Source organism: Methylocystis sp. B8 (assembly GCF_005771425.1).
Lineage (GTDB): Bacteria > Pseudomonadota > Alphaproteobacteria > Rhizobiales > Beijerinckiaceae > Methylocystis.
This window is the reverse complement of sequence record NZ_VBTZ01000002.1, coordinates 281,999-392,617: the sequence shown is the minus strand read 5'-3', so window position 1 is coordinate 392,617 and position 110,619 is coordinate 281,999. Positions and strand designations below refer to the sequence as shown.

The 110,619-nt window shown below is 61.2% G+C and carries 91 protein-coding genes, 1 pseudogene and 1 riboswitch (1 of these 93 running past the window's edge); of the genes and pseudogenes, 42 read left to right on the top strand and 50 right to left on the bottom strand.

Translation table 11 applies throughout. The features are described 5' to 3' along the window. From FEV16_RS06660 to FEV16_RS06645, 4 genes are all read left to right on the top strand, one after another. Nucleotides 1–199: methane monooxygenase/ammonia monooxygenase subunit C (locus FEV16_RS06660; protein ID WP_246657204.1), on the top strand; the 199-nt coding region annotated here is incomplete at its 5' end. 282 nt (nt 200–481) lie between these two features. Beyond that, the gene (gene amoA, locus FEV16_RS06655) at nt 482–1,240 is read left to right on the top strand and encodes a bacterial ammonia monooxygenase, subunit AmoA (protein WP_138166851.1); all 759 of its coding nucleotides are present in this window, start codon (nt 482–484) and stop codon (nt 1,238–1,240) included. Nucleotides 1,241–1,424: 184 nt separating this feature from the next. Then, nucleotides 1,425–2,687 (top strand): bacterial ammonia monooxygenase, subunit AmoB, encoded by a 1,263-nt coding sequence (gene amoB, locus FEV16_RS06650; protein ID WP_138166850.1) that lies wholly within the window; start codon nt 1,425–1,427, stop codon nt 2,685–2,687. Nucleotides 2,688–3,022: 335 nt separating this feature from the next. Next, complete coding sequence (locus FEV16_RS06645; RefSeq protein ID WP_138166849.1) at nt 3,023–3,919, top strand: nickel/cobalt efflux transporter; 897 nt, start codon at nt 3,023–3,025, stop codon at nt 3,917–3,919. On the opposite strand, the gene FEV16_RS06640 is transcribed toward FEV16_RS06645, so the two are convergent. The 3 genes from FEV16_RS06640 to FEV16_RS06630 are packed head-to-tail and all read right to left on the bottom strand — an operon-like array spanning nt 3,920 to nt 8,125. Then, nucleotides 3,920–4,807 (bottom strand): NAD(P)-dependent oxidoreductase, encoded by an 888-nt coding sequence (locus tag FEV16_RS06640; protein WP_138166848.1) that lies wholly within the window; start codon nt 4,805–4,807, stop codon nt 3,920–3,922. It lies immediately after the preceding gene. 55 nt (nt 4,808–4,862) lie between these two features. Beyond that, nucleotides 4,863–7,610, bottom strand: coding sequence for a heavy metal translocating P-type ATPase (locus FEV16_RS06635; protein ID WP_138166847.1), 2,748 nt, complete (start codon nt 7,608–7,610; stop codon nt 4,863–4,865). A gap of 32 nt (nt 7,611–7,642) precedes the next feature. Continuing rightward, nucleotides 7,643–8,125: an isoprenylcysteine carboxylmethyltransferase family protein gene (locus FEV16_RS06630; RefSeq protein WP_138166846.1), complete on the bottom strand. Its 483-nt coding sequence runs from the start codon at nt 8,123–8,125 to the stop codon at nt 7,643–7,645. A 134-nt stretch (nt 8,126–8,259) separates the two neighbouring features. Between FEV16_RS06630 and FEV16_RS06625 the strand changes: the two genes are divergently transcribed. Genes FEV16_RS06625 through FEV16_RS06610 form a run of 4 tightly spaced genes read left to right on the top strand, consistent with a single transcriptional unit; the run spans nt 8,260 to nt 11,652 of the window. After that, nucleotides 8,260–8,604, top strand: a complete 345-nt coding sequence (locus FEV16_RS06625) for a ClpX C4-type zinc finger protein (RefSeq protein WP_138166845.1) — start codon at nt 8,260–8,262, stop codon at nt 8,602–8,604. 17 nt (nt 8,605–8,621) lie between these two features. Beyond that, on the top strand, nt 8,622–9,755 hold the full coding sequence (locus FEV16_RS06620; protein WP_138166844.1) for an 8-amino-7-oxononanoate synthase: 1,134 nt from the start codon (nt 8,622–8,624) through the stop codon (nt 9,753–9,755). Next, on the top strand, nt 9,752–10,387 hold the full coding sequence (gene bioD, locus FEV16_RS06615) for a dethiobiotin synthase (protein ID WP_138166843.1): 636 nt from the start codon (nt 9,752–9,754) through the stop codon (nt 10,385–10,387). Before FEV16_RS06620 ends, bioD begins: the two co-directional genes overlap by 4 nt. Further along, nucleotides 10,384–11,652, top strand: a complete 1,269-nt coding sequence (locus FEV16_RS06610; protein WP_138166842.1) for an adenosylmethionine--8-amino-7-oxononanoate transaminase — start codon at nt 10,384–10,386, stop codon at nt 11,650–11,652. The genes bioD and FEV16_RS06610 overlap by 4 nt, the downstream gene beginning before the upstream one ends. Before the next feature lie 110 nt (nt 11,653–11,762). Here the strand turns inward: FEV16_RS06610 and FEV16_RS06605 are convergent, their stop codons facing one another. From FEV16_RS06605 to FEV16_RS06595, 3 genes are all read right to left on the bottom strand, one after another. Next, entirely contained in the window at nt 11,763–13,520 is a 1,758-nt protein-coding gene (locus FEV16_RS06605) for an AMP-binding protein (protein WP_138166841.1), read from the bottom strand. Between the two features lie 143 nt (nt 13,521–13,663). Further along, the gene (locus FEV16_RS06600; RefSeq protein WP_138166840.1) at nt 13,664–14,668 is read right to left on the bottom strand and encodes a high frequency lysogenization protein HflD; all 1,005 of its coding nucleotides are present in this window, start codon (nt 14,666–14,668) and stop codon (nt 13,664–13,666) included. Next, a complete protein-coding gene (locus tag FEV16_RS06595; RefSeq protein WP_138166839.1) occupies nt 14,665–15,378 on the bottom strand; it encodes a DUF1007 family protein in 714 nt (237 codons plus the stop codon). Before FEV16_RS06595 ends, FEV16_RS06600 begins: the two co-directional genes overlap by 4 nt. Nucleotides 15,379–15,583: 205 nt before the next feature. Here FEV16_RS06595 and FEV16_RS06590 point away from each other — a divergent pair, with 205 nt between their 5' ends. The 6 genes from FEV16_RS06590 to FEV16_RS06565 all read left to right on the top strand — a co-directional run bounded on the left by FEV16_RS06590 (nt 15,584) and on the right by FEV16_RS06565 (nt 23,710). Beyond that, on the top strand, nt 15,584–19,099 hold the full coding sequence (locus tag FEV16_RS06590) for an indolepyruvate ferredoxin oxidoreductase family protein (protein WP_138166838.1): 3,516 nt from the start codon (nt 15,584–15,586) through the stop codon (nt 19,097–19,099). 201 nt (nt 19,100–19,300) lie between these two features. Then, entirely contained in the window at nt 19,301–20,080 is a 780-nt protein-coding gene (locus FEV16_RS06585) for a cobalt-precorrin-6A reductase (RefSeq protein ID WP_246657203.1), read from the top strand. Beyond that, nucleotides 20,077–21,534, top strand: a complete 1,458-nt coding sequence (locus FEV16_RS06580) for a cobyric acid synthase (protein WP_138166836.1) — start codon at nt 20,077–20,079, stop codon at nt 21,532–21,534. The genes FEV16_RS06585 and FEV16_RS06580 overlap by 4 nt, the downstream gene beginning before the upstream one ends. Continuing rightward, the gene (gene cobD, locus FEV16_RS06575) at nt 21,531–22,559 is read left to right on the top strand and encodes a threonine-phosphate decarboxylase CobD (protein ID WP_138166835.1); all 1,029 of its coding nucleotides are present in this window, start codon (nt 21,531–21,533) and stop codon (nt 22,557–22,559) included. Before FEV16_RS06580 ends, cobD begins: the two co-directional genes overlap by 4 nt. Then, on the top strand, nt 22,549–23,274 hold the full coding sequence (bluB, locus tag FEV16_RS06570; RefSeq protein ID WP_138166834.1) for a 5,6-dimethylbenzimidazole synthase: 726 nt from the start codon (nt 22,549–22,551) through the stop codon (nt 23,272–23,274). Before cobD ends, bluB begins: the two co-directional genes overlap by 11 nt. 148 nt (nt 23,275–23,422) lie before the next feature. After that, a complete protein-coding gene (locus FEV16_RS06565; RefSeq protein WP_138166833.1) occupies nt 23,423–23,710 on the top strand; it encodes a hypothetical protein in 288 nt (95 codons plus the stop codon). A 2-nt stretch (nt 23,711–23,712) separates the two neighbouring features. On the opposite strand, the gene FEV16_RS06560 is transcribed toward FEV16_RS06565, so the two are convergent. The 9 genes from FEV16_RS06560 to FEV16_RS06520 all read right to left on the bottom strand — a co-directional run bounded on the left by FEV16_RS06560 (nt 23,713) and on the right by FEV16_RS06520 (nt 39,261). Then, on the bottom strand, nt 23,713–26,820 hold the full coding sequence (locus FEV16_RS06560; protein ID WP_138166832.1) for an efflux RND transporter permease subunit: 3,108 nt from the start codon (nt 26,818–26,820) through the stop codon (nt 23,713–23,715). Then, the gene (locus FEV16_RS06555) at nt 26,817–29,942 is read right to left on the bottom strand and encodes an efflux RND transporter permease subunit (protein WP_138166831.1); all 3,126 of its coding nucleotides are present in this window, start codon (nt 29,940–29,942) and stop codon (nt 26,817–26,819) included. The genes FEV16_RS06560 and FEV16_RS06555 overlap by 4 nt, the downstream gene beginning before the upstream one ends. 12 nt (nt 29,943–29,954) lie before the next feature. Next, nucleotides 29,955–31,205 carry an efflux RND transporter periplasmic adaptor subunit gene (locus FEV16_RS06550; RefSeq protein WP_138166830.1) on the bottom strand — a complete coding sequence of 417 codons (1,251 nt, stop codon included), beginning with the start codon at nt 31,203–31,205 and terminating at the stop codon, nt 29,955–29,957. Beyond that, on the bottom strand, nt 31,202–32,758 hold the full coding sequence (locus tag FEV16_RS06545) for an efflux transporter outer membrane subunit (RefSeq protein WP_138166829.1): 1,557 nt from the start codon (nt 32,756–32,758) through the stop codon (nt 31,202–31,204). Before FEV16_RS06545 ends, FEV16_RS06550 begins: the two co-directional genes overlap by 4 nt. A 277-nt stretch (nt 32,759–33,035) precedes the next feature. Beyond that, the gene (locus FEV16_RS06540; protein ID WP_138166828.1) at nt 33,036–33,626 is read right to left on the bottom strand and encodes a DUF2147 domain-containing protein; all 591 of its coding nucleotides are present in this window, start codon (nt 33,624–33,626) and stop codon (nt 33,036–33,038) included. A 72-nt stretch (nt 33,627–33,698) separates the two neighbouring features. Then, nucleotides 33,699–36,317, bottom strand: coding sequence for an MMPL family transporter (locus tag FEV16_RS06535; protein ID WP_138166827.1), 2,619 nt, complete (start codon nt 36,315–36,317; stop codon nt 33,699–33,701). A 155-nt stretch (nt 36,318–36,472) separates the two neighbouring features. Then, nucleotides 36,473–37,690, bottom strand: a complete 1,218-nt coding sequence (locus FEV16_RS06530; protein ID WP_246657202.1) for a heparan-alpha-glucosaminide N-acetyltransferase domain-containing protein — start codon at nt 37,688–37,690, stop codon at nt 36,473–36,475. Next, the gene (locus FEV16_RS06525) at nt 37,648–38,376 is read right to left on the bottom strand and encodes a cytochrome c biogenesis protein CcdA (protein ID WP_138166826.1); all 729 of its coding nucleotides are present in this window, start codon (nt 38,374–38,376) and stop codon (nt 37,648–37,650) included. The genes FEV16_RS06530 and FEV16_RS06525 overlap by 43 nt, the downstream gene beginning before the upstream one ends. Nucleotides 38,377–38,493: 117 nt before the next feature. Then, complete coding sequence (locus tag FEV16_RS06520) at nt 38,494–39,261, bottom strand: Bax inhibitor-1/YccA family protein (RefSeq protein ID WP_138166825.1); 768 nt, start codon at nt 39,259–39,261, stop codon at nt 38,494–38,496. 460 nt (nt 39,262–39,721) lie between these two features. On the opposite strand from FEV16_RS06520, the gene FEV16_RS06515 reads away from it, so the two are divergent. Further along, nucleotides 39,722–40,474 (top strand): hypothetical protein, encoded by a 753-nt coding sequence (locus FEV16_RS06515; RefSeq protein WP_138166824.1) that lies wholly within the window; start codon nt 39,722–39,724, stop codon nt 40,472–40,474. 77 nt (nt 40,475–40,551) lie between these two features. Here FEV16_RS06515 and FEV16_RS06510 read toward each other — a convergent pair whose 3' ends face one another. After that, on the bottom strand, nt 40,552–41,355 hold the full coding sequence (locus tag FEV16_RS06510) for a lytic murein transglycosylase (protein WP_138166823.1): 804 nt from the start codon (nt 41,353–41,355) through the stop codon (nt 40,552–40,554). A gap of 1,608 nt (nt 41,356–42,963) precedes the next feature. Between FEV16_RS06510 and FEV16_RS06505 the strand changes: the two genes are divergently transcribed. Further along, the gene (locus FEV16_RS06505; protein WP_138166822.1) at nt 42,964–44,343 is read left to right on the top strand and encodes a tryptophanase; all 1,380 of its coding nucleotides are present in this window, start codon (nt 42,964–42,966) and stop codon (nt 44,341–44,343) included. A gap of 403 nt (nt 44,344–44,746) precedes the next feature. Here FEV16_RS06505 and FEV16_RS06495 read toward each other — a convergent pair whose 3' ends face one another. After that, nucleotides 44,747–45,574 (bottom strand): SAM-dependent methyltransferase, encoded by an 828-nt coding sequence (locus FEV16_RS06495; RefSeq protein ID WP_138166820.1) that lies wholly within the window; start codon nt 45,572–45,574, stop codon nt 44,747–44,749. Nucleotides 45,575–45,926: 352 nt separating this feature from the next. Here FEV16_RS06495 and FEV16_RS17145 point away from each other — a divergent pair, with 352 nt between their 5' ends. Beyond that, the gene (locus tag FEV16_RS17145) at nt 45,927–48,440 is read left to right on the top strand and encodes a GAF domain-containing protein (protein ID WP_246657201.1); all 2,514 of its coding nucleotides are present in this window, start codon (nt 45,927–45,929) and stop codon (nt 48,438–48,440) included. A 601-nt stretch (nt 48,441–49,041) separates the two neighbouring features. Here the strand turns inward: FEV16_RS17145 and FEV16_RS06480 are convergent. The 8 genes from FEV16_RS06480 to FEV16_RS06445 all read right to left on the bottom strand — a co-directional run bounded on the left by FEV16_RS06480 (nt 49,042) and on the right by FEV16_RS06445 (nt 59,877). Next, nucleotides 49,042–50,796 (bottom strand): porin, encoded by a 1,755-nt coding sequence (locus tag FEV16_RS06480; RefSeq protein WP_138166819.1) that lies wholly within the window; start codon nt 50,794–50,796, stop codon nt 49,042–49,044. 262 nt (nt 50,797–51,058) lie between these two features. Beyond that, nucleotides 51,059–51,574 carry an NADH-quinone oxidoreductase subunit B family protein gene (locus FEV16_RS06475; protein ID WP_138166818.1) on the bottom strand — a complete coding sequence of 172 codons (516 nt, stop codon included), beginning with the start codon at nt 51,572–51,574 and terminating at the stop codon, nt 51,059–51,061. 8 nt (nt 51,575–51,582) lie between these two features. Further along, complete coding sequence (locus tag FEV16_RS06470; protein ID WP_171015145.1) at nt 51,583–53,100, bottom strand: NADH-quinone oxidoreductase subunit C; 1,518 nt, start codon at nt 53,098–53,100, stop codon at nt 51,583–51,585. 17 nt (nt 53,101–53,117) lie between these two features. After that, on the bottom strand, nt 53,118–54,566 hold the full coding sequence (locus FEV16_RS06465) for a hydrogenase 4 subunit F (protein ID WP_138166816.1): 1,449 nt from the start codon (nt 54,564–54,566) through the stop codon (nt 53,118–53,120). Further along, nucleotides 54,563–55,225 carry a hydrogenase-4 component E gene (locus FEV16_RS06460; protein ID WP_138166815.1) on the bottom strand — a complete coding sequence of 221 codons (663 nt, stop codon included), beginning with the start codon at nt 55,223–55,225 and terminating at the stop codon, nt 54,563–54,565. Before FEV16_RS06460 ends, FEV16_RS06465 begins: the two co-directional genes overlap by 4 nt. Beyond that, nucleotides 55,225–56,178, bottom strand: a complete 954-nt coding sequence (locus FEV16_RS06455; RefSeq protein WP_138166814.1) for an NADH-quinone oxidoreductase subunit H — start codon at nt 56,176–56,178, stop codon at nt 55,225–55,227. The genes FEV16_RS06460 and FEV16_RS06455 overlap by 1 nt, the downstream gene beginning before the upstream one ends. After that, nucleotides 56,175–58,172, bottom strand: coding sequence for a hydrogenase 4 subunit B (gene hyfB, locus FEV16_RS06450; RefSeq protein WP_138166813.1), 1,998 nt, complete (start codon nt 58,170–58,172; stop codon nt 56,175–56,177). Before hyfB ends, FEV16_RS06455 begins: the two co-directional genes overlap by 4 nt. A gap of 58 nt (nt 58,173–58,230) precedes the next feature. Next, nucleotides 58,231–59,877, bottom strand: a complete 1,647-nt coding sequence (locus FEV16_RS06445) for a SulP family inorganic anion transporter (RefSeq protein WP_138166869.1) — start codon at nt 59,875–59,877, stop codon at nt 58,231–58,233. Between the two features lie 472 nt (nt 59,878–60,349). On the opposite strand from FEV16_RS06445, the gene FEV16_RS06440 reads away from it, so the two are divergent. Both FEV16_RS06440 and FEV16_RS06435 read left to right on the top strand, forming a co-directional pair. After that, nucleotides 60,350–61,069: a response regulator transcription factor gene (locus FEV16_RS06440; RefSeq protein WP_138166812.1), complete on the top strand. Its 720-nt coding sequence runs from the start codon at nt 60,350–60,352 to the stop codon at nt 61,067–61,069. Then, nucleotides 61,066–62,505, top strand: a complete 1,440-nt coding sequence (locus FEV16_RS06435; RefSeq protein WP_138166811.1) for an ATP-binding protein — start codon at nt 61,066–61,068, stop codon at nt 62,503–62,505. The genes FEV16_RS06440 and FEV16_RS06435 overlap by 4 nt, the downstream gene beginning before the upstream one ends. A 3-nt stretch (nt 62,506–62,508) precedes the next feature. Here FEV16_RS06435 and FEV16_RS06430 read toward each other — a convergent pair whose 3' ends face one another. Continuing rightward, complete coding sequence (locus FEV16_RS06430) at nt 62,509–62,925, bottom strand: Lrp/AsnC family transcriptional regulator (RefSeq protein WP_138166810.1); 417 nt, start codon at nt 62,923–62,925, stop codon at nt 62,509–62,511. A 162-nt stretch (nt 62,926–63,087) separates the two neighbouring features. Here FEV16_RS06430 and FEV16_RS06425 point away from each other — a divergent pair, with 162 nt between their 5' ends. Next, nucleotides 63,088–64,155 (top strand): ornithine cyclodeaminase, encoded by a 1,068-nt coding sequence (locus FEV16_RS06425; protein ID WP_138166809.1) that lies wholly within the window; start codon nt 63,088–63,090, stop codon nt 64,153–64,155. Beyond that, the gene (locus FEV16_RS06420) at nt 64,155–65,102 is read left to right on the top strand and encodes an arginine deiminase-related protein (protein WP_138166808.1); all 948 of its coding nucleotides are present in this window, start codon (nt 64,155–64,157) and stop codon (nt 65,100–65,102) included. Before FEV16_RS06425 ends, FEV16_RS06420 begins: the two co-directional genes overlap by 1 nt. A gap of 67 nt (nt 65,103–65,169) precedes the next feature. On the opposite strand, the gene FEV16_RS06415 is transcribed toward FEV16_RS06420, so the two are convergent. After that, complete coding sequence (locus tag FEV16_RS06415) at nt 65,170–65,430, bottom strand: hypothetical protein (protein WP_138166807.1); 261 nt, start codon at nt 65,428–65,430, stop codon at nt 65,170–65,172. Between the two features lie 206 nt (nt 65,431–65,636). On the opposite strand from FEV16_RS06415, the gene FEV16_RS06410 reads away from it, so the two are divergent. Both FEV16_RS06410 and FEV16_RS06405 read left to right on the top strand, forming a co-directional pair. Next, on the top strand, nt 65,637–67,175 hold the full coding sequence (locus FEV16_RS06410; RefSeq protein WP_138166806.1) for a YifB family Mg chelatase-like AAA ATPase: 1,539 nt from the start codon (nt 65,637–65,639) through the stop codon (nt 67,173–67,175). A 10-nt stretch (nt 67,176–67,185) separates the two neighbouring features. After that, complete coding sequence (locus tag FEV16_RS06405) at nt 67,186–68,889, top strand: ATP-binding protein (protein WP_138166805.1); 1,704 nt, start codon at nt 67,186–67,188, stop codon at nt 68,887–68,889. Between the two features lie 18 nt (nt 68,890–68,907). On the opposite strand, the gene FEV16_RS06400 is transcribed toward FEV16_RS06405, so the two are convergent. Then, on the bottom strand, nt 68,908–69,786 hold the full coding sequence (locus tag FEV16_RS06400; protein WP_138166804.1) for a pirin family protein: 879 nt from the start codon (nt 69,784–69,786) through the stop codon (nt 68,908–68,910). 136 nt (nt 69,787–69,922) lie between these two features. On the opposite strand from FEV16_RS06400, the gene FEV16_RS06395 reads away from it, so the two are divergent. After that, nucleotides 69,923–70,249: a multidrug efflux SMR transporter gene (locus tag FEV16_RS06395; protein ID WP_138166803.1), complete on the top strand. Its 327-nt coding sequence runs from the start codon at nt 69,923–69,925 to the stop codon at nt 70,247–70,249. A 76-nt stretch (nt 70,250–70,325) separates the two neighbouring features. Here the strand turns inward: FEV16_RS06395 and FEV16_RS06390 are convergent, their stop codons facing one another. Continuing rightward, complete coding sequence (locus FEV16_RS06390; RefSeq protein ID WP_138166802.1) at nt 70,326–71,438, bottom strand: amidinotransferase; 1,113 nt, start codon at nt 71,436–71,438, stop codon at nt 70,326–70,328. Between the two features lie 365 nt (nt 71,439–71,803). Between FEV16_RS06390 and rpmI the strand changes: the two genes are divergently transcribed. The 3 genes from rpmI to FEV16_RS06375 all read left to right on the top strand — a co-directional run bounded on the left by rpmI (nt 71,804) and on the right by FEV16_RS06375 (nt 73,435). Continuing rightward, nucleotides 71,804–72,004: a 50S ribosomal protein L35 gene (rpmI, locus tag FEV16_RS06385; RefSeq protein WP_014890449.1), complete on the top strand. Its 201-nt coding sequence runs from the start codon at nt 71,804–71,806 to the stop codon at nt 72,002–72,004. Nucleotides 72,005–72,039: 35 nt separating this feature from the next. After that, nucleotides 72,040–72,405, top strand: a complete 366-nt coding sequence (gene rplT / locus FEV16_RS06380) for a 50S ribosomal protein L20 (protein WP_138166801.1) — start codon at nt 72,040–72,042, stop codon at nt 72,403–72,405. A 97-nt stretch (nt 72,406–72,502) separates the two neighbouring features. Then, nucleotides 72,503–73,435 carry an alpha/beta hydrolase gene (locus FEV16_RS06375; RefSeq protein ID WP_138166800.1) on the top strand — a complete coding sequence of 311 codons (933 nt, stop codon included), beginning with the start codon at nt 72,503–72,505 and terminating at the stop codon, nt 73,433–73,435. Nucleotides 73,436–73,483: 48 nt separating this feature from the next. On the opposite strand, the gene FEV16_RS06370 is transcribed toward FEV16_RS06375, so the two are convergent. Next, the gene (locus FEV16_RS06370) at nt 73,484–75,730 is read right to left on the bottom strand and encodes a hypothetical protein (RefSeq protein ID WP_138166799.1); all 2,247 of its coding nucleotides are present in this window, start codon (nt 75,728–75,730) and stop codon (nt 73,484–73,486) included. Between the two features lie 321 nt (nt 75,731–76,051). Here FEV16_RS06370 and lpdA point away from each other — a divergent pair, with 321 nt between their 5' ends. Next, nucleotides 76,052–77,491, top strand: a complete 1,440-nt coding sequence (gene lpdA / locus FEV16_RS06365; RefSeq protein ID WP_138166798.1) for a dihydrolipoyl dehydrogenase — start codon at nt 76,052–76,054, stop codon at nt 77,489–77,491. Nucleotides 77,492–77,704: 213 nt separating this feature from the next. Here lpdA and FEV16_RS06360 read toward each other — a convergent pair whose 3' ends face one another. Beyond that, on the bottom strand, nt 77,705–79,588 hold the full coding sequence (locus tag FEV16_RS06360) for an alpha/beta fold hydrolase (protein ID WP_138166797.1): 1,884 nt from the start codon (nt 79,586–79,588) through the stop codon (nt 77,705–77,707). A 153-nt stretch (nt 79,589–79,741) separates the two neighbouring features. On the opposite strand from FEV16_RS06360, the gene FEV16_RS06355 reads away from it, so the two are divergent. Next, nucleotides 79,742–80,284 (top strand): peroxiredoxin, encoded by a 543-nt coding sequence (locus FEV16_RS06355; RefSeq protein ID WP_138166796.1) that lies wholly within the window; start codon nt 79,742–79,744, stop codon nt 80,282–80,284. 13 nt (nt 80,285–80,297) lie between these two features. On the opposite strand, the gene FEV16_RS06350 is transcribed toward FEV16_RS06355, so the two are convergent. Both FEV16_RS06350 and irrA read right to left on the bottom strand, forming a co-directional pair. Then, complete coding sequence (locus FEV16_RS06350; RefSeq protein WP_138166795.1) at nt 80,298–80,657, bottom strand: hypothetical protein; 360 nt, start codon at nt 80,655–80,657, stop codon at nt 80,298–80,300. Continuing rightward, nucleotides 80,654–81,136 carry an iron response transcriptional regulator IrrA gene (irrA, locus tag FEV16_RS06345; protein ID WP_138166794.1) on the bottom strand — a complete coding sequence of 161 codons (483 nt, stop codon included), beginning with the start codon at nt 81,134–81,136 and terminating at the stop codon, nt 80,654–80,656. Before irrA ends, FEV16_RS06350 begins: the two co-directional genes overlap by 4 nt. A 134-nt stretch (nt 81,137–81,270) precedes the next feature. On the opposite strand from irrA, the gene FEV16_RS06340 reads away from it, so the two are divergent. Beyond that, on the top strand, nt 81,271–82,488 hold the full coding sequence (locus tag FEV16_RS06340) for a lytic murein transglycosylase (protein ID WP_138166793.1): 1,218 nt from the start codon (nt 81,271–81,273) through the stop codon (nt 82,486–82,488). A gap of 117 nt (nt 82,489–82,605) precedes the next feature. Here FEV16_RS06340 and FEV16_RS06335 read toward each other — a convergent pair whose 3' ends face one another. Continuing rightward, a complete protein-coding gene (locus FEV16_RS06335) occupies nt 82,606–83,388 on the bottom strand; it encodes a hypothetical protein (RefSeq protein ID WP_138166792.1) in 783 nt (260 codons plus the stop codon). 165 nt (nt 83,389–83,553) lie between these two features. On the opposite strand from FEV16_RS06335, the gene FEV16_RS06330 reads away from it, so the two are divergent. Further along, nucleotides 83,554–85,392 carry a M3 family oligoendopeptidase gene (locus FEV16_RS06330; RefSeq protein ID WP_138166868.1) on the top strand — a complete coding sequence of 613 codons (1,839 nt, stop codon included), beginning with the start codon at nt 83,554–83,556 and terminating at the stop codon, nt 85,390–85,392. A gap of 87 nt (nt 85,393–85,479) precedes the next feature. Here FEV16_RS06330 and FEV16_RS06325 read toward each other — a convergent pair whose 3' ends face one another. Continuing rightward, on the bottom strand, nt 85,480–85,860 hold the full coding sequence (locus tag FEV16_RS06325) for a hypothetical protein (protein WP_138166791.1): 381 nt from the start codon (nt 85,858–85,860) through the stop codon (nt 85,480–85,482). Between the two features lie 196 nt (nt 85,861–86,056). On the opposite strand from FEV16_RS06325, the gene FEV16_RS06320 reads away from it, so the two are divergent. Then, nucleotides 86,057–86,722, top strand: coding sequence for an O-methyltransferase (locus FEV16_RS06320; protein WP_138166867.1), 666 nt, complete (start codon nt 86,057–86,059; stop codon nt 86,720–86,722). A gap of 134 nt (nt 86,723–86,856) precedes the next feature. Here FEV16_RS06320 and FEV16_RS06315 read toward each other — a convergent pair whose 3' ends face one another. The 7 genes from FEV16_RS06315 to crcB all read right to left on the bottom strand — a co-directional run bounded on the left by FEV16_RS06315 (nt 86,857) and on the right by crcB (nt 91,018). Then, on the bottom strand, nt 86,857–87,309 hold the full coding sequence (locus FEV16_RS06315) for a hypothetical protein (RefSeq protein WP_138166790.1): 453 nt from the start codon (nt 87,307–87,309) through the stop codon (nt 86,857–86,859). Nucleotides 87,310–87,481: 172 nt separating this feature from the next. Further along, entirely contained in the window at nt 87,482–87,877 is a 396-nt protein-coding gene (locus tag FEV16_RS06310) for a DUF2946 family protein (RefSeq protein WP_138166789.1), read from the bottom strand. A gap of 51 nt (nt 87,878–87,928) precedes the next feature. Further along, complete coding sequence (gene obgE / locus FEV16_RS06305) at nt 87,929–88,990, bottom strand: GTPase ObgE (RefSeq protein WP_138166788.1); 1,062 nt, start codon at nt 88,988–88,990, stop codon at nt 87,929–87,931. A 7-nt stretch (nt 88,991–88,997) separates the two neighbouring features. Then, complete coding sequence (locus FEV16_RS06300) at nt 88,998–89,600, bottom strand: GNAT family N-acetyltransferase (RefSeq protein WP_138166787.1); 603 nt, start codon at nt 89,598–89,600, stop codon at nt 88,998–89,000. A 182-nt stretch (nt 89,601–89,782) separates the two neighbouring features. After that, nucleotides 89,783–90,046 carry a 50S ribosomal protein L27 gene (rpmA, locus tag FEV16_RS06295; RefSeq protein WP_138166786.1) on the bottom strand — a complete coding sequence of 88 codons (264 nt, stop codon included), beginning with the start codon at nt 90,044–90,046 and terminating at the stop codon, nt 89,783–89,785. Between the two features lie 64 nt (nt 90,047–90,110). After that, nucleotides 90,111–90,419, bottom strand: coding sequence for a 50S ribosomal protein L21 (rplU, locus tag FEV16_RS06290; protein ID WP_138166785.1), 309 nt, complete (start codon nt 90,417–90,419; stop codon nt 90,111–90,113). Between the two features lie 230 nt (nt 90,420–90,649). Next, complete coding sequence (gene crcB, locus FEV16_RS06285) at nt 90,650–91,018, bottom strand: fluoride efflux transporter CrcB (RefSeq protein ID WP_138166784.1); 369 nt, start codon at nt 91,016–91,018, stop codon at nt 90,650–90,652. An 86-nt stretch (nt 91,019–91,104) separates the two neighbouring features. Beyond that, nucleotides 91,105–91,168: riboswitch (Fluoride riboswitch) on the bottom strand. A 173-nt stretch (nt 91,169–91,341) separates the two neighbouring features. Between crcB and FEV16_RS06280 the strand changes: the two genes are divergently transcribed. Together FEV16_RS06280 and FEV16_RS06275 are read left to right on the top strand one after the other, a co-directional pair. Continuing rightward, on the top strand, nt 91,342–91,701 hold the full coding sequence (locus FEV16_RS06280; protein WP_138166783.1) for a Kazal-type serine protease inhibitor family protein: 360 nt from the start codon (nt 91,342–91,344) through the stop codon (nt 91,699–91,701). A gap of 142 nt (nt 91,702–91,843) precedes the next feature. Beyond that, nucleotides 91,844–92,167: a Kazal-type serine protease inhibitor family protein gene (locus tag FEV16_RS06275; protein WP_138166782.1), complete on the top strand. Its 324-nt coding sequence runs from the start codon at nt 91,844–91,846 to the stop codon at nt 92,165–92,167. Nucleotides 92,168–92,218: 51 nt separating this feature from the next. On the opposite strand, the gene FEV16_RS06270 is transcribed toward FEV16_RS06275, so the two are convergent. From FEV16_RS06270 to FEV16_RS06260, 3 genes are all read right to left on the bottom strand, one after another. Then, on the bottom strand, nt 92,219–92,626 hold the full coding sequence (locus tag FEV16_RS06270) for a hypothetical protein (protein ID WP_246657200.1): 408 nt from the start codon (nt 92,624–92,626) through the stop codon (nt 92,219–92,221). A 110-nt stretch (nt 92,627–92,736) separates the two neighbouring features. Further along, nucleotides 92,737–93,954, bottom strand: a complete 1,218-nt coding sequence (locus tag FEV16_RS06265) for a murein L,D-transpeptidase family protein (RefSeq protein ID WP_138166780.1) — start codon at nt 93,952–93,954, stop codon at nt 92,737–92,739. A 60-nt stretch (nt 93,955–94,014) separates the two neighbouring features. Beyond that, nucleotides 94,015–94,542 carry an adenine phosphoribosyltransferase gene (locus tag FEV16_RS06260; protein WP_138166779.1) on the bottom strand — a complete coding sequence of 176 codons (528 nt, stop codon included), beginning with the start codon at nt 94,540–94,542 and terminating at the stop codon, nt 94,015–94,017. 42 nt (nt 94,543–94,584) lie between these two features. On the opposite strand from FEV16_RS06260, the gene FEV16_RS06255 reads away from it, so the two are divergent. Beyond that, a complete protein-coding gene (locus FEV16_RS06255) occupies nt 94,585–95,394 on the top strand; it encodes a hypothetical protein (RefSeq protein WP_138166778.1) in 810 nt (269 codons plus the stop codon). Between the two features lie 214 nt (nt 95,395–95,608). On the opposite strand, the gene FEV16_RS06250 is transcribed toward FEV16_RS06255, so the two are convergent. Together FEV16_RS06250 and FEV16_RS06245 are read right to left on the bottom strand one after the other, a co-directional pair. Beyond that, the gene (locus FEV16_RS06250) at nt 95,609–95,872 is read right to left on the bottom strand and encodes a type II toxin-antitoxin system RelE/ParE family toxin (protein ID WP_246657207.1); all 264 of its coding nucleotides are present in this window, start codon (nt 95,870–95,872) and stop codon (nt 95,609–95,611) included. A gap of 29 nt (nt 95,873–95,901) precedes the next feature. After that, nucleotides 95,902–96,189, bottom strand: coding sequence for a type II toxin-antitoxin system ParD family antitoxin (locus FEV16_RS06245; RefSeq protein WP_138166776.1), 288 nt, complete (start codon nt 96,187–96,189; stop codon nt 95,902–95,904). 200 nt (nt 96,190–96,389) lie between these two features. Between FEV16_RS06245 and FEV16_RS17140 the strand changes: the two are divergent. Together FEV16_RS17140 and FEV16_RS06235 are read left to right on the top strand one after the other, a co-directional pair. Next, nucleotides 96,390–99,245, top strand: a pseudogene (locus FEV16_RS17140) (chemotaxis protein CheB); the annotation flags it as partial. Continuing rightward, on the top strand, nt 99,155–100,519 hold the full coding sequence (locus tag FEV16_RS06235) for a response regulator (RefSeq protein ID WP_138166774.1): 1,365 nt from the start codon (nt 99,155–99,157) through the stop codon (nt 100,517–100,519). The pseudogene FEV16_RS17140 and the gene FEV16_RS06235, both read left to right, overlap by 91 nt. A 46-nt stretch (nt 100,520–100,565) precedes the next feature. Here FEV16_RS06235 and FEV16_RS06230 read toward each other — a convergent pair whose 3' ends face one another. Further along, nucleotides 100,566–101,441: an S-methyl-5'-thioadenosine phosphorylase gene (locus FEV16_RS06230; protein ID WP_138166773.1), complete on the bottom strand. Its 876-nt coding sequence runs from the start codon at nt 101,439–101,441 to the stop codon at nt 100,566–100,568. 257 nt (nt 101,442–101,698) lie between these two features. Here FEV16_RS06230 and FEV16_RS06225 point away from each other — a divergent pair, with 257 nt between their 5' ends. The 5 genes from FEV16_RS06225 (at nt 101,699) to FEV16_RS06205 (ending at nt 106,710) form a co-directional block, all read left to right on the top strand. Beyond that, complete coding sequence (locus FEV16_RS06225; protein WP_138166772.1) at nt 101,699–102,262, top strand: F0F1 ATP synthase subunit delta; 564 nt, start codon at nt 101,699–101,701, stop codon at nt 102,260–102,262. Continuing rightward, nucleotides 102,262–103,791, top strand: coding sequence for a F0F1 ATP synthase subunit alpha (gene atpA / locus FEV16_RS06220; protein ID WP_138166771.1), 1,530 nt, complete (start codon nt 102,262–102,264; stop codon nt 103,789–103,791). The genes FEV16_RS06225 and atpA overlap by 1 nt, the downstream gene beginning before the upstream one ends. 55 nt (nt 103,792–103,846) lie before the next feature. Next, complete coding sequence (locus FEV16_RS06215) at nt 103,847–104,728, top strand: F0F1 ATP synthase subunit gamma (protein WP_138166770.1); 882 nt, start codon at nt 103,847–103,849, stop codon at nt 104,726–104,728. A 23-nt stretch (nt 104,729–104,751) separates the two neighbouring features. Beyond that, entirely contained in the window at nt 104,752–106,179 is a 1,428-nt protein-coding gene (gene atpD, locus FEV16_RS06210) for a F0F1 ATP synthase subunit beta (RefSeq protein WP_138166769.1), read from the top strand. 132 nt (nt 106,180–106,311) lie between these two features. Continuing rightward, entirely contained in the window at nt 106,312–106,710 is a 399-nt protein-coding gene (locus FEV16_RS06205; RefSeq protein ID WP_138166768.1) for a F0F1 ATP synthase subunit epsilon, read from the top strand. Here FEV16_RS06205 and FEV16_RS06200 read toward each other — a convergent pair whose 3' ends face one another. Continuing rightward, nucleotides 106,711–107,955 (bottom strand): cyclic nucleotide-gated ion channel, encoded by a 1,245-nt coding sequence (locus FEV16_RS06200; protein WP_138166767.1) that lies wholly within the window; start codon nt 107,953–107,955, stop codon nt 106,711–106,713. It lies immediately after the preceding gene. Further along, nucleotides 107,952–110,619: the 3' portion of an alanine--tRNA ligase gene (alaS, locus tag FEV16_RS06195; protein ID WP_138166766.1), read on the bottom strand. 5 nt of this gene lie beyond the right edge of the window; only the last 2,668 of its 2,673 coding nucleotides appear in the window; the start codon falls outside the window, past its right edge; its stop codon occupies nt 107,952–107,954. Before alaS ends, FEV16_RS06200 begins: the two co-directional genes overlap by 4 nt.

Genomic DNA, 110,619 nt, shown 5'->3' with positions numbered 1-110,619 from the left:
CATGATCATCCCGAACGTTGGCCTGAATGAGTGGGGCCACACGTTCTGGTTCATGGAAGAGCTGTTCGTTGCGCCGCTGCATTGGGGCTTCGTGTTCTTCGGCTGGATGGCGCTCGGCGTGTTTGGCGTCGTGCTTCAGCTGCTGATGAACGTTCAGCGCCTGATCGGCAAGGAAGGCGTCGCCCTCCTGACCGAGTAATCGAGACTTGGCGCCGCCCGCGTGATGCGGGCGGCGTTTGGCTCTCAAGCTTTTCGCGAAACTTAAGAGCTTGCCTGTCGCTTTGGCGACTGGGTTCTCTGGTTGCGGTCTTAAAACGAGCTTTCTGGCTCTTAAAGACCATCGGGCGCGAAGGGCTTTTTAAAAGCGATGCGGACGGCGGGGGAGATCCGCCGTCCGGGCGCCGGCCGGGAAAGGGCCGGAGCTTTAAGGAAAGAGCTCGGGCTTTACTCAAGGTTCGAGAAAACACCAAGGAGAAGAGTGATGTCACAATCGAAAAGCGGGGGGGCGGTCGGTCCGTTCAACTCCGTCGCCGAGGCGGCGGGTTGCGTCCAGACGGTCGACTGGATGCTTCTTGTTCTTCTGTTCTTCGCCGTTCTTGGCGGCTATCACGTCCACTTCATGCTGACGGCGGGCGACTGGGACTTCTGGGTTGACTGGAAGGATCGTCGTATGTGGCCGACGGTCGTGCCGATTCTTGGCGTGACCTTCTGCGCGGCGTCGCAGGCGTTCTGGTGGGTGAACTTCCGTCTGCCGTTTGGCGCGGTGTTCGCGGCTCTTGGCCTTTTGATTGGCGAGTGGATCAACCGCTACGTCAACTTCTGGGGCTGGACCTACTTCCCGATCAGCCTTGTGTTCCCGTCGGCTCTGATCGTTCCGGCGATCTGGCTTGACGTGATCCTGCTTCTGTCGGGCTCCTATGTGATCACGGCGATTGTTGGTTCGCTGGGCTGGGGTCTGTTGTTCTACCCGAACAACTGGCCGGCGATTGCGGCGTTCCACCAGGCGACCGAGCAGCATGGGCAGCTGATGACGCTTGCGGATCTGATCGGCTTCCACTTCGTCCGCACCTCGATGCCGGAATATATCCGCATGGTCGAGCGCGGCACGCTGCGCACCTTCGGTAAGGACGTTGTGCCGGTTGCGGCGTTCTTCTCGGGCTTCGTCTCGATGATGGTTTACTTCCTGTGGTGGTTCATGGGTCGTTGGTATTCGACGACCAAGGTCATCGACACGATTTAAGCGATCGTCGCTTGCTGCGGCGCTAAGGCTGCGCCGCGGCGGCTCTGCAAGGAAGTTTGCAAGGAAAGAAGAGCGGCGGGCTTTGGGAGCTTTAAGAGGAAGTCTTTCAAGTCCGCTGCGAGAGAAGCAAGTCCGGTTGGCGCGCGAGGCGGCGGCCGGGAAGAGGAACCTGGGAGGTTTATCGATGAAAAACTTCGTCAAGCTCGCTGCGATTGGCGCGGCGGCGGCTGTGGCGGCGACCCTTGGAGCTGTCGCTCCTGCGTCGGCGCACGGCGAGAAGTCTCAGCAGGCGTTTCTGCGGATGCGCACGCTGAACTGGTATGACGTTTCGTGGTCAAAGACGACGGTGAACGTCAATGAAGAGATGGTGCTGCAGGGCAAGATCCATGTGTTCTCGGCCTGGCCGCAGGCGGTCGCCAATCCGCGCGTGTCGTTCCTGAACGCCGGCGAGCCCGGTCCGGTTCTGGTGCGCACGGCGCAGTTCATCGGCGAGCAGTTTGCGCCGCGTTCGGTGTCGCTTGTTCCTGGCAACGACTACGCCTTCTCGATCAACCTGCGCGGCCGTCGCGCGGGCCGTTGGCACGTTCATGCGCAGATCAACGTCGAGGGCGGCGGTCCGATCATCGGCCCCGGCCAGTGGATCGAGATCAAGGGCGACATGAAGGACTTCACCGATCCGGTGACGTTGCTTGACGGCTCGACGGTCGACCTCGAGACCTATGGCATCAGCCGCGTTTATGCGTGGCATCTGCCGTGGCTTGCGGTTGGCGCGGCGTGGATCCTGTTCTGGTTCGTGCGTAAGGGCATCATCGCCTCTTATCTGCGCGTCGCCACGGGCAAGATCGACGATCAGGTGACGGATGAGGACAAGCGCATTGGCGCGATCGTCCTGGCTCTGACGATCCTCGCGACGATCGTCGGCTACGCCGTGACGAACTCGACCTTCCCGCGCACGATCCCGCTTCAGGCGGGCTTGCAGAAGCCTCTGACGCCGATCGTGACTGACGGCACGGCGGGCGTCGGCAAGGAGCGCGTGTCGGCCGAGCTCAACGGCGGCGTCTACAAGGTTCCTGGGCGTGAGCTGACGATCAACGTCAAGGTCACGAACTCGAGCTCTGAGCCGCTGCGCCTTGGCGAATACACCACGGCCGGCCTGCGCTTCCTGAACCCTGACGTGTTCACGACGAAGCCCGACTTCCCGGACTATCTGTTGGCCGACCGCGGTCTGTCGACGGACCCGACGCCGATCGCGCCGGGCGAGACCAAGGAAATCGCCGTGAAGGTGCAGGACGCGCGTTGGGACATCGAGCGTCTGTCTGACCTGGCTTACGACACCGACAGCCAGATCGGCGGCCTGCTGATGTTCTTCTCGCCGTCGGGACGCCGCTTCGCGGCCGAAATCGGCGGTCCGGTCATTCCGAAGTTCGTCGCCGGCGATATGCCCTAAGCGATACTGACGAAACCAAAAACAAATGCCCCCGGCCCTTAAAGCCGGGGGTTTTGTTTTGCCGAAACGATATGAAGCGTTTGTCGATGGCGTCCGGCGAGACCTCGGCGCGATGAATCATCTCGGGTTGAAACGCTTTTCTTGCGTCCCGCTTCCCTCTCCACGCGGCGACTTTGGCTTGCTCTATCTCTATTGCTTGTTTCGTCGCGCGGCGCTCACTATAAAATTAACGGGGCAAGGCTCACCGGAGGCCGGCCAAGCCCTCGACGCCGCAAAGCCGGTCTCCCAATCTCTCATGGCTTCGATACAGCGCCTGAGGAGCCCGCGCCGCCTCGATGTCCGACCTTTCTGAAGTCTTCCGCGCCGGCGCGGCGAACGCCTGGATTTTTGCGCCGAGCGCAGTGGCGTTGGGCGCATTGCACGGGCTCGAACCCGGCCACTCTAAGACGATGATGGCGGCGTTCATCGTTGCTGTCCGCGGCACTGTGGCGCAAGCGGTGTTGCTCGGCGTCGCGGCGACGCTTTCCCATACGGCCATTGTCTGGGCGATCGCGCTCGCGGGACTCTATTTCGGCGCGCAACTCAACGTCGAGGCGAATGAGCCTTATCTGCAGATCGTTTCTGGCGCTCTGATCCTCCTCGTCGCTCTCTGGATGATTTGGCGAAGCTGGCGCGACATCGCCGTCTCTAAGGGCCAAACCACACAGGCGCGAGAAGTCGGCGGCGGCGGCGCTCGTTTGGCGATCGGCCACACGCATGCCGGCGCGCATGTTCACGCGCATGACGCCGGAATTCCGCACAGTCACCAGGAAGAGCAATTCGAAAGCGAACTTCTAGACGTCGATCCGACCGTCTACGCCGATGCGCATGAGCGCGAACACGCGCTGGATATCGAACGTCGCTTCGCCAATCGTCGGGTGACAACGGGCCAGATCATTCTTTTCGGCCTGACAGGCGGCCTCATTCCCTGTCCGGCTTCGATCACCGTGCTCCTTCTGTGTCTGCAGGTCGGACGCATCGGACTGGGCGCGCTGCTCGTGCTGTGCTTCAGCGTCGGTCTGGCGCTGACTCTCGTGCTGGTCGGTGTCGCAGCGGCGCTCGGCCTGCGTCACGCCGCCTCGCGCTGGCCGGCGTTCGAGGCCTTTGCGGCGCGCGCGCCCTATTTTTCCGGCGCAATCGTCGCCGTCATCGGCGCCTATACGATCGCCTCGGGAGCCGCCGCGCTCGCTTAGCTATTTCTCGATGTGAAACGCCGTTTTCATCACTCCGGGGGTAATCGGCTCGTCGAGGAAAAAGTCGAGCGCTGCGTCGACTCTTGGGTCGACGGCGTAAGTCGAAAAGTCCGTCATGCCTTCTTCCGCCAAAACCTGCACATCTATAAAGAAATTGCCGCTGCAGCTCTTTGCGGGTCGAACTAGGATGGCGTGCGCGGCGTCGGCGACGATCTCAGGCTTTCGTGAATGGCGCAGCAATTCGTCGCCGCCGAGAAGATTGCTGACGGCGGCGGTCGCGATCGCAGTCTCGGGCCACAATGAATTCGCTGCGACGCCGGTGGACATGAGATCCCTTGCGAGACCAAGAGTTACGAGGCTCATTCCATATTTCGACATTGTATAAGCGAGGTTCGGAGAGAACCACTTCGGGTTCAAATCGATCGGCGGCGATAGCGTCAGAATATGCGGGTTGGCGGATTTCCGCAGATGCGGCAGCGCCGCCTTGCAGCCAAGATAAGTCCCACGCGCATTGATCTGCTGCATCAGATCGAAGCGCTTCATCTCAAGCGCGCCGATGCTGCGCAGATCAATGGCGCTGGCGTTGTTGATAAGAATATCGATCCCGCCAAAGCAGGACACGGCCTGATGAACCGCCGCTTCGACCTGATCTTCGAAGCGAATGTCGCACGGCACGGCGAGCGCCTGACCGCCCGCCGCTTCGATCTCGGCTGCGGCAGTGTAGATGGTGCCCGGAATTTTTGGATTTTCCGTCACGCTCTTCGCCGCGACGACGATGTTGGCGCCGTCGCGCGCCGCGCGCAGCGCGATGGCGAGGCCGATGCCGCGGCTCGCGCCGGTGATGAAGAGCGTTTTGCCGGCGAGCGAGCGCGTCGTGGAGTCTGTCATGACGCTTTTGTCATGGCGCGCTCGCAATCATTCGTCACCGAAATGCAGGGCCGTCTCACGCGGCGACCTGAGCGGGATAGCCCGCTTCGGTAATCGCCTTGGCGAGCGCCTGCGCGTCCTTCGGCGCCGGAGTCACATCGACCTTGCCGGCAGCGAGATCGACTTTGACGTCGGCGTTCGGCTCGACCGCTTGCACGGCCTTGGTGACATGTTTCACGCACATATTGCAGGTCATGTCTTGCACGTTAAATGTCGTCATCGCTTCCTCCTTGATTTCTTTATCCGCCGCTTCAGTTTCGATCATCCGCGCCTGACCGGCTGTCTCCGCGGACGCAATGACCGCTGGCGGCTCAAAGCGGCGTAGGCGCAAGGCATTGGTAAGCACAAAAACGCTCGACAGCGCCATGGCCGCAGCGCCGAACATCGGCGAAAGCAACATGCCGTTGACCGGATAAAGAACGCCCGCTGCGACGGGGATGAGCAGCACGTTATAGCCGAAAGCCCAGAACAGATTCTGTTTAATGTTGCGCATCGTCGCCCGCGAGATGGCGAGCGCCGCCGGAACCTTCGCGAGATCGCCCGACATCAACACGACGTCGGCGGCTTCGATCGCAATGTCGGTTCCCGTGCCGATGGCGATGCCGGCGTCGGCGGCGGCGAGCGCCGGCGCGTCGTTCACGCCGTCGCCGACGAAGGCGATCTTATTTGCTTCTCGCAGGCGCTCGAGCGTGGCGACTTTTCCATCGGGGAGAACGCCGGCGATCACCTCGTCGATTCCGAGCCTTCGGGCGATCGCTCTAGCGGTGCGCTCGTCGTCGCCGGTGATCATCGCCGTATTCACGCCGATCGAATGAATTGCGTCGATCGCCGCACGGCTCGTCGGCTTCAGATCGTCGGCGACGGAGAGAATGGCGGCGAGTTTCCCATCGACCGCGACATACAGCGGCGTCTTGCCGTCCTCGGCGAGCCTCTGGGCGTCCTGGGCGAAGGGCGCCGCGTCGACGCCGAGCGACGCCATGAAGCGCTCGGCGCCGACGGCGATGCTCTTGCGGTCAACGGTTCCGGTGACGCCCATGCCGGCGACTGACTTAAAGTCGGCGCAGGGCGAAAGTGCGAGGTCAGCGGCCCTGGCGGCGGCGACCAGCGCAGCGCCAACGGGGTGTTCCGACTGCGCTTCGACGCTCGCCGCGAGACACAGAATGTCCGTTTCCTTCTTGCCCCGTGTCACGACGAGATCGGTGAGGCGCGGCTTGCCATGGGTGAGCGTGCCGGTTTTGTCGAAGGCGATGAGAGTGACGTCCCGCAGTGTCTGCAGCGCCTCGCCCTTGCGGAACAGCACGCCGAGCTCCGCCGCGCGGCCGGTGCCGGTCATGATCGCCGCCGGCGTCGCCAGACCCATGGCGCAGGGGCAGGCGATGATGAGCACGGCGACCGCGTTGACCAGCGCATAGGTGAGGCGCGGCTCTGGTCCAATCAGCATCCAGATAACGAAGGTCAGCGTCGCGACGGCGAAGACAGCGGGAACGAAAACTGCCGTGACGCGATCCACCATCGCCTGAATCGGGAGCTTCGCCCCTTGCGCCTGCTCGACCATGCGGATGATGCCGGCGAGCGTCGTATCCGCGCCGACGCGGGTCGCGCGAAACGAGAACGCGCCGGAGCCGTTGACGGTCGCCCCCGTGACGGCGGCGCCAGGCCTTTTTGCGACGGGCGCCGGTTCGCCAGTGACCATCGACTCGTCGACGTGGGACGCGCCCTGCGTGACCACGCCATCTGTGGGGACACGCTCGCCCGGCCGAACCAGAACGATATCGCCGACGCGAACCTCATCGATATCGACATCTACTGTCGCGCCGTCGCGTTCGACGCGCGCGGTCTTTGGCTGCAGCCGCGCCAAGGCGCGGATCGCCTCCGATGTGCGGCCCTTGGCGCGCGCCTCGAGATAGCGGCCAAAGAGGATCAAAGTGACGATGACGACGGCCGCTTCGTAATAGACATGCACCGATCCCGCCGGCAGCGCGCTAGGCGCAAAAGTCGCGACGACCGAATAGAGATAGGCGCTGAGCGTGCCCGTCGCGACGAGCGCATTCATGTCAGGCTGCCGTCGCAACAGCGACGGAATCCCCTTGAGGAAGAACACGAGACCGGGGCCGAACAGCACGACGCTGGCGAGCAGGAAGGAAATCTCGCGGATCCTGGCCTCGCCGATTGTGGTCATCGCCCAGTGATGAACCGCTGGAATGAGATGGCCGCCCATTTCAACGACGAAGATCGGCGCCGTTAGAATGGCGGCGACGATGAGTCGGAAGCGCAGCGCGCGCATTTCCTCTTCCCGCCGGGCCCGCTCGCGATCCGCGCCGCCTGAATCGGTCTCGATCTGTCGAGGTTCATAGCCCGCTTGCGAAATGGCGCGGCGCAGGCGATCTGTCAGGCCGGGGCCGGCGAGCGCACGCACGGATGCGCGTTCGGTCGCGAGATTGACTTTCGCCTCGATGACGCCCGGAACGGCGCTCAGGGCCTTCTCGACATGAGCGACACAGGAGGCGCAGGTCATGCCGCCGACGCCCATCTCTATCGTCTCGACGACCGGCTCATAGCCGGCATCGGAGACGGATTTGACGAGCTGCGTAAGATTTGTGTCCGGCGCGAGCGAAACTTCCGCCCTTTCAGTGGCGAGATTCACATGCGCCGATTTCACGCCGGGCGTGTGCGCAAGGACCTTCTCGACATGCGATACGCAGGAGGCGCAAGTCATGCCTCGCACGGTGAAGTCGATGCGCTCGCCCGCCGCCGTCGCGTCCATTTTTTTTGCCGCCTCTTTCCGCGCCGCGCAGTTTAGAGCCACCGCCGGGTGCGCGCCATATAGGACCGATAGTCGCCGCCAAATTTCTCAAGAAGATGCCGTTCTTCGGGCTCAATGGCGAGCTTTGTCAGGCCAAAAGCCAGAACGGGCGTCAACAACAGCGTAAACGGCGAGCCAAGGAATAGCCCCAGTCCGAAAATCAGTGCGACGTGAGACACATAGATCGGATTGCGCGAAAAGCGGAAGGGCCCCTCGGTCACGAGATAGGACGCGGCGCGATGTGGCAGGATCGTTGTTTGATGGCGTGAGAGAATGCGAAAGCACCAGACATCATTGGCGATCGCCAGGACGACGATGGCTACCCCGGCGACCTGCGGCAGAGAGGAAGAAGCGCGATCGATGAGCGAAGCCCGCGTCGCGGCGTCGAGCGCAAGCCCGGCAGCGAGCGTCAGCGCCATTAGGATCGGGGGCCAGGGATAGCGGGAAGGCGCATGGGCGCTCATCGGCGCATTCATTGCGGCTGCTCCGGAGGAAACGACACTCTGTAAATCGCGCTTTAGCGTGTCATATTCAAGCGCCGGAATGTCAAGGCACACTTGACAATCATGGTTTCTCATGTCAGGTCTACCTTGACAAGAGGGGATCTGCGATGCTGGCCCTGCCCAAACGTAAACTGCGCTGCTCGTTTTGTAAGAAATCGGAGACTCAGGTCTCGCGGCTCATCGGCGGCGCAGCCGGCGGCTACATTTGCGAAGATTGCGTCGGCGTCTGCAATAAAATACTCGACGCTGCGCCGTCGCCGTTCAAAAGCTGGGACGGTCTTTCTGACGAGCAGCTCCTTTCTTCGATCAAAGCGAGCGAGGCCAGCGTCGCGGCTTTGCATTCTCTCATCCACGCGCAAGTCGCGGCGCTTCGCAAACGTGAGGTCAGTTGGACCGCGATCGGCAAGGCCCTGGGAGTATCCCGACAGGCGGCCTGGGAGAGGTTCTCCTGATCCAAAATCGGCCATCCATGCTGGAGCGCTACGCGCGAGATCTCGCAACCCTCGCGGCGCGTGGCAGGTTACGCGCGCTCGCGCCGCGTGTGGGACTCGATTTCGCTTCTAACGATTATCTGGCGTTGGCTGAGTCGCCGGAGCTGGCGGCGGCAATGAGCGCTGCGCTTGCGCGCGGCATTCCTGTAGGCGCCGGCGGCTCCAGGCTTTTGCGCGGCAATCATCCGGAGCATGAAGCGTTGGAAGAGGACGCGGCGCGATTCTTTGGCGCGGAAAGCGCGCTCTACTTTAGCGCTGGCTTTACGGCTAATGAGGCGCTGCTCTCTACCGCGCCTCAGCGCGAAGATCTCATTCTCTATGACGCTCTCGCCCATGCCAGCGCTCATGAGGGCATGCGATTGGCGCGCGCGCAGAATGCGAAGTTTCCGCATAATGACGTTAGCGCGGCGGATGAGGCGATCCGCGCCTGGCGCGAGAAAGGCGGACGCGGAAAAGCGTGGATCGTGGTCGAGAGCCTTTACAGCATGGATGGCGATAAGGCGCCGCTCGACGATCTGTTCGCGCTTGCCACGAAAAACGATGCCTTTCTGCTGATCGATGAAGCGCATGCCACAGGCGTTTATGGTCCCGGCGGCCGTGGACTCGCAGCGAGCTTTGAAGGCAATGACAACGTCATCACCTTGCACACCTGCGGCAAGGCGATGGGAGTCGCGGGCGGTCTGCTCTGTCTGCCGCGCGTCTTGCGCGACTTCATGATCAACCGCTGCCGGCCGTTCATCTTCGCGACGGCGCCATCGCCCGTCCTGGCCGCTTGCGTGCGCGCGGCGCTCAAAATCATCGAGGCGGGTGACGATCGGCGCGCTGAGCTTATATCCCGCATCGACTTCGCGGGCGCAGAGCTGCGGCGTCTTTGCGCGCTCGAATCTTCGGGAAGCCAAATTCAGCCGATTATCGTCGGTTCGGACGTTCGCGCCACATATCTTGCGTCACGCATGCAGGCGCGTGGCTATGATATTCGCGCCATTCGCCCGCCAACAGTGCCGGATGGTTCCGCCCGGTTGCGCATCGCGTTGACGCTCAATACGAGCAAAGAAGAGGTTGCGCGCATGATCGCGCATCTCGGCGAAGAGCTCGCGAGGCTCGAACCATGAACCGCCGATTCGTAATCGTCGGAACGGATACGGGCGTCGGCAAGACCATCGTCTCCGCCGCGATCGTCGGCGCGCTCAACGCCTATTACTGGAAGCCGGTGCAGGCGGGCCTCGATGGCGAGACGGACTCGCAGACCGTCGCGCGCCTTTCCGGCGCGCCGGGCGACCATATCCTCCCCGAGGCATGGCGGCTATGTCGAGCCGCTTCGCCGCATCTCGCCGCACGTGACGAAGGCGTCGAAATCGACGCCGCGGCGCTGAACCCGCCGTCGTGCGACGATCTTCTCGTGATAGAAACGGCGGGTGGCGCGATGACGCCGCTCAGCGATCGCGCGCTGACGATCGATGTGCTCGAACGGTGGCGTATGCCCGTCATTCTCGTCGCACGCACGAGCCTCGGCACAATCAATCACAGCCTGCTGACGCTCGAAGCGCTGCGCAGACGCGGCATCCCGATAAAGGGAATCATTTTCGTCGGTGACGCCGACGCTGGCGCTCAGCGCGCTATCGAGACGATCGGCGGCGCGCGCATTCTCGGCCGTCTCCCTAGACTCGATCCTTTGAATCAGAAAACGCTCATTGCGGCGTTCAACGCCGCAATCGCGCGCGACGCCTTCGGGAGCGGCGCGTGAGCTTCGTCACCGACTCTCCAATCTGGCGGCCCTTCACGCAGCACGCGCTGCAGCCCGGCGCCTTCAAGATCGCGCGCGCCCAAGGCGCCTGGCTCGAAGCCGAAGACGGCAAGCGCTTTCTCGACGCCATTTCGTCCTGGTGGGTGATCACCCATGGCCATCGCCATCCGGCGATCATGCAGGCCATCCGCGAAGAAACCGAACGGCTCGATCAGATCATTTTCGCGGGGTTCACTCATGAGCCGGCGGAAGCGCTCGCGCGGCGTCTCGTCACGCTGACGCCGCGCGGCCTCGACTATGTCTTTTATTCCGACAGCGGCTCGACTTGCGTCGAAGTGGCCATCAAGATGGCGCTCGGCTTCTGGCGTAATCGCGGCGAACTGCGCACGCGCATCGTTGCGCTCGAGCACGGCTATCACGGCGATACGATTGGCGCGATGTCGGCCGGCGCGCGCTCGCCCTTCAATGCGCCTTACGAGCCGCTGCTCTATGAGGTGTCGCGCATTCCCTTCCCGTCGCGCGGACGCGAGCAGGAGACGCTCGACGCTTTGGAGCGCGCTTGTCGCGAGAAGCCGGCAGCCTTCCTCGTTGAGCCGCTCATTCTGGGCGCTGGCGGCATGCTCGTTTACGGGGCCGATACGCTCGCGGAGATGAAGCGCATTTGCGCGCAATATGGCGCGCTGTTCATCGCCGATGAAGTGATGACGGGCTTTGGCCGCACGGGAACGCTTTTCGCGTGCGAGCAGGCGGACGTCATTCCTGACATCGCCTGCTACGCCAAGGGCCTGACCGGCGGCGCGCTGCCGCTCGCCGTCACAATGTGCAAGCGCGAAATTTTTGAGGCGCATTTATCGCCGGAGCGCGCCCGCGCCTTTTTTCATTCGAGCTCCTATACCGCCAATCCGATCGCTTGCGCCGCGGCGCTTGCCAATCTCGACGTCTGGGCGACGGGCGTTCCCGCCGCGCGCGTTGCGGAGTTGGGTGAGATGCAGGCGACGCGCATAGCGCGCTTTGCGGATGATGCGCGTTTCTCCAACGCCCGTCAGATTGGAATTATAACGGCGCTTGATCTCAATGTCGGGCAGGGCGGTTACCTTGCAACGGTCGCGCTCGATCTGATGCGCTTCTTCAACGAGCGCGGTCTGCTGCTGCGGCCGCTCGGCCAGACGATCTATGTCTTTCCGCCCTATTGCGTCGAGGCGGCCGAACTCGATCTCATTTACGAAGCAATCGGCGAGGCGGCGGATCGTTTCGGAGGCGGCTAGATCATGCTGCATTTGGGCGGAATCGCCCAAATGCAGCTAACGCGATCGATTCTGAAAATTTAGAGCGCGCTCTATGCGAAAAACCGGGTTCCACTTTTTCGCACCGCGCTCTAACGCCCGAGCGCGGTGCGCACGCTTTTGCCGCGTCCCTCGTCGTCGACGGTTTTCTTGCGCGCCAGAAATTCTTCCTTCAGGGCGCGCCGTAATATTTTTCCGACATTTGTCTTGGGCAAGCTCTCGCGAAACTCGAAGTAGCGCGGGATTTTGTAGCTCGTCAGCTGCTCGTGCGCGAAAGCGCGCAACTCTTCTCGCGTGAGGCTCGGATCGCGCGCAACGACAAAGGCCATCGGCGCCTCGCCGGAATGTTCATGCGGCACGCCGATGACCGCAACTTCCTTCACCTTGGGATGTTCGGCCAGAACGGATTCGACTTCATTCGGATAGACGTTGAAGCCCGAGACGAGGATCATGTCCTTCAACCGATCGACGATCTTGATCAGCCCGTCCGGCGCCATCACCGCAATGTCGCCAGTCTTGAGAAATCCGTCGGGCGTCAGAGCTTTCGCGGTTTCATCTGGTCTGCGCCAATAGCCTGCCATCAATTGCGGTCCCTTGACACAAAGTTCGCCGCGCTCGCCGATGGGAACCGGTTCGCCTTCAGGCGAGCGCACCGAGACTTCCGTCGACGGCACCGGATAGCCGATCGCGCCGGTGAATTCCGGTATCGTTAGTTTGTTGATCGTGACAATCGGCGACGTCTCGGTCAGTCCATAGCCTTCGACGATCGGCTTGCCGGTCAAGGCCTTCCACTTTTGCGCCACCACTTCCTGCGTCGACATGCCGCCGGAGATCGAAAGGATAAGATTGGAATAGTCGACCGACTTCGCCGTTGAGTGATCGGCGATCGCCGCATAGAGCGTGTTGACGCCGGAGAACAACGTGAACGTCGATTTCTTTAACGTCGCGATCAGGCCCTTGATGTCGCGCGGATTGGCGATGAGCAGACAGCAACCGCCGGTCTTCATGATAAGCATCAGGCAGGCGGTGAGACCGAAGATGTGATAGAGCGGCAGCGCCGTCACCAGGATCAACGGCTTATCTGCAAGATTGGGCTTCAGCCAGGCCCAGGACTGTTCGACATTAGCGGCGACGTTGCGATGCAGCAGCATGGCGCCCTTGGCGACGCCAGTGGTGCCGCCGGTATATTGCAGAAAGGCGATGTCGTCGGGTCCGATTGGCGGCGGCTTGAACGGCTCCTCAGCGCCCGCCTGCAACACCTGCGCGAAGCCGACGCAGCCCGGCAGCCGATAGGCGGGGACCATGCGTTTGACCCAGCGCGAGACGAAATTGACGATTGATCCGCGCAGCCCCATGAGATCGCCGGGCCTTACGATGACCGCGCGCTCAATTTTCATTTGAGGCCACGCGGCGGCGGCTGTATGCGCGAAGTTTTCGAACACGAACAAAAAGCGCGCGCCAGAGTCATTCATCTGATGTTCGAGCTCGTGCGGCGTATACAGCGGATTGACGTTCACAACGACGCCGCCGGCGAGCAAGACGCCAAAGAGGATCGCGGGATATGCCAAGACGTTCGGCGACATGATCGCGACCCGATCGCCCTTTCTCAGTCCGCGGGTCTGCAGCCAGGCGGCGACGGCGACGGAGGCGCGGCCGAGCTCTTCGAAGGTCAGCGTTGCGCCGAAACTTTCCATCGCGGTTCTGTCGGCGAATTCCGTAACGCTCGTGTTGAAAACGTCGACGAGCGTCGAATAGGACGACGGATCGATATCCGCCGGAACGCCTGCGGGATAGGAAGAAAGCCACGGCCGCCTCGCGTAGGGGTCCTCTCGTTGTTCCACGCTGGTCATTGTCGTCCTTGGACCTCCGCGAGTCGGCGTCGATCCGCATCGCGAATCGTCCACTCCGCCTATCTGCTTCTGTTCAAGATAGCGCGTCTAGGACGAAATGAGGTTATTCCCCTCACAATCATTATGTTGCATCGCGAGCCGCGTCAGGCGGCGCCTGTGGCGGCCGGCGCGAGGCCGAGAAGCAGCGTAACGCCGAGCGCGAGGACGAGGATTGCGGCGATGAATTCGCCGCTGCGCGCGATGATGACCGCGCGTCGCGAATCCTTTGCGCCAAGCCGCACCGCCGCACTCTTCGCGTAGACGGCAGTCGCTGCGAGGGCTCCGGTCGTAATCGCCGTTCCAGCCGACATGGCGACGACAGCTCCGGCGCCGGCGGCGAACAGCCCTTGCGACAGGGTGAAGGCCAGAATGAGAATGGCCCCCGAGCAAGGACGAAGGCCGGCGGCGACCACAGTCGCCGCGGCGTCGGCGAGGCGGAACTTCGGTCCGATTAATGTCGAGGGGTCCGGCGCGTGGCGGCAGTTCTCGTCATGTACATGGGTCGGATCGTCAATCGCCTCGCAGATAAAGCCGCGCGTCTTGGAAGCGGTCGCTGGCGCGCTAAGGGCAGCTGACAGCGCGCGTCCCTTCACCCAGGCGAGACGCGCGCCGACCGCGGCAACCGCGGCGTAGCTTGCGAGCTCGATCAAGCGCGTCGCGTCGCTCATCTCACGCGCGGTCGCACGAAAAACCGCCGCGGCGGCGCCGACGATGGCGATGGCGACCAACCCCTGCAGCAGAGCGGCGAGCGCCGCGAGCAGCAGGCCGCGCTTCAGCGCCGTTTCATTGGCGAGCATATAAGACGCAAGCACCGCCTTGCCGTGACCCGGCCCTGCGGCATGAAATGCGCCATAAGCGAAACTCGCCGCTGCGAGCGCGAGGAAAGCCGAAGGATCGGTCTTAAGCGCCCGCACGGCTCCTTGCAATTCGGTTTGGAACTTGCTTTGCCATGCCAAAATGAGCCCGGCGAAGCCCGTTGCGGCGCCAACGGATTCTTGCGCCCCGACGGCAAAGGGATGGCGCGGCGCGCACCAGGAAGATGAAGCGGCAATGGCGACGATCGCCGCCGCAGTTACGCCGACCCAGAAGACCCTTTTTTCAATCCTCACGGACAGGCCACGATCGCGCGTGTCGCCAGCTTCACGCCGAAATCGGCGCCTGGCGACATGTTCTGAAAGAACGCCTCACTCAGTTTTTGATTGTCGGTCGCCACGAGCGGGGCGGGTTCGACGAGACTAAGCGAGCACCCTGAGGGCGCTCTCGAGAGCGTCACTGGATCTTTTTTCTCCAGTCCAAAGGATACGAAATATGTCGGGTCATAGACTTGAAAGGAGAATGGCTTTTTGGCCGCGACCGGGGTTTCCAGCGGCAGGAAAAAGCGCATTGTGACAATCTTCTTGTCGTTGGCTTCAAGCGTCACGTTTTCGGGCTGCTTGAACGCGAGCTTGGCGTTGTTCTGCTTGGCGAAGGTGAAAAAATCGAATTCCGCCAACGACTCGACGTTCGTTTTGGCGAGCGGCGCGAGTTCTTCTCGGGTAGGCGATTTTCCGTCCTTGCCGAGCCCCTGTACGGCATAGGCCGAATACATTTCGTCGAATTCCCAAGCGTGCTGAAGGCCGGCAATTTTTCCGTCGGGCGCAAAAACCACTTCACTTCGTACCACTACCCAGACGTGGGGGTGGGCGGATGCCATCCCAATTCCCATCACTGTCGTGAAAAGGATAAGAATCGAGTTGATTTTCAGCTTCATGCGAGTCTCGCGCTTAGGCGGCGAAGGCGGCAAAAACGCGGCGCAGGCTCGCCCTTTGAGCCTGTGCATGCTAGGAGATCCCTCCTTGAAAAGGCGCTTTCCTGTGGCATAAGGTGGCGGATACAGAGTCGGCGCCGGCAGAGCGCTGCGCGGCGGGATGCCGCAACCGGCTGGGTCGTTAAACCGGATTCGTTCACGGGTTGATCCTTGTCTTTTAGCGTGTGAGCGCAAGAGTCCCAAGCGCGCTTCGCCGAATTCGCGCAGGAGAGCAGTAATGGCGGAAATTGCCGCCGGCGACGCAGTGACCGGCTCCGCCTTCGCCGAGGCGTCGCTCTCAGATCGATTTGACCTCGATAAATCGCGCGTGCTGATCACGGGCACTCAGGCGATTGTGCGTCTGCTCCTCATGCAGAAGGAGGCTGACCGCCGCGCCGGACTGAACACCGCGGGCTTCGTCACCGGCTACCGCGGCTCGCCTCTTGGCGGCGTCGACGCCCAAATGCACAAGGCCAAGGCGCTCTTCGACGCCAATAATATCGTGTACATGCCAGGACTCAATGAGGACCTCGCGGCGACCGCCATCTGGGGCGCGCAGCAGGCCGAGATGCGCGGCGAAGGCAAATATGACGGCGTCTTCTCGCTCTGGTACGGCAAAGGTCCCGGCGTCGACCGCAGCGGCGACGCTTTTCGGCATGTCAATCTCGCCGGCTCCTCGCGCTATGGCGGCGCGCTGGCCCTCATGGGCGACGATCATACTGCGGAATCCTCCACCACCGCGCATCAGTCGGACTACCATTTCGTCGACGTGATGATTCCGATCCTGTCGCCCGCCGGCGTGCAGGAAATTCTCGACTACGGACTCTATGGTTTCGCCCTGTCGCGCTTTGCGGGCGTATGGGTCGGCTTGAAGCTTCTCAAAGATACGGTCGAGTCGACGGCTTCGATCGACGGTTCGCCTGATCGGGTCCGTCCGATCCTGCCGCCGGACTTCTTCATGCCCCCGGGCGGCCTCAATATTCGCCCCGGCGATCCAGTTCTCGCTCAGGAAGAGCGTATGCAGGAGAGCAAGCGCGACGCGATGCTCGCCTTCATTCGCGCCAATCGCTTGAACCGCATCATTACGTCGGGCGGCGCCAATCCGAAGATCGGCGTCATTACGGTCGGCAAGTCATACCTCGACGTGCGTCAGGCGATGGACGATCTCGGCCTCGACGAAGTCAAGGCGAATGATCTCGGTCTGCGGCTTTACAAGATCGCGGCGCCCTGGCCCCTAGAGCCGCAGGGCTTGCGCGAATTCGCACGCGGTCTCGACCTCATCATCGTCGTCGAAGAAAAACGTTCGCTGATCGAAGTGCAGTTGCGCGAAGAATTATACGGCGCGCCGCATCAGCCGCTCTGCATCGGCAAGAAGGACGAGCGTGGCGAGTGGCTGTTTCCTGTCAAGGGCGCGCTCGACGCCAATGACGTCGCCATCGCCATCGGCCGCCGTCTTTTGAAATATCATCCCATCGAGGAGCTTGAAGCGCGCTTGCGACGCCTCGAGAGGCTGCAGGAGCGCCGCCGCACGATAACCGACGTCACCGTTCGCGTGCCGCATTTCTGCGCCGGCTGTCCGCATTCGACCTCGACCCATGTGCCGGAGGGCTCGCGCGCCTATACCGGCATCGGTTGTCATTACATGGCGCAATGGATGGGCCGCTCGACCGAAGGCTACACCCATATGGGCGGCGAAGGCGCGAACTGGATCGGCGAGGCGCCGTTCTCGACGCGCAAGCATATGTTCCAAAACCTCGGCGACGGCACCTATAACCATTCGGGCTCGCTCGCCATCCGCTTTGCTGTCGCGACCAACACCAATATCACCTTCAAAATTCTCTTTAATGGCGTCGTCGCCATGACCGGCGGCCAGAAGCATGAAGGGGAATTGACGGTTGAAAGGATCGCCCAGCAGGTCGCGGCCGAAGGCGTGAAGAAAATCGCGCTCGTCACTGACGAGCCGGGCAAATATGCGTCGCCGATTGACTGGCCGCCGGGCCTGACGATTCATCACCGCAATGTCCTCAATGAGGTGCAGCGCGAATTGGCGCAGACCGAGGGCGTAACCGTCCTCATCTACGATCAGACCTGCGCTACCGAAAAACGTCGTCTGCGCAAGCGCGGGCTGATGCCAGATCCAGACTCGCGCGTCATCATCAACGAACTTGTCTGCGAAGGCTGCGGCGACTGCGGCACGGCGTCGAACTGCGTCGCGGTGCAACCTGTCGAGACAGAATTCGGCCGCAAGCGGCGTATTGATCAGTCCGCCTGCAACAAAGACTTTTCTTGCCTTGAAGGTTTCTGCCCGAGCTTCGTCACAGTCCATGGCGGGCGCATGAAGAAGGCGCCGCTGCCTTCGAAGGAAGACGCAAGCGGCCAGCCCGCGCTGCCAGAGCCTCGCATCGCTGAGATCGGCGCCTTACCCTATGGCGTCCTCATCGCAGGACTTGGCGGCACCGGCGTCGTCACCGTCTCCGCCATTCTCGGCATGGCGGCGCACCTCGAGGGCAAAGGGGTCGGCGTCATCGATATGGCCGGCCTCGCGCAGAAGGGCGGGGCGGTTTATTGCCATGTGAAGATCGGCCAGACCCCGGCGGACGTTCACGCCATCCGCATTGCGGCCGGCGAAGCCGATCTGATGTTGGGCTGTGATCTTGTGGTCGCCGGCGCAAAGCAGGTGCTGGCCGCCGTGGAGCAGGGTAAGACGGCGGTGCTGGTTAACTGCGCCGAAGTTTTTCCCGGCGACATTGAGCGCAATCCAGATTTCATTTTACCGTCGGAAGAGATCAAGCAGGCGATTCGCCGCGCAGGCGGCCCGGAGTCGACCTTCATCGACACCACGGCGCTAGCGCAGGCGCTGCTCGGCGATTCCATCGCCGCAAATATTTTCATTCTCGGCTACGCCTGGCAGAAGGGCTATTTGCCTTTGTCAGACGCGGCGATCCTGCGCGCCATTGAGTTGAACGGCGAATCCGTGCCGATGAACCATTCGGCTTTTCTCTGGGGCAGGCGCGCGGCTCATGATCTGAGCAGCGTGCTCGCCGTCGTCGAATCGCTGCGTCAGCCCAATCGCAATCGAGAGAAATCGAAGACTCTCGAAGAGATCATCGAACGTCGCGCGGCTTTTCTCGCGGACTACCAGAATGAAGCCTACGCCGCCCGCTATCGCGCCCATGTCGAGAAGATCGCCAAACTCGAAGCCCTTCGCGCGCCGGGTTCGCGCGAAGTGACCGAAGCGGTCGCGCGCTATCTTTTCAAGCTGATGGCGGCGAAGGACTATTACGAGGTCGCGCGGCTATACACGGACGGCGCCTTTCAGCGCCAACTCGACGAAACCTTTGAGGGCGACCTGCGTCTTGAGTTGCATCTTGCGCCCAGTCTTCCTTCACTGCAGCGCAAGACTGACTTCGGCGGTTCGCGCAAGTTCACATTTGGACCTTGGATGTTCAATGTGCTGCGCGTGTTGGCGAAGATGAAGAGCTTGCGCAACACATGGCTTGATGTCTTCCGTTTCGATCATGACCGCGTGGTGGAGCGGAGATTGCTCGGTGACTACGAAGCGCTGCTCGATGAATTTTCCATTTCGCTCACGCCGGAAAATCACGCGAGCGCCGTCGCGCTCGCGCGTTTGCCGGAGCACATTCGCGGCTTCGGCCATATCAAGGCGCGTCACATCGCTGCCGTAGACGCTGAGCGCGAGCGGCTCATGGCTGAATATCGTCACCCGTCCGCGGTGAAACTCGCCGCCGAGTGAGTCCCGCGCCGGACCGGCCATGATATAAAGCCCAGATCTGGCGCTTCAGGACTGTCATTCCCAGCGAACCGAAGGTTCGACCGGGAATCCGGAATAGCGACATGAGTCGAGCAGGATCGCGCTATGCGCCCCGGGAATGACATTCGTGAAACTTCGATTGGGTCTATTGTGACGTGCGCGAATGGATCGGTTGAAATTGGCGTGAAGCATGCGCTTCCGTCTTCGGCTCTTTCGAGCGCTGCGCCCTGCCGCCGCGTGCTCGTGCTCGGCGGCTCGAGCGAAGCGCGCACGCTTACGGCGCGCATCGCCGCCGACCCGCGTCTCGAAGGCGTCATTTCGCTTGCCGGACGCACCAGCGCGCCGCGGGCGTATGATCTGCCGACTCGCGTGGGCGGATTCGGCGGCGTTGAAGGGTTGACGCGCTATCTCCTTGATGAGCGCATCACTCATGTCATTGACGCGACGCATCCCTTTGCGGCGCGCATATCCGCCAATGCCCACGCCGCTTGCATCGCTGCCGGCGTGCCGCTGCTTGTGCTGACGCGTCCGCCATGGGCCCCTGCGCAAGGCGACCGCTGGAGGGAGGTCGCGGACAATGCCGCAGCCGTGCGTGCGCTTGGCGCCGCGCCCCGCCGGGTCTTTCTCGCAATCGGCCGCCAGGGCGTCGCGGACTTTCGCATCGCGCCGCAGCATGATTATCTCTTGCGGGTGATCGAGCCGCCGCAGACTGATGACCTGCCGCCCTCTTGCGAGGTGATCTTTGGCCGCGGTCCCTTCGCGCTCGAAGATGAAGTCGCGCTGATGTGCGACAGCCGTATCGAGATCGTCGTCACCAAAAACAGCGGCGGCGCGCTCGCGTACGCGAAGATCGAGGCGGCGCGGACGCTGAAGCTCGATGTCGTCATGATCGCGCGTCCAGCGAGCGGCGACGCCGCCGCCACGCATAGCATCGATGCGGCGATGGCTTTCCTCGCTTCATGAGCCGCACGCTGATGATTCAGGGCACGGGCTCCGATGTCGGCAAATCGTTGCTTGTCGCAGGTCTCGCGCGCGCCTTCGCCAATCGCGGCGTCAGAGTCGCGCCCTTCAAGCCGCAGAACATGTCGAACAACGCCGCGGTGACTGTCGACGGCGGCGAGATCGGCCGCGCCCAGGCCTTGCAGGCGCGCGCCGCGCGTCTTACGCCTCGTATCGACATGAATCCGGTGCTGCTCAAACCACAAGGCGGGTCTGGCGCGCAGATCGTCGTGCAGGGTCGCGTCGCCGGACAGGCGAAAGCGCGCGACTATCAGGAATTGAAGCCGCGTCTGATGCAGCCTGTGCTTGAGAGCTACGCGCGCCTGAAGGCTGAGTCGGATATCGTCATCGTCGAAGGCGCCGGCAGCGCCGCCGAGATCAATCTGCGCAAGAACGACATCGCCAATATGGGTTTCGCGCGCGAAGTAGACGCCCCAGTGGCCATTGTCGGAGACATCGACCGCGGCGGCGTCATTGCGCAACTCGTCGGCTGCAAGGCGGCGCTCGACGATGACGACGCGGCGATGATCGAAGGGTTCATCGTCAACAAATTTCGCGGCGACGCATCGCTCTTCGACGATGGCATGCGCTTCATCGAAGCGCGGACGGGCTGGCGCTCGCTTGGCCTCGTGCCTTATTTTGCCGCCGCCGTGCGCCTCCCGGCTGAAGACGCCTTCGGTTTGCGTGGGCAAGGCCACGATCAGCGCGACGGAGTCCTGATCGCCGTTCCGCTCTTGCCGCATATCGCTAATTTCGATGATCTCGATCCGCTGAAGGCCGAACCGGGCGTGCGCGTGATCTTCCTTAAAGATGGGGAGCCGCTGCCGCCAGAGGCGCAACTGGTGATCTTGCCAGGATCGAAAGCGACCATCGCCGATCTCGCGGCGCTGCGCGCCACTGGTTGGGACATCGACATTCTCGCCCATGTGCGCCGCGGCGGCCGCGTGTTTGGGGTTTGCGGCGGCTATCAGATGCTCGGGCGCGTCATTCGCGATCCGTTCGGCGTTGAAGGCGCCGAAGGAGAAGCGCGGGGATTGGGTCTTCTCGACGTTGAGACCGCGTTGACCGGCGAAAAGACGCTGACGCCAGTCAGCGGCCAGGCGCCGATTTTCGACGCGCCTTTCTGCGGTTACGAGATGCATGTCGGCGAAACCTTCGGTCCCGACTGCGAGCGGCCAGCGTTGCGGCTTGATGACGGGCGTGCGGATGGCGCGACCGCGCGCGACGGCCTCGTCGCGGGCGCTTATGCGCATGGAATCTTCGCGGACGATTCCTTGCGCGCGTCGCTGCTGCGCATGCTCGGTGCGCCGCCGTCTTCGCTGCATTACGAAGAGTCGATCGACGAGACGCTCGATGCGCTTGCGGCGCATTGCGCGCGCCATATCGATCTCGACGCGCTGTGGGAGATGGCGCGATGACGGCGCATTCCGCCATCGGCGCGCCGCCATCCGTGGCGCATGGTGGGCGGCTTGACGCCGCGCGCCGACTCTATCCCGAGGCGCCACAGCCGTGGATCGATTTGTCGACCGGCGTCAATCCGCGCGCCTATCCGTTGCCAAGGCTTGCAGACGAGGTTTTTACGCGACTTCCCGACGACGACGCTTTCTCCGCGCTCGACAGCGTAGCGCGTAAGGCCTATGGCGCGCCCGTAGGGGTCGACATCGTTGCGGGCGCCGGCGCGCAAGCCTTCATTCAAATGCTTCCGCGCGTTTTCCCGGCGAAACGAGTCGCAATCCTCGGCTTCACCTATGCGGAACACGCCGCCTGTTGGGCCGCTTCCGGCGCGCAGGTAGATGTTGTGGAGACTCTGGACGCGCTTGCGGACGCCGACGTTGGCGTGATCGTCAACCCCAACAACCCTGACGGACGGGTCGTCGAGCCGGCGCAAATTTTATCGACAGCCGCGCAGATGGCGCAGCGCGACCGTCTGTTGATCGTCGATGAATCTTTCATGGATTTCACGCCAGAGCGCAGCGTCGTGGGTTTCGTGCATGACCAAAGCCTCATCGTGCTGCGCTCCTTTGGAAAGGCCTATGGGCATCCTGGATTGCGGCTCGGCTGCGCGCTCTGCTCGCGTGGACGCGCAGCGAAGCTTCGCGCCGCGCTCGGACCTTGGGCCGTATCAGGGCCGGCGCTCGCGATTGGCGCCCGTGCGCTTGCAGACGACGCTTGGCGGACGAGCGCCGCACACGCCAGCGCGCAGGACGCGGCGCGTCTCGACGCGCTGCTGACCCATGCGGGTTTTCAGATCGCGGGCGGAACGACGCTGTTTCGGCTTGCGGCGCATCCGCAGGCCGATCGCTGGCATTCGCATCTCGCCTCTCGCGGCTTATTGACGCGCGCGTTCGCCGAAAAACCGGACTGGCTGCGGTTTGGCCTGCCGGGAAACGCCGCCGCTTGGGCGCGGCTCGCCGAAGCGCTGGAGAATTTCGATGGCGGCTGACGCGGCTGAGAAGAAGGACGAACTGCAAGAAGCTCTCGCGCCTGCCTCAGCGTTTAGCGAGGCCGAACGAGCGGCGATCTATCGCGTGATCCACACCCGCCGCGACGTTCGCGACGAGTTCCTGCCCGGCGACGTGCCACGCGAGGTCCTGCTGCGCATCCTCGACGCTGCGCATCATGCGCCCTCCGTCGGCTTCATGCAGCCATGGAACTTCATTGTCATCAGGGACATAGAGAAGCGGCGCGCCGCCTATGCCGCCTTTCGGCGCGCTTGCGAGGCCGAGGAACAGGCTTTGGAGCCGGAGCAGCGTTCGCTCTACCGGAGCTTGAAACTGCAAGGCATCATAAAGGCGCCGCTCAATATTTGCGTCACGTGCGATCGCGCTCGGTTTGGCGCGACCGGGCTCGGGCGCACCCAGCAACCTGACACAGACATCCTCAGCACCGCTTGCGCGGTTCAGAATCTTTGGCTCGCGGCCCGCGCCGAAGGCGTCGGCGTCGGATGGGTGAGCATCCTTAGGGAAGCTGAATTGCGTAACATATTCAATATTCCCAATGAGATAGCCGTAGTCGCCTATCTTTGCGTGGGCTATGTCGCGCAGGCCTACAAATCGCCTGAACTCGAGGTCAAACGCTGGGCGTCGCGTCTTCCCCTGGAAAATCTGATCTTCGAGGACAGTTGGGGAAAACTGGCCGAGTCCACAACTCCGCCTTAAATAATTGAAAGGCTGAACTCGGCTTTCCTGTGGACTCCTGGAAATAACCCATTACCGCGCAAGCCTCTTAGGCGTGGGCGTGATAGGTTGGAGCGTTAGGAATCGCCGGATAATCGAAGCTCCATTTGGGGGCGTCGGAGACGCGAACATGGCGCCGGTCAATTTGGAACAGCTCTTCGAGAAAGTTTTCCCGCTCGCCAACAACACCATTCTTACCGTCACCGAAGTGCCAGACTGCGAAGAGCAGCTGCTGAAATTGTTTGAGCGCGCCATGCTGCGCGGTTTCGACAATCATGCGCGGCTCACGCAGATCCAATTGCCGATGGAGCGCTTCCCCGATCTCGATTCAAAGTTCTGGCATGTGCCGATCGAGGATTGCGGCGCGGCGCAGGTGCTGCGCTTCTTCTTCGAGACCCCGCGAACGCAGGCCCACTGACCTCAAGCGCCGCGGACTTTTAACGGCGTGATCCGCTCGTGCGAAGGCGCGGTCTTCTTGCGCCTGAGCTTGCTCATCAACAAATAGATCACTGGCGTCGTATAGAGCGTCAGCGCCTGGCTGAGCACCAAACCACCGACGATGGTGATGCCAAGCGGTCGCCGCAACTCGGCTCCGATGCCGGTCGCGAAGGCGAGGGGAAGCGCCCCGAAAATTGCCGCCAGCGTTGTCATCAGAATGGGGCGGAAGCGTTCGCGCGCCGCCTCAAGCGCGGCGTCATGCACCGACAGGCCGCCTTCTCTTTCGGCCTGCAAAGCAAAGTCGACAAGCATGATGCCGTTCTTCTTGACGATGCCGATCAGCAGCAAAATGCCGATAAATGCGATGATGGTGAATTCGACGCCAAACAACTCAAGCGACAGCAACGCGCCAAGCCCAGCAGAGGGCAGGGTCGAAATGATCGTGATTGGATGGATGAGGCTTTCGTAAAGAATGCCGAGAATGATGTATACCGAGAGCAGAGCGGCGACGATGAGCCCTGCCATTCCAGCCGCCACCTTGCGGAAATCCGCCACGTCGCCTGCGAATTCCGCGCGCAGTCCGCCAGGCGGATTAAGTTCGGCGATTGCTTTTTCGATCGCCGTGACTGTCGCGTCGAGACTGTAGCCGGGCGCGACATTGTAGGAAATGGTCGTGGCCGGCAGCACGCCCTGATGGTGAACGACAAGGGGCGTCGAGCTGCGCTCGATATGCGCAAGCGCAGTCAGCGGAATCTGTTCGCCGGTCAATGAGGAGACATAAATTCCGGCGAGGTCGCGAATGTCTCGCTGCCGTTCCGGCGGCGTCTCATAGATCACGCGATACTGGTTGCGCTGAGTGTAGATGATCGCGTCCTGCCGTTGGCCGAAGGCGCTGTTCAGCGCCGCGTCGATGGCGGCGATCTGCACATTCATGCGGGATGCGGCGTTGCGATCGATGACGACGTTCGCGCGAAGGCCGCCTGTCTCTTGGTCGGAGGTCACATCGATGAGTTCAGGAGCCTGCTGCAAGCGCTCCAGCACCTTATCGCGCCACGCTTCGAGAATTTCAACCGACGGGCTCGACAGCGTGAACTGATATTGCGCCTTGCTCAGCCGTCCGCCCGATCGCAAATCTTGAGAGGGCACCATGAACACTCTGAGGCCTGGAATTTTCGCGAATTCGCCACGTAGGCGCGCGATCACCTCCTTGCTCGACGAGCGCCGTTCGTCCGCTGGCTTCAAAGCGACGAACAGCCGTCCCTGGTTCATCGAGGCGGTCAGGTGTGAAGCGCCGATGAACGAGCCGACATTGACCACATCAGGATCAGCGAGCAGCGTTTCGGAAGCGAGCCGCTGCAAACGCGCCATCTCCGTGAAAGACACGTCGCCTGACGACTCTGTCGTTCCATTGATCAAGCCGATATCATCTTGCGGCAGCGTGCCCTTGGGGATCGTCTCGTAGAGACGGACTGTCCAGGCGATCGAAAGGATCACGACAATGAGGGTCGCCCATGGATGGTCGATCACCGGCCGCAGGCTGCGCGCGTAAAAATCGACGACGCGGGCGAGAGCGCCTTCAACAATCCGATCGAAGCGGGAGGGCGGCTTTTCGCGTTGAGCGGGCAAGCGCGCGCAGATCATCGGCGTCACGGTAAGAGAGATGACCGTCGAAATCGCTATGGCGAAGGTCAGCGTCCAGGCGAATTCGCGCAGCAGCCGGCCCATTACGCCTTCCATAAAAAGGAGCGGAATAAAAACGGCGACAAGCGACAGGCTGATCGAAAGGACTGTGAAGCCGATCTGCTTCGAACCCACGAGCGCCGCTTCAAGGCGACTCAGACCGCGTTCGGTGTTGGTTTGGATGTTTTCGATCATGACGATAGCGTCGTCGACAACGAAGCCGACCGAGACCGTCAACGCCATCAACGATAGATTGTCGATTGAGAAACCGGCGGCCCACATCGCCGCGCAGGTGCCGACCAGAGAGAGGGGCACCGTAATGCCGGCCGCTATGACAGGCGTGGAGCGGCGCAAAAACACAAAAACGACGATCATCACCAGCAAGACGGAAATCGCCAGCGTGCGTTGAATGTCGTGAATGCTGGCGCGAATCGTTTGCGTTCGGTCGGCAAGCACATCGATCTTGACGCCGCTTGGAATCCATTCCTTGAGGCGTGGCAGCAGCGCTTTAATCTGATCAACCGTTTCGATCACATTGGCGTTGGGCTGCTTGGTGACGATAATGAGCACGGCCGGCTTGCCGTTGAACCAACCTGCGGAGTTGCGGTTTCTTACGCCGAGTTCGACCTTGGCGACGTCGCCAAGCTTGACGACGGCCCCGGCGCGCGATGCGATGACGATGTTGCGATAATCCTCCGGCGTCGACAATTGATCGGTTGTCGCAAGCGTGATTTCCCTTGCGGCTCCAGCGAGCGCGCCCACGGCGGAATGGGCGTTGGCGGCGTTAAGCGCATTGGCGACGGCGTCGACGCCGAGCCCCATGGCGGCGAGACGCGCGCTGTCGACTTGAACGTGGATCGCCGGCTGCTCAGCGCCCGCGAGGCGCGCCTCGGCCACGCCGGAAACTTGCGAAATTCGCTGCGCAATCACGGAGTCTGCCGCGTCGAAAACCGCGCTCGTCGGTAACGTGTCGGACGTTAGCGCTAGCACGAGCACCGGCATGCTCGACTGGCTTGCCTTTCGATAGATAGGAGCCGTGGGCAAATCGGTCGGCAAGTCGGTGATGGAGGCGTTGATCGCCGCCTGCACGTCGCGCGCAGCGGCGTCGAGTGGCCGCGAGATGTCGAACTGGGCGATGATCTGCGTCGAACCGAGCGAATTCGCTGAAGTCAACTCGTTCAGGCCGGCGATGCTGGATAGGCGCCGTTCGAGCGGCGCCGCGACAGAGGCCGCCATGATCTGCGGATCGGCGCCGGGCCGCGTCGCGGAGATGCCGATGATCGGAAAGTCGACAGCCGGCAGGCTCGCTACAGGCAGGAAAAAATAGGCGACGGCGCCCACGAGGAACAGCGCGCCAGCAAGCAGCGTCGTTGCGACTGGCCGCTTGATGAAGGGCGCGGAGACGTTCACTCGGCGGCCTCCCGCGTCGGCGGCTTAGGCAGCTCGGCGACTTCGTCTTGCTCAGCGAACTGCGGCGGCGACAGCCGGACGCGTAGTCGCTCTACCGCGAGATAGATGACCGGCGTCGTGTAGAGCGTCAGCGCCTGCGAGAGGAGCAGTCCGCCGATGATCGCGACGCCGAGCGGAATGCGCAGTTCGCTTCCCGGCCCATGTGAGAGCGCGAGCGGCAGTGCGCCGAAGAGCGCCGCGAGCGTCGTCATCATGATGGGGCGGAAACGCAGATGGCAGGCGCGCACGATTGCGTCATGCGCGGAGAGTCCGTCGTCGCGTTCGGCGTCCAGCGCGAAGTCGATCATCATGATCGCATTCTTTTTGACGATGCCCATCAGCAGAACGATGCCGATCAGCGCAATGACCGACATTTCGATGTGGAGCGCGAGCAGCGCGAGCAGCGCGCCGACGCCCGCCGACGGCAGCGTCGTCAGCACGGTGAACGGATGGGCGAAGCTCTCATAGAGCACGCCGAGCACGACATAGATTGACACGATCGCCGCGAGAATGAGCCAGGGTTCGCTCGCCAGCGATTTGTTGAATTCGGCGGCGTCGGCGCTGAATACGCCCATTATCGACGACGGCATGCCGATCGCGGCCTCTGCGTCGGCAATTATTTTGACAGCGTCTCCAAGCGAATATCGCTCGGCAAGATCGAAGCTGATTGTCGAAGCCGGAAATTGATCCTGATGCGCGACGGACAGCGGCGCAGAGAGATTTTCGAGGCGCACGAAAGTCCCGAGCGGCGTCTGTGGCCCGCCGCCGAGCGGCGCGACATAGAGTTTTTCTAAAGCCTGCGGATCGCGCAGATACTGCGGCGCGGCTTCGAGAATGACGCGATACTGGTTTGACTGCGTATAGATCGTCGAGATCTGCCGCTGCCCGAAGGCGTCATTGAGCACGTCGTCGACATTCTGCGCCGTGATGCCGAGCCGTCCCATTTTCTCGCGGTCAATATGCATAAGCGTGCGCAGACCGCCGTCCTGCGTTTCGGCGGCGACGTTGCGCAACCCTGGCGTCGTCCGCAGACGATCGAGCAGTCGGTTGGACCAGGTGAGCAATTCCCCGCCGTCGGCGGCGGTCAACGTATATTGATATTGCGAGCGGCTCGGCCGCGTCGTGATCTGGATGTCTTGAATCGGCTGGACGTAAAGCGTGACGCCGGGGATTTTTTCCCCCGCCTCTTTCAGTCGGTCGGCAATCTTTTCGGCGTTTTCGCGCCGCTCGCTATGCGGGCGCAGCAATACGGTGAGGCGCGCCACATTCGTCGTCGCATTGAGCGGTCCGACGCCAAGCACCGACGTGACGCCTTTGACGTCCGGGTCGTGACGAAACTCTTCAGAGATCTTCGCTTGCAGCGCCGTCATCCTGTCGAAGGACGCGTCTGGAGAAGCCTCCAGCACAACTGAGAGAACGCCAGTGTCCTGCCGGGGCAGGAAGCCCTTGGGGATGACGATGTAGAGGGCGATTGTGAGCGCGAGCGTCGCCACCGTCAGCGCCAGCATGAATCTCTCGCGCTTCAGGGCCCAATCGAGCGAGACGTGATAGGCGCGATCAATCGCGAGTGAAAGCTGCTCCCATCGCGATTGTCCCCGCGGCGGCGCAAACCTCAGCAGCGCGGCGCAAAGCATTGGCGTTAGCGTCAGCGAGATCGCCGCCGAAACAACGACGGCCATCGTTAACGTCAGCGCGAACTCGCGGAACATGCGTCCGACGATGCCGGTCATGAACAAGAGCGGGATGAACACCGCGATGAGCGATACGGTCAGCGACACGACGGTGAAGCCGATTTGTCGGGCGCCGTCGAGCGCAGCCTGACGCGGCGCTTTACCCTCCTCGATGTTGCGCACGATGTTCTCGATCATCACGATTGCGTCGTCGACGATGAAGCCCGTGCCGATTGTCAACGCCATCAACGAAAGGTTATCGAGCGAAAAGCCCGCGGCCCACATGGTCGAGAAGGTGGCGATGATAGAGAGCGGCAGGCTGACGCCCGCGATGACGGTCGCACGCCAGCTGCGCAAGAACATGAGCACGACGAGCACGACCAGCGCCGCGGCGATGACAAGCGTCAACTGCACCTCGAAGATCGAGGCTCGGATTGTTACCGTGCGGTCATTGACGATCTCAAGCGACATGCCGGCGGGCAGCGCCCGCTGAATCTGCGGCAGCTCGTTCTTCACCAGCTCTACGGTGTTGATGATGTTTGCGCCGGGCTGGCGCAAAACGTCGAGAACGACAGTTTGCTCGCCATCGTGCCAGCCGCCGACGCGAGCGTTCTCGAGCCCGTCGATGACCTCGGCGACATCGCGAAGCATCACCGGCGCGCCATTGCGCCAGGCGACGATAATGTCCTTGTATTGGCGGGCGTGCAGAATCTGGTCATTGGCGTCAAGCGTATACGACTGCCGCCTGCCGTCGAGCGAGCCCTTTGCGCCGGCGATGTTCGCCGACGCGATCGCGAGACGCAGATCCTCCATGCCGATGCGATTGGCCGCAAGACGGGCGAGGTCGGCCTGAATACGCACCGCCGGACGCACGCCGCCCTCTACCGACACGCGTCCGACTCCCGAGATCTGCGAGAGTTGCGGCGCGATCAGCGTGTCGGCGCGATCGCTCAAATCGCGCAGCGTCGCCGTCTTCGAGCGTAGCGTCAGCGTCAGGATCGGCGTGTCAGCGGGGTTAACCTTGGCGTAGACCGGCGGATAAGGAAGGTTTCGCGGCAGCGTCGAGGCTGCCGCGTTGATCGCCGCTTGCACGTCTTGTGCAGCCGCGTCGATGTCGCGGTCGAGATCGAATTGCAACGTGATCTGCGATAGCCCGAAGGAGCTTTGCGACGACATGCTGGTCAGCGACGGAATTTGCCCGAACTGCCGTTCGAGCGACGCCGTCACCAGCGAGGCGATTGTATCCGGATTGGCGCCAGGGAGCTGCGTCGTCACCTGGATGGTCGGAAAATCGACTTGCGGCAACGGCGAGACGGGAAGCCGCAAATAGCCCATCACGCCAAACAGCAGTACGGCGAACGCCAAAAGCGACGTCGCCACCGGCCGGCGGATAAAGGGCGCAGATACGTTCATCTTTACGTTCGATCACCTCGCACGCGCGTCGCCGCTTCGCGCGCCGCGTTCGCGACGCTCTTCTTCGCCCCCGGTGGCGCCAACATTCTCGGCGCCTGCAGCCGTCGGCGTATTCATAACTTTCGCCTTTGCGCCCTCCGACAGTCGCGAGAAGCCGCTCGTAATCACCACTTCGCCAGGCTTAAGCCCCGAAGTGATGACCGCGATTTTCTCATCCTGTCGGCCTGTCGTCACCTCACGCATTGTTGCAATGTCATCCGGCCCCAGCACATAAACGAATGCGCCGCTCGGTCCGCGCTGGACGGCGGGACTCGGCGCAACGACAACGTTCTTCAGCGTATCGAGCATCAGCCGCACATTGACGAATTGGCCTGGCCAAAGCGATAGCTTGGGATTTGCAAAAGTCGCCTTCAGGCGCACCGTGCCCGTTTGCTGATCGATCTGGTTGTCGATAACGCTCAGCTCTCCGGTTTCAATCGGGGTGGCGTTGTCTGGACCGAGCGCCGAGACCTTAGCCTTTCCCTGAGCTTGCGCCTTCTGCACCGCGGGCAGCGCCTGCTGGGGCAAGGTGAACACCACATAGATCGGCTTGAGTTGGGTAATGACGACAATGCCGGTTGCATCGGACGTGTGCAGAATGTTCCCGACATCTACGAGACGAATGCCGACTCGGCCGTCGATCGGCGAGCGGATCGTCGCGTAGTCGAGCGTCGTCTTCGCGTTTTCAATCGCGGCCTGATCGGCGCGCACCAGCGCTTCAAGTTGGGCGACAGTCGCCTTCTGCGTGGCGTGCTGCTGCTTGGAGGCGAAGTTGCCGATGACGAGTTTTTCATAGCGCGCAAGATCGACGCGGGCGTTAGCGAGGTTGGCCTCGTCCTGCGCCCTCTTTGCGACGGCCTGATCATATTGCGCCTGATAGAGAGCCGGATCGATTTCAGCCAATATGTCGCCCTTGCGAACATCCTGGCCTTCGGCGAATGCGAGGCGTAGCAGCCGCCCATCCACCTGCGTTCGAATCGTTACCGTATTGAGCGCCTGAACAGTGCCGACCGCGTCGATGGTCACTGGCACGTCATCGAGGCGCACCTTTGCTGCGGTCACCGTAACGGCCTGGCTGCCCGGTCCGTTGGGACGCGATACGCCAGGGCCCTGGTTTTTGGCGCCAAAGCCGGGGATCTGGCCCGCCTGATAGGCCCAGGCCAAGGCGCCGACTAGCGCGAGTGCGCCCACTGCAAGAGCAACTCTTCGGTTGGCGCCGGTCATGGCCATGGTCCTCTGTCGGCCTCATAAGCGGCGTTGGAGCGGGCGATCTCGATTTCACGGGTTGTGGGCGACCAGCCGCCTCCAAGCGCCTGATAAAGGCTCGTCGCCGCCTGAAAATGGGAGAGACGCGCGACGGCAAGCTGGTCCTGCGTCTGGAAATAACTGGTTTGCGTCTGCGCCAGCTGCACGATGTCAAATGTCCCTTCCCGCATACGAATCTCTGCAGCGTCCAAGGCGCGCCGAGCTGCGGACACGGCGACGGCTAAGAGCTTCATCTGGCGGTCCGTTTCGCGTATTGCAATCAGCGCGTTCTCAGTATCGGACAGAGCAGTGAGGATCTGCTTGCGGTAAAGCGCCGCGAGTTCCGAATATCTGCCCTTCTGCCAGTCATACTGGCCTTGCAGGTTCCAGCCGTCGAACAGCGGCTGCGTGAGCTGTCCGGCGATCTGCCAAGCGATGGCGTCGGGTCTCAAAATAAGCGTCGACAGCAGCGCGCTTTGAAAGCCGTAAAGCCCTGTCAAGGTAATCGATGGGAAGAAGGCCGCCCGCGCCTGCAAAACCGAAAATTCCTGAGACGCCAGTCGCGCTTCCGCCTCGGCCACGTCCGGGCGCCGCAGAAGCACTTCGGACGGCAGGCCTGGGGCAATATGGGGAAACGTTAGACGGGTCAGCGACCCGCCCTTTATGGTCATGCTTTCCGGCGTCTGGCCAAGAAGCACCGCGAGCGTATTGCGCGTTTGGCGCAGGGTTTGTTCGAGCGGAGGAATTGTTGCGCGTTGTTGAGCAAGTATCGTTTCCTGCTGTGAGGTGTCGAGCACGGTGGCCGTTCCCACCTCCAGCCGCGCGTTGATGGCGTCCATGACCTGCTGCGCGATTGCGACGTTCTGGTTGGCGATGCGTAGCCGGTCCTGCGCCGTGAGCACCTGGAAATAAGAGTTCATCACGGCGGCGACGGTCGAGATTTCGACGACGTCTCGATCAAAGCGGGAAACGTTTGCGAGTATGCGCGCCGCTTTTGAGGCGTCCTCGTTCTTACCCCAAAAATCGATCTCGTAGCTTGCTGTCAGCGCAAGCTGGAAGAAACCAAAAGTGCGCGCGTCGAAGGCCTGCTGGGATCCGAAGTTCGACGTCGAGCCCGTGCTTGACGTCGAAGGATTAAAGCCTGTGCCCGAGGACCCCACGTTGATCGTCGTGCCCGGAACCCGCGTCGAGCGGGCGATATCGGTCATATTAACTGTTGGGAAGAGCGCTGAGCTCGAAATGCGCGCTTGGGCGTCGGCCTCGGTGATACGGCCGATCGCGGCCGCAAGGTCCTGGTTGTCGTCGAGCGCTCGTTCGACCAGCTGGGTCAGCTCCGTGGAGCCGAATTTGATGGCGAAGTCCCGACCCCCCGAAATAGGCGGCTGCGGATGCGGTTTTGCCTCGATGAAGCGCTTTGGCGGCGGCGCCGATAGATCGGGTTTATCCCACTCGAGGTCGCAACCGGCGAGCGCCGCCGCGAGCATCGCGGCCGCCAGCGCCGGGCGAGAAGAGCGAGGCAGAGCGGCGGTCAAGTAACGGACGTCTCCGGAGGGGCCGCGCGACGGCCCCAGCGTCCCTTCCTTAAGCGCCGAGAGCGAGCCCTGGAAGGCCCGTCGCCCGCGTCTCTGCGATCCATCGAAGCCCATCCGACGCGAAAGCGTGGAGTCGCAGGCGTTCCGGAGCGCAGCGGGGAGACGCGCGCTGGCCGTCAACGCGCGAAAAGCTGTGAATTCAAGCTCGCGCTTCGCGGCGCGAGGGTCAAGTTACGTATCGTTAAGGCCCGCGCTCAAGGTCAGGCGAATCGCGGTCTCACTCGGGCTCGGCAGGAGGCGTGACGGGCTTCGCTTTCGCCGGCTTTGCCGGCTTTGCGACTGGCTTGGGCGCCTCCTTAGCGGCCGGTTCATGGGCGGCGGGCTCCTTGGTCTCTGGCGCCGCCGTCTTAGCGGCGGGCTCCTTGGCCGGTGGGGCGGCCGTCTTAGCGGCGGGCTCTTGCGCCGGCGGCTTGGCGTCAGCCGCTGGTTTGGTCGGTCCGGAGACCTTCGTCCAGGTCTCGCTTTGACAGAGGAAGGCCACGAGGCAGCCCGTCATTGTCAGAGACGTGGGATTATCAAGCTTGATCTTCCCGATGTACGATTTGCCGCTTTCCGGGTCGACGATCTCGCCTTCCCAATTGTTGTTGGTCGTCTTGGCGGCGTTCTTTAAGACTTCCGGCGGCGGCGAGCCGTCCGGCATCGGAAGGATTCCTTTGGCGCAAAGCTTCCCCGAGCAGTCATAGAATTCCAGCTTGTCGTCTGGATGCCCTTCGCGAACCCATACGCCGTAAATGGCGTCGACAGCGTTCGCCGCTGTCGGGACGCAGAGAGCCGTCGCCATAGCGGTGCGTAGAAGTGCTTTTCTCATGACGCCGGACCTCTATTCGGTTGCGATGGATGCGATTCGCTCAGGCTAGCGGAGGGCGGAACGCTGACTCCGTCAAGCCATGTCGTGCGCGTCCCCTAGCGGTTCGCGCGTATCTTCTTCTACCGGCGCGCGCGGCGGTCCAAGAAACGCCGGCACGATAATGAACGCGGCGAGCAATGTGAAGAACAGCGAAATGGCGAGAAGTTGTCCCATGCTCGCCGTTCCAGGATGACTTGATAAAATCAAGCTGCCGAAGGCGGTGCCCGTCGTCAGCGAACTGAAAAAGATCGCGCGCGTCAGACTCGACGCCAACATGTCGACGACGCCCTTCCGCCACGCGATGACGTAATAGATGTGGAAGGCGACGCCGACGCCAAACATCAGCGGCAGCGCAATGATGTTCGCAAAATTGAGCGACATGCCAAGCAAATCGGCGGCCTGCAGGCTCATAATGCCCGCCAGTACAAGCGGACCCAAGGTTAGGGCGACGTCGATCGGATTGCGCAGCGCCACCGCCAAGATGATAAAGATGGCGATGAAGGCGTAAAGTCCGGCTTCGAGAAAAGCGCGCGTGATGGTCTTTTGCGCTTCCGACACGATGACCGGCGGACCGCTGGCGTCCGGTGCGATCGCCTGAATCGCCTCAGCGAATTTGGTCATGATCACGCGATCGTTGCTGTCGCCTTTCGGCGTCACCTCGACGCGCACCATGCCGGTGTCCGAAATCCAGTCATGACGCAAATCTTGCGGCAAAGTGTCGATCGTCACGCGTTGCGCCTGCAGCGCCTGACGAATTTCGACGAGCATTTTGTCAAAGCCGCCGAACACCGCCTGTCGGGCTTCTGCGCGCGTCTCGGGGCTCGCTTTCGCAAGCGCGTCCAGATCATTTGCGAAGCGCGTCACAGCCGGAACTGGCTTCTTTGCCGTCGCCCGGCGCAGCGCCTTAGCGGCATTGGTCAGCGCTTTCACGGTCTCGGCGTCGCTCGGCGGCGGTTTCATTTTGGGGTCTATTACGCCGCGCAATTGCGACACGGCCATGTCTACAAGAGGAAGCTTGTCGTCCTGTTCCTTGGGGATCAAGGAATCGATTGAGTCGACGTGATCGACTTCTGGCAGCGACGCGATCCTTTTTTCCAATTCGCGCGCAGCGTCGAGAGACGGCGCTAGCACCTCGATCTTATTCGGCGCGGTTTTGGGATCCTTGGAGAGATCGAGGAAGGTCGCGACCGATTCGACCTTTTGATCGCGCAGATTCATCGGATTGGAATCGAAGGTCAGATGCATCAGCGCAGGCATGCCGGCAAGCACGACGATTGCCGTGGCGATCAGCACGAATACGCGGTGATGCGCGATCCAATGGTCGACTGAGGCGAGCGAGGCGGTCGCGATCGGCACATGTTCGGCGCGGGGGCGCAGCAATTTGATCGCCGCCGGAAGGAAAGTGAGGGTCGCGATATAGGCGACGATCATGCCGACGCCCGCGATCAATCCGAGTTCGGACACGCCGCTGAACGACGTCGGCAGAAAGCAGAAGAAGCCCGCAAGCAGCGACACGGCGGCGAGAGTAAGCGAACTTCCGATGCCGCGGGTCGCCGAGAGCAGCGAGCGCTCTAGGTCGTCGTCATTGTGCCGTTCTTCGCGATAGCGGGTCGCGAACTGAATGCCGAAGTCCACGCCAAGCCCGATGAACAGCGCGGCGAAGGCGACTGAGATCAGATTGAAACGGCCGATCATCAAAACGCCGAGCCCCGACGTAATGGCGAGACCGGCGAGCAGGGTGATGAGAACGGCGAGAATGAGCTTAGGCGAACGAAGCGCGGCGAACAAAATGAGCGTGACCACGGCGAGCGTGCCCGTGGTGTTCAACGCCATGTTTTCCGAGATGGTGGCGAATTCGTCGTCGGCGAGCGGGATCTGACCGGTCAGGCGCAGCTTGATTCCGTGCTCTTCATCAAGATGCAGGTCCGCGGCCGTCTTTCGCACCAGCTTTATCGCATCGCCACCCGGCTGCAGATCGGAATAGTCGACGATCGGTTTGGCGATAACGATACGGCGTTTGTCGAGTTCCGGCGCCGCAGGCGTGCTTCCGCCAGAGGCCAGCAGCTTGCCCCAGTCGATCTCCGCCTTTTTTCCCGCAAGCGCCTGCTCTATCGCCGAGGAAAAATCTTCGACGCCCCCAATGTACATTTTCATGGCGCGTTCGCTGCCGGAGGCGGATTTGAAGTTGCCGACGAGCACATTCGACAGGCCGCGCAAACTTGGATCTTCGGCAAGCGGTTGCAGAACGTCGCGCTGACCGATCATCACGCCGACATGTTTTTCAATGTCCGAGACGGGCAGGAACAATAGGCCGTTCTTGCGGAAATATTCGTGTTCGTCCGGGCGCCAAACGCGCGAGAGGAGCGGCTGGCCTTGCAAGGCGTCGTTGAGACGGTTGGCGGCGTCGCTCGCCTCTTCCCCTGTCTTCGCGTCGATGACGACGACGATGACGTCGAGAAGTTCAGGAAAAGCTTTGTAAAGCGCCGCCTCGTTCTTGCGCCATGCGATATCCGGCGAGAAAAGATCGCCGGTCTCGGTGTTGATCGTGAATCGCTCGACGGTGAAATATACGCCCCCCGCCATCAGACCGAGAGTGAGCAGAACCACTGTCCACGGCCAGCGGAGACACAAGGCGACCAGCTTTTCGAGCATTCTTTTTTCCCGCCTTCTGGCGACAAGACCTCACACGCGCGGGAACCGGCGCTCTTTGGTCGGGTTCCTCTATACAAGCGCGCCGCGCGACCACCAAGGCGGCTCGCGTCGAAACCTTAATCGCGACCCCATGCGGCAATATGCCGCGACGGCGGTCAAAGATAGCTCAGCCACCAGAGATCGCGACGCTGCCGCTTAATGCGCGCGAACCAGCGACAAAGTGGGTAAAGCGCCAATACAATCAAGGCCCAAGCGGCGTATGCGCCTGCGAGCCCAGCGCCGAAGTCGGGTGGAGGGCCTCCGGCTTTCGCGAAGCGCGCGATGTCAGCCAGCGAATAGCCTCCCGCCATAGCGAAGGCCAGCGCCGCTGCAACGTCAACATAGAGATGCAGGACATAGAAAAACAGCGGCGTGCGACCGAAGACCGTTAACGCGGACCCGACCCAACCCTTCGCCCATTCCAGCGCGGGCAGCGCCAACGCCGCGCCCCCAAGCGTCACCAGAAGATAAAGAAGCGACGGCGGATATTTTGTGACGTTGAGGAAAGAGAGCAGAGTGAATGTCGCATCGTTCTGCGCGTTCCAAGGACGCGGATCTCCGTAAAGGTTCGAGAGACGCAACAAGGCGAAAAGCGCCAGCGCGGCGCCGCCGACAAAATAAAGCGTGCGGTCGCGCCGCGGCGCCGGCTCCAGGAACAGCGGACCGATCCCGTAGCCGATAGCCGCGACTCCGATCCACGGAAGCGCGGGATAGTATACGCCACCTGGCGCGCCGAGCGGCAGTTTGCCGGGCTCATGCAACAGGCTCCACCAGGGCCCGAAGGCGCCAAGTTCGGCGGCGTGAATTCCGTCGAGGAGGTTATGGCCGAAGACGATCGCGACTCCGAAAAGAAGCGCGGTCCGCGGCGAAAAGCGCGAGAGCGCCGCGAGCGCCAACAATCCGCAGCCGATAGCCCAGAGCGTCCCAAGTCCTATGCGTCCGGAGCCCATGGTCCAGATCGGACTTATGACGACGGCTTCCAGAAAGATCAGCCACAAGCCGCGAACGGCGAGAAATCGCGACAGCGCCGCAGCGTCTTTGACTTTCACGCCATAGAGATAGGCGCCCACGCCCGCAAGCAGGGTGAAAGTCGGCGCGCAAAAATGCGTGATGAAGCGCGTGAAGAAGAGAAAGGGATAGGTGTGATCGAGATCTGTCGGCGAGAAGCGTATTGCGTCTGCGTCGAAGAAATCGCGCATGTGGTCGAGCGCCATGAGAACCATAACGAGTCCGCGCAGCCGGTCGATCTCCGGCAGCCGATGCTCGTCATAGAGCGGGTTTTGCGGCGCTTCTATCCGAGCTTGGCGAGGCCCGGAAACAGCTCCAGTAGCCAATAGGACATCTCCTGCACGCCACCCGTGAGGAATGCGACGCCGGTGAAGACGAGCAGCGCGCCGACGACCTTTTCGACCTTGCCGAAATGGCGCCTAAAACGCGCGACGAAGGCGAGGAAACGGCTGAGCGCCAGTCCAGCGCCGATGAAGGGAAGGCCCAATCCGAGCGAATAGGTCGCGAGCAGGGCGGCCCCTAGCGGCACGGTCTCTTGCGTTCCCGCGACTGCAAGGATCGCGGCGAGGATCGGCCCGATGCACGGCGTCCAGCCGAAGGCGAAAGCAAGCCCCATGACGTAGGAGCCGAAAAGTCCCATCGGCTTCGTAATCTCGGCGCGCTTCTCGCGATAGAGCAGGCTAACCTTCAGCAGGCCGATGAAGTGCAGCCCCATCAAAATGATGATCGCGCCGGCGACCCAGGACAGAATGTGAAGGTTGGCGCGCAGCACGGCGCCGAACGCGCTGGCCGTCGCGCCGAGCGCGACGAAAACCGTCGTGAAGCCAAAAACGAACAGGATGGACGAGAGGAGAATGTCGCGCCGCGCCGCGGAGCGCGTTTCGATCTCGAGGTCCTCCATGCTGACGCCGGCGAGATAGGTCAGATAGGGCGGCACCAGAGGCAGCACGCAGGGAGAAAGGAAAGACAGTAGTCCCGCCGCCGCAGCCGCCGGGAACGTGACATTCGCCATTAAGGATCCTCTGCCATATTGCTTGCAGCCTTGTGCCACAGGCGAGCCGGCGCGCAAAGGTTCGCGGACAAGAAAAAGCCCCGCCGCAGCGGGGCTTTTATCGGGTTTCGCAGACTTTTAGTCGTTGCGCTGGCCGAAGAGGAACAGCAGCGACTGGAACATGTTGATGAAGTCCAGATAGAGGGAGAGCGCGCCAAATACGCTCTTCTTCTGGGCGACTTCATAGCCGTCGCCCGCGTAATACATGTCCTTGATGTTCTGCGTGTCCCAGGCGGTCAGGCCGGCGAAGACCAGAACCGCAATGATCGACAGCGCGAACTGCAGACCGGTCGACTGCAGAAACAGATTGACGAGGCCGGCGATCACCAGGCCCCAGACGCCCATCACGAGGAATGAGCCGAAGGCCGAAAGATCGCGCTGGGTCATGTAACCATAGAGACTCAGCCCGCCGAATGCGGCCGCCGTGATAAAGAAGATGCGCGCGACTGAAACGCCGGTGAAGACGAGCAGAAGCGACGACATCGACAAGCCCATCACCGCCGCAAAAGCGATGAAGAGATTGCGGGCGGTCGCGGCCGAAATCGTGTTCGCGCGGGCGCCGATGAAGAAAACGAACGCCAGCGGCGACAGAATCACCACCCAGCGCAGGGGCGTCGTGTAGAGCATCTGGCCGAAGGGGGTCAGCGCGATGGCGCCCGGAGCCGTCTTGGCCACCGCGAGCATGTAAGTGCCGAGCGCGACGAGTCCCGTCACGCCCAGGCCAAGCGTCATATAATTGTATACGCCGAGCATATAGGCGCGCAGGCCTTGGTCGATCTCAGCCGTTGTCGGCCGCGCGACCCCGCGCCCGTAGCCGAAGCTGGTGTTGCGGTCGAAGTTGGACATGTGATCCTCTTTAAGTCTGGGTGGCTGGCCGCGCCTTAGATAAATCCGCGCGCTCTCCAGCCTCGCGGTGAATATGGCTCCGCCTCAATTGAGTGGCAAGTTGGCGCGAATGAACTCTTGTTAAGGTGAGCTCAAAGGCGATCCGGTCCTTTCGAAGGACATTTTTTCTGATCTCGGTCAAGTCTATTGCGCGCTGCAAAATCTCATCGCCGGCGTCCAGGCTTTTGCGGCTTATGGCGCTCCGGAGTTTCCGCGCTCAGGAGGCGCGTCAATATTGCGCAGCGCGGCATAGCGACTGATCGTCGCACCCTTGCTGACCGATTGGAATCCGCTAACATCAAGTCTCAGCGTCATCAAGACGTCTCTCTCAAGCGTAAGCTTGACTGGTATGCTTTGTGCGGCGCAAAGCAATATTCTGAGAGTCGCGTGTTCTTGTCACACGAAGACCCAGGAGGTCATCATGCGTGATGGTGGAAACCCGGACGCGCATCCCACGCCGCGGGCGGGAGAAGACCGCTTCAGTTTGGGAGATTTTCGCCGTTTGGCCAAGGGCTTTCGCATTGCTCTGCTTTCTGCCGCGGCCGTCATCGCGGCTTTCGCCGTCGGCGCGCCCGCTCCCGCCGAGGCGCATGGACGTCTGGGCGCGGCGGAAGGCCGATGCCGGCTCTTCATCGGCCCAGATATCATGAACTTCACCGGCTATCTGCCGGAAGCGTCCAAAAACGAGTTCTGCGAGGACATTCCTGCGACGGGGCCCATGATCATGGTGCTCGACGCGGAGCAGGACGAGCTGCGCGACATGAAGATCGAACTGCGCATCGTCAAGGATATCGGGGGCGAAGAGAGGGAGAACGAGAATCTCCAGGCTGTCACCGTCGCTTACCGAGAGCCCAAGAGCTACCCGACAGGCACGATCAACTTTGAGCATACTTTCGACGAACCGGGTTATTTCGTCGGCATCGTCACGGTCACCGGAGATCACGGCGAGCGCTGGGTCTCGCGCTTTCCCTTCTCGGTGGGAAAGAGCTTCATGCGCGACCTGCCGATTTATCTGACCCTCGGGCTCGGGACGGTCGCCGCCTTCGTGATCTATCTCGTCCATCGCCGTCGAGAGACGGTTGCGGTCAAAGCTCACAAGCCGCCGCCGCCTCCGCCTCCGCCGCCGACCACGCCCGACGAAGATCACGGGCCGGAGGCGACTCCGGCGGAATAGGCTGAGCGCGCTTCGCGCCACTTACATCATGCGCCGGCGTCAATCGCGCCGGCGTGTTTTGCTGTTCACGCCGGCTCTCACTGCTCGGCCGCCGCGCCGCCGCCGTCGATCTGGCGACCAATCTGCGCAATCGCGCGTTGATAAACCGTGGCGGCGTTCCACGCCTGGATCGCGCCAAAATTGCTTTCGCCCGGCTGATAGCCGCCGCCGGCGCGCCAGCCATGGGCGTGAAGGAAATTCGCCGTTGCGTTGAGCGCCGCGGCTGAGTTGTCGAGATTGCCCCCGCCGCCGTAGTTGAGGATATTTCTTGGCAGAAACTGGGTATGGCCGATTTCGCCATGCATTGAGCCGCGAGCATTCGGCGCTAGCGCGCCGCGATCGACCAAGGTGAGCGCGGCATAAAGCTGATCGGTGAAATAGTCGGAGCGTCGACAGTCATAGGCGAGCGTGGCCACGGCCGACAGCGCGTGCTGATTGCCATGCACGGCGCCAAAGCCCGTCTCCATGCCCCAAATCGCGAGCAGCGGTCCCGGCGGCACGCCGTAGCGCTGCTCGATCTGGGCGAAGAGACCCCCATAGGACCGCTTGAGGGTGCGGCCTCGCGCCACGATGGCCGGGCCCCCGCGTTTAGCCAAGAACTGGTCGAGCGACAGGTGAAAGCTTTTTTGGCCGCGATCGGCAGAAATTGTCGGGGCGTTGTAATGCGTGCTCATCAAGGCGCTGATGCCGGCCTGACCTATGCCTTGGGCGCGCGCCTCTTGTGCAAATTCCTGTTTCCAATTCTCAAAACCCGCCGCCGAGCGTCCGCATTGGGCGGCCATCGCCGCATGCGTGATTCCAGCAAGCGCGAGCGAAAGCGAAACTTTGAGGGCAATGCGCATAGCTGTTTTCCCCTTTTTCATTTTTTGAACGCGCCGCCACGAGCCTACCGCGCAACGCCAACGAGGGACTTCGATCAGGCTTTGGCTTTGCGGCGCTTCAAATCCTCTCATATGTCCGCTCTAGCGAGAGCTTACCCCGAAGCGGCGTTTGTGCGCCACCATCGCGTAAAGCCTCAAGCGTCCCCTTCCGCGTTGCGTTATGCCCCGCATGTCGTTTCAGAATCTCATTTTGGGCCGTCGTTGACGAATAGCGTCAGTCGGCTAGCATCGTTCCGTTGCAAACCTCATGAGTTTTCGGCGAAGAACTGCGCCATCATACGTGGGCGAAAGAACACGGTGAGTGGGGATGCGTTTGGGAGAGATTCTCGAAAGCGATTGGACGCTTGGCGCCATTAAACGTCGCGAGGAGGAGCGGCTAAGGCGCGAGCGCGCGTCGTCGCCAGGCGGCGTCGAAGGCGTTGCAACACGTGGCGTTCGCGACTTATCGGGCGACAATTGGGTTGCCGAGGCATTCCGGCGACGACAAGACGAAGAGCGCGCAAGAGCGCGCCAACAATCGGCCGGCGGCGAGCGTGCGCATTCGGCGAGCAAAGAAACCCCCGTCGACAATTGGCTCATCGAGGGATTCAAACGTCACCAGGAAGACGAGCGGCGAAAGGACATCAGCTCGAAACCGGACGAAGGCGGCGAAGTCATTTCGGCTTCGGATGATCATGTTGCTGCCGCCGATTATAGAGCTTCGGCTTTGAGTTCAGTTGCTCTCGTCAGTCGCAGCGACACGATAGCCCCGAAGAAAGGGTCGCGCCGCGGTTGGATAGTCCTCGTCGCCGCTTTGCTTATCGTTGGCGGTCTCCTCTCCGTCATCGGCTTGAAAACTGCGCTTTGGAGCCCGGCGAGCGCGCCCAAGCCCGTCGGTCGAGGAGATGCGCCAGGCTCGACGCCAGCGCGCAAACTAAAGGACTCGAGGACAAATACGCCGAGCGCGCCAGTAAGGGCTGGCGAGGGCGAAACAAAGCAGAAGGTCCCATCGGAGGTCTCTAAGCAGAACGCCATTGCGCCTAACGTTCAGCAGCAAAGCGAGACTGGTTCGCCCACGCCTGAGCAGGGCAAGCTTCCCCAACAAAATCAGGCTGCGCCCGCGGCTCCTGCGCCGGCGCCTACTCAACCGACCGCAGCGGAACCGGCGTCGCCCCCGAAGTCAGAAAAGAATCTGAATGCGGAGCCTGCGTCTGTCGGCCCGGAAAAATCGACCGGGCGGGTTCCCCCTGGGCAAGAGCAAAGCGCTCCTGACTCAAAGTCGCGGCCAGTCCAAACGAATGTCGGCGAGAAATCGAAGGAGAAAGGCGTCGCAGGCCGTCACCCTCCGCAAAAGGCCAATGGCTTTTCGGCTTTTCTGAAGCGAACCGCAAATTCTGTTCGCAGATTTTTCGGACGGCTTGGGCAGTAAATTCTCGCAATCACTGGCGTAGAGCCATCACTCGTGGAAGAGGCGAGGCGCTCGCAGACTCTCACGAAATGAATCATCGAAGGCTCAATTGGACCCGTCGCGCCACGTTACCCATTTGAGTAAGCGTCAGGCCTTCACACGGCCTCAACGCGAGCATTTCCGTGAGAACGATTATCGAGCCGTTTCGCATCAAGATGACCGAGGCGTTGCCGATCACCACGCGCAGCGCGCGCGAAGCGTTCCTCGCTAAAGCATTTAACAACGTCTTCCTTCTCGACGCCGACCACGTCACCATCGACTTGCTGACCGACAGCGGCACGGGCGCGATGTCCGACCGCCAATGGGCGGCTCTGATGCTTGGCGACGAAAGCTATGCGGGCAGTCGCTCCTGGCGCCGCTTCGAGCAAACCGTGCGTGAGATCACCGGTTTCAAACATATTTTCCCGACGCATCAGGGCCGCGCGGCGGAGCGCATTTTGGCTGCGACGCGTCTGAAAAAGGGGAACGTCGTGCCGAACAACGGTCATTTCGACACGACGCGGGCAAACATCGAATATGTCGGCGCCGTTGCGACGGATTTGCCTTCGACCGCAGCGCGCGATCTGCATTCAGAGAAGCTGTTCAAGGGGAACATGGACCATGACAGGCTGGCGCAATTGATCAAAGGCGAAGGCACCGCGAACATTCCATTTTGCATGATTACCGTGACGAACAACACCGGTGGAGGCCAACCGGTCTCGATGGAAAATATTCGGCGCGTCAAGGAACTGCTGAAGGCCCATAATATTCCGCTGATCATCGACGCCTGCCGTTTTGCGGAAAATGCATTTTTCATAAAGGAGCGCGAGCAAAGCTTCGCTGATCGCACTCTCCTTGAAATTGCGCAGGAGATGTTTTCATTCGCCGATGGCGCGACGATGAGCGCCAAGAAGGATGGTCTGGCGAATATCGGAGGCTTTCTCGCCTGCAACAATGACCGTTGGGCCGACGACTTCCGTAACCTGCTTATCTTGACCGAAGGATTTCCCACTTATGGCGGTCTCGCCGGCCGTGATCTCGAAGCGATCTCCGTCGGCCTTATGGAGGCGTTGGAGCATGACTATCAGCGCTATCGTCACGCGACCGTCGAATATTTGGCGTCAGCGCTGATCGCTCGTGGCATACCCATCGTCCGTCCGGCGGGCGGTCACGCCATATTCATCGACGCGGCCGCGTTCTGCCCGCACCTCAGCGCAAGCGACTATCCCGGCATCGGGCTCGTCAACGCGCTTTATCTCGAGGGCGGCGTGCGCGCTGTCGAGCTCGGCAGCGTGATGTTCGGAAGACCTGCGCCGGACGGCGGCAGGGAAGTCGCAGCGCCGCACGAATTGGTGCGGTTGGCGTTCCCCCGGCGCGTCTATACGCAAAGCCATTTCGACTATTTGATCGAAGTGCTCGACGTCATTTGGCGCCAGCGCGCGTCAATCAAAGCTTACCGAATTACCGAACAAGCGCCGTTCTTGAGACATTTCACTGCGCATTACGAAGAGGCCAACGCCTGAGCGAGCTAGAGGCCCGGGCGAGCAAATCAGCCTCTTTTAAGCAGTTGAGGAAGGGCCGCCTTGAGCGGCCTGAAATTGTACGAGCTCCCTCGCCGAATATTGGTTTCTTGTCTCGCAGTTGGGGCACGTCACGCTGAACGTCGCTGGTCCAGATAATTCCAGAGCTCCTGTCCCTGTCGGGTCGCTTAGAATAGCGAAGTGCTGGCGGCACCGTTTGCACGCGAACCCTATGTACCAACCTCCCGGAATAAGCGCCTGCAACGCGGTGACTTCATAGTCGCCAGTGAATTGAATGCCTTGGGGCATAGAGCGTCTCCTAACCAACGCGTTTGTTATTGATGTAGCGCCGAGAGCTTCCGCGACGATCCCCTGCTGCGTTCGCGCTCATCCTCCTGCGGCCGCATTACGAAGCTCCATTGTGAACCGTGCAAAGCGAATAATAGTCATAAAGAGGAGACGCCAACGGCTGAGCCGGCCAGAAGTTTCGATGGAGATCGGCGATGGTGACGCAATCCAGCACTTTCGCGCCGCATCGAGCGGCAAGTTCTGCAAGATTGTCGATGCCGTAGGTCCAAGGCGCCCCCATCGCGGCGAATCTTCCGACGACATCGGTGATTTCGGGATCGCCGGTTTCGTTTCTGATCACGTTGTCGGCGAAATAGTCGAAGGACGTCGAGCAGCTCGCAATCCTGCCCATCAGGTCTGACAGAATGTGGCAGACGGCCGCATCTTCCAAATACATCGTATTTCCCTCCCATATGACATGTGTGGGAAGGCCAAAATCAAATCCGTTCCGTCTTAGGAGATTGAGCATTCCATCCGTCACATAATCGGCCCCGATATATGTGGTGTTGGGGTCGATATCGTTTTCTTCGAGTTTCGCTTTCTTGAAGGCCTGAGTTGTCGGCGCGTCGATTTCGAAATAGGCGACGTCACGGTCAGGAAAACGTTGCGGCCTTGTGTCGAGGCCGGCGCCAAGTATGAGTATCTGTCGGCGCCCTTGCTTGATCTGCAGACGAAGCTGGTCATCAAAATAGCGGGTTCTCAGTCGCACATTATTCCTTATCGGCGGAAATGAGCGGGAGATGCGATCCGCGGCTATTTTCGATTCCCGATCAAGGAACAAGGGAACGAAAGGATCGCGATAGAGCGGATGGGCTTCCTTGTTTTCGTCGTTGCGGAACTCGGCGACGACAAAAGCGGTGCCGACCACCTTTTGGATTTCGGTCATGGGGCTCGATCGAACTTCTACACGCCAGATGAAACGCGTTGGTCGGTTAAGGCTAACGCAATTGGTGTGAAACGCTAGTCACGCATTGCGAGAATATCCATCCGCTCCATCAGCATGGTTTCCAATTGCAAGATTTTAAAATGAGCGTTGCGGCAGCGGGCGCCTGAAACTGACGGCATTTTGGCGAGGATTCGCTGTTTCAGGGGTCGCTTCACGGGGTAGAGATCGACCGACTAGCGTCGCCGAGACAGTGACGCAGCCAAACGGCGGAGTCTTTGCAGGTCGCGAAGCCCGCAAAACCTTAACAACCTCACACATTTTGGGGTTTCTCGAGCGACGAGGCGCGTTAACTTTGGAAAAGTTTAATGTCGAATTGGGGTTGGCAGGCATGTCAATCGAGACCGACATTTCCGCCGATGCGAAATCGGTCCTTGAGTCTGTGGATATGCCGATGTTGGCGCTCGATTCCCAGCTCACGGTCGAGTTCGCCAACGATGCTTTTCTGCGTCAATTTCGCCTGACGCGGGAGCAAACGCTGGGGCGGAATGTCTTTGAGCTTGACGCTGGCCAGTGGAACATCCCCGAGCTACGGCGCCGGCTCGATAAAATTCTTGAGCAGGAAGCCTCAGTTGAGGAATTCCGCGTCGAGCATGCATTCGAAAGCATCGGCCTTCGAACCGTGTTGGTCAACGGGCGCCAACTCGATCATCTTAACCTGATCGTTCTCGCCATACGCGATGTCACTGAGCAACGGGCGCGCGACGCAAAGCGCCACGAACGCGAAGCTCGGCAAAATATGCTGATTGAACTGAATGATCGTTTACGCCAGCTTGCGGATCCACTCGTGATTCAGGCAGTCGCAAGTGAAATTCTGGGCAAGCATCTTGGAGCCGGACAGGCGACTTATGCAGAGATTGATGAGGCCTGCGAATACGCCATCGTCGAGCGCGATTGGAACGACGGCACATTGCCCAGCAATGTCGGGCGTCATCGTCTCATGAATTTCGGCGAGGCTATCGTCGCCGACATCAAATGCGGAAGGACGATCGCCATAGGAGACGTTCGTGAAGACCCGAGAACGGCGTCGCCCGTGACTTTGCGCGCCTTCGGAAGCCTGTCGATTTCCGCATTGTTGACGGTGCCCTTGATCAAAGACGATCGACTTGTGGCGGTGCTTGCAGTTCATTCTTGCACGCCGCGAACATGGAGCACGGCTCAGGTGGCCGCTGCAGAGGACGTTGCCGAGCGAACCTGGTCGGCGATCGCGCGGGCTCGCGCAGAGAGAGCGCTGCTTGGAAGCGAAAAGCGCCTCGCGCTGGAGCTCGAAGACGCGCGTCTGTTGCAGGACATCAGCACAAGACTAAGGGGAGACCAAACGGCGCAGTCACTATGCGCCCAGGTCGTTGCGGCGGCGAGAGCGCTCATGCGGTCGGACGCGGCGAGCATCCAGGAGTACCACCCCGAAAACAAAAAACTCAAGCTGCTCGCCCACGTCGGTTTACACCCAGAGTCAGCCGTCTTCTGGGAATGGGTCGACGCAGGCGACGCCAGCGCGTATGGCCGGGCGCTGATGGTGAACGAAAGGATCATTGCGCCTGAAATAGAAGGTCTCGATGCAGATCCGCCAGACGTCGAAGCCTATCGTCGTTCCGGCGTCGTCGCCGTTCAATCGACCCCTCTGGTTTCGAGGAATAAGCGAATCGTCGGCATGCTTTCCACGCATTGGCGACGGCGCTGGAAGCCTTCTGACCGCGATATCGGGCGGTTCGACGTGCTGGCGAGATTGGCGGCCGATCTCATCGAGCGCAGTCAGGCAGCTGCTGCGCTACGGGACAGTGAGGCGCGCTACCGGCTATTGTTTAATTCGATCGATGAAAGCTTCACCGTCGTGGAGCCGCTCTACGAGGAAGGTCGAGCTCTCGATTACCGTTTCGTAGAGGTTAACCCGGCGTTCGAGACGATTACGGGATTGAAGAACGCCATTGGGCGAACTGGCCGCGAGCTCGTGCCGAGTTTGGAAAGGGAGTGGATCGACGCGATCGGCAGAGTTGCGGCGACCGGGAACGCCGAACGCGTAATACGTAGAGCGCGAGCGCTGGGCAAGATCTATGACGCCTTTATCTTCCGTATCGATGGAGCGGATAGCGGACGAGTCGCGATTTTATCGAGGGATGTGACTGAGCGCGTTCGAGCGGAGGAAGAACGGATTCTCCTCGTGCGGGAGCTCAATCATCGCTCTAAAAACTTACTGAGCATCGTGCTAGCCATCGCGCGCGCCGCAGGCAATCAGGGAAGCGACTTCGAGGAGAAGTTTCAAGAGCGCATCTTGTCTCTTTCGGCGAACCAGGATCTGCTTGTCGCCAACGATTGGCAAGGCGTGTCGCTGAGCGATCTTGTGCGTTCGCAGTTGGCGCATCTGGAAGACCTGATCGACGGTCGCATCACGGTCAAAGGTTCGTCGCTCATCATCTCGGCCGCGGCGTCGCAATCGTTCAGCATGGCGCTGCATGAACTGGCGACGAACGCCGTCAAATATGGCGCGTTGTCTAACGACGACGGCCGCGTTGAGGTCGATTGGGGAATCCAAAGACACGACGGCGAAGGGCGGCGCTTCACGATGCGTTGGCGCGAGACGGACGGCCCGCCGGTGACGCCGCCCGAGCGAACCGGCTTTGGTTCTACAGTCATTCGCGACATGATCAGACTGAACTTGAGGGGCGATGCAAAGCTCAATTACGACAACTCAGGCGTTGTCTGGGAGTTCGACTGTCCGATCGAGAACGTGCTGGAGGGTGGCGAAGGCTCGGATTCGCCCGCCGAACCGCAGATCGCCGCTCCAGCGGCATCCGTGCAGCCAAATCTTTGAGGGGGGATGCGCCGCCCACATGCGTTGGCGGGTAACGGCTACTTCGTTTGGGCCCCGCTTGGCGGTTGGCGAGCAAATGCGTCTATCAGCTCAGCAAGCGCCAGCGACTTCATCACGACCGAAACGACCTTCAATGGGCGAAGGCTGGGCCATCGATATCCACCGTCACCCCCCGAGGAGCCCCGCATGGAGCAGGATCGCCGGCAGAGCAGCGGGCAGTCCGAGGCAAGAGTCGTAAGCGCCTGTAGTTGAATTACCTACGTTCGCTTTGGCTCGCGGCGGCGGCGACCGAGTTGCGCGAGAGTCGCGGACGCGGATGGGTTAACCAGCCGCCAGAGTAGGGCAGCGCGTCCTCACTAAAAGGCCGGGTGTCGAGATTCTGAAGAAGCGTCCTGATGGCGTGTCTTCTTCGCTGAAGTTTTCTCGTGGTCATTTTGAATCTCCTCTTTAGAGACGGACCACCGAACAACCGTTCGCAAGCGTCATCCTAACAACACCTAAAATCAAGCTCTGTTCCGATCTTCGCCGACGAATTTCGGCGAGCGTTGCAAATTTGTCGCGCCGCTGCTGTGCGGCGCCACACATATTGGTTGGCGATGTCTTACCAGTAAACCTGCGCGCGGGCCTCGAAGAGATCGGGATGAGCGCCATTGAAATAGGGGCCCTGTCGCGCAGGAACGCCGGTGGCGAAGAGCGCATAGTCATTGAGCGGCGCAGAAGCTTGCAGCACATGAACCCAATTGAACTGGAAGTGGAATCCGTTTTCAGGATACCAATTAATTCCCAAAGTGACGTTCTGCTGGCGCCCGCCGACGACGCCTGCATTGGCGATATAAGAAGCCGCGAAAGGATTAGGCGCGATGAGCGTCGTATAGGCGAGCATGTTGTAGAGGCCTGAGCCGGAATAAGGCCCGCTGTTGAGATTGAGCGCGCTGTAGCGCGCCGCAAGGCCCACGGCGCCGAAGCCCCCCGTGCTTACCGGATTTTTGATTGCGATCTGATTGAAGTTCGCGCCGATCTTGTTCGTCACGTCATATGCGGCCGCGCGTTCCTCGCCGGTCAAATACCATTGGCCATAGACATAAAAGCCGCTGAAATAATGCGAGGCGCCGCCCGGCGCGAAAACGCCTGCGAGGCGCGCGAGCGCGATGTTTGTCGAGTTGCGGTTGACCTGCTGACCCAAATATTCCGCTTGCAGCGAGAATGGTCCGTGGGCCGCGGAGAGTTCTACGCCGAAAGATTCGACGTTATTGACGCAGTGCGCTGCAGCAGCGGCCGTCCATCCTGGCAGAGCGACGGCGCCGCAGGAGAGGTCAGGCGTTCCGAGCAGCCCTTGATTGAGAATATAGGCTTCCGAGCGAATGCGGTTGCCGATCCGCAAGACGCGATCGTCTGACAATCCCGTCGCGCTGTTTGGCTGGTGAAACCGGCCGGATACGCCGACATGCAGGAGATCATGCTGAGTCATGATCGGCGCATAGGTCATTCGGCCGGTGAATTCGAAATACTGTCCGCCGCCCGTTGGAAACCATCCGGCTCTCGCTGGGATGCCTATGAACGGCGGCGTGCCGACGGCGGGGTTTGTGTTCAGATCTTCGAAGCTCGTCGAAAAGACGCCGCCCTTTGCGCTCCAATTGTCGCCATAGGCGCCGATCGCCGCGCCAAGGTGTCGACTCGGCGCAATGGCTTCGACCGCCATCGCGCGTTCGATGAAGTCTCGGAAACGCGAGGAAGCCGTGAACTCCAAACTGAAGGGCTCGAAATAACTGCCGATATGGATAAATGCGGGGTCCTTCGTGAAGGGCAACGCCAGAATGGGGTGTTGTACGCCAAGATAGAAATCGCGAATGCCGCCTTGCACCGGCGCATTAAAGGGCGTGCCATATTGCGAGCCCGCGAAATCATATTGCAGTTTATAAAACCAGTATTGTGCGGCCTTGCCTTCAACCTCCAGACGCACCTGGCGAACGCCGGCCTGGTCTGACCAGCCATTGAGCGGTTGCGCCGTTCCGCCGCCGTCGAACTGCATGCGTCCGCCGATCTTGAAATTATACGCCTTATCCGCGCTTTCGACGAAAAGGCCGTTTCTGAACGAAACGAAGACTGGCGGAGGCGGGGGTGGCGCGCCGACTTGCGCCGCCTCGGCTTTCGCGGCGCTGCTCTGCGCGGCGTGAGCGGCCTGCTGCGCATCCGCTTTGGCTTGTCGAGCCTCGCGTCGCAATTTTGATATCTCCGCCTCGAGCGCGCGCAACCTTGCCTCGATGGCGTCACTTGAGGCCGCGTTCGCGGCAGGGGCGAAAAAAATTGCGACAAGACCGCCTGCCGCGACGCCTTTTTTCCAACGAACCAAATTCATGGCTAGCCTCGCTCGCGTCTCGATTCGGACTGGACGGCGTTACGCTGCGCGTCGCGAATCAAGACAGCCGGATCCTTGCGTTGAACGCGATCGCACTGGCGAAGCGTTCAACGCTGTTTTGTTCTAGCCAAGTTTTCGTGCGGAGGTTTTGCCTGAATTTATCCGTTGCGCGCTAATGTTGCTCGCGCATTTCTCAAAATCGGCGCCGCTGTGTTCGAAACGGCGCGGCGTCGATATTTGCTTACCGTCCTCGCCGGATCATTCATTCCATATTCTCAACGAAGGCGATCAGCCCTTTCAGCAGCGTCGTCGGATCGGGCGGGCAGCCACGGATATGGAGATCGACTGGAACGACGCTCGCCACCGCGCCAACGCATGCGTAGCTCTCACAAAAAACCCCGCCGTCAAAGGCGCAGTCGCCCACTGCGATCACCCATTTCGGGTCTGGCGTCGCGGCGTAAGTGCGCTCAAGCGCTTCGCGCATGTTCTTCGTCACCGGACCGGTGACGAGCAAAACATCGGCATGACGCGGCGACGCGACGAAGCGCATGCCGAATCTCTCGAGATCATAATAGGCATTGTTGAGCGCGTGAATTTCGAGTTCGCAGCCATTGCAAGAGCCCGCGTCGACTTCGCGGATCGAAAGACTGCGTCCGAGTTTCTGTCGCGCCGTGCGTCCCAGCGTGTAGCCAAGCTCCGCCATCGACGCCGCATCGGGCGTGGGAGCCCGTTCGGTCAACGCTCTTCGTAGCAAGCCCTGGAGCAAGAATTTCTGCATCGCGCGTCCTAGAGGTCGTGCCCGGAGTAGGAACAGTTGAAGGATTTGTTGCAGAGCGGGAAGTCGGCGACGATGTTGTCCTTGATCGCCGCTTCGAGCAGCGGCCACTGGAACCAAGACGGATCACGCAAGTGACAGCGCTGCACCACGCCATCTGCGCGGATGCGAAGCCAGACAAATATGTCGCCGCGGAATCCTTCAACGAGGGCCGCGCCTTCGCGCGTCCAGTCTTCCGGAAGCGCCCAAGCGGCGATGATCGGACCTTCCGGCGCTCCGTCGAGAATCTGCCTGACGATTTGCAGTGACGCTCTGATCTCGTCGAAACGGACCCAAACGCGGGCGTCCACATCGCATTCCTTTGAGGCGCCGATCTCAAACGCAAATTGTGGATAGGGGGCGTAACCGATCGCCTTGCGCGCGTCGAACTCCCGGCCGGAGGCGCGTCCGACATAGCCGCCACACGCATACTGCTTTGCGAGGGATTCGCTGACGACGCCAGTTCCGACGGTGCGATCCTGCAGCGACGTTGTGTCGCCGAAGAGCGCAATCAGCCGCGGAGTCATCAGCTCGATCCACTCGATGAGCGCATAAAGCCCCGCGACTTTCTCCCGCTCGAGATCGACGAGAACGCCGCCAGGCGCGATGCGATCCATCATCAGCCGGTGTCCGAAACAGCTTGCCGCTTCTCTCAAAATGCGTTCGCGCACAAGACCGCATTGCGCATGCATCAATGCGAAGGCCGCGTCGTTGCATATGGCGCCGACATCGCCGAAATGATTGGCGAGCCGTTCGAGTTCAGCCATCAAGGCGCGTAGATAGGCAGCGCGCGGCGGAACATTGACGTCAAAGGCAGCCTCAACCGCCTGCGCAAAGGCGAGGCTGTAGGCGACCGTGCTGTCGCCAGAAACGCGCGCCGCGATCTGCGCAGCGCGCTCGATCGAGGCGCCGCTCATCAACTGGTCTATGCCCTTGTGCACGAATCCGAGCCGCTCCTCGAGACGAATCACAGTTTCGCCGTTCGCGGAGAAGCGGAAATGGCCCGGCTCGATAATGCCGGCGTGCACGGGCCCGACCGGTATCTGGTGAAAAGGTTCGCCTTCTACCGGAAGAAATTCGTAAGGATCACAGGTGGAATTGATTTTTTCCTGCGCGCCACAGGGTTGACGAATTCCCCAGCGCCCGTGGTCGAGCCAAGGACGATGGTCGGGCGCGCCTTCGGACTTTAAACCGTAGAGATCGCATATTGCGCGTTCAAGCCTCGACGCCGGGATGTGAAGTCGTGCGACAGAAGGAAAAGCGCCGTCCGGACATTCCAAGCTGAGAATGCGCAGGCGCGGCTCTCGTTGTTCGAGCACGGCCATATGAACGCTCGAACCTTCGCCCCAAAGACTGAGCAGCTCGCGTTCGCCTTTCGCGAGACTCTCGGCAAAGGCAAGCCAGCCCGTTCTATCGACAATCTCGCGCGGCCAGGGCAGGCAGGTCGGCTGCGACGACTGAGGCGCCGTTTGTTTGCTGGCGAAGTTCATTTCTTCATCCTTCGTGCTCAACCCAAGAGGCGCGCGACGTTCTGGAACCAGGCCACCAGGTGAGACGGCAAATAGAGACCGGCGAGCAGCACAAGCGAAAGATGCGCATAGAGCGGCAACATCGAAGCCTTCACTTCGCCTGCATCCCGGCTCGGCTCGCCGAACGCCATTCCGGTGAGTCGCAGCAGCAAGGCGCCGAAGGCGAGAAGGAGACCGAAAACCAGCGGAATCGCGAGGAGCGGCTGGCGTGCGAAGGTCGAGCTCACGACCAGAAATTCGCTCATGAAGATGCCGAGGGGCGGTAAGCCGATGATCGCCACGACTCCGGCAACGAGGGTCCAGCCGAGCGCCGGCTGGCTCTGCGTCAGTCCCCTGATCTCAGCGATCTTCTGCGTTCCCTTGGCCTGCGCGATATGGCCGACGGAGAAAAAGATCGCGGACTTTGTCAGGCTATGCATGGTCATATGCAGCAGACCGGCGAAATTGGCGAGGGGGCCGCCCATGCCGAAGGCGAAGGCGATGATGCCCATGTGCTCGATGGAGGAGTAAGCGAAGAGCCGTTTGATGTCGTCACGGCGGTAGAGCATGAAAGCCGCCATGATGAGCGAGGCGAGGCCGAGGGTGATCATCAGCGGCCCCGGCGTGATCGCCGCCGCATTGGCGGTCAGCAGCATCTTGAACCGCAGCACCGCATAAAGCGCGACATTGAGGAGAAGGCCCGACAAAACTGCCGAGATCGGCGTCGGGCCTTCCGCGTGCGCATCTGGAAGCCAGGCGTGCATCGGCGCCAAGCCGACTTTCGTGCCGTAGCCGAGCATCAAGAAGACAAAGGCGACGTTGAGCATGCGGGGATCGAACCGCGACGCCTGCTGCATCAGCGTCTTCCAAACCATGGCGTCGTAGCCCTGACCCAGCACGGGCTCAGCCGCCATGTAAATGAGGATCGTTCCGAAGAGCGCCAGCGCAATGCCAACGCTGCCGAGGATGAAATATTTCCAGGCGGCTTCAAGCGCATGCGGCGTGCGGTAGATGCCGACCATCAAGACGGTGGTCAGGGTGGCGACTTCGACCGCGACCCACATGAGGCCGATGTTGCTCGCAAGCAGCGCCAGATTCATCGCGCCCATCAGCGACTGATACATCGCGTGGTAGAAGCGCACGTTCGCTGGGGTCAGGCGGCCAGTTTCAATCTCGTGGTCGATATAGCTCGCGCTGTAGACGCTCGTGGTGAAACCAATGAAGGTCGAGAGAACGACGAAGACGATGTTGAGATCGTCGACGAAGAGATAATCGCTGCTCTCAGGCTCAACAATTAAAAGAACAAGCGCGAAAAGAAATGTCGCGCCGGAGGCGCAGACATTGATGATCGCCGATCGGCGGTATTCGGGTTCGAGCGCGACCGCAATGGCCGCCGCGGCGGGAATGCCAATAAGCGCGTTCGAGACCATGAAGAGATTGGAGCTCATGAGCGCCCTCCGCGCACGCGATCGAGTTCGAAAAGATCGACGTTGTCAAATCGTTCGCGAATGCGGAACAGGAAGATCCCGATCACGATGAAGGCGATCAGGATCGAGAAAGCGACGCTGATCTCGACGACGAGCGGCATGCCATGCGCGCCCGCGGCGGCGAGAATCAACCCGTTTTCGAGCGACATGAAGCCGATGATCTGGCTGACCGCGTTACGTCGCGTCACCATCATCAACAGACCCAGCAGCACGATCGCCAGAGCGAAGGCGATATCTTCCCGCGCCAGCGGGTCCGCAGAGGCCGTCGCCGGCAGCATCACGACCAGAGACAGCGCCGTGAGGAATATGCCGATGAGCATGGTGACCCCGACGCCGCCGACGACTTCAACGGTACGATGGATGCGCAGTCGTTCGATGATGCGGCGAAGACTGAAGGGTATGATGACGGCCTTGAAAATCACTGCAATCCCCGCCGTTACATAGAGGTGCGGCGCATCCTGATAATATGCCTGCCAAGCGACCGACAGCGACAGAACGACGGCGTGCAGAGTGTAGATATTGATGAGCCCTGACAGCCGGTCCTGGTAGAGCAGCATGAAACTCGTCAGCACCAGCGCGCCGGCGAGCACATGGGCGATGTCGATTGTCAGAAGGTCCATCAGAGATTCCTTGTCACAAAAACAAGCAATGTCGCGAGGAGACCGAGCATCAGCCCAGCGCCGAGAAAGTCGGGCACGCGGAAGACGCGCATCTTGGCTGTGGAAGTCTCGAACAGCGCGAGTGCGCCGCCGCCGATCGCAAGCTTTAGGATGTATGCGCCCAGACCGATGGCCATCGTGTGCAGGTCCGCATCATGCGTGGCGAGGCCAACAGGGAAGAAGACGCAGGCAATCAGCGAGATATAAAGGAGCAGCTTGAGCGCCGAAGCGAGTTCGATAAGCGCAAGATAGCGTCCCGAATATTCGAGAACCATCGCTTCATGCACCATCGTCAGCTCCAGATGGGTCGCTGGATTGTCGACGGGCACGCGTCCATTCTCTGCGATGGCGACGATGAGCAGACCAACGAGCGCCATGCCGACCGATGCGCGCAACTCCAAATTGGCGGCCATAAAGGCCGCGATTTCTGAAAGCTGCGTGGTTCCGGCGATGTAGGAGACGGTGAAGACGATCATGATCGTGGCCGGCTCCGCCAGCGAGCCGAACATCGCCTCGCGGCTCGAACCAATGCCGCCGAAACTCGTTCCGATGTCCATGCCGGCGAGCGCAAGGAAAAAGCGGGCGCTGCCAAGTAAGGCGATAATGGCGATGAGATCGGCCGACCAGCTGAACATCAGACCTGTGGCGAAAGTGGGCGCGAGCGACGCTGCGACCCAGGTCATCGCGAAAATCAGATAGGGCGCGGAGCGGTAGAGCCACGACGCATTTTCAGCAAGAACAACTTCCTTACGCAGCAGCCTAATGAGGTCGCGCCAGGGCTGAATGATCGGCGGCCCCTTGCGGCGCAGAAGACGCGCCTTCATCTTTCTGATGAAGCCGATGAGCAGCGGCGCCAGCGCAAGCACCAAAAGCATTTGGACGCCCTGCGCCATGAGATCGAAGAGAAAGGTCATATCGCCACCAGGACCAGCAGGAAGACGAGGGCGCCGAAGACGAGCGCGAGATATTCCTGGATCGACAGAAGACCGAGGATGTTCAGTCCGGAGGCGCAGGTTTCAACCGCCCGCGTGAGCGGCGCGTAGAGATAGTCGAAGATTCGATCCTTGATATCGACGCTCAGGCGCGCGGCGCGCATTTCGCCCGGGGCCGGCATGTCGAGACGCTCCCTCACCGAGAAGGCGATGACGCCGAGCGTGCGTCGGATCGGCTGTGCAAAGCTGCTGGCCGTATATTGCGTGGTGGGGCTCTTCTCGATGTAACCGCAGTCCCAAGCCGGCGCGCGCCGCGAGCGTGATGAACCGAATTTGTGGATGACCCATTTCGCCGAATAGGCTGAGAAGAGAATGAAGACGAAGACCAGAAGTCCATTATAGGAACTGCGGCTTTGGGCAATAGGCGCGATCGAGAGCCACGCAAGCTCCGCCTGCGCGGGCATGCGGCCGCCGACAAAGTCCTTCGCCGCCGGTGAAATCGTGTCGATGAGAAGGCTGGGCAGCAGGCCAGCGAGAAGGCAAAGCGCCAGCAAGGCCGCCATCGTTCCGAGAGACCAGCGATCAGGGTCTTGCGCAACGCGCGCGGCTTCGCTGCGCGGGCGGCCAAGGAAAGCGACGCCATAGGCGCGGATATAACAGCCAGCGCCAAGCGCCGCGCTCAGCGCCAGCGCCACGCCGATAGCGGGAACGAGAAGCTTTACGGTCCATTGCGGCAGCGATGGGCTGAGCAGGATCGCTTGAAACACCAGCCATTCGGAAACGAAGCCATTCAGCGGCGGCAAGGCGGAGATGGCGACGCAGCCGCCGAGAAACAGAAACGCCGTTTTTGGCATTGAGTGGATGAGGCCGCCGAGGCGCTCGATGCTTCTTTCGCCGCTCCCGCTCAATACGGCCCCAGCGCCGAAGAACAGGAGGCTCTTAAACAGCGAGTGATTAAAAACGTGGAACAGCGCCGCGGTGAAGGCGAGCGCCGCCGGCAGCGCAAGGCCGTTCGCTTTGAAGGCTAACGCCAGTCCGAGCGCGATGAAGATGATTCCGATATTTTCAATCGTGCTGTAAGCCAGAAGCTTCTTCAAATCGCTCTGTATCGTGGCGAAGAGAACGCCGATCAGCGCGCTCGCCGCGCCAAAGGTCATTGGCTCGACCGACCACCAGAAAGCCGGCGGCCCGAGCAGATCGAAAACCACGCGAATAAAGCCATAGACGGCGACCTTCGTCATGACGCCGCTCATCAGCGCCGAGACGTGGCTCGGCGCCGCAGGATGCGCGAGCGGCAGCCAGATATGCAGAGGCGCGAGTCCGGCTTTGGAGCCCATTCCAACCATGGCGAGGGCGAGAATGAGACCCGATTTCCAGGCCTCCTTCGTGGATTCGCGGATGGAGGCGAAGTCGTAGGCTCCGCCGACGCCTCCGAGCACGCCGAACGCCATCAGCAGCGCGAAACCGCCAAAACTCGCCATCAACAGATAGACGAAACCAGCGCGCCTATTTTCGGCTTCGTGGTGATGCGTCAGCACCAGCGCCCATGACGCAAGCGACATGAACTCCCAAGCGACGAGAAAGGCGAAGGCGTCATCTGCAAGCACGACGACGTTCATGCCTGCGAGAAACGCAGGATAGAACGGTAGAACGCGCATAGGATCTTTCTCATGCGCGCCATAGCCGATCGCATAGGCGCTTGCCGCCGCGCCGCCGAGATTGACCACCGCGAGAAAAAAGGCGCTCAGCACGTCGATACGAAAATGCATGCCGATCCAGGGCAAGCCGAGCGGCAGAGTCGTCGAAACGACGTGGGCGCCTCTCGGCATGACCGCTGCGAGGAAGAGGACGCCGCACAATGCGATGCAAAGACGATAGACATTGCGGCTTATGTCAGGGTTTCGCCTTTGGACGATGGCGTAAACGCTGACGGCGAGCAGCGCGCCGACGCAGATCAGCGCTAAGTAGAGCGGCATGCTTTCACCTTCGAGTCGACCTTATGGTCGTCGGACACGCGTGAGCGAACTTCAGGAACTAGGCGCAGCGCTTTCGCGGCGCCAGAGGATGCTTGGATGTCGCGACGTGCTGATCGAGCCCGCAGATTTCCGCATGCCCGCCATTTGCTTCATAATCCTCGCAGAAGTGATGGAGGTTTTCCATGACCGTATGATCAACGCACCAAGACTCTGAGAGATCAAAGATGACGGTCTTACCCTTCGGGAGCTTCGCAAGATCGCCCTTGAGCGCAAGATAATTGGCGAAGAAGGCGGCGCCGCCAATTTTCACCAGGTAGACGCCGGGCTCGGTCTCCACGATGTCGCGATGCAGTTTGAAGACCTGTTTCCAATTGACGCTGCGCCACACGTGGAACAGGAACTCGGCGACGATGCCGATCGCGACGCCAATCAAGAGATCGGTCGCCAGCACGCCGATGATCGTGATCATGAAAACGGCAAGCTGGTCCCAGCCGATCGCCAGCGTCTTCTTGAACTCGAGCGGAGACGCAAGACGATAGCCGGTAAACACCAGGAGCGCCGCGAGCGAGGCCAGCGGAATCTCGTGAATGACCCTTGGAAAGGCCGCGACGAAGATCAGCAGGAACAATCCGTGGAAGAAGTTCGCCCATCCCGTGCGTGCGCCATTATTCACGTTGGCCGAGCTGCGGACGATTTCGGCGATCATCGGCATACCGCCAATCAAGCCGCAGATGATGTTGCCGACGCCAACCGCGGCGATGTCGCGGTTGAGATCGGAAGTCCGCTTGTAGGGATCAAGCTTATCAACCGCCGCTGCGCTGAGCAAGCTTTCCAGGCTTCCAACGAGACAGATGGCAAAGACCTGTTGCCAGAACACGCCTGTGCCGATCAACGAGAAATTCGGGAAGGCGAAGCCGGACAGAAAGTTCTGCGGGATGGAGACCAGAAACTTTGGCCCGATCGTGAACTCATGATGCGGCAGGAACTGATTGTCCGGCAGGAAGAGATAGATGTGCTCGTCATCGAGATCGAAATATTGCGCGAGCGCCATGCCGACGATCACGACGATGATCGGCGCCGGAATCATTTTTAGGCGGCGGTTCTTCACAACCGCCCAGGCGATCAGGATGAGCAGTCCAAGGCCGCCAATGATCGCGACCTCCGGATTCATATCTCGAATGCTCGCCGGGATCGCGCCAATCGTCGCAAAGAGACTCTGCGCGTCTGGCTTCACGCCGAGCATGACGTGAATCTGCTTGGCCATGATGATGATGCCGATCGCCGCCAGCATGCCATGCACGGCGGAGGACGGGAAAAAGGCGCTCATCTTGCCGGCCTTCATCAGGCCCATCAGCGTCTGGATGACGCTGGCGCACACGATCGCCGCCAAGGTGTAGTGGTAGCCGGCCTTGGCGTCGCCGCCGCCGAGCGCCTGCACCGAGTCGAGAATGACCACGATGAGGCCTGCCGCCGGACCTGTGATGGTCACGAAGGAGCCGTTGATGCGCGAGACGAGCAGGCCCCCAACGATCGCCGTGATGATGCCCGCCTGCGGGGGAAAGCCCGACGCCATCGAAATGCCGAGGCACAGCGGCAGGGCAATGAGAAAGACCAGGAAACCGGACAAGATGTCCGCTCGCCAGTTTTCGACCAATCCGGCGATCCCGCTTTTTGGAATGAAGCGGGTTGAAACCGCCTTGGTCATATCGTGTTGGCTCTTAATCTTGGGGACTGGGCCTTGACCCGTCGGGAGGGAAAGCTGCTCGGCATCGGCCGAGTCTTCACCGCAAGAAGCGCGCCATTCGGCGTGCGCCGGTGAGCCGGAGAGATGGGAGCCATTCGCGTCGACCGCGGCCGCTTCCAAACCATCCGGAAGAGCGTGAGCCTTGCTCTTCATGCTTCGTCCTTGCAACTGATGAGGTTAAGGCAGGATGGGAATTCAGCGCCGGTTTCTCGGCGCGGCAGCACCATAGGACAGCCCATCCGATCGGGTGTTTCTCCATCTTTTCGCAGCGCACAGATTGTTTCCGGTTCCTTTCTGAATTAGGACGCTACTCGGTCAGAAGTCCGAAAGGCGTTCAAACGCCGCGCGCTGAGGCCGATTTTTTGCTGGAAACACTTTAGAAATATTGCCTTATTAATTTGCGCCCACCTCAACGAAAGCGATCGCGCGCCCTTTGACTTCTCCCGTTTCAATCCTGATCGTCGAAGACGACGCCGAAATCGGCGAGTTCATCTCGCTCTATCTCGCGGCGCACGATATCCAAACAAAGGTGGCTTCAAACGCCCAGGAAATGGACGCCGCTTTCGGCGCGGGCGCATATGACCTGCTTATTCTTGATCTCAATCTGCCTGGCGAAGACGGTCTCTCGATCTGTCGACGCGTGCGTTCCGAACGACGCATTCCGATAATTATTCTGACGGCGCAATCCGAGGATATCGATAAGATCTTGGGGCTCGAGTTAGGGGCCGACGATTACATTGTTAAGCCGTTTAATTCGCGCGAACTGCTGGCGCGCATCCGCGCCGTCTTGAGGCGAACCGAGGCCCCGAGCCCCGTCGATGGGCGCACGGTTCGGCAGGCCTATCTTTTCTCAGGTTGGCGCGTCGACGTGCTCGCCCGAGAAGTCGTCGCGCCTTGCGGAATGAAGGTCGCAATGACCGGCGCCGAATTCGATCTGTTGCATGCTTTATGCGAAAATCCGAACCGGGTGTTGACCCGCGAGCAGCTGATCAACATGACACATGGCCCGACATCCGGTCCTTTCGAGCGCAGCATCGACGTCCTGATCAGCCGGCTTCGACAGAAGATAGAGGCGGATCCGAAGAAGCCCGCGTTCATTCAGACGGTGCGCTCCGAAGGCTATATCTTTTCGACGCAGGTGGCCCGCGCATGAAGCCCAGTAGCGTACGATGGCGTTTCCCGCTCAACAAGCTGGCCGTGCAGATCACGCTGCTCATTCTTGTGTCGATCGTCGCCTTCCAAACCATCGTCCTTGGCATGGTTCATGTATTCGGCAGGCGCCACATTGTCGACCAGGGCGACTTTATTGCGGGCATAATCCTGGCGTTGGACGTTGCGCCGCTATCGGAGCGAGCGACGATCGTTTCAGAGCTTTCTCATGCCGTTCCCTACGCCAATATCGAAATCCAAGAGTCGCGGCCTCCGGCGGCGAATGATTCGTCTGGCCGGGACGTCGCCTTCGACAACGAAATCCGCCATATCGATTCCCGTTTGTGGGAAGGCGCAGACGTGTTCGAGGTCGGCAGTCCAGCTCCGGGAGACTACGGCGTCCTCGCTGTCGAATTGCGCAAAGGCGGCTATGCGACCATTTCAATTTCGCAGCATCAGAAATCTCCGGGCTCGATATGGCGGTGGCTTTGGCAACATGCGGAGGATGAACCCTTCATCCTGACTCAGGGCGCGCGAACCGCGCTGTCCTTCATCATATTCACTGCAATCTTCATTTTCTGGGCGTTGAACGCCATCATGGCGCCGCTCCAACGACTTGCGAAATATGCCGAGCAGATTCCAAACGACGTCGATACAAAAACGCCGCTCGCTGAACAAGGTCCGCAGGAAGTTCGCGAGCTGACGCGTTCGCTGAACCGCATGCAGGCGCGCATCAGCAAGATGATCGCCGCGAGAGCTCATGTGCTGGCGGCGGTAAGCCATGACTTGCGAACGATTATCACGCGGCTGAAGCTGAAAACGGAGTTCGTTTCTGATGAGAGCCTCCAGCAGCGCATGATGCGCGACATTGATCTCATGGACGGGATGCTTTTCAAAAATCTTCAATATCTGCGCGCTGAAGGAGACGACAAGTCCGATTGTTCGCTCATTGATCTGGACAGCGTTCTGCAAACGGTCGCGGACGAGTTTTGCGATCTTGGGCACAACGTCACCTATCATGGCGACGGCCATAAAATGATTTTCGGGTCGCTCAGCGACATTCAGCGCATCTTCACTAATCTCGTCGAAAACGCGACGCATCACGCGAAGACCGCGGACATTTTTTTGGCGGAATGTCAGGAGGGATTTCTTCAGATCGACGTCGTCGACGACGGACCAGGGATTTCAGCGGAGGCCAAGCAGACCGCCTTTGAACCTTTCGTTCGCGGACAGCCGGGAAGAACGATCGACCAGCACAGCGGCTTTGGACTCGGGCTATCGATCGTGCGCTCGCTTGTTGAGAACCACGGCGGGTCCGTGTCGTTGCTGGACCGACATCCCAATGGTCTGATCGCGCGCGTTTTGCTGCCGCGCGCGCCGGAAGGTAATGAACAACCTGGCCAGGCCGAGTCCAAAGCGGCGGCTTCAGCGCATTTTTAAAATTCAGGCGGGAGCGAGCAGCAGGCTGGTTTCGCTTCTCGCGATTCCTTCGATCGTTCTCACGCTCGACAGCAAGCGATCGAATTCCTCAAGATTGGCGCATTCGATTTCAGCGATGAGGTCGAAAGGACCGTTAGTGCTGAATAGCGCATGGATCTGAGGCAGCCCGCGCAACTCATGCGCAACGCGACGTGAGTTCTTGCCGGAGACTTCAACCATCATGATCGCGCGGATTCGATCCGGCGTGGCGGCATTCTTCAGCCGAACCGTAAAGCCCAGGATCACGTCGGCGGCGATCAGCTTGTCGAGCCGGTTCTGAACTGTTCCGCGCGAGACGCCAAGCGCCTTGGCGAGCTGAGAGAGCGAGGCGCGCGCGTCTGTGCGCAGTAAGGCGATCAATCTATGGTCAAGGTCGTCCATGGCTTGGGTTAATAGCTCGGGTTCATTGGCTTGGCGTTCTAGCGAAATGATCAATATTTATGGCAATTCTCACAAGACTGCAGGCATTTTGATAACTTTTGGAGATTTTGATTAGCGTCGCCGCGCTTTAGGTTTTCTCCGTCACAGATCAAAGGAGAAGGCATGGTGGCGTTTCTGAGCGCGCGAGACATCGCGCGCATCGTTGGAGAAGTAGGCGCGCGCCGTTTCTGGCGGCGGCTCGTCGACTATCTGCGTCAGGATTTTGCGCGCTGGGACGTATTTGAAAAATCCCCGCGCTACGCCAACCATTCGCCGCGCGGCGTTATCGAACTCATGCCGACGAGCGACGCCGACGCTTTCGCCTTCAAATTCGTCAACGGCCATCCGGGCAACACGCAGTTCAATCTGCAGACCGTCGTCGCTTTTGGCGCAATGGCCGACGTCACGACCGGCTATCCGACGCTGATCGCGGATATGACGCTCGCCACCGCCTTTCGCACCGGCGCGACTTCGGCGCTCGCCGCCGCGCATCTCGCGCGTTCTGATAGCAAAGTAATGGCCCTCATCGGCCTTGGCGCTCAGTCGGAGTTTCAGGCCTGCGCCTTCAATGCGGTCCTGGGCGTCGACCGGCTCCGCGTGTTTGACGTCGATCCTGAGGCCATTGACAAATTTGAGCGCAACATGGCCGACTTCGGCCTGACGATCGTTCGTTGCGCCGATGCGCGTAGCGCTGCGTTTGGCGCCGACATCGTCACGACAATAACGGCGGATAAGAAACTCGCCACTATTCTGACCGACGACATGGTTGCGCCTGGCGTGCATATCAACGCGGTCGGCGGCGATTGCCCCGGCAAGACAGAGCTTGCCCGCGAGTTGCTGCTGCGCTCCGAGATCTTTGTCGAATATGCGCCCCAGACGCGCATCGAGGGCGAAATTCAGCAACTCGATCCCGAGCACCCGGTGACAGAGCTTCGTGAAGTTCTCGCCGGCCGTCGGCCAGGCCGTTCTTCCTCTGAGGCTATCACCATCTTCGACAGCGTCGGTTTCGCGGTCGAGGACTTTTCGATGTTGCGGCTGTTGCGCGATCTTGCGTGGGAGACTGGCGTCGGCCGCAAGATCGATCTGCTCGCCGAGCCGGCAAACCCGAAGGATCTGTTTTCGCTGTTGCATCCGCTCGACGCGGAGCAGGAAGACATCGCAACTCTCATAAAAGCTGGACAGGCTGCGTGATGGACAATCATTTAGGACAAGGGAATTTGCCGGTGGACTTCGACGCTGACGTCGCTGTGGCGGAGTTCTCGCCGCGAGAGCGCTCGGGAGATTACGCGGCGCGGCGGCCTGCGCGCGGCGCTATCCTCATGTGCGCGCCGGATCATTTCGGCGTCGATTATGTCATCAATCCCTGGATGGAGAACCAAGTCGGGCAAGCGACGCTGCCGCGCGCTCAGGCGCAATGGGAAAACTTGCGCCGCAATCTGGCGGCCCATAGCGACATCGCTTTCGTCGCGCCGACGCCGGGCCTGCCGGACATGGTCTTCACCGCCAATGCGGGGCTTGCGATTGGCGACAAGGCTGTGGTGAGCCGATTTCACGCCAAGCAGCGGCGGCCGGAAGAACGTCTGTTTTGCGAATGGTTCGAGGCGCAAGGCTATGCGATTGCCGACTGGCCACAGAACGTTCCCTTTGAAGGCGCCGGCGACGCGCTTATCGATCACGCGCGAGGCATTGTCTGGTGCGGCTACGGCTGGCGCTCGGGCGAAGATGCGCCCAAGCAGCTGGAAAAAGTGTTCAGGCGGCGCGTGATCGCGCTGGAGCTCGTCGATGCGCGCTTTTACCATCTCGATACATGCTTCTGCCCACTGAGCGGCGGCTGGACGATGTATTATCCGGCGGCGTTCGACATCCCGTCACAAGAGGCGATTCGCGCGATCGTGCCGCCGGAGAAGCGGATCGAAGTCGACGAAAAAGACGCGCTTGCATTCGCCTGCAACGCCGTCGAAGTCGCCGGGCATGTTTTCCTCAACGCCTGTTCCGATAGTCTTCGCTCGCGGCTGACCGACGCCGGCTTCACGCCCGTGATCACGCCGCTTTCCGAATTCATGAGGGCAGGCGGCGCCGCGAAATGTCTGACGCTGCAGTTGCCCCACGCTACCTCCAGGGTCACGCCGCGGGGCTGAGCGTGTCTTGGGACTCGCTATACGGTGCGCCGGGACGGATGTCCGTCCCGGTCTCTGATGCCGACTTTTAGTAATTCGGCCAGCAGCGGCGGCCGTAAGGGCCGAGGTGGAACCCTGGCGGGCAGGCGCGACCAATGCCGTAGCCGCCCCACTGTCCGCCCCAGCGACAGCCACCATACGGACCGCGATGGCCATAAGGGCCGCAACCGCCATAAACCTGCACGATCGGCGCGCCCGCCGAGCCATTTGGCGCCACTGGCATGGCCGCATAGGCCGGAGCGGCCAAAGCCGCCGCAAAAATGAGCGCGAGACCTGATCTCAATTTCATTCCGGATCTCCTTCTTCCCTGGCGCCGCCACGCATATCCGCGGGGTTCGCGCCTCCCACTATCTGGGTTCAACCCTGGGCCTGACAATTGCCAACCTGAAACTAGGTTATTGGCGACGGAAATGTTCACATATTGTTCTTGCTTGTCGCCTTAGCGCCAGCTAAGCTTTCACGCATATCTCTGAAAGAAATGCTCGGGGGCGAGTGATGGCGGTGAGGGTGGCGACGGTCGCTTTCGAAGGCGTCGAGGCCCGTCCCGTCGACGTTCAGGTGCAAATCTCGAGCGGCGCGGTCGTGTTCAATGTCGTCGGGCTCGCCGACAAGGCCGTAGCGGAATCGCGCGAGCGTGTGCGCGCCGCGCTGATCGCCTCAGGTCTCGCGCTGCCCGCCAAGCGCATTACCGTCAATCTCGCGCCCGCCGACATGCCCAAGGAGGGCAGCCATTACGACGTGCCGATCGCGCTCGGCGTCATGGCGGCGATCGGCGCCATTCCCTCTGACGCGCTCGAAGGATTCGTCGTGCTCGGCGAACTTGCGCTCGACGGAACGTTGACGCCGACCGCAGGCGTCCTGCCGGCGGCCGTCGCCGGCAACGCTCGGGGCTTGGGGCTCATCTGTCCGAGCGAATGCGGGCCGGAAGCGGCCTGGGCGTCGAGCGACATCGAGGTGCTCGCGCCGCGCTCGCTCATCCAATTGGTCAATCACGTCAAGGGCGCGCAAGTTCTGGCGCGGCCTCAGCCGGCGGTGCGCAAGCTCGCCGTCGATCAGCCAGATCTCTCAGACATCAAGGGTCAGGAGAGCGCCAAGCGCGCGCTCGAGATCGCCGCAGCCGGCGGGCACAATCTTCTCATGAGCGGTCCTCCGGGCGCGGGAAAATCGATGCTCGCCGCGCGGCTGCCTTCGATCCTGCCGCCGCTGACGCCGCGCGAATTGCTCGAAGTCTCAATGATACATTCGGTGGCGGGACAGATCGCTGGCGGCGAACTCACCGACCGGCGGCCCTTTCGGGCGCCCCACCACTCCGCCTCGATGCCCGCTCTCGTTGGCGGCGGCGTTCATGCCCGTCCCGGCGAGATTTCGCTCGCGCATCACGGCGTGCTCTTTCTCGACGAACTGCCGGAGTTTCAGCCGCAAGTTCTCGACAGCCTTCGTCAGCCGCTCGAAACCGGCGAGATTGCGGTGTCGCGCGCCAATCATCGCGCCGTCTATCCGGCGCGCTTCCAGCTCGTCGCGGCGATGAATCCTTGCCGCTGCGGTCACGCGATGGACCCCGGCTACGCTTGCAGGCGCCAGCCCAATGAGCGCTGTGTCGCGCAATATCAGGCGCGGCTCTCCGGTCCGCTGCTTGACCGTTTCGATTTGCAGATCGAAGTGCCGGCCGTGACTGCCGCTGATCTCGTGCTGCCGCCGCCGAGTGAAGGTTCGCGGCAGGTCGCCGCCCGCGTGGCGCGCGCCCGCGAGATTCAGCGCGCCCGCTATGACGCCCTTTCTCTGCCAAGCGTCGCCACTAACGCCGCCGCGCCCGCGGCTGTCATCGAGCGCGTGGCGAAGCTTGACGGCGCAGGGACCGCGCTGATCCGCGACGCGTCAGAGCGTTTTGGCCTTACTGCGCGCGGATTCCACCGCGTCTTGAAGCTCGCGCGCACGATCGCCGATCTCGACGGCGCCGACTCCGTCGGCAGGCCGCATCTCGCCGAGGCGCTTTCCTATCGCGCGGGGCTTGCATTGGGGCGTCTTGCGGCCTGATATAAGGCGCATGTCCTTAAACCATATTGCGATTTTGGCTGCGGCGCAGCTTGCCCTCCTGCTGCTTGCCGCGTCGATTTTTATTGCCTTGCGCCGGCGTGGCCGAAAACAAATCGAAGCCGAGCTTGAATCGCTGCGAGACGAAATCTGGGAGCTGCGCGCGGCCGCCGCCGCCCGCGACCGAGCAGAGGCTGCAAGCTTGGCGAAGTCTCGCTTTCTGGCTGCAGTCAGCCACGAGTTCCGCACGCCGCTTAATGGCGTTATGGGGCTCGCGCAACTGCTCGCCATGACCAGACTCACTGCCGAACAAGTGAGCTATGTCGAAGCGATCGGAGATTCGAGTCGCTCGCTCTCGCAGCTTATCGACGACATTCTCGATTTCTCAAAGATCGAAGCCGGCAAATTTGAGCTGCGCTGCGAGACCTTTGCGCTGGCGCCCTTCGTTGAAAGCGTCGTCGAATTGCTTGCGCCGCGCGCAATGGCGAAGGGACTCGAGCTTGCGAGCGTCATCTCGCCCGATGCGCCTCGTGAAATTTTGGGCGATCCTGCCCGCCTTCGGCAGGTGCTCGTCAATCTTATAGGCAATGCGATGAAATTTACTGAGCGCGGCGGCGTCGGCGTGCGCGTCATGCGCGAAGGCGCCAGGCTGCGCTTCGCCGTGCGCGACACCGGGCCTGGCGTGCCGGATGCTGCGCGCGAAGCGATCTTCGAGGAATTCGAACAGGCCGATCCTTCCGAAAACCACCCGCAGGCGGGCGCGGGCCTCGGCCTTGCCATCTCCAGACGCCTCGTCGCCAAGATGGGCGGCGCGCTCGCGCTTGTGGAATCGTCGGACAGGGGGTCCGTTTTCGCCTTCACGCTGCCTGCGCCGCCAACAAGCGAAGCGCCCGCGCTGGCCCCCCTTTCCGGATTGACGGCGCTGATCGTCGCGCAAAGCGCATTTGACGCGCCCTATCTCGCGGAGAGCTTGCAACATGCCGGCGCGCAGGCGGAGATCGTTGCAGCCGAAGACGCGACGGGAACGTTGCGAGGTCGCTGCGAGAAACCCTTCGAAGTTGTCATCGTCGATTGCGCGCTTGGTCCGCACAGGACCGCTGAGCTCGCGAAAATTGCTCGCGCTGCGCATGCGAGACGGTTGTTCCTTCTCTTCTCGCCGCTTGAGCGGAGGGCCTTCGGCGAAGACGCTCTGTGCGACTTCGATGGCTGGCTGGTGAAGCCGGTGCGGATCGCATCGCTTATTGCCCGGCTTTCACAAGAGACCGACAAGGCGCCGGCGCCTGCCGAAGGCGCGCCCTCGCAGGCGCTCGCCGGGGTCAACGCGCTTGTCGCCGAAGACAATGAGATCAACGCGCTTATTCTCACGCGTCACCTCGCCAAGCTTGGCGCGAAGGTGACGCGGGCGGAAAGCGGCGCGCTGGCGCTTGAGCGCGCTCGCGAGGCGATCGAGGGCGCCGGCGCGCCTTACGACGTGATCGTCATGGATCTCTTCATGCCGGATTTCGATGGGCGCGAGGCGAGCCTTCGGATTCGCGAGGCTGAAGCGCGCGCCGGCGCGCCGCGCACGCCCATATTGGTGCTGACGGCGAGCGCGCGCGAGGAAGATGAACGCGCCGCGCGCGCCGCCGGAGTCGACGCTTTTCTCACTAAGCCGGTGGAGTTCTCTTCTCTCGCGGCGACGATCGAAGAGTTGAGACTGGCGTCGCGCAGGGCATAACGAACGCGGCGCTGCTTATCAGCCGCCCTGCGGCGTAATAGCGCCGAAGCGTCCCGATTGATAATCGACGAAGGCCTGACGCAATTCGTCCTGCGTGTTCATCACGAAGGGCCCTTGCTGCGCGACGGGCTCGTCAATCGGTTCGCCGCTCATGATGATGAGCTTCGCGTCATTGTTCGCCTCAAAGACGATTTCTCCGCCTTCTTCGCCGAACACGACGACATCCGTCGCGCGCGCGATTCTTTCGCCATTGACTTCGACCGTTCCTTCGAGAATCGCGGCAACGATCGTATGCCCCTCGGGGAGCGTAAAGCGGGCGCTCTTTCCAGCGTCGATTCGCACATCCCAAAGATCGATCGGCGTCGCCGTTTGCGCTGGCCCGCGATGGCCGTCGAATTCGCCGGCGATGACGCGCACGAGCCCGGCGTCGTCTGGCAGATCGACGCGCGGAATATCCTTGTCGAGGAGGGTCTGATAGCGCGGTGGGCTCATCTTCTCACGCGCCGGCAGATTGACCCAAAGCTGTACGACCTCGAAGCGTCCACCTGATTTGGCGAAGCTCTCGGAATGATATTCCTCATGAACGACGCCCGAGGCGGCGCGCATCCATTGCACGTCGCCGGGACCGATAAGTCCGCCGGCGCCCGTCGAATCGCGATGCGCGACTTCGCCGTCCAAGACGATCGTCACCGTCTCGAAGCCGCGATGCGGGTGCGCTCCGACGCCGCGGCGCTTGGCGGTTGGAGGAAAGTCAAAAGGCCCGGCGTAGTCGAACAGCAGGAAAGGGCTAACGCGCTCGCCATGCGCGTGGTGCGAAAAAAGCGAACGTACGGGAAAGCCGTCGCCGACCCAGTGCATGGAGTCGGGGGCGGGATAAACGTCGATAACTTTTCTCATGACGAAGGCTCCTTGCGGCCTATGTGGGCGGCATCGAGCCAAATGCAAATTGGCGGTCCTTGACGGACGGGGCCGCAAAATCCACAAGTCGTCAGCGCGGCAAATGGCGACGACGACAGCAGGCAAGGACGGTTAGATGGACTGGATCATCCTCTTTATCGGCAGCATCTGCGAGGTCGGCTGGCTCGTCGGGATGAAATATGCGCAAGGATTCACGCGGCTTTGGCCTTCACTCATCATGTTGTTTTTCATGGCGGCGAGCGTTGGATGCCTGGGCCTCGCGGTAAAAACAATCCCCGCAGGCACGGCTTACGCCGCATGGACCGGCACAAGCATCGCCGCGGCGACGCTCGTCGGCGTCTATCTCTTTAATGAACCGACGACGTTCCTTCGCCTGGGCTCAATCGGGCTTATCATCTTGGGGATCGTTGGCCTGCGGCTCGGCGGCGTTGATATGAAATAGAGCGCAAGCCCCTTTGGATTCGCGATCGCGCGAAAACGTGCGTCAAGAATGACAAACGTTTCGCGGTCGCGCCAATCTAGAAATAGCTCTCAAGCGTTCCGCGCCGGCGCACGTCGAGCGTGGCGCAATGGAAAGCGCCGCCGAACGCCGCATAGTGCAGGAAAGAGCAGGGGATCGGCTCGTAGCCCCATTTCTCCATCTGCCGCATCATGTTTGTGTGATGCGGATCGACGATGACGCGCTTTTCGTCGATCATCAGAATGTTCATGCTGAGCCATTTGCCGCACATCGAGGTGATGGCGAGGATTCGGTCGTTGATCGGATCGGGCTCGGGCGCGACGAGAATGTCCCATTTCTTCAAAATGTCGGGCAACTCATCCGGATTGATATATTCAGGATTGATGAGCAGTCGGCCCGGCCCCAGAGGCAGGATCGTCGTGTCGATATGCATGGGATTGGGGCAGCGGCTCTTGATCTCGTGAATGCGATAGCCCTCGCCTAGATGGCGGCGCAGCCAGTCGATTCCCATCGCATTGGTGACATTGGAGCGGGTCACGAAAATATCGCGGCCGCAACGGAAGAAGTCGGCGGCGTCGAACACCGGCTCGAATTCGGTAAGGATGTAACGAATTTCCTCGCCCTTCTCCGGCAATTTGAAGTCGGGGTCGAAGAGTTCGTCGGTGAGTTGCGGCTTTGGCGCCGAGGTCCAGCGCGCGCCGCGCCGAAAATAGTCCTTGAGGATCTCGCGATAGGAATGCGTCTCGAAATAGCGGCATGGCCAGGCCATCGGCGTTTCAAGAATTTCGTCGCCGAACACCAGCATCGAGTCGCGCGGACAGGAGTTGCAGAAGCCGCGCGACGACCAGTTCGGCGTCGAGAACTTCGCCTTGTGATTGACCGCGTCCGGCCGGGTCACCGTAATGCCCAGCGATTCGAGCAAAGCGATAAAACCGTCGAGCTCCTGCTGCGCCGGCTCGATCATGAATTTCGGAAAACGGAATCCGGCGGCGAGCGACTGTGCGCGCGCGGCCATGCCGGGGATGTTGCAGGTGACGACAGGGTGGTCGGAAGGAATTGTCGAGCCTTCGAGTCGCCCGACGATGATCTCCTCCAATGGGTCCCATTCGTTATGAGAATTGACCGGACATTCCGCGGCAATCGCGGTCCCCATAGATGCATGCATATTCATAATGCGCCCCGGATCGTTTCCAGCGAGAGACTTAGCGCTTGGCGACTGTTCTTCAAACCTAACGAAAATGACGACGTTTCTTCAGTTTAACCTTGCGTCGCGGCGGTCTTACTCGCTTTTTTCTCGATTGAAGCCTTCTTTGGCGGGCGGACTATGTCGCGAAGAACGGGCGCAGTCTACTCCAGGCCTTCCCAAAGCTTGGGCGACTTGCGTTTTCCCCCGCGTTAGGCAATAAACCGCGCTCTACAGAACCGCCCGGCCAGTGATGGGCTGCCGTGGCGGTTCTTTCGCTCGCGCGAATAGACGCCGATGGACTCGTTCAGTGCGGCGCAAACAACGAAGGGCCATGAGCCCAGGAGAGCAAAATGCCCAAGCTGAAGACGAAATCGGGCGCGAAAAAGCGCTTCAAGATCACCGGCACCGGTAAAGTGGTTTACGCCCAGCAGGGCAAGCGCCACGGCATGATCAAGCGGACGAACAAGCAGATCAGAAATCTGCGCGGCACGAACGTCTTGTTCAAAACTGACGGCGATAACGTCAAGAAATACTTCCTGCCGAACGGCTGATCCCGCAGCGCATTTTTCCGCAAAGGAGTTTCGTCATGGCTCGCGTCAAGCGCGGCGTCACCGCTCACGCCAAACACAAGAAGACCTTCAAGGCCGCCAAAGGATTCTATGGCCGCCGCAAGAACACGATTCGCGCCGCGAAGGCCGCGGTCGATCGCTCGATGCAATATGCGACTCGCGATCGCAAGGCGAAGAAGCGCGTATTCCGCGCGCTGTGGATTCAGCGGCTCAACGCCGCCGTCCGCGAGCACGGGCTGACCTATTCGCGCTTCATCGACGGGCTTGCCAAGGCGGGCGTCGAGGTCGATCGCAAGGTCCTGTCCGAACTCGCCATCCATCAACCCGACGCCTTCGCGGCGATCGTGGTGCAGGCGAAGTCAGCGCTGCCGAAGGCCGCCTGAAGGCTGTGGCGTTCATGTAAAGCGCCCGCCGCGCCGCGGGCGCTTTTCTTTCATACGCGGTCGCAGGAGATGACGGCTTCGGCTATCGTCTCCTTGGATGCGACGATTCCTGCGATATGCGACCGGCTCGCGCGCGCTCGTCGCGACGCTTGTCATTCTTGCCGGCGCGGCCGTCGCCGACCCGGGCGCCGCGCTCAATCTTGTCGCGCGCGTCCAGTCCTATCGTCTCCTCGACGATATCCCCTATGGCGACGGGCCCCGCGAAAAGCTCGACGTCTACCTTCCCGATCATGCAGAGGCGCCGAGACCGCTCATCGTCTTCTTTTACGGCGGTCGATGGTCGTCTGGCGAAAAGGCGAACTATCGCTTCGTCGGCGCGGCGCTCGCCGCGCGCGGCGTGATCGCCGTCATTCCCGATTACAGCCTCTATCCGCAGGCCCGCTTTCCAGTTTTTCTGGAAGACGCGGCGCGGGCGCTGCGATGGGCGCACGACAACGCCAAACGACTTGGCGCCGACCATTCGCGCATTTTTCTGATGGGCCATTCGGCGGGCGGACACATCGCGGCGATGCTCGCCTTCGATCAACGCTGGCTCTCCGCCGTCGGCCTCTCGCCGTCGAGCGATCTTGCTGGCCTTATCGGTCTCGCGGGCGCTTATGATTTCGCGATCGACAGCGACGTGCTGCGCGGCGTTTTTGGCGCTCCCGCAAACGCCGCCGCCAGTCAGCCGCTGCGCTATGTCACGCGCGACGCGCCGCCGGCGTTGCTTATTGCCGGCGAGGCCGACACGACGGTCAAGCCGAGAAACACCCGCGCGCTCGCCGCGGCCATAGACGCCGCCGGCGGCGAAGCGCGCGTCATATATTATCCCGGCGTCACGCATCGCGAGATCATCGGCGCGTTTTCGCCGCTCCTGCATTTTCTTGCGCCGGTCGCCGACGATGTGATGGCGTTTGTCGACGCAAAACGCGCGAGGGCGGACGATACGAAAGAGCGGCGCGTCGGCGGCCGCGACGGGGACGCCAAATGAGCGATGCATATGATCCCGTCGTTATCGGCGGCGGGCACGGCGGCTATGTCACCTCGATCGGCCACGAACTCTGGCGGCGCCCGCCGTGGGGCGAGCCGGCTCTTGTTGCATGGGCGCAGGCTGTAATTCGGGTGGCGTCGGCGGCGACGGCCATCGTGTCGGCCGGTCCATGACGAATTGGTTGATGGCGCAAATGAACGAACTGAACATGAAGCCGCCATGGCTCATGAGCACATCGTCATAGGCGCGCATGTTCCAGAACGGATCGTTAGCGCGGGTGATCGGGAGCATTCCTGCGAGCCTGAAGCCGTGAGTCATCTCGACTGCCGGATTGCCGCCGCTGCCCTCTGGGTGAGCAGGGTCTGGATCGAGCGCCGGGGCCAGCAACTCGCTATCCCACTGAGTGCCGTTCGTTTGCTTACTTCGAGCCCGCGTTAACCAATCGTGACTGATCGGACAGTTCAAAGACGGATCGGCCGGGATATTCTTGTAGTCAGCCTGGTTAGGCGGCGCCCAACCAATGCTGCGAACCTCATGCGTCGTGCCGAGCTGGCGCGACGGCATGCGATAAGTATCGACGAGACTGACCGACGATCGCGGCGGATCGAGATGGCCGATCGTGCGCGAAGACTCGATGTCCGTATTCTGGAAGGGAAGATCGCTCACGAATTCTCCCATCCTCTGCCAGAAGCTCTGCGCCCGCCGCTCCAGTCGATTTGCGGGCATCCCAAAGCTTTCGCAGGCTGCGCGCCAATCTCGCGCGACGCCGGCGATCATCGCGCCGAGAGGTCGGAAGTCGCCGCGAAAAAGCGGGAAGGCAAGATAGGTCGCGAGGTCCGATTTTATGCCTATCTTCTTTTTCCGATCGATATCTTCCACTGCTTGGTCGAGCTTGAACGGCGTTCTCAGCGCCCCGCAAGCGCGGTCGGGGCTCAGCGTCTCATCATGGAAGATGAATTCCTCGGGCTTCTTGGTCTCCAGGAACTGCTGGTATTTTGCGCAAACCTCGTCGGGCGAAGCCATATCCTGGCCAAGCAAACTCAATTTGTCGTGCATGGCTATGGCGCAGTCTTCCGGCCGGATCCCGCCTGGAGGCCAGGAAAAGGCGGAGGTGACAGAAATCACGACAGGACTTTGGTGAGCCGGAAAAAAGCGGTGGCCCGCCATGAGGTCCCCATCGCCTTCAAAGAAGGCGATCCTCTCCCAGACTGCGCGCTGAACGTCAGTCCATTTGGAGGCTTCCGCGGCCGGGTTAATCAGCGCCACCAGATCGCCAAGCGGCGGATAAAAATAGGCGTTGTCGCCAGGATGGTTGCGCACGGCTTTGATCAGAGAGTCTTTCAAAGCCGTGGCCAGCATGTTGCCGCCGAGGCTGTGGCCTATCACGATCATCTTATTTGGATTGGCGCGCTGCTCGGCCTTCGTGCGCTGCTGTTTATCGAGAACCTGCTCGATTTTCCTGAGCGCCATGAGGGCGTGCGGCGCGATATATTCGCTGACCGGTTTGCGGTCGAACAAGGTCAGCGTCGCCACGCCAGAAGCGAGCGTACCTCCCCAGGAATTGATCCAGTTCTTCCAGCACAGGGGTTTGTCGCTCGGCAGAACGCCGTTCGAGCAAGTCGAAGCGTCGCCGTCCAGCAGCGCGCCGACAGTATTTCCGAGAGCGATAAAGGGGAGATGGAGGCTCTTCTCGTTCAGACGCGCGCCCCGCCATCCGATGTAAACCGCCGTCACCTCGCGCCCGCAATGTTCGCGCTCGCCAGCGTTGCAGCGATCGCGAAGGTATCGCGCGACATGCGCCGCATAAGCGCGAAGATCGGTGACATTGCCGTTTCCGATGGATGCGTCGTTTCGCCAGCCATGAATGAAAGCGATGACATAATTGCTGTGATTGACGGCATTCCCAAATTCATCTGTGTGGGCGCGTCCTTGAACTGACCTAAGATGTGCGCCTAAAGCTTCAAGCTGCGTGATCGGCTTCCATTGACTGCGGTCGATATAGCTCACGCGATCCGTCAATTCGTTCATTGTGAACAGCTGATGAGCATCTTTGATCAGCTCATAAGGTTCGCCATCTTCCTTGAATTCCAGAAAAGCCAGCGTGTAGCTCAGCGGCGAACGATTATTGTCATCGGCGCCAGAATAAGGGATTTCGTGACGCTGTATCGCGCATTGAAATCGCTTGTCCCAATGACCAGCTTCGTCTTTTTCCGCCGCGACGTTTTCGTCGTTGCCGTAGGCGGCAAGAATGTTCCATGCGGGGGAGCTGTAGTTTCCTCGTTCGTCGACCTGCATGTTGCAATCGGCCGACGTGGGATCAAGAACGCGATAGGCTTGATCCTTTGGCGTGGATACGGCCCACGCGGTTAAAAGGACCGCTAGAAAGGCCAGGAGCAAAAGACGCACACTATTTATTAAGGTGCGCCAGATGAAGCGAGTTCCCCGACGCAAACCAGTTAGGATTTTGACGGAAAGCGAACGCAACGAGGCGGTTGTCGGCGCAAAACGGGCGCTCATGGAAAGCCCCCTTATGGTCACGTGACTGCAATCGCTTAAACAATATATGCTTTTTGCGACGCCGCAAATTTTGGCCCACTCGGCAAGCAAGGACGAAGCATGGCTGACACATATGATCTTATCGTCATTGGCGGCGGGCCCGGCGGCTATGTCGCCGCGATCCGCGCCGCGCAATTGGGCTTAAAGACGGCGGTCGTCGAGCGAGAACATCTTGGCGGCATTTGTTTGAACTGGGGTTGCATCCCGACGAAGGCGCTGCTGCGTTCGGCCGAGGTCTATCGTCTCGGCAAGGAAGGCGAGAAGTTTGGCGTTGCGCAGGGCGCGCTGAGCGCCGACGTTGCGCGCATCGTGGCGCATTCGCGCGAAGCGGCCACGCGGCTCAATGGCGGCGTCGCCTTTCTTCTCAAGAAGAACAAGATCGATGTCATCTGGGGGGAGGCGACGATCGCAGCAAAGGGCGAGGTCCGGGTCGGCGCGCCGACGAAGCCGCCGATGCTGCCGCAACTGCCGACGCCGAAAACGACGCTTGGCGAAGGCGTCTATCAGGCCAAACACATTATCATCGCGACGGGCGCGCGTCCGCGCGTTCTGCCAGGCCTCGAGCCCGATGGGCGACTCGTCTGGACTTATTTCGAAGCGATGAAGCCGGAACGCTTTCCGAAATCGCTGCTCATCGTCGGCGCCGGCGCCATCGGCGTCGAATTCGCCTCCTTTTATCGGACGTTTGGCGTCGAGGTCATTCTCGTCGAAGCGCTGCCGCATATTCTGCCCAGCGAAGACGAAGAGATCGCGGCGTTGGCGCATCGATCGTTCAAGAAGCAGGGAATCGACATTCGCATCGCGACGACGGTGACAGGCGTCGAGAAAAAGGCGGACAGCCTCGTCGTCACGCTGAAAGGCGCGGACGGCGAGATTCAGAGGCTCGAAGTCGAGCGTGCGCTTTCGGCGATCGGCGTCGTCGCTAATGTCGAAAATCTTGGGCTGGAGGCGCTCGGCGTCGCCCTCGAGCGCGGCGTCATCAAGATCGACGGCTTGGGGCGCACCAATGTCGAAGGAATTTACGCGATCGGCGACGTCGCCGGCGGCCCGATGCTTGCGCATAAGGCGGAGCATGAGGGCGTGTCCTGCGTCGAGGCGATCGCCGGATTGAACGCGCATGCGCTCGATAGATCGCGCGTGCCGGGCTGCACCTATTGCCATCCGCAGGTCGCGTCAGTCGGCCTGTCCGAGGCAAAGGCGAAGGAGCAGAAAATCGACGTCAAGATCGGCCGCTTTCCTTATCTCGCCAATGGCAAGGCGATCGCTCTTGGCGAGCTCGAAGGCGTCGTGAAGACGATCTTCGACGCGAAGAGCGGGCGGCTGCTTGGCGCGCATATTTTCGGAGTCGAAGCCACGGAATTGATCCAGGGCTTCGTCATCGCGATGAATCTCGAGACGACCGAAGAAGAACTCATCCGCACGATCTTTCCGCATCCGACGCTGTCGGAAACGATGCATGAGAGCGTGCTTGCCGCCTTCGGTCGGGCAATCCACATTTGAGGCGGACCCCGCGACTATCGGTCGTCATTGCGAGGAGCGGAGCGACGAAGCAATCCAAAGTTGCGAGGCGGATTCTGGATTGCTTCGCCTCCGGCTCGCAATGACGCCGCACGCTGCATTGATTTTGCCCTGGACCCCCGATCGCGCTTCGCGCGTCGGGGATGACAAGCGATGGCAAATTGCTACGAGCCTGGAAGCGCCTCTTTCAGCGCCTCAGCTCTGCAGGACGTATGTTCCCGGCGCATCGCAGAGCGCTTGGCCCATTGGGGGCGGCGCAACCGGCGAGCCAGAGTGGGCGGCGAGCCAGGCGCTCCATTCCGGCCACCATGAGCCTTCCTTCACCGTCGCGATCTTCACCCACTCATCGGGGTCGGCGTAATGTTCGCCGTCCACTCTGCTTGTGAAGCGGTAGCCGCCCCGCTTCTTCGCGGGCTCGGAGACGATGCCAACGTTATGGCCGCCGCTCGTCAGCAGGAAGGTGATTTCGACGTCGACGAGCAAATGAATCTTGTAAACCGAGCGCCAGGGCGCGACATGATCGCGCTCTGTGCCGACGGCGAAGATCGGCGCGTGTATGTCGTTGAGCGCGACCGCGCCCCCGTTGGCGTGAAGCCGCCCCTCGGCGAGATCATTGTTGAGGAAGAGCATCCGAAGATATTCGGAGTGCATCTTGTATGGCATGCGTGTCGTGTCGGCGTTCCAGGCCATCATATCGGTCATCGGCTCGCGCTCGCCCATGAGATAGGACTTGAGCGCATAGGACCAGACAAGATCGTTGGAGCGTAAGAGCTGGAACGCGCCGGCCATCTCCTTTGAATCGAGATAACCGTGCTCCCACATCAAATCTTCGAGGAAGTTTAGCTGGCTCTCATTGACGAAGAGCGTCAGTTCTCCCGCCTCGGTAAAATCGGTTTGTGCGGCGAGCAGCGTCACGCTTTTCAATCGCTCGTCATTGTCGCGCGCCATCGCCGAAGCGGCGATCGCGAGCAACGTCCCGCCCAGGCAATAGCCCGTCGCGTGAATCTTTCGGTCAGGCATGAGGCTGGAGATGACGTCAAGCGCGGCCATCACGCCGAGCCTGCGATAGGCGTCCATGGTGAGATCGCGATCTTCGGCGCCCGGATTGCGCCAAGAAATCATAAACACCGTGAAGCCTTGCTCAGTCAGATACCTAACGAGCGAATTATGCGGCGACAGATCGAGGATGTAATATTTCATGATCCAGGCCGGCGTGATGAGCACCGGCTCAGGCCGCACCGTTTCCGTTGACGGCGCATATTGGATGAGCTCGATCAGCCGATTTCGATAGATCACTTTCCCTGGCGTTATCGCGACATTCTTGCCAGGGACGAAGGCATCGGCGCCCACAGGCCGCTTGCCCCCGGCGCGCCGCTCCATGTCTTCGAGAAAATTCTGCAAGCCATAGACCAGATTGACGCCGCCGGTCTCCAGCGTTCGTTGCAGCGCCTCAGGATTGGTTAGCAGAAAGTTCGACGGCGAGAACATGTCGAGCAATTGCCGCGAGGAGAACTCAACCGCATTCTCATGCTGCTTGGTGACGCCGCCAATGCCGGTCGTGGCGTTGTGCCACCACTGCTGATTGAGCAGAAAGCCTTGGTAGAGCAGGGCGTAGGGCCATCGCCGCCATGCTTCGCCGGAAAATCTTTTGTCCTGCGGCAGCGGCTCGATGCAGGGCGCGGCGTTCGGCTGCAAAGAGCAGCGCCAGGCGTAATTGGCGAAGCGCCAAGTTTTGCGCATCGCCTTTTCGGCGAGCAGCATCTGTTTTCCTGGCGACGATGCAAGATGCACCGCCCAGTCCCAATAGGCGTCGGCCATAGCGGCGGGCGAAAGACCGCCAGTCAGATGGGCCATGCTTGCGTGCAGCGAGCGGTCGATGACGTCGCTGAGCGCGGCGGAGCCGTAAGACTCTGTATCGCTAGCGCGCTCGACCGCCAGAAAGGCGCTGGGCCAAGCATCGACGAAGGCTTTCGACGCGAGCCGCGGAAAGCCATGGACCGCGCTGGATTGGATAGGACCGGAAGATGCCTGTTCTGCGCGCGCCTGGTCCGTTTGCGTAATGGTCGCGTGGGTCGTCATCACCTTCCCTTGAGTCGAGGCGTTCGGTTAGATTCTGATCATATTTGGGATAATGCTGCGCTGCAATATTGATACAGCTTTGGCCAAGCTTGGCCGGTTGGCGAGCGCTATCATTTCCATGTGAAGGAATTTCTACTGCTCCAGGAGACCGTCGTGAGAATGCTCGCCGCCGCCTTATTGACGCTTGTTTCGAGCGCCGCGCTCGCCGCTCTCAAGCCAGGCGACGTCGCGCCCGATTTCACTCTTCAGGCGGCGCAAGGCGGCAAGGATTTCTCCTTCTCGCTTAGGCAGGCGCTCAAGAAAGGTCCGGTCGTTCTCTATTTCTATCCGAAGTCGTTCACGAGCGTCTGCACCGTCGAGGCGCATGAATTCGCCGAAGCTATGGACCAGTTCGCCGCCATGGACGCGAGCGTCATCGGCGTATCGAGCGACAAGATCGCCACGCAGCGTGAATTCTCATCAACAGAGTGCAGGGATAAATTTCCCGTCGGCGCCGATCCCGATTTCAAGGTCATCAACGCCTATGACGCGGCCTTCAAGGTTCCGGTCGCCGGCGCGATGTTCGCCAACCGAATCTCCTATGTCATCGCGCCAGACGGCAAGATTCTTTCGGTTGTCGAGGATTCCGGCGCGACGAAGCATATTCAGAATGCGCTCGCCGTCGTGAAGCAGTGGCGCGACGCGCAAGCGAAGTGAGGTGCGCGCCTAGTCACCGTCGTGCAATGAGCCAGCGCAGCAGAATGATCTGCGCCAGCAGCGCGGCGAAATGTGTGTTCCAGTCGACGAACGCTGCGCAGGGCTCGTTTTCGTCGCCGCAGCCGAAGCTCTTTTCGAGCGGAGGATTGAGGAGCCATCCGGTCGGCGCTCCGAGCGGAAATGAGACCGCGCGCATCGCTTGGCGCGTGAAGCGCCCTGTGGCGCGCAAACGCTCCGACAGATCGTAATCGTCGCAGGCTGTGACATAGATCGCGAGAACGGCGATCGAAAGAGCGACAGTCGCTATCGCATAGGCGAGCCATGCGACGCGCAGAAAACGCCATCGCCCGTCTTGCGGCGGGCCGTCGCTCACCCTCTCTTCGGGCGAATGCGGATGATCACGTCGCAGCCGACGACTTCCATCCCCTCGGGCGGCGCCGGCAGTCGCGCAAATTCGACGGAGCCATCGGCCGCGTCGAACATGCGGCCCGTCGCCTCATCCATGAAATGATGATGTGGCGAGGTGCGCGTATGGAAGTAGGTGCGGGGACCCTGCACGGCGATCTCGCGCAACAGCCCCGCTTCGGCGAATTGGTTGAGCGTGTTGTAGACCGTGGAGAGCGACATGGTCAGGCCAGCTTCGCGCGCTTCGGCGTGCAACGCTTCGGCGCTCACATGCCGGTCGCCGTTGCCGTACAGCAGCCGGCTCAGAGCGAGTCGCTGAACGGTTGGACGCAGACCCGCGCCGCGCAGTCGCGCTTTGAGATCCGAGACCTTCGTCGCGCTCTCGGTGGATTGATCGCGCAGTTTGATGGAACGGTCGAAACTGGTAGTCGAAGGTTGATGAGTCATTCTTCGCGACAGGCGAGCATCACTCGCTCCCTATTCCTGTAATAGCTTTTTTCAGTAGAAGGCAGCGTCCTGCCCCTGTCAAACGAAATGGCGGAAGGTGTAATATTTCCAAAGAAGCAGCAAAGGATTGGCTCATGACAAGGCGCCTTGCGCCAATACTTAGCGCGCCGATCGCTCGGCGCCGAATTCTTAGCGCTTCTGCCTGCGCGCTCAGCGTCATTTTGCTTGCCAAGGTTCGCGCCAAAGCCGACACGTTCGAGGCGTTTTTGCAGGGCTTGTGGCCTTCAGCTCAGGCGGCGGGCGTCTCGCGCGAGACTTTTGACGCTGCGATAGCGGGGCTTGAACCTGACCCTTCGGTTCTCGCAAAGCCCCGCGCCCAGGCGGAATTCATCGTCTCGATCCCCGCCTATCTCGCGGGGGCTGTGACGAATAGTCGCGTCGCGCGCGGTCGGGCGGTCGCCGCGGAGCTTGCCGGACCTCTCGGTCGCGCCCAGGCCCGCCATGGCGTCCCCAGCGAGATCGTCGTCGCCATCCTCGGCGTCGAAAGCAATTTCGGAACGGCGGCCGGCGGGGCAGACGCGCTGCGCGTGCTGGCGACGCTAGCCTGGCAGGGCCATCGCGCCGAGACCTTCGTCGAGGAATTCGTCGCTGCGCTGGTGATGCTCGAAAAGGGCTATGCGACGCGCGCGCAATTGCGCGGCTCTTGGGCTGGCGCGATGGGGCAGCCGCAATTCATGCCCTCCGCCTATCTCAAATATGCCGAAAGCGACGAGAACGGCGGCGCGCCGGACATCTGGCGTTCGCGCGCCGACGCCGTCGCCTCGATCGCCAACTTCCTGGCGAAATCCGGATGGATCGCGGGATTGCCCGCCGTCATCGAAGTTCGATTGCCCGAGGGTTTCGACTACAGCGCCTTTGATCTCGACTTCGCCCGCTGGCGGCAACTCGGCGTCACGCGCGCCGATGGCGCGCTTCCGGCATCCGGCGCCGCCAGCCTTTATCTGCCGGCAGGCGCGAGCGGCCCAGCCTTTCTCATCACCGACAATTTCGAAGTCATCCGCCAATACAACACGTCCGACGCCTATGCGATGTCGGTCGCGCTGCTCGCCGATCGCATCGCCGGACGCGACATTCCACTTAAGCCCTGGCCGAAGGTCGCGCCGCTGTCGACCGCCGACGTCAAGGCGATGCAGCAACTCCTGACCGAGCGCGGCTTCTATCGCGGCGCTTTCGACGGCAAACTCGGCAGGGCGAGTCGCAACGCTATTCATGCCTTTCAATTGAGCGAAGGCATACAGCCCGCCGACGGCTTTGCGACGAAGGAAATCCTGGCGCGGCTGCGTGGCCGTTAGAGCAGGTTCCGAAAAAGTTGACAGACTTTTTCGATGAGAACCTGCTCCAACGTTTTTATTTTGAGCGATTCCTTATCGATCACATGATTCCATGTGATCGGGAAGCGCTCTAGCGGCTCAGATGTCGAGATCGCGGTAGACGGAAACCTCGCGTTCGCGCGCGGTTCGCGCCGCGTCGCCGGCGCGAATGCCGCGCCAGAGATCGAACGCCATGATCAGCGTCGTGAAGAGTCCAGATATTTTCCCAATGATGAAGCTGAAGGGAAAGATCAGCCGATCCGGCGGAATGATGAATTGCGCGCCGAGAAAGATGACGGCGGCGTTGATAAAATAGGCCGGACGAAACAGCGATTTTTCTTCCCAGGCGCTCTGCGCATAGCTGCGCGAGTTCTTCTTCACCGCGCGGTTGTAGGCGGGATTTGTAAACATGCCCCAGAGTCGCCGTTTGGGCGGAAGCGCGTTCGGTCCCGCGAGCAGGGCGCGATAGCTTTGACGCACCGAAGAATGCGCGAGCAGCGCGAGAAGGACATTGGCCAGCGCAAAAGCGAATTTGAGCGTGAGAAAGGAGAAGGACAGTTGCGCGGCAAGGTCGACAAAAAACAGATGCGTGAACGCGTTAAGCGCGAAGGCGGAGCGATGAAAGCTTGCGCGGTTGATGTCTTGCGTCTTCTCGTCGATGAACGCCGCGCCTGCCTTGGTTTCGGCGCGTTCCTTCAGCACCAGACGATCATAGTCGTCGGTCTTGAATCGCTTTGCGATCGCGTCGATCATCTCGTTCGGCGAGCCGCGCTTGATCTTGAAGGTCGCCTTGTTGAGGAAAGTTGAGACGCGCGTAAAGAGGCCGCGCGCCGTGGCGTAACGCGACGTGAGCGAACTGAGAAAATCGGTCTCACCCGCCATTGCGCACCTCAGCTGATTCTCTCGCTGCCACATTGTTATAGCCGCAACGCGCCCGGGCGCCGACCCTTGCCGCAGGTTGATCCCCTTTGGCCTCTTGCCATATTAGGCTTGTCCCGATCCTCGCGCCTCCGCTTGCTGGAGCCGCCCATATTGTGGTTCCCCGCCATGTTCAGCGCCCATTCGACATTCCATTCGATCGCCGAAACCGTTGCGCCCGCTCAAGCAGTCGAACGACTGCCGGAATGGAATCTCGCCGATCTCTATCCTGGACCCAATTCTCCGCAGGTCGCCGCCGATCTTGCCAAGACGGCGCAAGATGTCGCGCAATTCGGCAAGGACTATCGCGGCCGTCTGCGGTCGCTTGCGGAAGGCGCGAACGCTAGCGCTGAGCTTGGCGAAGCGGTTAAGCGATACGAAGCGCTGCAGGACTTGCTCGGCCGGCTCATGTCTTTCGCCGGCCTGCTCTATAGCGGCGATACGACCGATCCTGTGCGCGCGAAATTCTACGGCGACGTGCAGGAGAAAGTCACCAACGCCTCGGCTCAGCTTCTTTTCTTTCAGCTGGAACTCAATCGGTTGGACGACGCTACCCTGATGGCCGCGGCGAGCAAGGAACCGCTCGCGCGCTGGAAGCCTTGGCTCGAAGACATCCGCAAGGAAAAGCCTTACGAACTTGACGATAAACTCGAAGAGCTGTTCCACGAGAAATACATTTCCGGCGCGGCCGCCTGGAATCGTCTTTTTGACGAAACCATCGCCGCGTTGCGTTTTAAAGTCGGGGGCGACGAGCTTGCGATCGAGCCCGTGCTCAATCTCATGCAGGACCCGCGCGAAGAGACGCGACAAGAAGCGGCGCAGGCGATCGGCGCGACGCTGAAAAACAATCTGCGCACTTTCTCGCTCATCACTAATACGCTAGCGAAAGACAAGGAAATCTCGGATCGCTGGCGCGGCTTCGAGGACGTGGCCGATTCGCGTCATCTCTCCAATCGCGTCGAGCGAGAGGTCGTCGAAGCGCTCGCGCAGGCGGTGGAGACCGCGCATCCGCGCTTGTCGCACCGCTATTACAAGCTCAAAGCGAAATGGTTCGGAAAGGACGCGCTCGACTATTGGGATCGCAGCGCGCCGCTGCCGGCGACGCCCGCGAGGCGCTATTCCTGGCCCGAGGCGCGCGACATCGTGCTTGAGGCCTACAACGGATTTGCGCCGCGCATGGCGGAGATCGCCGGGCGTTTCTTTGACAAGAACTGGATCGACGCGCCGGTGCGCCCGGGCAAGGCGCCGGGCGCTTTCTCCCATCCAACGGTGCCTTCCGCGCATCCCTATGTACTGCTGAATTTTCAGGGAAAGACGCGGGACGTGATGACGCTGGCGCATGAACTGGGCCACGGCGTGCACCAAGTGCTCGCGGCGCGACAAGGGGCGCTGATGGCGCCGACGCCGTTGACTCTCGCGGAAACCGCGTCGGTCTTCGGCGAAATGCTCACCTTTCGCGCGCTCATCGCGCAAGCTTCTGAGAAGGCGCAAAAGCGTGCGATGTTGGCCTCAAAAGTCGAGGACATGCTCAATACCGTCGTGCGGCAAATGGCGTTCTACGCCTTCGAGCGGAAGGTGCATAACGCGCGGCGTGAGGGCGAGCTGACGGCAGATCAGATCTGCGAATTATGGATGAGCGTGCAGGGCGAAAGCCTAGGACCTTCGATCCGCCTGGGTCCGGGATATGAGACCTTTTGGGCCTATATCCCGCATTTCATCCATTCGCCGTTCTACGTCTACGCCTACGCATTCGGCGATTGTCTGGTGAATTCCCTCTACGGCGTTTATCAGAAGGCGCATGAAGGATTCGCCGAGCGCTATTTCGCGTTGCTCGAAGCGGGCGGCGCCAAGCCTTACGACGAATTGCTCAAGCCGTTCGGGCTCGACGCGCGCGATCCCGCTTTCTGGAACATCGGCCTCGAAATGATCGAAGGATTGATTGCGGAGCTGGAGGCGATGGAGGCGTAGTTTTTTTCGCGTTCTTCAACATCACTATCAGCTACGCAACAAAAAAACGCCGGTCTGAGGGCCGGCGTTTTCTTTTGCGCGCGTCGCTTATTGCATGCCGGCGCGAATCGTAAATTTCGAGCTGCCGCATTTGGCCTCGCCGTTGAGCACGCGTCCGCTGGCGGTGGCGGCGGGCTTGCCGGTCCACACGCAATCCTTCTTGTCGTCGGTACGGTCGACGAGGTTGACCGTATACGCCTCGCCTTCAACGGCTCCCTCGAGTTTGTAGTCGAGCGTCTTGCCGTTATCGAACTGCATATTGGCGGATCCCGAAAGCTTGCCGCCTTCGTTGTTGAGAGTCCACGTTCCCGACGCGACCTTGATGCCGACCGCGTTGGTTTCAGTCACGCTCCATTTGGTCGTCTCGGCGGCGGCGGCGACGCACATCGCCAAACCGATCGCGGTCGTCGTCAAAGCAATCTTGATCATTCTTGATGCTCCCACAGTTAACGATGGGCGGCATTATCCGCCGCAGCGCCGACTGAGGCTCGTGAATGCGGCCAATCCAGCCCTTCGGCTTCCCGCGTTCAAAGCGCGAGTAGGGTGACAACGCGTGAAACGCTGCGCAATGTCAAATAAATTCGATGGAACCGGCGTCAATTATTTAGAGAAAGGCAAGCTCCACATGGTGGAAGAAGACTGGCGTCGCGTGGACGACTATATTGCTGCGGCGCTGATCTCAAAGGACGAAGCGCAGGAAGAAACGCTCGCCAAAAATGCGCGCGAAAATCTGCCTGCGATCGACGTTTCGCCGCCGCAAGGCAAATTGCTGCATCTGCTCGCAAGCGCCATTGGCGCCAAGCGCGTTCTCGAGATCGGTACGCTTGGCGGCTATTCGACGATCTGGCTCGCGCGGGCGGTGGGCGAAAACGGCAAGGTCGTCACCTTCGAAGTCGATCCGCGGCACGCCGAGGTTGCGCGCGCCAATATTGCGCGCGAAGGCATGAGCGCGCGCGTCGATCTGCGCGTCGGCCCTGCGCTCGACATGTTGCCGCAGCTCGAAGCGGAGCGGGCGGGATCTTTCGATTTCGCCTTCATAGACGCCGATAAGCCCAATAACGCCGCCTATTTCGCTTATGCGCTGAAGCTGTCGCGGCCCGGCGCGCTGATCATCGTCGACAATGTCGTGCGGGAGGGCGCGGTCGCCGATCCCTCCAAGACCGACGGCGGCGCGCTTGGCGCGCGCGCCCTGTTTGACGCCGTCGCCGCTGAAGGGCGGGTCGAGGCGACGGCGGTGCAGACCGTCGGCGCTAAGGGATGGGACGGCTTTTTGATCGCGCGCGTCAGATGAGCCGTCCTACGACGGCGGAGTCTAGAGCAGGTTCCGAAAAAGTTGACAGACTTTTTCGACGAGAACCTGCTCCAACGTTTTGATTTTGAGCGTTTCCTTATCGATCACATGATTCCATAGGATCGGGAAGCGCTCTAGGCGTTTTCGAACGCCCTTTTGGCGCTGCGCCGCTTGCGGGGCAAGGGCGCGCCATCGGCGCCGAACAGGGCGGCCTCGACCTGATTGCCGCTGTCGTCATAACGCCAGGAGATGCGCGCCGCGCCAAGGTCCTTGCGGACGGTCGGCTTCCCTTCGGCGTTGAAATAGGCCTCTTCGACCTTATTGCCGTTGGCGTCATAGAAGCGCGCCACCCGGGCGGCGCCCAGGCTCTTGCGCTTCATGGGTCGCCCGTCGTGGTCAAAATAGGTCTCGACGACTTCTACCCGGCCGCGGCTCGGCGCGGGGTCGGCGATCGCTTCGGGCGCAATGCGGATGCCCCCTTCGCTTACGGCGGCGAGCTTCCCACTATGGGAGCAGCGCCGCTCTCCCGATGCGGCGCGGCGCGTCCCCTTAGCGAGGCGTGGCGCCAATTGAGTTTTCTGTTCCATGGTCCCAAGTCGCTGGCGGTCCGAGGGTTCGTCGCAGCCGCCAGTCTGAGGACTGAACGGCGCGTGCTCGCTTTACGACGCACGCTGACAAACGACGGAAACGCTGATCTGAACCTCCCGCAGCGTCGGCCTGCCGACGTATCGGGCGTGACGCCGCATGGCGCGGCAAGCGTCAGATCAGGACGGGAGGCGCGCGGGAGCCGAGCGGCGGGGTCGCCGCTTCCGGACCCAGGGATTCATTGTCAAAGGCAAGCTTGATCGTCGCATAGGACGCCGGCGGAGGCGTTTCGCCGACGAAGGCCGAGGCCGCCGTCGCTCCGCCAAGGCCGGCGCAATGCACGACGCAGCAGACGTCGCCGTGCCGCGCCGGGCGCGCCGGGGTCGCGGGATCGCCGGAGAGCGGTCCAGAAGCCTTGCTAAAGCAAATCGCGTTGGCAAAGGGGCCCGAAGTGCGCCCGCTGAACGAGACGCCAATTGCGAAGCCTTGCAAAGCAAGCAGATAGGCGACGAGCAGGGTGACTGCCGTCGATCCGCACTGCCATGTCTTGACTTCGCCGCGCGCGCCCATAGCCAGTCAAAGCTATTCATTGATCCTGTTAAGGTCAATGGCGGCGCGCTCTCACGGGCTCCACGGCCGCGCTTCTTCGGGGGCGCGTTCGAGCGCCTTTTGCGCCTCGATAGTCTCGTACAACGCGCGGAGGGCTTCCCTCACGCCGGCTCCGCTCGCCGACGAAATGAGCATCGGACCAGTGTGGCGCCCACTCTCAGGCCCGGCCGACGAGACCGCCCGCTTCAACCGCTCCCGCTGCTTTTTAAGGTGATCGGAGTCGACCGCGTCGATCTTCGAAAGCGCAAGGATTTCAGGTTTTTCGGTAAGGCCAGCGCCATAAGCGGCGAGCTCGCCTCGGACGATCTTGTAATCCTTGCCGGCGTGTTCGCCGGTCGCGTCGACGAGGTGTAGAAGCGCCCGGCAGCGCTCGATATGGCCGAGAAAGCGGTCGCCGAGCCCGTGGCCCTCATGCGCGCCCTCAATCAGACCGGGGATATCGGCAAGCACGAATTCCCTGTCGTCGCTGCGCACAACGCCCAGTCCGGGGTGAAGCGTCGTGAAGGGATAGTCGGCGATCTTGGGCTTCGCCGCGCTCACCGTGGCGAGGAATGTCGACTTGCCGGCGTTCGGCAGGCCGATCAGCCCGGCGTCGGCGATGAGTTTCAGCCGCAAAACGATGGTGCGCTCTTCGCCTGGCTGGCCCGGATTGGCGCGCCGGGGAGCGCGATTGGTCGATGTCGTGAAATGGGCGTTGCCGAAGCCGCCGTTGCCGCCTTTGCAGATGACGACGCGCTGGCCGACTTCCGTCAGATCGGCGATGAGCGTCTCCTCGTCCCCTTCAAAAATCTGTGTGCCGACCGGCGCTTTCAGCACGGCGTCGGCGCCGCGCCCGCCGGCGCGGTTCTTGCCCATGCCGTGTCCGCCGGTCTTTGCCTTGAAATGCTGTTGATAGCGATAATCGATCAGCGTGTTCAGCCCTTCGACGCATTCGGCGACGACGTCGCCGCCGCGTCCGCCGTCGCCGCCGTCGGGGCCGCCAAATTCAATGAATTTCTCACGGCGGAACGAGACGCATCCGGCCCCACCGTCGCCGGAGCGGACATAAACGCGCGCTTGATCGAGGAATTTCATATTCCGCTCATGACGAAGGGAAGCGCGGCCGGCGCGCGCCGAACAGCGTATGCGCTTCGCCGCGTTTCAGTTCGAACAGCTCCACTTCCATTTCGCCGCCGCGCGCCGGCGCCGGGAGCGCGCCGCGCCCGATATGTCGAAAGCCGAGCTTGTCATGGACGTGCAAGGAAGACGGATTGTCCGGCCGCGCGGAGGAGACGATCCGGTCCAGCGACGTGATTCCAAAGGCGAGGTCGATCAGCGCTCGCGCCGCTTCGGTTGTGAAGCCTTGCCCCCAATAGGATTTGCCGAGCCAGAAACCGAGCGTCGCCGAGCCGCGGCGGTCTGCGCCGTGCAGGCTCACGAGGCCAATAGGCTCGTTCGGGCGATTCTTCGGGGTGACGACGAGATGGAGACCGCCGCCGGCGGCGTTCTCCTCGCGCGCCGATTTGATGAAGGCGTCGGCGTCATACGGCCCATAGGGGTGCGGGATGCTCGCGGTCATCAGCGCGACGTCGGGATCGGCGACATGCCCGCGAATCTCGTCGGCGTCCGAAGCGCGCGGCCAGCGTAGCCACAATCGCTCGGTTTCGAGCCGGAAAACGTCGTCGTGCGTGATTTCGGGAAACATTCAATGCTCCAAGCGATATTCGGAAATTTTGGCCTAAAGCCGTTAAGGAGAGCGTTCTCCTATCGGCCCGTTACGGCTTTTCCGGACATCTCGCCTGGAACGTTTCCCGCCTGGATCGCCAGAAGCGGGTCGAGACGACCGTAATCCGCCGGTTGGTCGGCGGAGGGGTCGTCCCTACCGCCTTACTCTGCGGCCGGCGTCGGCGTTACCGATACGCTAGAACGTCCGCCGCTTGATTTAAATTCGACAACGCCCTCGACCAGGGCAAAAAGCGTATGGTCCTTGCCCATGCCGACATTGCGGCCTGGATGCCATTTGGTGCCGCGCTGGCGCACGATGATATTGCCGCCGACGACGGATTCCCCGCCGAATTTCTTGACGCCGAGGCGCCGGCCGTCGGAATCGCGGCCGTTGCGCGACGAGCCGCCTGCCTTCTTGTGAGCCATGGTTTCGCTCCGATTGTCCTGTGCGGCGCTTAGGCCGCTTTGTTCCGGTGTCGCGAGAGAGCGGTCAGCTCTCGATCGCGGTGATTCTCACAAGCGTCAGGTCCTGACGATGACCGCGCTTGCGCTTTGAATTCTGCCGACGGCGCTTCTTGAAGGCGATCGACTTGGCGCTGCGGGTCTGCTCGGCGATCTCGCCCGAGACTTTCGCGCCCGCGACGGTCGGCGCGCCGATCTTGGGGCTGTCGCCGCCAAGCATGAGCACTTCGTCGAAGGTGACCGCGTCGCCCGGCGCGCCGTCGAGCGCCATGACGGTGATCACGTCTCCTGCGGCCACGCTATATTGCTTGCCGCCTGTTTTGATGACTGCGAACATCTTTTTGTCCTGTGTTCGTCCCGGCTCTCGCGTTTCCGCCGGCCGGCTTCTTTGCAGTTGGTTTGTTTCGCTTCGATTTCGCGCCACGGCGCAAACGAAAAACGCGGCGAAACCGCCGCGCCGAAGCGGCTTTCATCTACTCTTCATATACGGCGACTGTCAATATGTGCGATTATTTAGCGGAGCGTGGAATTTGCCTATGTAGGCGGATTTCCGACGTCTTGACGCCCTCACGAAAAATGCCGCAGGAGCGACAGGCCCGCGAAGAGGCCGGCGATGGCAAGGCCGACCGACGCGGCGACATAGAAAGCCGCTACTGCGATCTGGCCGCGTTCGTAAAGCAAAACCGTTTCCAGCGAGAAGGCCGAAAAGGTGGTGAACCCGCCGAAAATCCCTGTGGTGAGGAACAATCGCCACTGCTGCGACGCCCCGCCTTTGAAGGCGAAATAGCCAATGATTGCGCCCAGGAGGAATGAGCCCAGAACGTTGATCGTCAACGTTCCGAATGGCGCGCCGATCGTTCGGCCAATAAGAAGATTGACCGCGTGACGCGCGACTGCGCCCAATCCTCCGCCGAGAAACACAATCAAAAAGCCCATGGCGTCCTCCTCTTGAGCAGGCGGACGCAAACGTGCGGCGACAGGCGGAGTTGAGACAGGCTCCTGACGCCGCGCATGTCTGCGCCCTTGCGGCAGGAGCCATCAGCCTTCGGTGAGGCGGTTCCGGGGAGCTCCATCCCCATCTGGCAAACACCCTAATTGGGCGGGCTCAATATTGAAAGGCGTCGACCGCGAAATTGGCGTTCGCGCCTGCCAGCCCCCCGCAAATTCATGATCGGCAAAGCCTTTTCGGCGCGGTGTGGAACGCTCGCCGCTCACGAGCGTTATCCCGCCGTTGCTGAACCATTTTATGGAGCATTGATATGAACTTACGCCTTGGCTTGCGCCTCTGCGCGCTCTTCTCTCCCTTGCTATTTGTGCTTTTTGTGGCGACGCAATCGCCGGCGGTCGCCGCCGGCGGGGTCGGCGCCAAGTGCGGCGGCATCGCGGGCTTACCCTGCGCCCACGGCCTTTGGTGCGAGATGCGCCCCGGCACTTGCCACGTGGCCGACGCTTTCGGCCATTGCGCGCGCAAGCCGAAGTTCTGTCACTTCATCTACAAGCCGGTTTGCGGATGTAACGGCCGCACCTATAGCAATGACTGCGTAAGGCAGGCGGCGATGGTCAATAAAAAACACAATGGCCCCTGCAAAAAGCACGAAGGACCGTGCAGGCGTCACTGAAGCGGCCGCTCGAGACGGTCCAAGCAGCTTGCTGCGCTCGCAGTTTTGGCGGCGCGCAATGGCGCGATTCTTTTTAGTCATCGCTCTGGCGGAACGCGCCCGAGCGCAGCTACGTCAACGTAATTTTTGGGAGGACTTTGATATGACAAAGATGCTTTGGAGATTCACGTTCGCTCTGGCGCTCTCAGCCTTGATTTCAGCGCCTGCTTCGGCGGCCAAGGTCGGCGAGATGTGCGGAGGCATCGCCGGCATTCCATGCGACAAGGGGCTGTGGTGTGATCCCCAACCGGGCCAATGCCGCGGGGCCGACATCGCCGGCACGTGCGTTCAGATTCCGCATAAGTGCACCAAAGAGTATCGTCCCGTTTGCGGCTGTGACGACAAGACCTACGGCAATGACTGCACGCGTCAGGCGGCGAAGGTCGCGAAAAAGTCTGACGGCGCCTGTCCGAAACCCTATAGGTAAGCGTCGCTTGGGCGGCGTGGCGCAACCGAAAGTCACGCCCTCTCTTCGCCGTTAGTTAAAGCAACCGCTGGCCTGCATCTGGACGAACCAAACCGCGCAGACCGCTTTGGCGCGCTCGTAGCTATGGCGGCGATAGCCGCCGCCATAGTCGCCATAGCCGCCGCGACCGCCATATCCGGGACCATAACCGCCGCCGTCACGGTTGTCGTAGCCGCCATAATCCTGGCCATAGCCGCGGCCGCGGTAGCCGCCGTACCCCTCATCGTCCCCGTAAGGGCCGCCGGGATAGCGGCCCGGAGAGCCGTAACCTTGGGGACCTCGGGCGGCGAGTTGGTTTTGGCGCATGCAATTATTGTAGTTTTGCGCGATCGCGAGGCAGAGCGGCACATTGGCCGATTTTGCTGAAGGCGAAGCGAGCATGGCGGTCGCGCAGACGGCGCCGACAATAGATAAGGTCATGAGGCGCATGGGCGCTTCCTTGATTGCGCCCCCCGGCGCCGATTGCCCTGCGATCTTGACTTAGCGTGGCTTAAACCAAGCTGAACGGCCTTGGGGCTCAGCTCGCAAAATCACCAGCCTGCAATGCGTCGGCAGGAGGCGTCGCCCGCGCCGAAGGCGTAGTGATCGCCGCAGGCGAAGGCTGCCGGCGGCTCGCCCGTCTGCTCGAACAGGTCATAGCCTTCCTTCAGATTGCGCCAGAACGCGCTCCATTGCTCATAGCCGCCGTGGACGCCGACGTAGGCCAGCCAGCTTGCTCCGGTTTCGCGCGCAATCGTCTGCTCGGTCATGCGGAAGGGGAAAATATGCACCTGCACTTCGCGCTGGCCGGCGCGCAGCGCCGCCTCGACGAAGGCGTAGATTTCCTCGATGCCGTGGTCGGTCATGGCGAAACAGCCGACCGATTTGCACGCGCCATGGACCATGACGAGACCGCCGGTGCGGCCATTTTGACGGTCGAAGGCGTTCGGATAGCCGACGTTGAAGGCGCGGTGGTAATTCGAATTGGGATGAAGCTGTTTCGCCGAGACGCTGTAGAAACCTTCCGGCGATTGGTAGTCGGCTTCCTTGACCTTGGGCCCGAGCCTGCCCGACCATTTGCAGATCGGGAAGGTCTTATAGAGCGAGAAGCGGCTACTGCCCTTCCGAAGCCAGAGTTCGAGCTGGCCTTCCTGCTTGAAGATCCGGACAAAAACCTGATCCCCCATGCCAAAGCGCATGGGCGCTTCCTGCTGAAAGGCGTCGTCTGGCGCTGGCCGTAGCGCCGGCTCGACGGCGCGCGCAAGCTGAGTGGGCGGCGCCGCTTCGGTCGGCCCGGCCGGCGTGGCCTCTAGCGCGGCTCTGGCCGAAGTTTGTGTCTGCTCGGCAGTGGCGGCGGTCTCAGCGGAGCGCGCCGCAAGATCGGCAAGATCGCCCGGTCTCGATGGGGGCAGGGGCGTGGCCCGCTCGGGCGGCGCGGGCGACGGCTCAGCTTGCGGGAAGGAGATCGATCCTTCGACGCCGCCGCCCGTAGGCAGCGCGGCGAGTTGAGGCAATGCCTGCAACGCCGCTCCCGCGGAAGCCACGGGCGCCGGCTCGGCGGGCGGCGCAGGGGGAAAGGCGCCGCGCTGCACGCGCATGGCCACCCGCAGTCCGGGCGCCAGCGCGCCGCTCCAGGACGCGCGCAAGGTATTGCCGCGGACGGCGGATTGGTTGTCGGAATCAGGCATGTAGCGGAGGGCCACGAACCCGCCGGCCAGCGCCGCGACAGCGAGCGCCGCCAGCGCCAATTGGGTCTGTCGCGGCGTCATGCGCCTGTACAGCCTCTCCTACTCGAGCCTGGGCTCAGCAAAGACATGAAAAAAGGCGGATTAGTGGCCTTCGAAGGCGACAAGCGTGCGCACCGGCACGCCGAGCGCCTCGAGCCGCTTCACGCCGGCGAGGTCCGGAAGGTCGATCACAAAACAGGCGGCGACGACGTCTGCGCCCGCCTGGCGCAAGAGCTTCACCGCGCCCTCGGCCGTTCCGCCGGTGGCGATGAGATCGTCGACGAGGATCACGCGCTCGCCGGCGCTGACGGCGTCTTCATGCATCTCCATTTCGTCGACGCCATATTCGAGCTCATAGGCGACCGAGACGACGCGATGCGGCAGCTTGCCCTTCTTGCGGATCGGGATGAAGCCGGCCGAAAGCTGATGCGCCACGGCGCCGCCGAGAATGAAGCCGCGCGCCTCCATGCCGGCGACCTTGTCGATTTTCGTTCCGGCCCAGGGCTGCACGAGTTCGTCGACCGCCTTGCGGAACGCCTTGGCGTCGCCGAGCAGGGTGGTGATGTCGCGAAAGAGGATTCCCTTCTTGGGATAATCCGGAATGGTGCGAATGGCGTCGGCGAGAGGCATGAAAGGGCCTTCGGATCAGCGGCGAGCCGCGAGTGGAGGGTGATGGCGAAACCGCCATGGCTTGAGAGAGATACACGCATGGCGGGGCGGCAGGCAAATGGGGGGGCGGGCGATGGGGCTGTAATCAGATGGCCACACCGCAATCACCCCGTAGACGGCTCGCTTGGAGAAAGCGCGATGAACTCAATCGATACGCAGTTTCTGAGAGCAGACGTAGAAGCGCTGTGCAATTTCTGCATACGGTTACGCGCTCACTGGCGGCATTTTCAAATTCTATACGAAGGGACAGAGCTTGAGCGAGAGCTGCTGCAAAGAACTGCTCATAACTTTTTTGGCGATCTTAATCACCTGCTGATCGAGCATCTGATCTTGCAGATTTGCAAAATCACCGACGAAGCAAAGACTGGCGGACATGAAAACCTCACCGTCAAATTCCTGATCGAGAAAACAACACTCTTCGCATCGTCGGAGGAAGTAAAAACGCTAAATTCGCTTAGCGCCAGTATGCACGCTTTTCGCGTCAAAATCGTCCGTGCACGCAATAAATATATCGGGCATTTAGACCGCGCTTCCGTCTTGGAAGGAAAGCCGCTCGGCCAAGCAAGCCCTGCAGAATGGAATCAATTTTGGCTCGATTTGCAAGACTTCCTGCACATGATGCACAAGCGTTACGTGGATCCAAATAGCGTTTTCTATCTGAACGGAGTGATAGGCCTGTCCGACGCCGAAGCATTGATCGATGCGCTTAGGGAGAGCAAGTTTTATCAAATTTTAGAGAACGACAAGGCAACCATGCAAAAGTGCGTTGATGTGGCAACAAATTCGAAGTTCTCGAAGTTATCAAACGTGTGATTTTGATTACAACAAAGCGATTATGCGGTTCCTCCCTACCGCCTCACTTAGCAGCGACGCCTAGCTTTTTTACTTCTCAGGAAGCCATTTGTTTACCGCACGTTTGATCAGGTCTGTACCAAGCGCTCGCTCCAAATATTCCAAGCAAAGCGCAATCATCGCGCGCGCACCTGGCGCGGTGAGAATGGCGTTGTCGAGCGCGCGGGCGCAGCATTCATTTGAGAAAGCCGCCTGCATCGGCAATCGCGGCGGCGTCTCGTGCGCCATGCAGCACACGGACAATCACGATTTCGGATTCCGTGGGAAGATAATAGACGGCATAGCCGCCGTGGAAGGCGACGCGCAAATCCGGCGCGAGTTGATGGCGCTCAGAGCCGGAAAGCGGAAAATCTTGCAAGCGAGAGAAGGTTGCGTGGATTTTGTCGAGTAAGCGCGTCGCAGTCGATTCAGAACTGTCATCGGCGACATAAGCCCAGATTTCGGCAAGGTCGGCTTCCGCCGCATCGGTCAGGCGGAGGTCGGGCGGTCGGCTAATAGCTTCCTCCCCCTGGCGATAATCTTCGCAGCGTCAAACTTCTTCACGCGGCCGGCGGCGACGTCGGCGAGGCCTTTGTCGATGTCGGCCTTCAACGCCTCAAGCTCTTGAAGCTGCAAGGCGCGTTTCAGCTTCCAATCGCGCAAGGCGGCGCGAATGACTTCGCTCGCCGATGCGTAGTCGCCGCCTTCGACAGCGCTCTTGATGGTCGCCGCCATGTCGGTCGGCAGGGTGATGGTCAGTCGCTCGATGTCCGCCATATGCGGGTCTCCCAAAAAGCAATCATACTATATCATACTTATGATGCTTATGCAGGGAAAGGCGGCTAATCTCTCGCTAAATTTTTTGCTCCCAAAGCTTTCGCTGCTTGCTTCGCTCGATTGTTACCCCTCGACCCGAATCGGCGGTGCCTTTATTTGGCGTAGGCGGGACATAAATATCTCATTCTTGGAGCAGACTCATGGGCGCGCGCCTCGACGATCCGCAGCCGCTCACCCCTGTGTGCGCGATCGGCGCGTCAGCCGGTGGCGTCTCTGCGCTGAAGTCGTTCTTCGGCCATGTCAAAAGTGATCTGGGCTTAGCCTATGTCGTCATCGTTCATCTTGCTCCAGATCATCCAAGCTCGCTCAGTGAAATTCTCGCATCGCAAACGCGCATGCCGGTGCAGCAGGTAGAAGATTCGGCAAAGCTTCAACCCAATTGCGTTTATGTGATTCCGCCGAACCGCGAACTGGTGATCGCCGGCGATGACGTAACCGCGCGCCCCTTCACTGGAGCGAAGGGGCGGCGTTCTCCCATAGATATGTTTTTTGAGTCCGTCGCCGCCGCGAGAGGCGACGGCATCGCCATTTTATTGAGCGGTTCGGGTTCCGACGGCACGGTCGGCGTTCGCGCAGTCAAAGAGGCGGGCGGCGTCATTTTCGCGCAGGATCCATCGGAAGCCGAATACCCGATGATGGCTGAAAGCGCGATCGCCACCGGCGTGGTCGATTTCGTCTGCCCCCTCGCGACGCTTACGGAACGCCTTAGCGAAGTCATGAGAAGCAAGCGGGCCATTCGCAAGGAGAACCCTGAAGATAAAGAACAAAGCGTGATGCAAATCATCGCTTTCCTGCGGCGGCGCACTGGGCACGACTTTTCCAACTACAAGCGGCCAACGGTCATGCGTCGCCTTTCACGACGCATGCAGGTCGTCCGGCAGGAAAGTTTTTCCAGCTACTATCAATATCTTCAAAACAATAAGAATGAGATCAACGACCTTTTCTCGGACCTGTTGATTTCCGTCACCGCATTCTTCCGCGATCCCGAAGCCTTCGCGGCTCTGTCCGAGAAGGTGATCAAGCCTTTGTTCGACAAGCTCGAGGATGATGCGCCGATTCGGGTCTGGGTCATCGGTTGCGCAACGGGAGAGGAAGCATACAGCGTTGGCATTTTACTGCTCGAAGAGGCCGCGCGGCGCGGCGTCCATCCCAGCATGCAGATTTTCGCCAGCGACATTGACGACGTCGCTCTCGCTACGGCGCGAGAAGGACGATACCTCAAGTCGATAGAAGCCGATGTTTCGGAAGAGCGTCTGCGGCGCTTCTTTATTCAAGACAACGGTCACTACCGGGTAAAAAAAGAACTGCGGGAACTCATCCTGTTCGCCGCGCATAGCGCGCTCAAGGATCCCCCCTTCATCAAGATAGATCTGATTTCTTGCCGCAATCTGCTCATCTATATGCAGCGCGAACTTCAACGGCAGCTGTGCGGTCTTTTCCACTATGCGTTGAAGCCTAACGGATATGTTTTTCTGGGCTCGGCGGAGAGCATCGACGCGACTCATTCCTTCTTCTCGCCGGTGGATCGTGACGCGCGCATCTATGTTTCTGTCGGCCAATCTGAAAAAGTCACGCCGCCCCTTCCGCAGTTGACGTCCGACTTCCGGTCATTTGAGCATCGGCCTTTGCAGGCTGTAGCCTTCGAGCCGTCTATCGGCGTCGGCCAAACACATGCGTCAGCCCTCGAGCGAAGCGCGCCGCCGAGCGTCTTGGTCGACGGTTCTTTTAAGATTCTTCATTTGTCGCCGAACGCCGGACGTTTCTTCAGGCCTTTGGAGGGACCTTTTAGCGCCGATTTGGCCGCGCAAGTGCGTCCCGAACTTCGCGTTGATTTGAAGCTCGCGTTGCAGCGGGCGGTGGAAAAGGGCGAATGCTCGCTCAGCGTGCCGATCCCAATTGCTTTCAACGGCGAATCTCATCTCGTGGCGCTGCATGTGGCGCCCTTTACGCCAGACGGCCAATCGGTGGCGCAGCAGGCCATCGTCCTTTTCATGGACCTCGGCAAGGCTCCGGCGATGGAGAGCGCGCCAGAGACCGAGGAGGTCAGTCGCGGCGAAATCAAGCGGCTGCGTCAGGAGCTTGCCGCGGCGCAAGACCGGCTCGGCGCGGGTCGACGAGAATATGAGCAAGCGACCCAGGACCTGCGGGCCGCCAATGAGGAGCTCCAATCCATCAATGAAAAATATCGTTCGACGGCTGAAGAGCTGGAAACCAGCAAGGAGGAATTGCAGTCGATCAACGAAGAGCTACAGACGGTCAATAGTGAACTAAAAAACAAGCTAGAAGCAGTCTCGACAGCGCATAACAATCTTGAGAATTTGGTCGCCGCGACCGAGGCCGGCACTCTGTTCCTCGACCCCAATCTGAGAATCCGGTTTCTCACGCCGCGCGTGAACGACTATTTCAACATCAGCGCCGCCGACATTGGTCGGCGAATTTCTGATTTTCGACATCGGCTCGTTTACGAAGGCCTTGAGCAGGATGTCGCCAATGTCCTCAAGAGCCTCGTTCCTGTCGACAAAAACCTGCAAACGACCGACGAGCGCTGGGTACAGATGCAAGTACGACCCTATCGCACGCAGGAAGAACAAATCGACGGCGTCGTCGTTACATTTACCGACGTCACCAAGCTGAAGAACACAGAACAGGAGCTCGCTATGGAGCTGCGCGCCATGGCGCGGCTTCAGGAGCTCAGCACCAAGGTAATGGAGGCCAACCAGCTCGAGCGGCCGCTCGAAGCTATTCTCGATGCGATTATCGAATTAACGGGCGCTCAATTCGGCTGCATACATCTCTATGAAGAAGCAGATCATTTACTGCGGCTCGTCGTTCATCGGGGCTTCGAACAGCGGTTCATCGATCATTTTGCGAAAGTCGACGTATCGTCCCGCGACGCCTTCGCCAAATGCCAACGGGTCGTTGTGGAGGCATCGAAAGGGAGTCTGGCTCAGCGAGCCTGGAAGAGGCGCGCGCCGCTGGTTATCGGGCAACGATATCCGCGCCGCTTTGTGCGACATCCGGAAAGCTGGTCGGGATGCTCTCGGTGCACTTCCGTGAGCCGCATCAGTTCTCGGCGTATGAGCTGCGGCTCGTCGATATTTGGGCGCGGCAGGCGGCGGACGCCGTCAGCGTTTACACACTACAACAGCAGTTGAGAGATGCGGACCGTCGCAAAGATGAATTCCTGGCCATGCTCGCGCATGAGCTACGAAATCCCCTGACGCCAATTCATAACGCCTTGCAAATTTTGAAGCGCGGGAATCCGGACGCGGCCCAAGTTGAGCGACTGCACGATCTCATCGAAAGGCAGGAAATCCATCTTCTTCGGCTCGTCAACGATCTGCTTGACGTCGCGCGCATCACCCGCGGCAAAATAGAGTTGCGGGTGAAGACGATGGAGTTGAAGGACGCCATTCGTCAGGCGGTCGAGACGGCGGCGCCGTTGATCGAGGTCAAGCAGCAGAAATTGGAGGTTTCATTACCCGATGAGGCGCTGCCCGTGGAAGGGGACCTTGTTCGCCTTTCGCAAGTGTTTTCCAATCTGCTCAATAACGCCTCGAAATTCACGCAACAGGACGGACGCATCGAGCTTTACGCCGAGCGTGAAGGCGACAGCGCCGTTGTATGCGTCCGCGACAATGGCGCTGGCTTTTCTTCCGAAGGTTTGGCCCATGCGTTCGACCTCTTCAATCAGGGAGACAAGGAGCTTGGGAGGGAACAGGGCGGAATTGGCGTCGGACTGACGCTCGCCCGAGGCATCGTCGAACTGCACGGAGGTCAAATAGAGGCGTATAGCCCAGGTCCGGGCAAAGGCAGCGACTTCCGCGTTCGGCTCCGTATTGCTGAAGTTGAGCCAGTCGATGAAGATCGGGATCACGCCAAGGCGAGCCCGGCAATTGCGATTCACCGCGCATTGATCGTCGACGACCAACCCGACGTGGCTGAGAGCCTGGCGCTTCTTGTCCGGTCATTCGGCGTAGAAACTCAAATCGCCTCTAATGCTTCATCCGCGCTTGCCATGATCCCGGAATTCAATCCGGAGCTTGTGATCGCGGACATCGGTTTGCCGGGCATGGATGGGCATGAGTTGGCGCACGAAATTAGAAAGACGCCACAGGGGCAAAACATCCTCCTCGTCGCACATAGCGGATGGGGTCAGGAAAATGTTCGAGAACGCGCGCTTAAGGCAGGCTTTGACGGCTTTTTGGTCAAGCCGATTGATTTGAACGCCCTGACCAGCTTGTTGGCGAATCCTGGGAAGCAGTCGTGACGCAGGCGTCACGAATCCACGCAGCACAGCGCGGCGCTTCCGCCTCCTAGGCGGGCTTTGCCCTTTTCATCACCGCATCAAGTTTCTTCAACAGTTCCGGATCGCGCGCGTCGGGCGCGGTGAGAATGGCGTTGTCGAGCGCGCGGTCGGAGCCGATCGGGCAGGGCTCATGTTCGCGCGGAAAGTCAGCCAACACGCGCGCGAGCAGCCGCGCGACAGTCGCCGAGTTTTTCTGAACGATTGCGATCACCGCGGCGACGTCGACATTGTCGTGCTCTGGATGCCAGCAATCGAAATCCGTCACCATCGCGACGGTCGCGTAGGAGATTTCGGCTTCGCGCGCGAGCTTCGCCTCCGGCATCGCCGTCATGCCGATCACGTCATAGCCGGCGCCCTTATAGGTGAGCGATTCGGCGTAGGACGAAAATTGCGGGCCTTCCATGCAGACATAAGTTCCGTTGGCGACGTGACCGATGTTCTCGGCTTTCGCGGCGGCGCCGATGCGCGCGGAAAGCAATGGCGCGATCGGATGCGCCATCGACACATGGGCGACGCAGCCGTCGCCGAAGAAGGAGGATTGCCTTGCGAAGGTGCGATCAACGAATTGATCGACGAGCACGAAGAGGCCGGGAAAAAGCTCCGATTTGAACGAGCCGCAGGCGGAGACCGAAATCAGATCGGTGACTCCCGCGCGTTTCATCGCGTCGATATTGGCGCGGTAGTTGATCGTCGAGGGCGAGATGCGATGCCCGCGCCCGTGCCGCGGCAAAAAGACCGCTTTCGTGCCGCCAAGCTCGCCGAAGCAAAGTTCGTCGGAAGGCTCGCCCCAGGGCGTCGCAACGCGCTCGTGGCGAATGTTGGTCAGGCCGGGTAGATGATAAACGCCTGAGCCGCCGATTATTCCGACAACCGCTTTGGTCATGAATGAAGTCTCCCTGCTTGGCTGGTTACTCGGCTGTTGCTTAGCCGGCGAGCGCCGGCGCCGAAAATCGCGGCAATGTGACAGGGTTGCGCCCCCAAAACGCCTGTGTTAGGGGACGCTCGCCTTGGAACTGGGGCGCAGCCGCCCTCGTTCCTTTTCCTACAGCATCCGTCGTTTGAGGCTAACCGCTTAATCGTCGCGACCGTGCGATTTTGCACTGCTGACGACGTCAACGACGTAGATTACGAGCGAACCAGGTGGCTCAAGCCGAAGATTCCGTATCGGGCGTTGCAGGTCGCTACGCCTCCGCCCTTTATGATTTGGCGACTGAGAAGCGCGCCGCCGATGACGTCGCCGCCGCTCTCGACAAATTCCAGGCTCTCATCGACGGCAGCGACGATCTGAAGCGCTTGGTGAGAAGCCCGGTGTTCTCCGCGCAGGAGCAGATCAAGGCGCTCGACGCCGTTCTCGACAAGGCGCAGATCTCCGGCATCGCCGCGAATTTCATTCGGCTCGTCGCCTCGAAGCGGCGTCTCTTCGTCATCTCGAACATGATCGCCGCCTATCGCAGTCTCAACGATAAGGCGAAGGGGCGGGTACGCGCCGACATCACGGTCGCGGGCCCGCTGAAGCCCGATCATGAGACGGCGCTGCGCGAGGCGCTTGCTGGCGTCACCGGCGGCAAGACCGTCGATCTCAACGTCAAGACAGATCCGTCGATCATTGGCGGCTTAATCGTCAAACTCGGTTCACGCATGGTCGACGCTTCCGTTCGCACCAAGCTCAACTCAATCCGCACACGCATGAAAGAGGTCGGCTGATGGATATCCGCGCCGCAGAAATTTCCGCGATCCTCAAGAATGAGATCGCCAACTTTGGCGCCGAGGCCGAGGTCACCGAGGTCGGCCAGGTTCTCTCCGTCGGCGACGGCATCGCGCGCGTCTATGGCCTCGACAATGTGCAGGCCGGCGAGACCGTCGAATTCGAGAATGGCGTGCGCGGCATGGCGCTCAATCTCGAAACCGACAACGTCGGCATCGTTATTTTCGGCTCCGACCGCGACATTAAGGAAGGCCAGACGGTCAAGCGCACCGGCGCGATCGTCGACGTGCCGGTCGGCAAGGAGCTTCTCGGCCGCGTCGTCGACGCGCTCGGCAATCCGATCGACGGCAAGGGGCCGATCAAGACCGCGACCCGCGCGCGCGTCGACGTCAAGGCGCCGGGCATCATTCCGCGCAAATCGGTGCATGAGCCGATGGCGACGGGACTGAAAGCCGTTGACGCGCTGATCCCGATCGGCCGCGGCCAGCGCGAACTCATCATCGGCGACCGTCAGACCGGCAAGACCGCCATCGCGCTCGACACAATCCTTAACCAGAAGTCCTTGAACGACGGCGACGACGAGAAGGCGAAGCTCTACTGCGTCTATGTCGCCATCGGCCAGAAGCGCTCGACGGTCGCGCAATTCGTCAAGGTGCTCGAAGAGCGCGGCGCGCTCGACTATTCGATCGTCGTCGCCGCTACCGCCTCCGATCCGGCGCCGATGCAGTTCCTCGCGCCCTTCTCGGGCTGCGCGATGGGCGAATATTTCCGCGACAACGGCATGCACGCCGTCATCATCTACGACGATCTGTCGAAGCAGGCCGTCGCCTACCGCCAGATGTCGCTGCTGCTGCGCCGCCCGCCGGGCCGCGAAGCCTATCCGGGCGACGTCTTCTACCTGCATTCGCGCCTGCTCGAGCGCGCCGCGAAGCTCTCCGACGATCGCGGCGCCGGGTCGCTGACCGCGCTGCCCGTCATCGAGACGCAGGCGAACGACGTGTCGGCCTATATTCCGACGAACGTCATTTCGATCACCGACGGCCAGATCTTCCTTGAGACCGATCTCTTCTATCAGGGCATCCGTCCTGCGGTGAACGTCGGTCTGTCGGTCTCGCGCGTCGGCTCGTCGGCGCAGACCAAGGCGACGAAGAAGGTCGCCGGCAAGATCAAGGGCGAACTCGCCCAGTACCGCGAAATGGCGGCCTTCGCCCAGTTCGGCTCGGACCTCGACGCAGTGACGCAGCGACTTCTCAATCGCGGCGCGCGGCTGACCGAACTCTTGAAGCAGCCCCAGTTCTCGCCGCTGAAGATGGAAGAGCAGACCTGCGTGATCTACGCCGGCGTCAATGGCTATCTCGATCCGCTGCCGGTCAATCGCGTGCGCGCTTTCGAAGACGGCTTGCTTGCCGTGCTGCGGTCGCAGCACAGCGACATTCTGGAGAGCATCCGCACGACGAAGGATCTGACCGACGAGACGGCGGCGAAACTCAAGAACGTCGTCGAGACCTTCGCTAAGTCCTTCGCTTAAATTTCTTCCTCTCCCGCTGCCGGGAGAGGAAGCCCTCTAGGCCAGAAGCAAGTCCATGCCCTCGCTGAAGGATCTCAGAAACCGCATCTCCTCCGTCAAGGCGACGCAGAAGATCACCAAGGCCATGCAGATGGTCGCCGCCGCCAAGTTGCGACGCGCGCAGTCGGCGGCGGAAGCGGCGCGCCCCTATGCCGAGCGCATGGAGTCGGTGCTCGCCAATCTTGCCTCCGGCGTGACGGCGGGCGGGCCGCCGTTGCTCGCCGGCAACGGCAACGACGACACGCATCTTCTGATTGTCGCCACCGCTGAACGCGGCCTTTGCGGCGCGTTCAACTCCTCGATCGTGCGTCTCGCCCGCGAGCATATCACGCGGCTTCAGGATCAGGGCAAGACCGTCAAGATCCTCTGCGTCGGCAAGAAAGGCTATGAGCAGCTCCGCCGGCAGTACGAGCGCAACATCATCGAGCTCATTGAGCTGCGCGGCGTCAAGCAGATCGGCTTCGACAACGCGGATGAGATCGGCAAGAAGATCATCCGTATGTTCGAAGAGGGCGGTTTCGATGTCGCGACGCTGTTCTTCTCGCGCTTCAGATCGGTGATCGCGCAGATACCCACCGCGCAGCAGATCATCCCGGCGCAAATTCCATCGAACGAAAACGCGCCGGCCGTCGAAGGTCCGCAGGCGTCTTACGAATATGAGCCGGGACAGGACGAAATCCTCTCGACGCTGCTGCCGCGCAACATTTCGGTGCAGGTGTTTCGCGCGCTGCTGGAGAACGCCGCCTCCGAACAGGGCGCGCGCATGAGCGCGATGGACAACGCCACGCGCAACGCCGGCGAAATGATCCGCAAGCAGACGACCCTCTACAACAGGTCGCGGCAAGCGATGATCACCAAAGAACTCATCGAAATCATCTCGGGCGCCGAGGCGCTCTGACGCATTTAGGACGAGGACGAAACATGGCCGCCAATAAGCCCACGGGGCGCATCACCCAAGTCATCGGCGCCGTCGTCGACGTGCAGTTCGAAGGGCATTTGCCTCAGATTTTGAACGCGCTCGAGACGACAAATCAAGGCAATCGCCTCGTTCTCGAAGTCGCGCAGCATCTTGGCGAAAACTCCGTGCGCACCATCGCCATGGACTCGTCCGAAGGCTTGGTTCGCGGGCAGGAAGTCACCGACACCGGCGCGCCGATTTCGGTTCCTGTCGGCGACGAAACGCTTGGCCGCATCATCAACGTCATCGGCGAGCCGGTCGACGAGGCCGGCCCGCTCAACACGGGCAAGACCCGCGCCATCCATCAGCCGGCGCCTTCCTATTCCGAACAGGCGACCGAAGCGCAAATTCTCGAAACCGGCATCAAGGTCGTCGATCTGCTGGCGCCTTACGCCAAGGGCGGCAAGATCGGCCTCTTCGGCGGCGCGGGCGTCGGCAAGACCGTGCTGATTATGGAGCTCATCAACAACATCGCCAAGGCGCATGGCGGTTACTCCGTCTTCGCCGGCGTCGGCGAGCGCACCCGCGAGGGCAACGACCTCTATCACGAGATGATCGAGGGCGGCGTCAACAAGAAGGGCGGCGGCGAAGGCTCGAAATGCGCGCTGGTCTACGGCCAGATGAACGAGCCGCCGGGCGCGCGCATGCGCGTCGCGCTGTCTGGCCTCACGGTCGCCGAAGATTTCCGCGACCGCGGCATGGACGTTCTGTTCTTCGTCGACAACATCTTCCGCTTCACCCAGGCGGGTTCGGAAGTGTCGGCGCTTCTCGGGCGCATCCCGTCGGCGGTCGGCTATCAGCCGACGCTCGCGACCGACATGGGCGCGCTGCAGGAGCGCATCACCACGACGACCAAGGGTTCGATCACTTCGGTGCAGGCGATTTACGTGCCGGCCGACGACTTGACTGACCCGGCGCCGGCAACCTCCTTCGCGCATCTCGACGCGACGACCGTGCTGTCGCGCTCGATCGCCGAGAAGGGCATTTATCCGGCGGTCGATCCGCTCGACTCGACCTCGCGCATGCTGTCGCCGGCGATCGTCGGCGAGGAGCATTACGACGTCGCGCGTAAGGTGCAGTCAACGCTGCAGCGCTATAAGTCGTTGCAGGACATCATCGCCATTCTCGGCATGGACGAGCTCTCGGAAGAGGACAAGCTCGTCGTCGCGCGCGCCCGCAAGATCGAGCGCTTCCTCTCGCAGCCCTTCCATGTCGCCGAAGTGTTTACGGGTTCGCCCGGCAAGCTCGTCGCGCTCGCCGACACGATCAAGGGCTTCAAGGGCCTCGTCGAAGGCGAATACGACCATTTGCCCGAGGCCGCCTTCTATATGGTTGGTTCGATAGAAGAGGCGGTCGAAAAAGCCGCGAAGCTCGCCAAGGAAGCGGCGTAAGCGGCCGCCTATGCGTCATGGCCGGACGTGTGCCGGCCATCGGTTGAAAGTTCGCATGGATGGCCGGGTCAAGCCCGGCCATGACGCGCCGGGAGACGGCGCAATTGAATAAAGACTTCGCGGGAGCCGGACATGGCCGCATTCCACTTCGAACTCGTTTCTCCCGAGAAGCATCTCTTCTCCGGCGAAGTTGAATCTGTCGTTGCGCCCGGCGCCGACGGCCAGTTCACTGTGCTCAAGGACCATGCGCCGGTGATGACGACCTTAAAGGCCGGCGTGGTGACGGTCTCTGGCGACGGCAAGGTTGAAAAGCTCTTTGTACGCGGCGGCTTCGCTGACGTGAACGCGTCCGGCTTCACCATTCTCGCCGAACAGGCGATTCCGCTTGCCGAGATCGATCTCGCGAAGGTCGACGCTGACATCCAGAACGCGCGCGAAGACATCGCCGACGCCAAGTCAGATGACGCGCGCCTCGCGGCGTCCGACAAGCTCGCGCAGCTTCAGGAGCTGCGCGCGGCGATCGTCGGCTGATCAGACCTCGTTTACGCCTTCAGGCGCCGACGATTCCTCGAGTTCAGCTTCGATCATGTCGCCGTGCCGCTCGGCGGGCGCGAGTTCCGATCGCGATCGCATGACTTCGCGGATGGCGTCGCCAATTTCCGGATTGCGCTTGGTCAGCGTCTGCAGATCATAGGCGTCGAGGACGAGGAGCTTCGTCGCCGCCGTCGCGTGAACGTCGGCGCTACGCAACGTCTTTTGCAGCACGGCCATTTCGCCGAAGAACTGGCCTTCGCCAAGCCGGACGTTCTGATGCGCCAGTTCGACTTCGACCTCGCCCTCGGCGATGAAATACATTGAATGGGCGGGATCGCCCTTACGCACGATCAATGCGCCCCGCGGAATGGACTGCGCACGAAGATAGCGCATGATTTCGGCGATTCCCGAAGCGTCGAGACCGCGAAACAGCGGCACGCTCGCGACCATCGTCCAGGTGACGACGAATTCGCGACGATGGATTTCTTCGGCGAAGGCGGTGGCGAGAATGCCGACCGGAAGGCCCAGCAGCATGAAGCCCGTGACCATGGCGAAGGAGGCGATGAGCTTGCCCGCGAGCGTCAGCGGAATCACTTCGCCATAGCCGACCGTCGTCACGGTTTCGATCGCCCACCACATCGCATCGGGAATTGTGCCGAATTTTTCGGGCTGCGCCTCATGTTCGGCGACATGCATCGCCGTCGAATAAAAAAGCACTGCGCCAAAGAGAAGGATGAGCCAGGCCAGCAGCGCCTTGCGCTCCGCCTCGATCACCGCAAGCAAGGTGCGGATGCCTGGAGAGTAGCGTGCGAATTTGAAAAACCGCAGGAGGCGCAGCATCAAGAAGACGCGCAGATCAGATGAAAAGTAGAAGGAGAGATAGAAAGGCAGGAAGGCGGCCAGATCGATCAGCGCCCAGCCCGACCGGATGAAGGCGATGCGGGCGGCCGTTGGCGTGCGATGGGCGTAAAATGCGAGTTCGGGCGCGCACCAGACGCGCAATATATATTCGAGCGTAAAGGCGGCGACCGCGACATATTCGATGCCGTCGAAAACAACCGCATAACGGTCGCCATATTCGGGCACGGATTCAAAAATCACTGAAACGACCGACAGCAGCACAAGCGAGATCAGCGCGCGATGAACGATGCGCGCGACGTGGTCATGGCTGCCGCCGTCCAGAATGACGTGGACGCGCCGCCGCAACAAAGCCAGACCGCGCCGCCGGTCCGGCTCGCTCATGACGCGGCCGCTTTGCCGCGCAGCGCGTCCTCGACCGAGGCGAGCGCCTGGTCAATGGCGGCGGCGTTAGGGCCGCCAGCCTGCGCGAGGTCGGGCCGGCCGCCGCCGCCCTTGCCGCCGAGCTTGACGCTGGCGACGCGGACGAAATCCACGGCGCTATATTTTTCGGTGAGATCGTCGGTGACGCCGACGACGATGCCAGCCTTGCCGTCGGGCGAGGCGCTGGCGATGGCGACGACGCCCGAGCCGATCGCCTTTTTCGCGTCGTCGACCATGGACTTCAAATCTTTCGCCTCTATGCCTTCGACGGCGCGCGCGAGAAGTTTGACGCCGCCAATGTCGCGCGGCTTCTCCGCGGCGCCATCGACAGCGCCGCCGCCCATCGCGAGTTTCCGCTTGGCTTCGGCGAGTTCGCGTTCGAGCCGCTTGCGTTCGTCAAGGAGAGTCGCCAGCCGCGCCGGCGCATCTTCGACAGGCGTGCGCATCAGCGCCGCCATGTCGCGCAACGCGCGCGACTGCGAGACAAGCTGGCTGCGGGCGCCTTCGGCGGTGCGCGCCTCGATGCGGCGCACGCCGGACGCGACCGCGCCTTCGCCGACAATGGCGATGAGACCGATGTCGCCGGTGCGGGCGACATGGGTGCCGCCGCAAAGTTCGACGGAGAAGGGATGCGCGGCGCCGGGGCTCAGCGGACCCATCGAAACGACGCGCACTTCGTCGCCGTATTTCTCGCCAAAGAGCGCGCGCGCGCCTGAGTGAATAGCGTCGTCCTGGGCCATTACGCGCGTTTCGACCGGCGCATTGTCCTGAACGATCTCATTGGCGAGCGTCTCGACGCGCGCCAGCTCCTCGTCGGTCAGCGGCTTCGGATGGGTGAAGTCGAAGCGTAGGCGATCTGGCGCGACGAGCGACCCCTTCTGCGCAACATGGTCGCCGAGCACCTGGCGCAGCGCCTCATGCAGGATATGCGTCGCCGAATGATTGGCCCGCGCCTGTCTGCGTCGCTCGTGATCGACATCGAGTTCAAGCGCGACGCCTGGCGTGATCTCGCCTTCTTCGACGACTCCCTCGTGAACGATGAGGTCGCCAAGCTTTTTGATTGTATTCTCGACGCGGAACCGCACGCCGCGTCCGCGCATCTCGCCGACGTCGCCAACCTGACCGCCCGACTCGCCGTAGAATGGCGTTTGATTGAGGATGAGCGCGCCGTGCGCGCCCTTCTTGAGCGAGAAGGCCTCGGCGCCGTCATGAAGGATGGCGGTGACGACGCCCTCGCTTCTTTCAGTCTCGTAGCCAAGAAATTCCGTCGCGCCGAGACGTTCCTTCAGCGCAAACCATAGCGCCTCGGTCGCGGTCTCGCCTGAGCCGGCCCAGGCCTTGCGCGCCTCGGCGCGTTGACGCTCCATCGCGGCGTTGAAGCCGTCCTTGTCGACGCCGATGCCGCGCGGACGCAGCGCGTCTTCTGTGAGGTCGAATGGAAAGCCGTAAGTGTCGTAGAGCTTGAACGCCGTTTCGCCGGAAAGCTTCGCGCCTTGGCCGAGCTCGGCCGTCTCCTCGTCGAGGATCGCGAGGCCGCGCGCGAGCGTCGCGCGAAAGCGCGTCTCTTCGGAAAGCAGCGTATCGGCGATGAGCGCCTGCGCGCGCACGAGTTCCGGATAGGCCTGGCCCATCTCGGCGACGAGCGTCGGCGAGAGCTTCCACATCAGCGGCTCTTTAGCGCCGAGAAGCTGCGCGTGGCGCATGGCGCGGCGCATGATCCGGCGCAGCACATAGCCGCGGCCCTCGTTCGACGGCGTCACGCCGTCGGCGACGAGGAAGGCGGAGGCGCGCAGATGATCGGCGATCACGCGATGGCTCGCGCCTTGCGGGCCGTCAACCGGCGCGCCGGTGAAATCGGCGACCGCGCTGGTCAGCCCGCGGAAGAGATCAATATCGAAAACCGAATGGACGCCTTGTTGCAGAGCGGCGATGCGCTCCAACCCCATGCCGGTGTCAATCGAGGGGCGCGGCAGCGGCGCGCGTTCGCCAGGCGCCACCTGCTCATATTGCATGAAGACGAGGTTCCAGAATTCCAGGAAACGGTCGCCGTCCTCGTCCGGACTGCCCGGGGGCCCGCCCGCGACGCTCTCGCCCTGGTCATAGAAGATTTCCGAGCACGGTCCGCACGGGCCGACGTCGCCCATGCTCCAGAAATTGTCGGCGCTGGCGATGCGGATGATGCGATCGTCCGAAAAGCCCGCGATCTTCTTCCACAGATCGTAAGCCTCGTCGTCGTCATGATAGACGGTGACGAGCAGGCGGTCGCGCGGCAGGCCCAATTCGCGCGTGACCAGAGTCCAGGCGAGTTCGATCGCGCCTTCCTTGAAGTAATCGCCGAAGGAGAAATTGCCGAGCATCTCGAAAAAGGTGAGATGTCGGGCGGTGTAGCCGACATTGTCGAGGTCGTTGTGCTTGCCGCCGGCGCGCATGCATTTTTGGGCGGAGGCGGCGCGCGCATAGGCGCGCTTCTCGACGCCGGTGAAGACATTCTTGAATTGCACCATGCCGGCGTTGGTGAACATCAACGTCGGATCATTGTGCGGCACGAGCGAGGATGACGCGACTTTCTCGTGCCCATTGTGGGCGAAAAAATCGAGGAAGGCGGTTCTGATCTGGTTGACGCCA

Bases quoted from the DNA above. Each gene is read 5' to 3' on its own strand.
- FEV16_RS06470 (WP_171015145.1), bottom strand. From the start codon at position 53,100: ATGAACTTCGCCAGCAAACAAACGGCGCCTCAGTCGTCGCAGCCGACC.
- FEV16_RS06495 (WP_138166820.1), bottom strand. From the start codon at position 45,574: ATGACCGAAATCCAAAAGGTGGTCGGCACCGCTTTTGTCGTCGCCGAG.
- FEV16_RS06595 (WP_138166839.1), bottom strand. From the start codon at position 15,378: ATGCACAGGCTCAAAGGGCGAGCCTGCGCCGCGTTTTTGCCGCCTTCG.
- FEV16_RS06200 (WP_138166767.1), bottom strand. From the start codon at position 107,955: ATGAGCGAGCCGGACCGGCGGCGCGGTCTGGCTTTGTTGCGGCGGCGC.
- FEV16_RS06300 (WP_138166787.1), bottom strand. From the start codon at position 89,600: ATGTTTCCCGAAATCACGCACGACGACGTTTTCCGGCTCGAAACCGAG.
- FEV16_RS06375 (WP_138166800.1), top strand. From the start codon at position 72,503: ATGCGACGATTCCTGCGATATGCGACCGGCTCGCGCGCGCTCGTCGCG.
- FEV16_RS06255 (WP_138166778.1), top strand. From the start codon at position 94,585: ATGGCGAAACCGCCATGGCTTGAGAGAGATACACGCATGGCGGGGCGG.
- FEV16_RS06455 (WP_138166814.1), bottom strand. From the start codon at position 56,178: ATGACCTTTCTCTTCGATCTCATGGCGCAGGGCGTCCAAATGCTTTTG.
- obgE (WP_138166788.1), bottom strand. From the start codon at position 88,990: ATGAAATTCCTCGATCAAGCGCGCGTTTATGTCCGCTCCGGCGACGGT.
- FEV16_RS06360 (WP_138166797.1), bottom strand. From the start codon at position 79,588: ATGACGACCCACGCGACCATTACGCAAACGGACCAGGCGCGCGCAGAA.
- FEV16_RS06630 (WP_138166846.1), bottom strand. From the start codon at position 8,125: ATGAATGCGCCGATGAGCGCCCATGCGCCTTCCCGCTATCCCTGGCCC.
- FEV16_RS06265 (WP_138166780.1), bottom strand. From the start codon at position 93,954: ATGACGCCGCGACAGACCCAATTGGCGCTGGCGGCGCTCGCTGTCGCG.
- FEV16_RS06520 (WP_138166825.1), bottom strand. From the start codon at position 39,261: ATGTCCAACTTCGACCGCAACACCAGCTTCGGCTACGGGCGCGGGGTC.
- FEV16_RS06635 (WP_138166847.1), bottom strand. From the start codon at position 7,610: ATGGACGCGACGGCGGCGGGCGAGCGCATCGACTTCACCGTGCGAGGC.
- FEV16_RS06340 (WP_138166793.1), top strand. From the start codon at position 81,271: ATGACAAGGCGCCTTGCGCCAATACTTAGCGCGCCGATCGCTCGGCGC.
- FEV16_RS06460 (WP_138166815.1), bottom strand. From the start codon at position 55,225: ATGGACCTTCTGACAATCGACATCGCCCATGTGCTCGCCGGCGCGCTG.
- FEV16_RS06330 (WP_138166868.1), top strand. From the start codon at position 83,554: ATGTTCAGCGCCCATTCGACATTCCATTCGATCGCCGAAACCGTTGCG.
- FEV16_RS06550 (WP_138166830.1), bottom strand. From the start codon at position 31,205: ATGACCGGCGCCAACCGAAGAGTTGCTCTTGCAGTGGGCGCACTCGCG.
- FEV16_RS06415 (WP_138166807.1), bottom strand. From the start codon at position 65,430: ATGAAATTGAGATCAGGTCTCGCGCTCATTTTTGCGGCGGCTTTGGCC.
- FEV16_RS06370 (WP_138166799.1), bottom strand. From the start codon at position 75,730: ATGCAGGTCGACGAACGAGGAAACTACAGCTCCCCCGCATGGAACATT.
- FEV16_RS06280 (WP_138166783.1), top strand. From the start codon at position 91,342: ATGAACTTACGCCTTGGCTTGCGCCTCTGCGCGCTCTTCTCTCCCTTG.
- FEV16_RS06475 (WP_138166818.1), bottom strand. From the start codon at position 51,574: ATGCAGAAATTCTTGCTCCAGGGCTTGCTACGAAGAGCGTTGACCGAA.
- FEV16_RS06325 (WP_138166791.1), bottom strand. From the start codon at position 85,860: ATGATCAAGATTGCTTTGACGACGACCGCGATCGGTTTGGCGATGTGC.
- FEV16_RS06510 (WP_138166823.1), bottom strand. From the start codon at position 41,355: ATGCGCATTGCCCTCAAAGTTTCGCTTTCGCTCGCGCTTGCTGGAATC.
- FEV16_RS06565 (WP_138166833.1), top strand. From the start codon at position 23,423: ATGGCGCCGGTCAATTTGGAACAGCTCTTCGAGAAAGTTTTCCCGCTC.
- FEV16_RS06480 (WP_138166819.1), bottom strand. From the start codon at position 50,796: ATGAATTTGGTTCGTTGGAAAAAAGGCGTCGCGGCAGGCGGTCTTGTC.
- rplT (WP_138166801.1), top strand. From the start codon at position 72,040: ATGGCTCGCGTCAAGCGCGGCGTCACCGCTCACGCCAAACACAAGAAG.
- FEV16_RS06425 (WP_138166809.1), top strand. From the start codon at position 63,088: ATGGTGGCGTTTCTGAGCGCGCGAGACATCGCGCGCATCGTTGGAGAA.
- FEV16_RS06395 (WP_138166803.1), top strand. From the start codon at position 69,923: ATGGACTGGATCATCCTCTTTATCGGCAGCATCTGCGAGGTCGGCTGG.
- FEV16_RS06515 (WP_138166824.1), top strand. From the start codon at position 39,722: ATGCGTGATGGTGGAAACCCGGACGCGCATCCCACGCCGCGGGCGGGA.
- crcB (WP_138166784.1), bottom strand. From the start codon at position 91,018: ATGGGCTTTTTGATTGTGTTTCTCGGCGGAGGATTGGGCGCAGTCGCG.
- FEV16_RS06245 (WP_138166776.1), bottom strand. From the start codon at position 96,189: ATGGCGGACATCGAGCGACTGACCATCACCCTGCCGACCGACATGGCG.
- atpD (WP_138166769.1), top strand. From the start codon at position 104,752: ATGGCCGCCAATAAGCCCACGGGGCGCATCACCCAAGTCATCGGCGCC.
- FEV16_RS06390 (WP_138166802.1), bottom strand. From the start codon at position 71,438: ATGAATATGCATGCATCTATGGGGACCGCGATTGCCGCGGAATGTCCG.
- rpmI (WP_014890449.1), top strand. From the start codon at position 71,804: ATGCCCAAGCTGAAGACGAAATCGGGCGCGAAAAAGCGCTTCAAGATC.
- FEV16_RS06410 (WP_138166806.1), top strand. From the start codon at position 65,637: ATGGCGGTGAGGGTGGCGACGGTCGCTTTCGAAGGCGTCGAGGCCCGT.
- bluB (WP_138166834.1), top strand. From the start codon at position 22,549: ATGGCGGCTGACGCGGCTGAGAAGAAGGACGAACTGCAAGAAGCTCTC.
- FEV16_RS06230 (WP_138166773.1), bottom strand. From the start codon at position 101,441: ATGACCAAAGCGGTTGTCGGAATAATCGGCGGCTCAGGCGTTTATCAT.
- FEV16_RS06400 (WP_138166804.1), bottom strand. From the start codon at position 69,786: ATGAGAAAAGTTATCGACGTTTATCCCGCCCCCGACTCCATGCACTGG.
- FEV16_RS06310 (WP_138166789.1), bottom strand. From the start codon at position 87,877: ATGGGCGCGCGCGGCGAAGTCAAGACATGGCAGTGCGGATCGACGGCA.
- hyfB (WP_138166813.1), bottom strand. From the start codon at position 58,172: ATGCCGCTCTACTTAGCGCTGATCTGCGTCGGCGCGCTGCTCGCCGTC.
- irrA (WP_138166794.1), bottom strand. From the start codon at position 81,136: ATGACTCATCAACCTTCGACTACCAGTTTCGACCGTTCCATCAAACTG.
- FEV16_RS06640 (WP_138166848.1), bottom strand. From the start codon at position 4,807: ATGACAGACTCCACGACGCGCTCGCTCGCCGGCAAAACGCTCTTCATC.
- bioD (WP_138166843.1), top strand. From the start codon at position 9,752: ATGAACCGCCGATTCGTAATCGTCGGAACGGATACGGGCGTCGGCAAG.
- FEV16_RS06270 (WP_246657200.1), bottom strand. From the start codon at position 92,626: ATGACCTTATCTATTGTCGGCGCCGTCTGCGCGACCGCCATGCTCGCT.
- rpmA (WP_138166786.1), bottom strand. From the start codon at position 90,046: ATGGCTCACAAGAAGGCAGGCGGCTCGTCGCGCAACGGCCGCGATTCC.
- FEV16_RS06620 (WP_138166844.1), top strand. From the start codon at position 8,622: ATGCTGGAGCGCTACGCGCGAGATCTCGCAACCCTCGCGGCGCGTGGC.
- FEV16_RS06535 (WP_138166827.1), bottom strand. From the start codon at position 36,317: ATGCTCGAAAAGCTGGTCGCCTTGTGTCTCCGCTGGCCGTGGACAGTG.
- FEV16_RS06525 (WP_138166826.1), bottom strand. From the start codon at position 38,376: ATGGCGAATGTCACGTTCCCGGCGGCTGCGGCGGCGGGACTACTGTCT.
- FEV16_RS06320 (WP_138166867.1), top strand. From the start codon at position 86,057: ATGGTGGAAGAAGACTGGCGTCGCGTGGACGACTATATTGCTGCGGCG.
- FEV16_RS06605 (WP_138166841.1), bottom strand. From the start codon at position 13,520: ATGACCAGCGTGGAACAACGAGAGGACCCCTACGCGAGGCGGCCGTGG.
- FEV16_RS06215 (WP_138166770.1), top strand. From the start codon at position 103,847: ATGCCCTCGCTGAAGGATCTCAGAAACCGCATCTCCTCCGTCAAGGCG.
- FEV16_RS06555 (WP_138166831.1), bottom strand. From the start codon at position 29,942: ATGAACGTATCTGCGCCCTTTATCCGCCGGCCGGTGGCGACGTCGCTT.
- amoB (WP_138166850.1), top strand. From the start codon at position 1,425: ATGAAAAACTTCGTCAAGCTCGCTGCGATTGGCGCGGCGGCGGCTGTG.
- FEV16_RS06235 (WP_138166774.1), top strand. From the start codon at position 99,155: ATGCCAACGGGTCGTTGTGGAGGCATCGAAAGGGAGTCTGGCTCAGCG.
- atpA (WP_138166771.1), top strand. From the start codon at position 102,262: ATGGATATCCGCGCCGCAGAAATTTCCGCGATCCTCAAGAATGAGATC.
- FEV16_RS06645 (WP_138166849.1), top strand. From the start codon at position 3,023: ATGTCCGACCTTTCTGAAGTCTTCCGCGCCGGCGCGGCGAACGCCTGG.
- FEV16_RS06405 (WP_138166805.1), top strand. From the start codon at position 67,186: ATGTCCTTAAACCATATTGCGATTTTGGCTGCGGCGCAGCTTGCCCTC.
- FEV16_RS06275 (WP_138166782.1), top strand. From the start codon at position 91,844: ATGACAAAGATGCTTTGGAGATTCACGTTCGCTCTGGCGCTCTCAGCC.
- FEV16_RS06625 (WP_138166845.1), top strand. From the start codon at position 8,260: ATGCTGGCCCTGCCCAAACGTAAACTGCGCTGCTCGTTTTGTAAGAAA.
- FEV16_RS06435 (WP_138166811.1), top strand. From the start codon at position 61,066: ATGAAGCCCAGTAGCGTACGATGGCGTTTCCCGCTCAACAAGCTGGCC.
- FEV16_RS06260 (WP_138166779.1), bottom strand. From the start codon at position 94,542: ATGCCTCTCGCCGACGCCATTCGCACCATTCCGGATTATCCCAAGAAG.
- lpdA (WP_138166798.1), top strand. From the start codon at position 76,052: ATGGCTGACACATATGATCTTATCGTCATTGGCGGCGGGCCCGGCGGC.
- FEV16_RS06540 (WP_138166828.1), bottom strand. From the start codon at position 33,626: ATGAGAAAAGCACTTCTACGCACCGCTATGGCGACGGCTCTCTGCGTC.
- FEV16_RS06315 (WP_138166790.1), bottom strand. From the start codon at position 87,309: ATGGAACAGAAAACTCAATTGGCGCCACGCCTCGCTAAGGGGACGCGC.
- FEV16_RS06335 (WP_138166792.1), bottom strand. From the start codon at position 83,388: ATGGCGGGTGAGACCGATTTTCTCAGTTCGCTCACGTCGCGTTACGCC.
- FEV16_RS06430 (WP_138166810.1), bottom strand. From the start codon at position 62,925: ATGGACGACCTTGACCATAGATTGATCGCCTTACTGCGCACAGACGCG.
- cobD (WP_138166835.1), top strand. From the start codon at position 21,531: ATGACGGCGCATTCCGCCATCGGCGCGCCGCCATCCGTGGCGCATGGT.
- FEV16_RS06590 (WP_138166838.1), top strand. From the start codon at position 15,584: ATGGCGGAAATTGCCGCCGGCGACGCAGTGACCGGCTCCGCCTTCGCC.
- FEV16_RS06205 (WP_138166768.1), top strand. From the start codon at position 106,312: ATGGCCGCATTCCACTTCGAACTCGTTTCTCCCGAGAAGCATCTCTTC.
- FEV16_RS06420 (WP_138166808.1), top strand. From the start codon at position 64,155: ATGGACAATCATTTAGGACAAGGGAATTTGCCGGTGGACTTCGACGCT.
- amoA (WP_138166851.1), top strand. From the start codon at position 482: ATGTCACAATCGAAAAGCGGGGGGGCGGTCGGTCCGTTCAACTCCGTC.
- FEV16_RS06445 (WP_138166869.1), bottom strand. From the start codon at position 59,877: ATGACCAAGGCGGTTTCAACCCGCTTCATTCCAAAAAGCGGGATCGCC.
- FEV16_RS06580 (WP_138166836.1), top strand. From the start codon at position 20,077: ATGAGCCGCACGCTGATGATTCAGGGCACGGGCTCCGATGTCGGCAAA.
- rplU (WP_138166785.1), bottom strand. From the start codon at position 90,419: ATGTTCGCAGTCATCAAAACAGGCGGCAAGCAATATAGCGTGGCCGCA.
- FEV16_RS06465 (WP_138166816.1), bottom strand. From the start codon at position 54,566: ATGAGCTCCAATCTCTTCATGGTCTCGAACGCGCTTATTGGCATTCCC.